At 72.8% G+C, this 115,343-nt stretch carries 94 protein-coding genes and 1 riboswitch (2 of these 95 running past the window's edge); of the genes, 37 read left to right on the top strand and 57 right to left on the bottom strand.

Features of this window, described 5'->3' with window-relative positions:
- On the bottom strand, window positions 1–1,594 hold the 5' portion of the coding sequence (locus OG776_RS33705) for an acetoacetate--CoA ligase (RefSeq protein WP_148007909.1). The gene continues 374 nt to the left of window position 1, outside the view; only the first 1,594 of its 1,968 coding nucleotides appear in the window; the start codon lies at window positions 1,592–1,594; the stop codon falls past the left edge of the window.
- A gap of 213 nt (window positions 1,595–1,807) precedes the next feature.
- Here OG776_RS33705 and OG776_RS33700 point away from each other — a divergent pair, with 213 nt between their 5' ends.
- The gene (locus tag OG776_RS33700; protein ID WP_148007908.1) at window positions 1,808–4,174 is read left to right on the top strand and encodes a glycoside hydrolase family 31 protein; all 2,367 of its coding nucleotides are present in this window, start codon (window positions 1,808–1,810) and stop codon (window positions 4,172–4,174) included.
- 45 nt (window positions 4,175–4,219) lie between these two features.
- Here the strand turns inward: OG776_RS33700 and OG776_RS33695 are convergent, their stop codons facing one another.
- Window positions 4,220–4,753: an NUDIX domain-containing protein gene (locus OG776_RS33695; protein WP_329323016.1), complete on the bottom strand. Its 534-nt coding sequence runs from the start codon at window positions 4,751–4,753 to the stop codon at window positions 4,220–4,222.
- A gap of 369 nt (window positions 4,754–5,122) precedes the next feature.
- On the opposite strand from OG776_RS33695, the gene OG776_RS33690 reads away from it, so the two are divergent.
- From OG776_RS33690 to glpK, 5 genes are all read left to right on the top strand, one after another.
- Window positions 5,123–5,548 (top strand): Zn-ribbon domain-containing OB-fold protein, encoded by a 426-nt coding sequence (locus OG776_RS33690; protein ID WP_329323795.1) that lies wholly within the window; start codon window positions 5,123–5,125, stop codon window positions 5,546–5,548.
- Window positions 5,549–5,585: 37 nt separating this feature from the next.
- The gene (locus tag OG776_RS33685; protein WP_329323015.1) at window positions 5,586–6,776 is read left to right on the top strand and encodes a lipid-transfer protein; all 1,191 of its coding nucleotides are present in this window, start codon (window positions 5,586–5,588) and stop codon (window positions 6,774–6,776) included.
- A 98-nt stretch (window positions 6,777–6,874) separates the two neighbouring features.
- Window positions 6,875–8,500 carry an EAL domain-containing protein gene (locus OG776_RS33680; protein WP_329323014.1) on the top strand — a complete coding sequence of 542 codons (1,626 nt, stop codon included), beginning with the start codon at window positions 6,875–6,877 and terminating at the stop codon, window positions 8,498–8,500.
- A 605-nt stretch (window positions 8,501–9,105) separates the two neighbouring features.
- The gene (locus OG776_RS33675; protein ID WP_148007904.1) at window positions 9,106–9,846 is read left to right on the top strand and encodes an MIP/aquaporin family protein; all 741 of its coding nucleotides are present in this window, start codon (window positions 9,106–9,108) and stop codon (window positions 9,844–9,846) included.
- Window positions 9,847–9,859: 13 nt separating this feature from the next.
- Window positions 9,860–11,380 carry a glycerol kinase GlpK gene (glpK, locus tag OG776_RS33670; RefSeq protein WP_148007903.1) on the top strand — a complete coding sequence of 507 codons (1,521 nt, stop codon included), beginning with the start codon at window positions 9,860–9,862 and terminating at the stop codon, window positions 11,378–11,380.
- Between the two features lie 171 nt (window positions 11,381–11,551).
- Here glpK and OG776_RS33665 read toward each other — a convergent pair whose 3' ends face one another.
- The 4 genes from OG776_RS33665 to OG776_RS33650 form a co-directional block, all read right to left on the bottom strand.
- On the bottom strand, window positions 11,552–12,157 hold the full coding sequence (locus OG776_RS33665; protein ID WP_329323013.1) for a GTP-binding protein: 606 nt from the start codon (window positions 12,155–12,157) through the stop codon (window positions 11,552–11,554).
- Between the two features lie 257 nt (window positions 12,158–12,414).
- Window positions 12,415–12,810 carry a DUF742 domain-containing protein gene (locus OG776_RS33660; protein ID WP_148007901.1) on the bottom strand — a complete coding sequence of 132 codons (396 nt, stop codon included), beginning with the start codon at window positions 12,808–12,810 and terminating at the stop codon, window positions 12,415–12,417.
- Between the two features lie 9 nt (window positions 12,811–12,819).
- The gene (locus OG776_RS33655; protein ID WP_148007900.1) at window positions 12,820–13,260 is read right to left on the bottom strand and encodes a roadblock/LC7 domain-containing protein; all 441 of its coding nucleotides are present in this window, start codon (window positions 13,258–13,260) and stop codon (window positions 12,820–12,822) included.
- Window positions 13,257–16,145: a nitrate- and nitrite sensing domain-containing protein gene (locus tag OG776_RS33650; RefSeq protein ID WP_329326569.1), complete on the bottom strand. Its 2,889-nt coding sequence runs from the start codon at window positions 16,143–16,145 to the stop codon at window positions 13,257–13,259. Before OG776_RS33650 ends, OG776_RS33655 begins: the two co-directional genes overlap by 4 nt.
- Before the next feature lie 672 nt (window positions 16,146–16,817).
- Between OG776_RS33650 and OG776_RS33645 the strand changes: the two genes are divergently transcribed.
- Complete coding sequence (locus OG776_RS33645; protein WP_261994411.1) at window positions 16,818–17,447, top strand: hypothetical protein; 630 nt, start codon at window positions 16,818–16,820, stop codon at window positions 17,445–17,447.
- Window positions 17,448–17,505: 58 nt separating this feature from the next.
- Here the strand turns inward: OG776_RS33645 and OG776_RS33640 are convergent, their stop codons facing one another.
- Together OG776_RS33640 and OG776_RS33635 are read right to left on the bottom strand one after the other, a co-directional pair.
- Window positions 17,506–18,774 carry an NAD(P)/FAD-dependent oxidoreductase gene (locus OG776_RS33640; RefSeq protein ID WP_148007898.1) on the bottom strand — a complete coding sequence of 423 codons (1,269 nt, stop codon included), beginning with the start codon at window positions 18,772–18,774 and terminating at the stop codon, window positions 17,506–17,508.
- Complete coding sequence (locus tag OG776_RS33635) at window positions 18,771–19,091, bottom strand: bifunctional 3-phenylpropionate/cinnamic acid dioxygenase ferredoxin subunit (protein ID WP_148007897.1); 321 nt, start codon at window positions 19,089–19,091, stop codon at window positions 18,771–18,773. The genes OG776_RS33640 and OG776_RS33635 overlap by 4 nt, the downstream gene beginning before the upstream one ends.
- A gap of 214 nt (window positions 19,092–19,305) precedes the next feature.
- On the opposite strand from OG776_RS33635, the gene OG776_RS33630 reads away from it, so the two are divergent.
- The 8 genes from OG776_RS33630 to OG776_RS33595 all read left to right on the top strand — a co-directional run bounded on the left by OG776_RS33630 (window position 19,306) and on the right by OG776_RS33595 (window position 31,337).
- The gene (locus OG776_RS33630) at window positions 19,306–20,127 is read left to right on the top strand and encodes an IclR family transcriptional regulator (RefSeq protein ID WP_261994410.1); all 822 of its coding nucleotides are present in this window, start codon (window positions 19,306–19,308) and stop codon (window positions 20,125–20,127) included.
- A 385-nt stretch (window positions 20,128–20,512) separates the two neighbouring features.
- A complete protein-coding gene (locus OG776_RS33625) occupies window positions 20,513–21,598 on the top strand; it encodes an S-(hydroxymethyl)mycothiol dehydrogenase (protein ID WP_148012767.1) in 1,086 nt (361 codons plus the stop codon).
- A 67-nt stretch (window positions 21,599–21,665) separates the two neighbouring features.
- Window positions 21,666–24,119, top strand: a complete 2,454-nt coding sequence (locus tag OG776_RS33620; protein WP_329323011.1) for a GcvT family protein — start codon at window positions 21,666–21,668, stop codon at window positions 24,117–24,119.
- 122 nt (window positions 24,120–24,241) lie between these two features.
- A complete protein-coding gene (gene solA, locus OG776_RS33615) occupies window positions 24,242–25,396 on the top strand; it encodes an N-methyl-L-tryptophan oxidase (protein ID WP_148012765.1) in 1,155 nt (384 codons plus the stop codon).
- Window positions 25,397–25,407: 11 nt separating this feature from the next.
- Window positions 25,408–26,553, top strand: coding sequence for an aromatic ring-hydroxylating oxygenase subunit alpha (locus tag OG776_RS33610; RefSeq protein WP_148012764.1), 1,146 nt, complete (start codon window positions 25,408–25,410; stop codon window positions 26,551–26,553).
- Window positions 26,546–28,006 (top strand): aldehyde dehydrogenase family protein, encoded by a 1,461-nt coding sequence (locus tag OG776_RS33605; protein ID WP_148012763.1) that lies wholly within the window; start codon window positions 26,546–26,548, stop codon window positions 28,004–28,006. The genes OG776_RS33610 and OG776_RS33605 overlap by 8 nt, the downstream gene beginning before the upstream one ends.
- A 168-nt stretch (window positions 28,007–28,174) precedes the next feature.
- Window positions 28,175–29,737, top strand: coding sequence for an APC family permease (locus tag OG776_RS33600; protein ID WP_148007896.1), 1,563 nt, complete (start codon window positions 28,175–28,177; stop codon window positions 29,735–29,737).
- 49 nt (window positions 29,738–29,786) lie between these two features.
- Window positions 29,787–31,337 carry a GMC family oxidoreductase gene (locus OG776_RS33595; RefSeq protein WP_148007895.1) on the top strand — a complete coding sequence of 517 codons (1,551 nt, stop codon included), beginning with the start codon at window positions 29,787–29,789 and terminating at the stop codon, window positions 31,335–31,337.
- Between the two features lie 159 nt (window positions 31,338–31,496).
- Here the strand turns inward: OG776_RS33595 and OG776_RS33590 are convergent, their stop codons facing one another.
- The 4 genes from OG776_RS33590 to OG776_RS33575 all read right to left on the bottom strand — a co-directional run bounded on the left by OG776_RS33590 (window position 31,497) and on the right by OG776_RS33575 (window position 39,679).
- A complete protein-coding gene (locus tag OG776_RS33590; protein ID WP_148007894.1) occupies window positions 31,497–36,245 on the bottom strand; it encodes a hypothetical protein in 4,749 nt (1,582 codons plus the stop codon).
- Window positions 36,246–36,302: 57 nt separating this feature from the next.
- Window positions 36,303–37,184, bottom strand: coding sequence for a hypothetical protein (locus tag OG776_RS33585; protein WP_148007893.1), 882 nt, complete (start codon window positions 37,182–37,184; stop codon window positions 36,303–36,305).
- A gap of 133 nt (window positions 37,185–37,317) precedes the next feature.
- Complete coding sequence (locus tag OG776_RS33580; RefSeq protein ID WP_148007892.1) at window positions 37,318–38,835, bottom strand: hypothetical protein; 1,518 nt, start codon at window positions 38,833–38,835, stop codon at window positions 37,318–37,320.
- 139 nt (window positions 38,836–38,974) lie between these two features.
- Window positions 38,975–39,679, bottom strand: coding sequence for a GntR family transcriptional regulator (locus OG776_RS33575; RefSeq protein ID WP_148007891.1), 705 nt, complete (start codon window positions 39,677–39,679; stop codon window positions 38,975–38,977).
- Between the two features lie 209 nt (window positions 39,680–39,888).
- On the opposite strand from OG776_RS33575, the gene OG776_RS33570 reads away from it, so the two are divergent.
- Genes OG776_RS33570 through OG776_RS33550 form a run of 5 tightly spaced genes read left to right on the top strand, consistent with a single transcriptional unit; the run spans window position 39,889 to window position 44,383 of the window.
- Entirely contained in the window at window positions 39,889–41,223 is a 1,335-nt protein-coding gene (locus OG776_RS33570; protein WP_329323010.1) for an MFS transporter, read from the top strand.
- A complete protein-coding gene (locus OG776_RS33565) occupies window positions 41,220–42,116 on the top strand; it encodes a putative hydro-lyase (protein ID WP_261994408.1) in 897 nt (298 codons plus the stop codon). The genes OG776_RS33570 and OG776_RS33565 overlap by 4 nt, the downstream gene beginning before the upstream one ends.
- Before the next feature lie 28 nt (window positions 42,117–42,144).
- Entirely contained in the window at window positions 42,145–42,903 is a 759-nt protein-coding gene (locus OG776_RS33560; RefSeq protein WP_148007890.1) for a LamB/YcsF family protein, read from the top strand.
- On the top strand, window positions 42,900–43,514 hold the full coding sequence (locus OG776_RS33555) for a 5-oxoprolinase subunit B family protein (RefSeq protein ID WP_148007889.1): 615 nt from the start codon (window positions 42,900–42,902) through the stop codon (window positions 43,512–43,514). The genes OG776_RS33560 and OG776_RS33555 overlap by 4 nt, the downstream gene beginning before the upstream one ends.
- A complete protein-coding gene (locus OG776_RS33550; RefSeq protein ID WP_148008153.1) occupies window positions 43,514–44,383 on the top strand; it encodes a biotin-dependent carboxyltransferase family protein in 870 nt (289 codons plus the stop codon). Before OG776_RS33555 ends, OG776_RS33550 begins: the two co-directional genes overlap by 1 nt.
- Before the next feature lie 53 nt (window positions 44,384–44,436).
- Here the strand turns inward: OG776_RS33550 and OG776_RS33545 are convergent, their stop codons facing one another.
- From OG776_RS33545 to OG776_RS33525, 5 genes are all read right to left on the bottom strand, one after another.
- Complete coding sequence (locus tag OG776_RS33545; protein ID WP_148007888.1) at window positions 44,437–45,504, bottom strand: SGNH/GDSL hydrolase family protein; 1,068 nt, start codon at window positions 45,502–45,504, stop codon at window positions 44,437–44,439.
- Window positions 45,501–46,655 (bottom strand): glycosyltransferase, encoded by a 1,155-nt coding sequence (locus OG776_RS33540; protein ID WP_148007887.1) that lies wholly within the window; start codon window positions 46,653–46,655, stop codon window positions 45,501–45,503. Before OG776_RS33540 ends, OG776_RS33545 begins: the two co-directional genes overlap by 4 nt.
- On the bottom strand, window positions 46,652–47,815 hold the full coding sequence (locus OG776_RS33535; RefSeq protein WP_148007886.1) for a glycosyltransferase family 4 protein: 1,164 nt from the start codon (window positions 47,813–47,815) through the stop codon (window positions 46,652–46,654). Before OG776_RS33535 ends, OG776_RS33540 begins: the two co-directional genes overlap by 4 nt.
- 139 nt (window positions 47,816–47,954) lie before the next feature.
- Window positions 47,955–49,373: a HEAT repeat domain-containing protein gene (locus OG776_RS33530; protein WP_329323009.1), complete on the bottom strand. Its 1,419-nt coding sequence runs from the start codon at window positions 49,371–49,373 to the stop codon at window positions 47,955–47,957.
- A 300-nt stretch (window positions 49,374–49,673) separates the two neighbouring features.
- Window positions 49,674–50,066: an ankyrin repeat domain-containing protein gene (locus OG776_RS33525; RefSeq protein WP_329323007.1), complete on the bottom strand. Its 393-nt coding sequence runs from the start codon at window positions 50,064–50,066 to the stop codon at window positions 49,674–49,676.
- 394 nt (window positions 50,067–50,460) lie between these two features.
- On the opposite strand from OG776_RS33525, the gene OG776_RS33520 reads away from it, so the two are divergent.
- Together OG776_RS33520 and OG776_RS33515 are read left to right on the top strand one after the other, a co-directional pair.
- Window positions 50,461–50,655, top strand: coding sequence for a hypothetical protein (locus tag OG776_RS33520; protein WP_148007883.1), 195 nt, complete (start codon window positions 50,461–50,463; stop codon window positions 50,653–50,655).
- Between the two features lie 37 nt (window positions 50,656–50,692).
- Window positions 50,693–52,291 (top strand): hypothetical protein, encoded by a 1,599-nt coding sequence (locus OG776_RS33515; protein ID WP_329323006.1) that lies wholly within the window; start codon window positions 50,693–50,695, stop codon window positions 52,289–52,291.
- Window positions 52,292–52,502: 211 nt separating this feature from the next.
- Here the strand turns inward: OG776_RS33515 and OG776_RS33510 are convergent, their stop codons facing one another.
- The gene (locus OG776_RS33510; RefSeq protein ID WP_148007881.1) at window positions 52,503–54,002 is read right to left on the bottom strand and encodes an SCO1417 family MocR-like transcription factor; all 1,500 of its coding nucleotides are present in this window, start codon (window positions 54,000–54,002) and stop codon (window positions 52,503–52,505) included.
- 114 nt (window positions 54,003–54,116) lie between these two features.
- On the opposite strand from OG776_RS33510, the gene yczE reads away from it, so the two are divergent.
- The 4 genes from yczE to OG776_RS33490 all read left to right on the top strand — a co-directional run bounded on the left by yczE (window position 54,117) and on the right by OG776_RS33490 (window position 57,615).
- Complete coding sequence (yczE, locus tag OG776_RS33505) at window positions 54,117–54,806, top strand: membrane protein YczE (protein ID WP_261994407.1); 690 nt, start codon at window positions 54,117–54,119, stop codon at window positions 54,804–54,806.
- The gene (locus OG776_RS33500) at window positions 54,803–55,570 is read left to right on the top strand and encodes a glycerophosphodiester phosphodiesterase (RefSeq protein WP_148007880.1); all 768 of its coding nucleotides are present in this window, start codon (window positions 54,803–54,805) and stop codon (window positions 55,568–55,570) included. Before yczE ends, OG776_RS33500 begins: the two co-directional genes overlap by 4 nt.
- 65 nt (window positions 55,571–55,635) lie before the next feature.
- A complete protein-coding gene (locus OG776_RS33495) occupies window positions 55,636–56,985 on the top strand; it encodes an MFS transporter (RefSeq protein ID WP_148007879.1) in 1,350 nt (449 codons plus the stop codon).
- Between the two features lie 255 nt (window positions 56,986–57,240).
- Entirely contained in the window at window positions 57,241–57,615 is a 375-nt protein-coding gene (locus OG776_RS33490) for an RNA polymerase-binding protein RbpA (protein ID WP_003977404.1), read from the top strand.
- 485 nt (window positions 57,616–58,100) lie between these two features.
- Here the strand turns inward: OG776_RS33490 and fxsA are convergent, their stop codons facing one another.
- From fxsA to OG776_RS33470, 4 genes are all read right to left on the bottom strand, one after another.
- Window positions 58,101–58,673, bottom strand: coding sequence for an FxsA family membrane protein (gene fxsA / locus OG776_RS33485; protein ID WP_148007878.1), 573 nt, complete (start codon window positions 58,671–58,673; stop codon window positions 58,101–58,103).
- Between the two features lie 108 nt (window positions 58,674–58,781).
- The gene (locus OG776_RS33480; RefSeq protein ID WP_148007877.1) at window positions 58,782–59,576 is read right to left on the bottom strand and encodes a polyprenol monophosphomannose synthase; all 795 of its coding nucleotides are present in this window, start codon (window positions 59,574–59,576) and stop codon (window positions 58,782–58,784) included.
- A gap of 534 nt (window positions 59,577–60,110) precedes the next feature.
- Window positions 60,111–61,733 carry an amidohydrolase gene (locus tag OG776_RS33475; RefSeq protein ID WP_148007876.1) on the bottom strand — a complete coding sequence of 541 codons (1,623 nt, stop codon included), beginning with the start codon at window positions 61,731–61,733 and terminating at the stop codon, window positions 60,111–60,113.
- A gap of 70 nt (window positions 61,734–61,803) precedes the next feature.
- Window positions 61,804–62,244, bottom strand: a complete 441-nt coding sequence (locus tag OG776_RS33470) for an Lrp/AsnC family transcriptional regulator (RefSeq protein WP_148007875.1) — start codon at window positions 62,242–62,244, stop codon at window positions 61,804–61,806.
- Between the two features lie 267 nt (window positions 62,245–62,511).
- Here OG776_RS33470 and OG776_RS33465 point away from each other — a divergent pair, with 267 nt between their 5' ends.
- A complete protein-coding gene (locus tag OG776_RS33465) occupies window positions 62,512–62,943 on the top strand; it encodes a hypothetical protein (protein WP_148007874.1) in 432 nt (143 codons plus the stop codon).
- 13 nt (window positions 62,944–62,956) lie between these two features.
- On the opposite strand, the gene OG776_RS33460 is transcribed toward OG776_RS33465, so the two are convergent.
- Window positions 62,957–64,069 carry a phosphotransferase family protein gene (locus tag OG776_RS33460; protein ID WP_148007873.1) on the bottom strand — a complete coding sequence of 371 codons (1,113 nt, stop codon included), beginning with the start codon at window positions 64,067–64,069 and terminating at the stop codon, window positions 62,957–62,959.
- Window positions 64,070–64,098: 29 nt separating this feature from the next.
- Window positions 64,099–65,226 (bottom strand): hypothetical protein, encoded by a 1,128-nt coding sequence (locus tag OG776_RS33455; RefSeq protein ID WP_329323005.1) that lies wholly within the window; start codon window positions 65,224–65,226, stop codon window positions 64,099–64,101.
- A gap of 698 nt (window positions 65,227–65,924) precedes the next feature.
- Between OG776_RS33455 and OG776_RS33445 the strand changes: the two genes are divergently transcribed.
- The gene (locus tag OG776_RS33445) at window positions 65,925–67,271 is read left to right on the top strand and encodes a glycoside hydrolase family 18 protein (RefSeq protein ID WP_329323003.1); all 1,347 of its coding nucleotides are present in this window, start codon (window positions 65,925–65,927) and stop codon (window positions 67,269–67,271) included.
- A gap of 51 nt (window positions 67,272–67,322) precedes the next feature.
- On the opposite strand, the gene OG776_RS33440 is transcribed toward OG776_RS33445, so the two are convergent.
- Both OG776_RS33440 and OG776_RS33435 read right to left on the bottom strand, forming a co-directional pair.
- Complete coding sequence (locus OG776_RS33440) at window positions 67,323–67,982, bottom strand: TetR/AcrR family transcriptional regulator (RefSeq protein ID WP_148007871.1); 660 nt, start codon at window positions 67,980–67,982, stop codon at window positions 67,323–67,325.
- Between the two features lie 122 nt (window positions 67,983–68,104).
- Complete coding sequence (locus OG776_RS33435) at window positions 68,105–68,251, bottom strand: SCO1431 family membrane protein (RefSeq protein ID WP_148007870.1); 147 nt, start codon at window positions 68,249–68,251, stop codon at window positions 68,105–68,107.
- 224 nt (window positions 68,252–68,475) lie between these two features.
- Here OG776_RS33435 and OG776_RS33430 point away from each other — a divergent pair, with 224 nt between their 5' ends.
- On the top strand, window positions 68,476–69,993 hold the full coding sequence (locus tag OG776_RS33430; RefSeq protein WP_329323002.1) for a M1 family metallopeptidase: 1,518 nt from the start codon (window positions 68,476–68,478) through the stop codon (window positions 69,991–69,993).
- A gap of 37 nt (window positions 69,994–70,030) precedes the next feature.
- Here OG776_RS33430 and OG776_RS33425 read toward each other — a convergent pair whose 3' ends face one another.
- Window positions 70,031–71,398, bottom strand: coding sequence for a peptidase C39 family protein (locus tag OG776_RS33425; RefSeq protein WP_329323001.1), 1,368 nt, complete (start codon window positions 71,396–71,398; stop codon window positions 70,031–70,033).
- A 406-nt stretch (window positions 71,399–71,804) separates the two neighbouring features.
- On the opposite strand from OG776_RS33425, the gene OG776_RS33420 reads away from it, so the two are divergent.
- Both OG776_RS33420 and OG776_RS33415 read left to right on the top strand, forming a co-directional pair.
- Entirely contained in the window at window positions 71,805–72,425 is a 621-nt protein-coding gene (locus tag OG776_RS33420) for a uridine kinase family protein (protein WP_329323794.1), read from the top strand.
- Window positions 72,426–72,861: 436 nt separating this feature from the next.
- A complete protein-coding gene (locus OG776_RS33415; RefSeq protein WP_148007866.1) occupies window positions 72,862–74,727 on the top strand; it encodes an AAA family ATPase in 1,866 nt (621 codons plus the stop codon).
- 277 nt (window positions 74,728–75,004) lie between these two features.
- Here OG776_RS33415 and OG776_RS33410 read toward each other — a convergent pair whose 3' ends face one another.
- The 10 genes from OG776_RS33410 to OG776_RS33365 form a co-directional block, all read right to left on the bottom strand.
- Window positions 75,005–76,099, bottom strand: a complete 1,095-nt coding sequence (locus OG776_RS33410; protein ID WP_148007865.1) for a hemolysin family protein — start codon at window positions 76,097–76,099, stop codon at window positions 75,005–75,007.
- Window positions 76,096–77,430, bottom strand: a complete 1,335-nt coding sequence (locus OG776_RS33405; protein WP_148007864.1) for a hemolysin family protein — start codon at window positions 77,428–77,430, stop codon at window positions 76,096–76,098. The genes OG776_RS33410 and OG776_RS33405 overlap by 4 nt, the downstream gene beginning before the upstream one ends.
- A gap of 199 nt (window positions 77,431–77,629) precedes the next feature.
- Complete coding sequence (locus OG776_RS33400) at window positions 77,630–78,085, bottom strand: PH domain-containing protein (RefSeq protein ID WP_148007863.1); 456 nt, start codon at window positions 78,083–78,085, stop codon at window positions 77,630–77,632.
- Window positions 78,086–78,100: 15 nt separating this feature from the next.
- The gene (gene hisG, locus OG776_RS33395) at window positions 78,101–78,958 is read right to left on the bottom strand and encodes an ATP phosphoribosyltransferase (protein WP_148007862.1); all 858 of its coding nucleotides are present in this window, start codon (window positions 78,956–78,958) and stop codon (window positions 78,101–78,103) included.
- 71 nt (window positions 78,959–79,029) lie between these two features.
- Window positions 79,030–79,302, bottom strand: coding sequence for a phosphoribosyl-ATP diphosphatase (locus OG776_RS33390; protein WP_148007861.1), 273 nt, complete (start codon window positions 79,300–79,302; stop codon window positions 79,030–79,032).
- Window positions 79,303–79,336: 34 nt separating this feature from the next.
- Window positions 79,337–79,822, bottom strand: a complete 486-nt coding sequence (gene ribH, locus OG776_RS33385) for a 6,7-dimethyl-8-ribityllumazine synthase (RefSeq protein WP_148007860.1) — start codon at window positions 79,820–79,822, stop codon at window positions 79,337–79,339.
- 110 nt (window positions 79,823–79,932) lie between these two features.
- Window positions 79,933–81,270: a bifunctional 3,4-dihydroxy-2-butanone-4-phosphate synthase/GTP cyclohydrolase II gene (locus tag OG776_RS33380; protein WP_329323000.1), complete on the bottom strand. Its 1,338-nt coding sequence runs from the start codon at window positions 81,268–81,270 to the stop codon at window positions 79,933–79,935.
- Entirely contained in the window at window positions 81,267–81,905 is a 639-nt protein-coding gene (locus OG776_RS33375) for a nicotinamide mononucleotide transporter family protein (protein ID WP_148007859.1), read from the bottom strand. The genes OG776_RS33380 and OG776_RS33375 overlap by 4 nt, the downstream gene beginning before the upstream one ends.
- Window positions 81,902–82,537, bottom strand: coding sequence for a riboflavin synthase (locus OG776_RS33370; protein ID WP_148007858.1), 636 nt, complete (start codon window positions 82,535–82,537; stop codon window positions 81,902–81,904). Before OG776_RS33370 ends, OG776_RS33375 begins: the two co-directional genes overlap by 4 nt.
- Window positions 82,538–82,689: 152 nt before the next feature.
- Window positions 82,690–82,820, bottom strand: a riboswitch (FMN riboswitch).
- Window positions 82,821–83,230: 410 nt separating this feature from the next.
- The gene (locus OG776_RS33365; RefSeq protein ID WP_329322999.1) at window positions 83,231–84,475 is read right to left on the bottom strand and encodes an ROK family transcriptional regulator; all 1,245 of its coding nucleotides are present in this window, start codon (window positions 84,473–84,475) and stop codon (window positions 83,231–83,233) included.
- A 181-nt stretch (window positions 84,476–84,656) separates the two neighbouring features.
- Here OG776_RS33365 and OG776_RS33360 point away from each other — a divergent pair, with 181 nt between their 5' ends.
- Window positions 84,657–85,892 (top strand): MFS transporter, encoded by a 1,236-nt coding sequence (locus OG776_RS33360; RefSeq protein ID WP_329322998.1) that lies wholly within the window; start codon window positions 84,657–84,659, stop codon window positions 85,890–85,892.
- Here the strand turns inward: OG776_RS33360 and OG776_RS33355 are convergent.
- The gene (locus OG776_RS33355; RefSeq protein ID WP_329322997.1) at window positions 85,852–86,322 is read right to left on the bottom strand and encodes an acyl-CoA thioesterase; all 471 of its coding nucleotides are present in this window, start codon (window positions 86,320–86,322) and stop codon (window positions 85,852–85,854) included. The genes OG776_RS33360 and OG776_RS33355 overlap by 41 nt on opposite strands.
- 122 nt (window positions 86,323–86,444) lie before the next feature.
- Window positions 86,445–87,719 (bottom strand): alginate lyase family protein, encoded by a 1,275-nt coding sequence (locus tag OG776_RS33350; protein WP_148007855.1) that lies wholly within the window; start codon window positions 87,717–87,719, stop codon window positions 86,445–86,447.
- 121 nt (window positions 87,720–87,840) lie between these two features.
- Here OG776_RS33350 and OG776_RS33345 point away from each other — a divergent pair, with 121 nt between their 5' ends.
- The 3 genes from OG776_RS33345 (at window position 87,841) to OG776_RS33335 (ending at window position 91,053) form a co-directional block, all read left to right on the top strand.
- A complete protein-coding gene (locus OG776_RS33345) occupies window positions 87,841–89,247 on the top strand; it encodes a uracil-xanthine permease family protein (RefSeq protein WP_148007854.1) in 1,407 nt (468 codons plus the stop codon).
- A 107-nt stretch (window positions 89,248–89,354) separates the two neighbouring features.
- On the top strand, window positions 89,355–90,053 hold the full coding sequence (locus OG776_RS33340; RefSeq protein ID WP_148007853.1) for a DUF5995 family protein: 699 nt from the start codon (window positions 89,355–89,357) through the stop codon (window positions 90,051–90,053).
- 70 nt (window positions 90,054–90,123) lie between these two features.
- Window positions 90,124–91,053: an LLM class F420-dependent oxidoreductase gene (locus OG776_RS33335; protein WP_148007852.1), complete on the top strand. Its 930-nt coding sequence runs from the start codon at window positions 90,124–90,126 to the stop codon at window positions 91,051–91,053.
- Between the two features lie 23 nt (window positions 91,054–91,076).
- Here the strand turns inward: OG776_RS33335 and OG776_RS33330 are convergent, their stop codons facing one another.
- The 7 genes from OG776_RS33330 to OG776_RS33300 form a co-directional block, all read right to left on the bottom strand.
- Window positions 91,077–92,786, bottom strand: coding sequence for a flavin monoamine oxidase family protein (locus tag OG776_RS33330; protein ID WP_148007851.1), 1,710 nt, complete (start codon window positions 92,784–92,786; stop codon window positions 91,077–91,079).
- A 46-nt stretch (window positions 92,787–92,832) separates the two neighbouring features.
- Complete coding sequence (locus tag OG776_RS33325) at window positions 92,833–93,621, bottom strand: carbon-nitrogen hydrolase family protein (protein ID WP_148007850.1); 789 nt, start codon at window positions 93,619–93,621, stop codon at window positions 92,833–92,835.
- A gap of 508 nt (window positions 93,622–94,129) precedes the next feature.
- Window positions 94,130–95,611, bottom strand: a complete 1,482-nt coding sequence (locus OG776_RS33320) for an HAD-IA family hydrolase (RefSeq protein WP_329322996.1) — start codon at window positions 95,609–95,611, stop codon at window positions 94,130–94,132.
- Window positions 95,612–95,699: 88 nt separating this feature from the next.
- Window positions 95,700–96,779: an ABC transporter ATP-binding protein gene (locus OG776_RS33315; protein ID WP_384964090.1), complete on the bottom strand. Its 1,080-nt coding sequence runs from the start codon at window positions 96,777–96,779 to the stop codon at window positions 95,700–95,702.
- Between the two features lie 2 nt (window positions 96,780–96,781).
- Window positions 96,782–97,615, bottom strand: coding sequence for an ABC transporter permease (locus OG776_RS33310; RefSeq protein ID WP_148009525.1), 834 nt, complete (start codon window positions 97,613–97,615; stop codon window positions 96,782–96,784).
- On the bottom strand, window positions 97,600–98,502 hold the full coding sequence (locus OG776_RS33305) for an ABC transporter permease (RefSeq protein ID WP_148009526.1): 903 nt from the start codon (window positions 98,500–98,502) through the stop codon (window positions 97,600–97,602). The genes OG776_RS33310 and OG776_RS33305 overlap by 16 nt, the downstream gene beginning before the upstream one ends.
- On the bottom strand, window positions 98,499–99,656 hold the full coding sequence (locus OG776_RS33300) for an ABC transporter substrate-binding protein (RefSeq protein ID WP_148009527.1): 1,158 nt from the start codon (window positions 99,654–99,656) through the stop codon (window positions 98,499–98,501). The genes OG776_RS33305 and OG776_RS33300 overlap by 4 nt, the downstream gene beginning before the upstream one ends.
- A gap of 211 nt (window positions 99,657–99,867) precedes the next feature.
- Between OG776_RS33300 and OG776_RS33295 the strand changes: the two genes are divergently transcribed.
- Complete coding sequence (locus OG776_RS33295) at window positions 99,868–100,608, top strand: GntR family transcriptional regulator (protein WP_148009528.1); 741 nt, start codon at window positions 99,868–99,870, stop codon at window positions 100,606–100,608.
- Between the two features lie 132 nt (window positions 100,609–100,740).
- Here OG776_RS33295 and OG776_RS33290 read toward each other — a convergent pair whose 3' ends face one another.
- The 9 genes from OG776_RS33290 to fmt all read right to left on the bottom strand — a co-directional run bounded on the left by OG776_RS33290 (window position 100,741) and on the right by fmt (window position 110,818).
- Window positions 100,741–101,193, bottom strand: a complete 453-nt coding sequence (locus OG776_RS33290) for an Lrp/AsnC family transcriptional regulator (RefSeq protein WP_015661832.1) — start codon at window positions 101,191–101,193, stop codon at window positions 100,741–100,743.
- 10 nt (window positions 101,194–101,203) lie between these two features.
- Window positions 101,204–102,670 carry an amino acid permease gene (locus OG776_RS33285; protein WP_148007849.1) on the bottom strand — a complete coding sequence of 489 codons (1,467 nt, stop codon included), beginning with the start codon at window positions 102,668–102,670 and terminating at the stop codon, window positions 101,204–101,206.
- Window positions 102,671–103,050: 380 nt separating this feature from the next.
- Window positions 103,051–104,493: a GuaB1 family IMP dehydrogenase-related protein gene (locus tag OG776_RS33280; RefSeq protein ID WP_187285525.1), complete on the bottom strand. Its 1,443-nt coding sequence runs from the start codon at window positions 104,491–104,493 to the stop codon at window positions 103,051–103,053.
- Between the two features lie 106 nt (window positions 104,494–104,599).
- Window positions 104,600–104,977, bottom strand: a complete 378-nt coding sequence (locus OG776_RS33275; protein ID WP_148007847.1) for a barstar family protein — start codon at window positions 104,975–104,977, stop codon at window positions 104,600–104,602.
- Window positions 104,974–105,408, bottom strand: coding sequence for a ribonuclease domain-containing protein (locus tag OG776_RS33270; protein WP_148007846.1), 435 nt, complete (start codon window positions 105,406–105,408; stop codon window positions 104,974–104,976). The genes OG776_RS33275 and OG776_RS33270 overlap by 4 nt, the downstream gene beginning before the upstream one ends.
- Window positions 105,409–105,678: 270 nt before the next feature.
- On the bottom strand, window positions 105,679–106,722 hold the full coding sequence (locus OG776_RS33265) for a sugar-binding transcriptional regulator (RefSeq protein ID WP_148007845.1): 1,044 nt from the start codon (window positions 106,720–106,722) through the stop codon (window positions 105,679–105,681).
- Window positions 106,723–106,800: 78 nt separating this feature from the next.
- Window positions 106,801–107,487, bottom strand: coding sequence for a ribulose-phosphate 3-epimerase (gene rpe / locus OG776_RS33260; protein ID WP_148007844.1), 687 nt, complete (start codon window positions 107,485–107,487; stop codon window positions 106,801–106,803).
- 200 nt (window positions 107,488–107,687) lie between these two features.
- On the bottom strand, window positions 107,688–109,121 hold the full coding sequence (locus tag OG776_RS33255) for an RsmB/NOP family class I SAM-dependent RNA methyltransferase (RefSeq protein ID WP_329322994.1): 1,434 nt from the start codon (window positions 109,119–109,121) through the stop codon (window positions 107,688–107,690).
- 764 nt (window positions 109,122–109,885) lie between these two features.
- Window positions 109,886–110,818, bottom strand: coding sequence for a methionyl-tRNA formyltransferase (fmt, locus tag OG776_RS33250; RefSeq protein WP_329322993.1), 933 nt, complete (start codon window positions 110,816–110,818; stop codon window positions 109,886–109,888).
- Window positions 110,819–111,258: 440 nt separating this feature from the next.
- On the opposite strand from fmt, the gene OG776_RS33245 reads away from it, so the two are divergent.
- Window positions 111,259–111,807 (top strand): hypothetical protein, encoded by a 549-nt coding sequence (locus OG776_RS33245; protein WP_148007842.1) that lies wholly within the window; start codon window positions 111,259–111,261, stop codon window positions 111,805–111,807.
- A gap of 84 nt (window positions 111,808–111,891) precedes the next feature.
- On the opposite strand, the gene OG776_RS33240 is transcribed toward OG776_RS33245, so the two are convergent.
- Both OG776_RS33240 and metK read right to left on the bottom strand, forming a co-directional pair.
- Window positions 111,892–114,045, bottom strand: coding sequence for a primosomal protein N' (locus OG776_RS33240; RefSeq protein ID WP_401505127.1), 2,154 nt, complete (start codon window positions 114,043–114,045; stop codon window positions 111,892–111,894).
- A 410-nt stretch (window positions 114,046–114,455) separates the two neighbouring features.
- Window positions 114,456–115,343, bottom strand: the 3' portion of a protein-coding gene (gene metK / locus OG776_RS33235; protein ID WP_148007835.1) for a methionine adenosyltransferase. Its footprint extends 321 nt past the window's final position; only the last 888 of its 1,209 coding nucleotides appear in the window; its start codon lies beyond the right edge, outside the window; its stop codon occupies window positions 114,456–114,458.

Genomic DNA, 115,343 nt, shown 5'->3' with positions numbered 1-115,343 from the left:
TGCGCACGCCCTGGCGGTTGAGCGTGGAGTCGGAGCGGCCGTGGATGACGACGGAGTCCCGTGAGGTGACGGTGATCCAGTCCCCGTGCCGCCAGACTCCGGGATAGGTGTCGAAGTAGCTGTCGTGGTAGCGGCTGCCGTCGGGGTCGTTCCAGAAGCGGACGGGCATGGAGGGCATCGGGTTGGTGACCACGAGCTCACCGACCTCGTCGATGACGGGTCTGCCGATCGCGTCCCAGGACTGGAGGTCGGTGCCGAGGCCCGCCGCCTGGAGTTCGCCGATGTACACGGGGAGGGTGGGCACCGCTCCCGCGAAACAGGAGCACACGTCGGTCCCTCCGCTGACGGAGGCGATCCAGAGGTCCTCCGACACCTCGTCGTGCAGCCAGCGGAAGCCGTCGGGCGGGAGGGGCGACCCGGTGGTCGCGACGCATCGCACGCGCGTGAGGTCGGCGTCGCGCGAGGGATGCACGTCCGCCTTGCGGCAGGCCATCACGTACGCGGCGGAGGTCCCGAAGAGCGTCGCCCCGGTGCGTTCGGCGATGCGCCACTGGGCGCCGGTGTCCGGGTGGCCGGGACTGCCGTCGTACAGGACGATCGTGGTGCCCGTGAGCAGGCCGGAGACGAGGAAGTTCCACATCATCCAGCCGGTGGACGTGTACCAGAAGAAGCGGTCCTCGGTGCCCAGGTCGCAGTGGAGCCCGAGCTGCTTGAGGTGCTCGACGAGGATGCCGCCCTGGGACTGGACGATGGCCTTGGGCAGGCCGGTCGTACCCGAGGAGTAGAGCACCCACAAGGGGTGGTCGAACGGCACCGGTTCGAAGACCGGGTCGACGTCCGCGGAGGTGAGCGTGGACCAGTCCAGGGCGCCTTCGGGGGCCTCGGTGCCGAGCAGGGGGATGTGGACGACGGCCCGCAGGGTGGGCAGTTCGCCGCGCAGCTGGGCGACCACGTCGCGGCGGTCGTGCTCCTTGCCTCCGTAGCGGTAGCCGTCGACCGTGAACAGCACGACGGGTTCGACCTGCTGGAAGCGGTCGAGGACGCTGCGGGCTCCGAAGTCGGGGGCGCAGGAGGTCCACACCGCGCCCACGGCCGCCGTGGCGAGCAGGGCGATCACGGCCTGCGGGACGTTCGGGAGGTAGCCGCTGACGCGGTCGCCCGGCCGCACACCGAGGGCGCGCAGCTCGGCGGCCAGGGAGCCGACCTGGCGGCGGAGTTCGGACCAGCTGACGGGGGTCGGCTCGTGGGTCTCGTCGACGTACAGGAGGGCGGGTTCGTCCGCTCGGGTCCCGGCCGCGCGGAGGGCGTGTTCGGCGTAGTTGAGGGTCGCTCCGGGGAACCATTCGGCGCCGGGCATCGACCGGTCGCCGAGCACGCGCGCGTAGGGCGTCGAGAAGCGGACGTCGAACCACTCGGTGACGGCTTTCCAGAACGTGTCCAGTTCGTCCACGGACCAGCGGTGCAGAGCCGCGTAGCCGCCGTGGGCCGGTGCTCCGTGATGCTCGGCCGCCCAGGCCTGGAATTTCGTGATCCGTGCATGGGCGATGCGCTCTGGAGTGGGCTGCCAGAGCGGTGAGGGGTTCACGGTGGACATGGGGCGGCTCCCGGACTGTGCGCGTCGTGTGCGTCGGTCGCGCACGAGCGGGGGTGTGCGCGTCGCGCGGCTGACACGGACGATGCCATGTGATCGACTTCAACACCAGGGCGCGCCGCACATAGTCGGCGACGTGAAGATGTGCCCTCACCACGGGTGAACGGAAGTTGAACGACTCACCCGTTCGGTGGAGGCAATGGCAGGGTGAGCAGCATGGATGGTCGTGACCTGGTGCGTTCGGTGAAGGCTGTGGGTTCGGCGGGGGCGGCCCAAGGGTTGCGGACCGTACGGGCCGCATGGCGCAGGCGGCGCGCCGATGCCGCCGGGCTGCCGCGGCGGGGAGCCGAGCGGGCGCGGGTGCCGGGTCCGGTCCAGTCCGTGGAACCGGGTCCGGGCGGTGGTGTCGTACGGTTCGCCCGGTCCGAACTGCTGATCATGGTCGCGGTGAGCGGCGCGGTGTTCTGGGGCTGGGACGGCGCCGGTCCGGAGCCGTCGTACGGTCTCGCCGGCCGTTCTCCCGAGCCGGATCCGCGGGCCGTGCTGGAGCCCGACAAGGACGGCGGGTGGCGGGTGGTGGCCGAGCGGGTGACGGTCGCCGTCTCGCGGCACGGCGCCGTCGAGGTGCGTACCCCTGGCGGGGTGGTCCTGCGCCGTGATCTGCCGCCGCGCTGGTGGGAGCCGGTCGGCGGGGGGACGGCGCGCTGGATGCAGCGTTCGGAGGTGGCGGCCGACGCGCGGTTCTTCGGTCTGGGCGGCCGTGCGGCGGGTCCCCGGCTGCGCGAAGGCGTGTACCGGTTGTGGAACACGGATCCCGGGCATGCCTTCGGGCCCGGCGACGATCCGCTGTACATCACCATGCCCGTGCATCTGGTGGTCGCGGACGCGGCCGCCCATCTCGTGTTCCACGACACCTCGTGGGACGGGACGGTGACCCTGCGCGAGGGCGAGGAGGGCGCGGGCTCCGGACACGACCGGGACGGGACGTGCGAACTGCGGATGGACGGCGGCCCGCTGCGCTGCTGGGTGATGGTGGGCACCCCCGCGCGCGTGCTGCACGCCTGGGCGTCGCTGGCGGGCGCGCCCGCGGTGCCGCCCTCCTGGGCGCTGGGGCACCACCACGCGCGCTGGGGCTTCGGCAGCGAGGAGGAGGTGCGGCGGATCGTCGCGGGCTACCGGGAGCGCGATCTGCCGCTCGACGCGGTCCATCTGGACATCGACCACTACGACGCGCACCAGGTGTTCACCGTCGACCGGGACCGCTTCCCGAAGCTGCCGGCGCTCGCCGCGGATCTGCGTCGCGAGGGCGTCCGGCTGGTGTCGATAGTGGACCCCGCCGTCAAGGCCGAGCCCGGAAACGCCGTGTACGACAGTGGTGTCGCCGAGGACGTGTTCGTGAGGGACGCCTCGGGCCGGCCCGTACGCGGTGTCGTGTGGCCGGGGGAATCGGTCCATCCGGACTTCACGGACCCGCGGGTGCGGCGGTGGTGGGGGGATCTCTACGAGGAGCGGCTCGCACAGGGCTTCGCCGGGTTCTGGCACGACATGAACGAGCCGACGTCGTTCACGGCCTTCGGGGAGTCGACGCTCCCGCGGTCGGCGCGGCATTCCCTGGAGGGGCGCGGGGGCGACCATCGCGAGGCGCACAACGTGTACGCCCTGGGGATGGCGCGGGCCGCCTACGAGGGTCTGCGCCGGCTGGCGCCCCATGGGCGGCCGTTCCTCTTCTCCCGCTCCGGGTGGGCCGGAATGCAGCGCTACGGAGGGACCTGGTCCGGGGACGTGGCCACGGGCTGGCCCGGACTGCGGGCGTCGTTGTCGTTGGTGCTGGGGCTGGGTCTCTGTGGGGTGCCGTACTCGGGGCCGGACGTGGGCGGCTTCGACGGGAGTCCGTCGCCGGAGCTGTATCTGCGGTGGTTCCAGCTCGGCGCGTATCTCCCGCTGTTCCGTACGCACGCGAGTCTGCGGGCGGGGCGCCGGGAGCCCTGGGAATTCGGTGCCGACGTCCTGGGGCACGCGCGCGTGGCGCTCGTCGAGCGGCGGCGGCTGCTGCCGTACTTCGTGACGCTCGCGCATCTGGCGGCCCGTACCGGGGCGCCGTACGTGCGTCCGGTGTGGTGGGGCGCGCCCGAGGACCGGGCGCTGCGCGACTGCGGGGACACCTTCCTGCTCGGTGACTGCCTCCTCGTGGCGCCGGTGCTGGACCCGGGGGCGGACCGGCGGGCGGTGCAGCTGCCGCGCGGACGCTGGTACGACACGGTCACCGAGGAGGCCTACGAGGGTCCGGGCCTGGTGCTGCTCGACGCGCCCTTGTCGCGGATCCCGGTCCTGGCGCGGGCCGGTGCCGTGCTGCCGGTACGGGGCGACGACGGCGGTCTGGAGCTGGAGGTGTGGGCTCCCGCGCGCGGGCGGACCGGTGGGGGGCTCGTGGTCCCCGACGAGGGTGACGGCTGGGACGAGCCGGAGGTGGAGCGCTATGTGACGCGCTGGGAGGGGAAGCGCGTGGTCGTCCGGCGGGAGGGGGACGACGGGACGACCGACCCGAAGCGGCCCGTCCGGATACGCGGTCTCGGAACGGCCTGAGGGGCCCCGCGGGGCCCCTGGAGTCCTCTCGTACCGCCCCTCGGATCAGTACCGTCCTTCGAACCAGCCCCGTACCGCCAGGGTGTGCAGCGGGAAGGCGAGTTCGGCCGGCCGGCGCAGCAGGTGCCAGCCCTCGGTCTCGTCCGTGGCGGCGGAGGCGGGCAGGTCGGCCACCGGGCGCTCGGGGAGGAGCCCGAACAGCAGGAGGTGGCCGCCGGGAGAGCTCATCGCGTCGGCGAGCCGCACCTCGCGGGCGGCGGCGTCGATGCCCGTCTCCTCCCTGAGCTCCCGGACGACGGCGTGCCGCCAGTCCTCCCGGTCGTCGATGAAGCCTCCGGGCAACGCGATGCCACCGCGCGCGGGCGGGACGGTGCGCGTGATGACGACCAAGGAGGTGCCCTGGTCGTCGTGGACGGGCTGCAGGGCCACCGCCACCGGCAGGGGGTTGCGGTAGGCGACGGTGCCGCAGGTGGCGCAGGTGCGGGGCCAGCCGGAGACGCCCTCTTCGTAGGGTGCTCCGCAACTCGAACAGTGCGAGCCCGGGGCGAAGTCGGCGGGTGGGTGCGGGGTTTCGGACACGCCGGGACTGTAGCCGATCACCGGACGTCCGCCTGAGACGCCTCCGTCCTCGGTCCGTGCCGGTCCGCCGGGGCCCCGTCCCGGGAGGGGCGCACCGGCTCGGCGTGCCGAGGTCGGTGACCTGGAGGACACGGGGAGCCCATCTCCGGGGAGTCGTCCGGGAACCGCACGCCCTCGGGCGCACAGCAGGGCACGAGGGGCGGCCGGGACCACCCCCGTGGGCCCCGGCCGCCCCTCGTGTACTCCGACGCCCGGAGCGCCCGCATGGTTCTCCTCCGCCGCTGCCCAATTCGCGGCACCCGTGGCACACTTCTGACGTTCCGTCAGATCCACTGCCATGGAGGGGTCTTGTCGCGTACACGTACACCTGTGATCGCCGGTTGGTTCGCCGGGGACGGGGACGGGTTCCGTCTGCTCGGTACGCGCTGTTCGGCGTGCGCCTCGGTATTCTTCCCCCGCGAGGACGTCTTCTGCCGCAATCCCGGCTGCCCCGGCGGGGACCTGGTCGAGGTCCCGCTCTCCCGGCGCGGTCGTGTCTGGTCCTACACGGACAGCCGGTACCGGCCGCCGTCACCCCATGTGACCGACCCGGAACTCTCGTGGGAACCCCGCGCGTTGATCGCTGTGGAGCTGGAGTCCGAGCGGATCGTCGTCCTCGGCCAGGCGGTTCCCGGTGTCTCGACCGCCGATCTGGCGGTGGGCATGGAGGTGGAAGTCGTCCAAGGCGTACTGAACGAGGACGAGGAGACGACGTGGACGACGTGGCACTGGCGGCCGGCGGAGGTGACGGTATGAGGGGTGTGCGGGGCATGCGGGGCGCGGAGGTGACGGCGTGAGGGGCGACGTGGCGGTGCTCGGCGCGGGCATGCACCCGTGGGGCAAGTGGGGACACGGCTTCGTCCCGTACGGCGTCGCGGCGGCCCGCGCCGCGCTGGCCGACGCGGGGGTCGACTGGCGGGACGTCGACTCGGTCGTGGGCGCGGACACCGTGCGCGGCGGCTATCCCGGGCACGTGGCGGGCGCGACCTTCGCCAGGGCACTGGGCTGGCAGGGAGCGCGGGTGACGAGCGTGTACGCGGCGTGCGCCTCCGGAGCGCAGGCGGTCGGCGCCGCACGGGCGCAGATCCTGTCCGGTCTCGCCGACCTGGTGCTCGTGGTGGGCGCGGACGCGGCGCCCAAGGGGTTCTTCCGGCCCGCGGGCGGGGACCGGCCGGACGATCCCGACTGGTTGCGGTTCCGGGTCCTCGGAGCGACGAACCCGACGTACTTCGGGCTGTACGCGCGCAGGCGGATGGCCGTGCACGGAGACACCCTGGAGGACTTCGCCCAGGTCAAGGTGAAGAACGCCGCCTGCGGGGCGCTGAACCCGAACGCGCGGTACCGCGCGAGGGTGACCGCCGAGGAGGTGGCCGGCTCCGCGGTCGTCGCCGATCCGCTGCGCCTGCTCGACATCTGCGCCACCTCCGACGGCGGTGCCGCCCTGGTGCTGTCCAGCATGGAGTTCGCCCGGCGGCACGGAGCGGCCGACCCCGTGCGCATCCGTGCGGTGTCCACCGTGACACCCCGCTACCCCAGCACCGTGCTGGACCTCCCGGACATCGCCACGGACTCCGCGGTCGCGGTGGAGCCCGCGCCGGACACCTTCCGCGCCTCGATCGCGCGGGCGGCGTACGAGGAGGCGGGCATCGCACCGGAGGACCTCTCACTGGCCGAGGTGTACGACCTGTCCACGGCCCTGGAGTTGCAGTGGTACGAGGACCTCGGGCTGTGCGCGGAGGGCGAGGCCGCGAAATTGCTTCGGGAGGGTGCCACGGCGCTCGGCGGCCGGATACCGGTCAACGCCAGTGGCGGGCTGGCCTCCTTCGGCGAAGCCGTTCCGGCGCAGGCCATAGCCCAGGTGTGCGAGCTGACCTGGCAGTTGCGGGGCCGCGCGGGCGATCGCCAGGTGGAGGGAGCGCGGGTGGGGATCACCGCGAACCAAGGACTGTTCGGACATGGTTCGTCGGTGGTCGCCGTCCGCTGACCGGCGACGTTCGCTACTCTCCGTGGTGACTCGGGAATCCCGCGTGAACAGCTCGTGAATCGCGCCCGGGCGTACGTGGAGGGCGCCAGTATGCTGCCGTGCCCTCCTGGTCGGACACCGTCCGCTTCGCCTTCCAGCCGGTCGTCAACCTGACGACCGGCTGGGTCACGGCGCTGGAGATACTCGCCCGCCCGGAGACCGGGGACATCCTGGCCCAAGCCCGTCGCGATCCCGAACTGGACGGCCGGCTCGCCGCGTTGGCGGTCCGTGCGACGTCCCGCAAGGAGACGCTGCTGCCCCTGCACGTCAACGTGTTCGCCGGGACCCTGGCCGATCTCGGCGGGCTCGCGGCGCTGCGCGAGGCGGTCCGCGCGGCGGGACGGTCCCCTTGGGAGGTCACGGTCGACATCGGGCCGCCGTACACGCATGTGCCGCAGCACGCGCTGCTGGAAGCCGTCGCCGCGCTGCGCGGACACGGTTTCCGGATCTGCGCGGACGGCGTGGGCGACGGCGACGTACCCCTGCGCCTGCTCACGGATCTCGCGCCCGAGCTGGTGAAGCTCGACGTGTCCCTGCTGGCGCGCCCCGCGGCGGTGCGCGCGATGCGGACCCTCTGCGAGCAGTTGGGCGCGCTGTTGTCCGTGGAGGGCGTCGAGACGGAGCTGCAGTGCTCGGCCGCGGTGGCGGCGGGCGCCCAGCTGGCGCAGGGCGACCTGTTCGCGCCGCCCGCCCGGCTGCCCGCGGCGGACGTATACGTTCCGGTCCTCTCCCCCGGTGTCGCCCCGACGCCTCCGCCCGGGCCTTCGGTGCTGCAGTTCGTCCGGCCGGCCGCCCTCCTGCCCGTGACGGCGTCCGCGGGCCGGGTGCGGGCCCTGCTCACCGGATCGCCCGACGTGTCCGGGGTCCTGCTCGTGGACCCCGCCGGGGTCCCGGTCCGCTCGGTGCACCGGTCACGCTTCCTGTTGTCGATGTCGGGGCCCTTCGGGCACGCGCTGTACGCCGACCGCCCGGCCGCCAAGCTCGGTGATCCGCCCCGCACGGTCGGCGTGGACGCCACCGCGTGGGAGGTCCTCGACGTGGTGGCGGACGGGGAACGGGACCGTACGTCCGACGACGTGGCGGTGGTCGACCGTCACGGGCGGTGCGTGGGCGTCGTACGCCTGGCCGATCTCGTACGGGCGCTCTCCGAGAGCCGGGTCGAGGAGGCCGCGGGGCTCAACCCGCTGACGCGGCTGCCCGGTTCGGACGTGATCACCACGGAGGTGGACCGGCGGATCGCGCACGGTCTCGTGTTCGCGCTGAGCTGGCTCGACGTCGACCATTTCAAGCAGGTCGACGACGGAGCGGGGTTCGCCGCGGGCGACGAACTGATCCGCGCGGTCGGGCGGGCCCTGCAGCTCGCGGCCTCCGGGGCCACCCGGGTGGGCCACATCGGCGGCGACGACTTCCTGGTGCTCGCGGCCCCGGACACGCTCGACCCCCTCGCCCGTTCCGTGCTCGACGCGCCCTGGTCGGCCGGTGGACGGCCCGTCACCCTGTCCCTGGCCACGATCCTGTGCGCCCCGGGGAGTGTGAGCGACCACCGGGAGGCCGCGGCGTGCCTGGCGCCGCTGAAGCAGGCGGCGAAGTCGTTGAGCGGGGCGAGCTGGGTGCTGGGGCGCCCGGGTCTGCCGGGCTGCGAGATCCGCCGCGGTTCGGGCGCGGCCCGGGCGCGGGCGGGCTGAGCCGGGCAGGACCGGCCGAGCCGGGCCGGGCCGAGCGAGGTCGGGCTGAGCCGGGCCGGGCGAAGGTGAACCCGCAGGGCAAGGTGAAGCCTCGGAGCATGGTGAAACGGCAGGGCAAGGTGAAGCCCCAGCGCATGGTGAAACGCCTGGGCAAGGAGAAGCCCCGGGGCACGGTGTAAGGCCGGGGCGGAGCCGCCGTATCGGCCGGTGAGGTGAGGGCGATGGGACGCGCGGTGCCCGGGTGACAGACGCCTCGGAACGCCCGGCGAGAAGGCCCGTACCGACTCCTGCGACGTGCGGATCTTGGCTCGTTCACGACCCTCAACCGTTCCCGTCACCGACCTTGACGCCCCCTGGGCACCGGTGAACACTTCCGGGTGTCAGTCGGCATCGCCGCATCCGGGCGTCTGCGGACACCGCGCCGCTCGGGTTCCCGACCTGTACCGAAGGCCGTCCCCCACGGGCGATTCCACTGCGACGGCACGCTCGTCACGGACGCCGGGCGGGGCGCGGGACCTCCCTGCCCTCGGCTGACGTAGCCATGGGAAACGCACCCTGCACGGTGGCCCGGGGCGGTCCGCTCCGGGCGAGGCCTAGGAGCCGCCATGAGCAACGGCGACATATTTGTCGGCGAGTTGATCGGTACAGCGATTCTGATTCTGTTCGGCGCGGGCGTCTGCGCCGCTGTCACACTCGACAAGTCCAAGGCGCAGGGCGCCGGCTGGGTCGTCATCGCCTTCGGATGGGGATTCGGCGTGCTGGCCGGCGCGTACACCGCCGCCCCGCTGTCCGGGGGGCAGCTCAACCCGGCCGTGACCATCGGTTTCGCCATCGAGGGCTCGACCAAGTGGGAGGACGTGCCCTTCTACGTCCTGGGGCAGTTCGCCGGTGCCGCCGTCGGGGCCACGCTCTGCTGGCTCCTCTACCTCGGCCAGTTCAACCTCAACGCCGACGAGGAACACGCCATCGAGACGCTGGGCATCTTCTCGACCCGGCCCGAGATCGACAACCCGGTCCAGAACCTCATCACCGAGGCCATCGCCACCGCCGGCCTGGTGCTGCCCGTTCTGGCCATGGTCGGCGGCCACAGACACGTGGCGGGCATCGGTGACGCGGGGCTTCCGGTGCAGCTGATCGCGTTCCTCGTCGTCGGCATCGGCCTCTCGCTGGGCGGACCCACCGGGTACGCCATCAACCCGGCCCGCGACCTGGGACCACGCATCGTCCACGCCCTGCTGCCGATTCCCCACAAGGGCACGTCGCAGTGGAGCTACTCCTGGATCCCGGTGGTCGGCCCGCTCGCGGGCGCCGCCATCGGGGCCGCGATCTACAACGCAGCCTTCTGACGAAGGGGACGCCATGACGGAGAACGCCGAGAAGTACGTCGCCGCAATCGACCAGGGCACCACCTCCAGCCGCTGCATCATCTTCGACCGGAACGGCGCGATCGTCGCCGTCGACCAGCGCGAGCACCGCCAGATCTTCCCCAAGCCGGGATGGGTGGAACACGACGCCACCGAGATCTGGTCCAAGGTGCAGGCGGTGGTGGCCGGCGCCATCGCCAAGGCCGGCCTGCGCGCCGACCAGCTGAGCGCGCTCGGCATCACCAACCAGCGCGAGACGACGGTGCTGTGGGACCGCGCCACCGGCAAACCCGTGCACAACGCGATCGTCTGGCAGGACACCCGCACCTCCGCGCTCTGCCACGAACTCGGCGGACCGGACGGCCAGGACCGCTTCCGCGATCAGACCGGACTGCCCCTGGCCAGCTACTTCTCCGGGCCCAAGGCGGCCTGGCTGCTCGACAACGTGCCCGGACTGCGTGCCCGTGCCGAACGCGGCGAGATCGCCTTCGGCACCATCGACTCCTGGCTGATCTGGAACCTGACGGGCGGCACGGACGGCGGACGGCACGTCACCGACGTCACCAACGCCGGGCGCACCATGCTGATGAACCTGGAGACCCTCCAGTGGGACCCGTCCATCCTCTCCGCGATGAACGTGCCCGAAGCGGTGCTGCCCGAGATCAGGTCCTCCGCCGAGATCTACGGCACCGCCGTCGGCCAGCTCGCGGGCGTCCCCGTGGCATCGGCGCTCGGCGACCAGCAGGCGGCGGTCTTCGGGCAGGCCTGCTACGACGTGGGGAACGCCAAGAACACCTACGGGACGGGCAGTTTCCTGCTGCTCAACACCGGTAGCCGGCCCGTCCCCTCGAAGAACGGGCTGCTCACCACCATGGGGTACAAGATCGGCGACGAGGCGCCCGTCTACTGCCTCGAAGGATCGATCGCGATCACCGGGGCGCTGGTGCAGTGGTTCCGCGACCAGCTCGGGATCATCCGTACCGCCGACGAGATCGAGCCACTGGCCGCGAGCGTCGACGACAACGGCGGCGCCTACATCGTGCCCGCGTTCTCCGGCCTGTTCGCCCCCTACTGGCGCTCCGACGCGCGCGGTGTCGTCACCGGGCTCACCCGGTACGTCACGAAGGCGCACCTCGCGCGTGCGGTCCTGGAGGCGACGAGCTGGCAGACCCGGGAGGTCGTGGACGCGATGTTCCAGGACTCCGGGGTGCCGATCACCACCTTGAAGGTGGACGGCGGCATGACCAAGAACAACCTGCTGATGCAGCACCAGGCGGATGTCCTCGGGGTGCCGGTGATCCGCCCGAGGGTCTCCGAGACGACGTGTCTGGGAGCGGCCTACGCGGCCGGGCTCGCCACCGGTGTGTGGAACGACCTCGACGAGTTGAAGTCGCACTGGCAGAAGGACGTCGAGTGGACTCCCTCGATGGAGTCCTCGGTGCGCGATCGCGAGTACCACAACTGGCGCAAGGCGGTGGAGAAGAGCTTCGGCTGGCACACGGACGAAGTCGGCTGAGAACCGTGTCGGCTGACGACTACGTCGGCTGACGGCGGTGTCGGTTGAGGTCGAGGGAGGTCCACGCGCGCGTGCCACCGCCGCGGCGCAGGCGCGCGTACGGGAACCACGGCCCGTACCCCGGTCGGCGGGGGTACGGGCCGTGCCCTCGGCGACGGCCGCGGCCGGACGTCAGGTCGTGACCGGTTCTCGTCGGCCGACCGCCGTCGCCAGTGCGTGCTGGACGACCTCGACGAGGACCTCCTTGGCCGACTGCCGGTCCCGCGCGTCGCACAGCACGAGCGGTACGCCCTCGTCGAGGTCGAGGGCCTGCCGCACGTCCTCGACCGGGTGACGGGCCACTCCTTCGAAGCAGTTGACGCCCATCACGAACGGTATGGAGCGCCGCTCGAAGTAGTCGACGGCGGCGAAGCAGTCCTCCAGGCGGCGGGTGTCGGCGAGCACGATCGCGCCGAGCGCCCCGGTCGCCAGCTCGTCCCACAGGAACCAGAAGCGGTCCTGTCCGGGCGTCCCGAAGAGGTACAGCACCAGGTCCTCGCGGAGCGTGATGCGCCCGAAGTCCATGGCGACCGTGGTGGTGTGCTTGTCCTCGACACCGCTGAGGTCGTCCACGGGCCGGCCGGCCTCGGTGAGCACCTCCTCGGTGCGCAGCGGTCTGATCTCGCTGACCGCGCCGACCAGGGTCGTCTTGCCCACCCCGAAGCCGCCGGCCACCAGGATCTTGAGCGTGACGGGCTCGACCGGGGGCTTGCCGCGCTCAGAACGCCCGAAGATCATCGATCTCTACTCCTGCCGGGTGGGGGGTCGTGCGTCGGTGGGCCGTGGCCCCCGACGCGGGGGGTTTCGAGGACGAGTACGGCGCCGGGCCCGACATCCGTCGTAGCACTTCCGCCAAGTTCGGTGCCCGTGCCGTCGGCAGGGTTCACCCGGCCCGCGGAGCGGGCGTCGAACCGGGCGGCGACGCCGGGCACATGAGGCTCCGGCTCGCCCCGAACGGCACGGCCTGTCAGCCGCGTCGGCCGCTTCCGGTCTGCTCAGAGCGCCCGGAGGCCGTTGATCACATCGCGGAGAATGCTCTCGTCCGGCAGCTCCGCAGGGGGTACGGGACGTGTCACATGGACCATTTCCTCGTGCACGAGGTCGCCGATCAGGACCCGCACCACTCCGACCGGGAGGTCGAGCTCGGCGGCGAGTTCGGCGACCGACTGGGGCGTGCCGCGGCAGAGTTCGACGATGTCCACGTGTTCCGGGGACAGGCTGTGGTCCGCTTCGTCGTCGTCCGCGCGGGGCTCGGCGACGACCACGGCGATCAGGTCGAGGCGGTGCTGGGCCGGGCTGGTGGTGCGGCCGCGCGTCATGGCGTAGGGCCGGACCACTGGTCCGGCGTCGTCGTCGAACCAGTGACTTGTTCCCTGTCCGTCTCCGCTCATGCCGTCCCACTACCCGCCCGAGGGCAGATCGGTGCGTGGAGCGGCGGCCAGATGTGCGCCGACCCTCTTCACCAGAAGGGTCATCTCGTAGGCGACCTGCCCCACGTCGGAGTCCGCGTCCGAGAAGACGGCGAGGCAGCTGCCGTCGCCGGCGGCCGTGACGAAGAGGAAGGCGTTCTCCAGCTCGACGACTGTCTGCCGGACGCCGCCCGCCTCGAAGTGCCGTCCGACGCCCTTGGCCAGGCTGTGGAAGCCCGAGGCCACGGCGGCCAGGTGCTCGCTGTCCTCGCGGGTCAGGTCCTTGGACGCCCCGGTGGCCAGGCCGTCGCCGGAGAGCACGACCGCCTTGCGGATACTGGCCACGCGGTCCACCAGATCGTCGAGGAGCCAGTTGAGCTCTCCCGACGCCGTGCCGGTCTCGGTGGGCCCTGTCGTCTTCGGCGCGGTCATCGACCGTCCCCCTCCGTGGTTCCTGGTGCTGTGCCGTCCTGGGCCTGGTCGCCCGCGGCGTTCTCCTCGCGGCCACGCCGCCAGCCGCGCTGGAGCGAGGCCATCCGGTCGCGTACTTCCTCGGCGTCACGATCGGCCGGAGCCGGGCCGCGGAGCTCGTCCGTCCCCTCGCGCTCCCCGCGCCGCTCGGGGCCGTCCTTCAACTGCGGGGCCAGATGGGTCTGCCGGATACGGCGCGGCAGGGGGTTCGTTCCCGGTTCGGCCCCTTCAGCGGGGATCGCGGAGCCCGGGCCGGTCCCGGCCGTCGGCGTCGACGGGCGACGCACACGTTTCGGGAGCGCGGGGACCACCTGGTCGGGTCCGGGCGTCCCGGACCGGGGGCCCGGGACGCCGGAGCGCGGATCCGCGCCCTGGACACGGTCGCCCTTGCGGCGCGCGGGGGTGTCGGAGTGTTCCGCGCGCCGGACGGCCGACGGCTTCGCGTTCTCGCGTTCGGCCGCGCCCGGGACACCGAGCAGTTCCACGGGTTCCAGGCCCTTGCCGGGCTCCGGGGCCTCGGTGGTCCGGTCCTCCGTCTCCCCGCGCCGGGGCCTGGTGCGGGTCACGGGACGGCCGTGCGAGCTGACGAGTTTGGGGGTCCTGCGGCGCGGCAGCGGCACGGGGGCGCCGGGACGGCTCTCTCCGGAGCGGGCCGTCCGGTCCGGTCCCTCCGGTGCGGGCTGGTGCCGCTCGACGGGTCCGCCGGCGACGGAGCGGCGCGGCCCGAACAGACCGTCCTGGCCGGTGTCCTCGTCGAGGGCGTCCGGGAATCCGCCGAGGGCGTCCAGTTCCACCGGCGCCTCCAGTTCGACCGGCCCGTCCAGGATCGAGGCCGGCAGGCCGGGGAGGCGCACGGGGACCTCGGACAGCGCCGCCTTGCGGTCCGCCTCGACCTTGCCCTCCTTCGTGGGCAGCGCGCGGTCCAGACGGAAGCCGATCCCGTTGGTGTCCGGGACGTCGTCCGTGAGCAGCGCGTCGGAGAGGAACACGATGGCGGTCGTGCCTCCGTACGGGGACGGCTGGAGGGAGACACGGACGTTCTGCCGCTGGGCGAGCCTGCTGACGACGAAGAGACCGAGCCGGTCGGTGTCGGAGAGCTCGAACTCGGGGGTCTCGGCGAGCCGCAGGTTGGCGTCGAGGAGTGCTTCGGCCGCCATGCCGAGGCCGCGGTCGTGGATCTCCAGGGTGAAGCCGTTGGCGACGCGCTCGCCGAGGACCTGCACGGCGGTGTGCGGGGGTGAGAACACCGTCGCGTTCTCGAGGAGTTCGGCCACGAGGTGGGTGATGTCGGCCACCGCCGGCCCGGTGACGGCGACACGGGGCAGCCGGCGGACCTCGATGCGCTCGTAGTCCTCCACCTCGGCGACGGCGGCGCGGACGATGTCCATGAGCTGAACGGGCTTGCGCCACTGCCGGGAAGGGGCGGCGCCGGAGAGGATGACCAGCCCCTCGGCGTGCCGGCGCATGCGCGTGGTCAGGTGGTCCAGGCGGAACAGGTCGGCGAGTTCGTCGGTGTCCTCGGTCCTGCGCTCCATGGTGTCGAGGAGGGTGAGTTGCTTGTGCAGGAGGACCTGGCTGCGGCGGGCGAGGTTGACGAAGACCTCGGAGACGCCGTCGCGCAGTTCGGACTGTTTGACCGCGGCCTCGACGGCGGCGCGCTGGAGGGTGTTGAGCGCCTGGCCGACCTCGCCGATCTCGTTCCGGTCGTACTCCAGGCGCGGGGCCTCGGTCTCGACGTCGACCTGTTCGCCCGCGGAGAGCCGGCGCATCACGCTGGGCAGCCGGACGCCGGAGGCCTCGTGCGCCTCCAGGCGCAGTCGGCCCAGGTCGCGGATGAGGCCCCGGCCGACGCGGACGGACAGGACGAGCGAGACGAGCAGGGCGACGAGTCCGAGGACGCCCGCGACGGCCGCCTTGACGATGACTCCGGTGGCCACCGGCCGGACCCGGTCGTGGTACCGGTCGCGCGCCGAGTCGTCGAGGTGGCCGAGTTCGTCGAGCACCTGCCCGGCGGCCCGGTCCCAGCTCTTCGCGGTGACGCCGTGCGGTGAACCGGGCGGGGAGGTGACGACGGCCTGTTCGGCCACGCGCAGGGGGGCCGTCTCGGCGTTCTTCCAGTAGCTCTCGAAGCGCTCGCTCTCCGCGTCGGGGAGCAGCGGCAGGCTGACGTCGTAGAGCAGCGTGCGCTGGGCCACGAGATCGGAGATGTCACGGCTCTCGTCGCCGGTGACGCGGCCCGCGACCAGCGCGGAGCCGAGGAGGGCGTCCTCGCGGGAGAGGAGTTCGCGGGCCATGTCCATGGTGACGAGGGCGCGGCCCTGCTTGTCCATGTCGACGTTGTCGACCAGGTGGAGATTGGAGACGAGGGTGTAACAGGGGTCGACCAGACGGTTGTAGAGGTCGAGGGCCTGGGCCCGGTCGACGGTGCCCTCCTCGACGCTCCGGCGCAGCGAGTCGATGCCGTCGAGCGCGTCCAGCATGACGGTGAGGCGCCCGGCGGTGCCCGAGCCCATCTTCCCGGCCATGCCGCCGCCCTTGGCGTTCGCCCGGACCTTCGCGACGGCCCGGTCGGTGGCGGTCCGGCTGCGCCGCAGCGCCGTGAGCGCGTCGGACGCGCGGGGGTCGGCGAGATAGACGAGTGTCTGGCGACGTTCCTGCTGGAGGACGCCGACGGTGTCCTCGGTGGGGTACCCGATCTTCTCGACGACGTCGGACACGTCGAACAACTGGTTCGCCTCGCGCCCGGTGATGACCGTCGCGAAGGCCCAGATACCCGTCAGGGAGAGGAGCGGCACGAGGAGCAGCGCCACGATCTTCCGGCGGATGGACTTCCCGCGAAAGCGCATGGCCTCCCCCAGCTCGGCCCCCTCCGGCCCGGGGGCACACCTGTGCGTCAACAAACGGCGTGAGCCTACTACTGACTCACAGGTAACTCGAAGGGCTGTCCGAGCGGTCGTACGGCGTGGAGGTCACGGAACCGGCGCGCTCCCGGGAACCGGAGATGCGCAGTTGTCCGTCCATTGGGTGAGATTGCCTCCCGGATTCCTGCACGTGTGAGCGAATCCCATCGGACGGGGGAACTTGGCCGGTTGGCCGGATTTTTTCGCCGGTGGGGAATCTTCGGGGCACTCCGTTCGTCTTTCTCTACGGGATATGGGGGCGGAATCGGCCACAGGGGCCGCATGCCGCGTCCAGGCGGCGTAAAGCAGCGCAAGCCGGGCAGGCCATTGGGGAGCAGGTGTCGTACGGCACCCGTGCGAGTGGTCTGCTGGGCGGTGGGGAGTGACGAGTTGATGGGCACGGCGGAGCGGTACGGCACGTCCGGGAGCGGTGTCGCGGCACCGGTGGCGGAGCGTGGGACCGCACAGGCACCGGATCGCGACATCCCGGCGGACGGGCGCGACCAGGTGGACGGGGGGCGCGTGGTGACGGGGGGATCCGGTGGAGTGGGCGGACACGGAGGTGTCACGACCGAGTCGGCCGACGGGCGGGGTGCCGTACGTCAGGAGCAGAGGCCTGTGATCGGACGGCAGGCCGGCGCCCGGGACGGAGGTTCCCGCGCGTCCGTCGCGGAGGAACACACCCGGCGGAGCGTCCCCGCCGGGGCACCCCGCGAGCACGAGCACGCGGGGCGGACGGGAGGGGCCGGCGGACACGAGCATGCGGCGGGGACGGGAGAGCCCGCCGGTGCGCGGGCCACGGCGAGCGGGCGCGGTGCGGCGGCCCGGGGCGTCGCCGCGCACGAAGAACAGGCGTACTACCGCCCGTTGTGGATCGAGGAGCCGGCCCGCCGCCGGCGGTTGCCGGACCCGGTGCGCACGGCGGCCGTGCGGGCGGTCCTGATCATCTCGGTGACACTGATCCAGGCGGTGACCGCCTTCCTCTGCACGATGGCGGAATCCTGGCTGGCCTTCCCCATGGTCCTGAGCAGCATCGCGAGCACGGTCGCGGCGACCTGGGCCGTCCTCGACGTCTGGGTCACCCGACAGGTGTGGAACCAGCGGAACGGCGTGGTGTCGGAGCCGAGCAGCACCGCGCGGGCCCTGCGGCGCGAGCGGCGCCGGGCACGGCGGCAGGCCCGCTCCTCGCAGCGGGCACAGGAGCGGATACAGCGGCGGGCCGGCGCCGGGCGGCTGTCGCACCCGTGACATCGAAACGCTGAGGCCGGTCCCCGGGGCGGGAGTGGGCTCACGGGCGGGGGACCGTTCAGAGGTTCGCGGCGGTGGCCGGTCCCACCGGGGCCTGGTCGTGCGCCAGTTGACGCCGTTCCCTCATGAACGGGCGCGGACGGTCGACGGAGAGCACGGCGGTCGTGCGGCCGTCGCGTTCGTACAGGGCGAGCAGGCCGTCCTCACCGGGTGCGCCGTCCTCGACGGAGCCCTCGGCGATCCGAACGCTGTCCGCTCCCTGCCGGTGGCCCGCGAACTGGATGCGCGCGCCGTACTGATCCGACCAGAAGTAGGGCAGGGAGCGCACGGTCCCGACGGTGCGTCCGGCGAGCAGGTTGCCCACCGCGACGCGGGGCTGTTCCGTGGCGGCCGTCCAGTGCTCGGCCCGGGTGCCTCCGACGCGGGCGACGTCGCCGACGGCGACGACCTGGGGCAGCCCGGTGACACACCCGTCGTCGCACAGGACACCGTCGTGCAGGGCCAGTGCCGAACCGGCCAGCCAGCCGGTGTTGGGGACGGCGCCGATGCCCACGATCACGACGTCCGCGGGCAGGACCCGGCCGTCGGCGAGCTCCACCCCGGTGACGGGAGGACCGGCCGGGTCCCGCGGACCGCCCCGGACACGTTCCGGACCGCTCGCGTCACCGGCCTGACTCACGGGGCCCGCGCCGCCGCGCAGGGCGGCGACGCCGATGCCGGTGACCAGCGAGACGCCGCCACGCCGGTGCAACGCGGCCAGCACGGCGGCCATTTCAGGACCGAGAGGGGGGACGAGAGGCAGCGGGGCGGCCTCGACGACGGTGACGTCGTGGCCGAGTCCCGCACAGGAGGAAGCGGTCTCGGCGCCGATGAAACCGCCGCCGATGACGACGACGCGGCGCGGTCCACGCACGAGTTCCTCACGCAGGGCGCGGGCGTCGTCGAGGGTGCGCAGGGTGTGCACGCCGGTGAGGCCGTCGCCCGGAAGGCGGCGTGCCGAGGCGCCGGTGGCGATGACCACGCCGTCCGTGGAGACCGTACGGCCGTCGTCGAGGAGGACGGTGCGGCCGCGGGCGTCGAGGCCGCGGGCGCGGACACCGAGCAGCCACTCCGCGTCGAGGCCGGTTCTCTCCTCGGCGTCGGTCAGGGCGAGCCGGGCCTCGTCGGTACGGCCGGTGAGGAAGTCCTTGGACAGGGGCGGACGGTCGTACGGCGCGTGGACCTCGTCGCCGACGATCACCAGACGGCCGTCGAAGCCCTGGGCCCGTAGTTCCCGGGCGGCGTACAGACCGGAGAGCGAGGCACCGACGACGGTGACGGTCCTCATGCGGCGGTGCCCTCCTCCGCCGCCAGATGGACGTGGATCATTCCGTCGTCGACGGTGACGCGGTGGGTGCGGACGGGGCGTCGCGCCGGAAGGCAGGTCGGCTGTCCCGTACGCAGATCGAAGGAGGCGGCGTGCAGCGGGCACTCCACGAGACAGCCCTCCAGCCAGCCTTCGGAGAGGGAGGCGTCCTGGTGGGTACAGGTGTCGTCGACGGCGTAGAGCTCACCGTCGGCGTTGAACACGGCCACGGGCGGGGTGGTGTCGACACGGACGGACGCACCCGCGGGGAGGTCGGCAACGCGGCAGACGGGAATCATGGGCCCCCCTCTCGGTCCGGGACTCTCGGTCCGGGACCTCCTGGTCCAGATGGTCCGGACACCTTTCCGGTTCCGGACGCTTCGGTAACATGATGTTTCGCATGGCGCACGAGGGAGCGCTATGCGCAACAGAATCCGCGCGGGCATCCCGTCACGTCAAGGGCTTCCCGCAGATGCGGCCCAAACAGGGCTGTCAGGTGGTGGGAGTCGAGCCATGACCCGCACGCAGAAGCAGGCCGAGCACGTCGAGGGTCCTTCCGGGAAGCGGACCGGCAGGGGCGCGGGCAGCGCCGTCCAGTCCGTGGACCGGGCCGTGAGCGTGCTGGAGATCCTCGCCCGGCTCGGCGAGGCCGGTGTCACCGAGATCGCCGAGGAACTGGACGTGCACAAGTCCACCGCCTTCCGCCTCCTGGGCGTCCTGGAGAACCGCGGTCTGGTGGCCCAGGCCAAGGACCGAGGGAAGTACTACCTGGGGGCCGCCGTCCTGCGCCTGGCGGGGGCGGCGGCGGTGCGTCTGGACATCTCGCAGGAGGGTGTCCCGGTCTGCCGCGAACTGGCGGACGAACTGGGCGAGACGGTCAACATCGCGGTCCTCGACGACGACGCGGCGGTCAACATCATGCAGGCCCGCGGGACCGCGTCGGTCACCGCGCAGAACTGGCTGGGCCGGCGCACCCCGCTGCACGCCACCTCCAGCGGAAAGGTGCTGCTCGCGCACATGCCGCCGACGCTGCGCGAGGGTCTGCTCGCGAGGTCGCTGCCGCGCTTCACCGAGCGCACGATCACGGGTCCCTCCACCCTGCGCGGCGAGTTGGAGGCCGTGATCGAGCAGGGCTACGGCGTCACCGTCGAGGAACTGGAGCTCGGGCTGGCCGCCGTGGCCGCGCCGGTCCGCGCGCACGACGGCAAGGTGATCGCGGCGATCAGCGTCTCGGGGCCGGTCTACCGGCTGAACATCGACCGGCTGCCGGAACTGTCCAAGCGGACGGTGGCCGCCGGGGCCGAGCTGTCACGGCGCATGGGGTACGGCTTCTGAGAGCCGCCGGGGCATCCGTCGGCGGCGCTCGCCGCGCAGCGGTTCAGGCGCGGCCACCGGCCGAGCAGGCGGGCGCCTGACCGGCTCCGACGCACCCCCTGACGGCACCTCCGCCGGCTCCAGCCCTCTCCCGGCTCCACGCTCTCCCCCTCACCCCGAGTTCCCCCCTCAGCACCCTCCCTCGCCGCACCTCCCTCCCCCCGTACAGGCGCTTCCCCTCACCCCGGCGGGGCCCCCGCACCCCTGTGTGTCCGTCAGGTTTCCGGCACCCCGCTCCTTTTGCCAAGGGTTAACTCCCACCCCTTGACGGCTCGCTGACGGCGTTCTCAAGATGTTCCTCATCGCGCAACCGATAGTGCAATGCGCAACAGCAGAGGAGCTTGTCGTGCCCCACGAGGTCCGTGCCGTAGTCGCTGTCGGGAAGGGCGCACCGGTGGAGGTGCGGACCGTCGTCGTCCCCGACCCGGGCCCCGGCGAGGTGCGCGTCGACGTCCAGGCCTGCGGGGTCTGCCACACGGATCTGCACTACCGGGAGGGAGCGATCACCGACGGCTTCCCCTTCCTCCTCGGTCATGAGGCGGCGGGCACGATCGAGTCCGTCGGCGAGGGCGTCACCGATCTGGTCCCGGGCGACTACGTCGTCCTCGCCTGGCGCGCGCCCTGCGGAACCTGCCGCTCCTGCCGCCGCGGCCGTCCCTGGTACTGCTTCGACTCCCGCAACGCGGCCCAGCCCATGACGCTCCTCGACGGCACTCCGCTCAGCACCGCCCTCGGTATCGGTGCCTTCGCCGAGCAGACCCTGGTGGCGGCGGGCCAGGCGGTGAAGATCGACCCGGCCGCGCGCCCGGAGGCCGCGGGCCTGATCGGCTGCGGGGTGATGGCCGGATACGGCGCCGCGGTCAACACCGGCAACGTGGGCCGCGGTGACACCGTCGCCGTCATCGGCTGCGGCGGTGTCGGTAACGCGGCGATCGCCGGTGCCTGTCTCAACGGCGCCATGAAGGTCATCGCCGTCGACATCGACGACAAGAAGCTCGATCTGGCGGAGAAGTTCGGCGCGACCCACACGGTGAACTCGGGCGGCACCGACCCGGTCGAGGCCGTACGGGAGCTCACGGGCGGTTTCGGAGTCGACATCGCCATCGACGCGGTGGGCCGTCCGGAGACGTACCGGCAGGCCTTCTACATGCGCGACCACGCCGGTGTGCTCGTCCAGGTCGGCGTCCCCGATCCCGAGGCGAGGATCGACCTTCCGCTGATCGACCTCTTCTCGCGCGGCGGGGCGCTGAAGTCGTCCTGGTACGGGGACTGCCTGCCGAGCAGGGACTTCCCGTACCTCATCGACCAGTACCTGTACGGGCTGCTGGACCTCAACGCGTTCGTCTCCGAGACCATCGCGATCGACCAGGTGGAGGATGCGTTCGCGAAGATGCGGCGGGGGGAGGTGCTGCGCTCGGTGGTGGTCCTCTGACCGCCGGGGCCGTCCGGCCCACCGCATCCGCTTGACCGCCGCTCACCCGCGCCCGGCAAGGAGGGGCATGTCCAGTACGCCCGCAACCCGTCCCCGTGTCGTCGTCATCGGCGCCGGCATCGTCGGCTGCTCCCTCGCCGACGAGCTCACCGCCCGCGGCTGGACCGACGTCACCGTTCTCGAACAGGGCCCGCTGCCCGCCCCGGGCGGCTCCACCTCGCACGCGCCGGGCCTGGTCTTCCAGACCAGCCCCTCCAGGACCCTGACGGCGTTCGCCCGCTACACCGTGGAGAAGTTCGGCTCGCTCCGGGCCGACGGTGTCCCCTGCTTCGACCCGGTCGGCGGCCTGGAGCTCGCGACCACGCCCGAGCGCCTCGCCGACCTGCACCGCAGGGCCGGTTACGCCGCCGCCTGGGGCGTGCGCGGCGAGATCGTCGACGCGGCGCGCTGCGTGGAACTGTGGCCGCTCATCGACCCGTCGGTGGTGCTCGGCGGCTTCCACACCCCCGACGACGGTCTGGCCCGCGCGCTGCTCGCGGCCCGCGCCCAGGCGGAGCGCGCCACCGCGCGGGGGGCCCGGTTCCTCGACCGTCACACGGTCGTCGGCATCGAGCGTGCGGACGGCAGGGTGACCGCCGTCGTCACCGACCGCGGCACCTTCCCGGCCGACCACGTCGTCTCCGCGGCCGGGTTCTGGGGCCCGGTGATCGGACGCATGGCCGGTGTCGACGTACCCCTGCTGCCGCTCGCCCACCAGTACGCGAGGACGGGGCGGCTCCCCGAGCTGGCCGGCGCCACCGCCGAGGCCTCGAAACCCATCCTCCGTTTCCAGGACCGCGACCTCTACTTCCGGGAGCACACCGACCGCATCGGCATCGGCAGTTACGCCCACAAGCCGCTTCCCGTCGACCCGTTCGGCGTCCTCCCCTACGACGAGGCGCGCGCGAACGACATGGTGATGCCGTCCTCGTACCCCTTCACCGCGGAGGACTGGGCGCCGAGCTGGGAGGACTGCCGCGGGCTGCTGCCCGCCCTGCGCGACGCGGAGATCGAGGAGGGCTTCAACGGGGTCTTCTCGTTCACCCCGGACGGCATGCCGCTGCTCGGCGAGTCGCGTGCGCTGCGCGGGTTCTGGCTGGCCGAGGCCGTCTGGGTCACCCATTCCGCGGGGGCCGCGAGGGCCGTGGCCGAATGGATGGTCGACGGCCGCGCCTCCCTCGATCTGCACGAGTGCGACCTGACACGCTTCGAGGACGCGCAGCGTTCACCCGCCTACGTCCATGAGCGCGGTGCGCGGCAGTTCGTCGAGGTGTACGACGTCCTCCACCCGCTGCAGCCCATGGAGGACCCCCGTCCGCTGCGCGTCAGCCCGTTCCACGCCCGGCAGCGGGAACTCGGGGCCTTCTTCCTGGAGGGCGGCGGCTGGGAGCGCCCGCACTGGTACGAGACGAACGCGCACCTGCTCGACGGCCCGGAACTCCCCCCGCGGGACGCCTGGTCGGCGCGCTACTGGTCGCCGGTCGCGGCGGCCGAGGCGAGGGCGACCCGCGAGAGGGTCGCGCTGTACGACATGACCCCGCTGCGCCGCCTCGAGGTCACCGGCGCCGGCGCCCTCGACTTCCTGCAGCGCATGACCAGCAACAACCTCCGCAAGAAGCCGGGCGCGGTCACGTACACCCTGCTCCTCGACAAGACGGGCGGCATACGCTCCGACCTGACCGTCGCGCGGCTCGCCGCCGACCGCTTCCAGGTGGGCGCCAACTCCCCCGCCGACCTCGACCGGCTGACCCGGCACGCCCCCGACGACGTGCGGATCCGGGACATCACCTCCGGCACCTGCTGCGTCGGCGTCTGGGGCCCGCTCGCCAGGGACCTCGTCCAGCCGCTGACCCGGGACGACTTCTCGCACGAGGGCTTCGGCTACTTCCGCGCGAAGGAGACCTACCTGGGCCATGTCCCGGTGACGGCGATGCGCCTGTCGTACGTGGGAGAGCTGGGCTGGGAGCTGTACACCACCGCCGATCTGGGGCTCAGACTCTGGGACACCCTGTGGGAGGCGGGACGGGCGCACGGCGTGGTCGCGGCCGGCCGGTCGGCCTTCAACAGCCTGCGGCTGGAGAAGGGTTACCGCGCCTGGGGCACCGACATGACCGACGAGCACCACCCGTTCGAGGCCGGCCTCGGCTTCGCGGTCCGTATGGACAAGGACGGTTTCGTCGGCCAGGAGGCGCTGCGGGACCTCGCGGCGACGGAGCCCGTCCGCAGGCTGACCCCGCTGCTCCTGGACGACCCGGCGTCCGTGGTCCTCGGCAAGGAACCCGTCCTCGTCGCCGGGGCCCCCGCGGGGTACGTGACCAGCGCCGCGTACGGCTACAGCCTGGGCCGCTGCGTCGCCTACGCCTGGCTGCCGCCGCTTCCGTCCGGGACGGGCGTGCACATCGGGTACTTCGGCGAGAAGATCCCGGCCACCGTCGCCGACGAACCGCTCTTCGACCCGAAGATGACCCGCATCCGCCGCTGAGAAGCCCGGGAAATTGGGAGGCCCCTGTGAGACCGGGCCCCGAACAGAACGCCCCGGCCGGACGGAGCGGCTGTTCCCCCTCGTCAGCTCCGGACACGCCCCGACTCGCCCAGGAGGTCCAGGTGTCCCCCACCTACGACGTGATCGTGATCGGTCTCGGCGGCATGGGCAGCGCCGCCGCCCACCATCTCTCGGCACGCGGCGCCCGTGTGCTCGGCCTGGAGAAGTTCGGCCCGGTCCACAACCGCGGCTCCAGCCACGGCGGTTCCCGCATCACCCGGCAGTCCTACTTCGAGGACCCGGCGTACGTCCCGCTGCTGCTGCGCTCCTACGAGCTGTACGAGGAACTGGAGCGGGCCACGGGCCGCGAGATCGCCACCCTCTGCGGCGGGGTCATGATCGGCCGGCCCGATTCCCGGACGGTCTCCGGTTCGCTGCTCTCGGCCGAACAGTGGGACCTGCCCCACGAGATGCTGGACGCCCGGGAGATCCGCCGTCGCTTCCCGACCCTGAACCCGGACGACGACGAGGTCGCGCTGTACGAGGCCCGGGCCGGGCTGGTCCGCCCCGAGAACACGGTCGCCGCGCATCTGCAGCTCGCCACCCGGCAGGGCGCGGACCTGCACTTCGAGGAACCGATGACGCGGTGGGAGCCCTACCGGGACGGGGTGCGCGTCCACACCGCCGAGAACACCTACACCGCGGGCCGGCTGGTGATCTGCCCGGGTGCCTGGGCGCCGCGCCTGCTGACCGACCTCGGAGTGCCGTTCACCATCGAGCGCCAGGTCATGTACTGGTTCCAGCCGCGGGGCGGGGTCGGGCCGTTCCTGCCCGGGGAGCATCCCATCTACATCTGGGAGGACGGCGCGGGGGTCCAGGTGTACGGGTTCCCGTCCATCGACGGGCCGGAGCTGGGCGCGAAGGTCGCCTTCTTCCGCAAGGGCGCCGTGACCACGCCGGAGACCATCGACCGGACGGTCCACGAGGACGAGATCCGGGCCATGGCCGATCACATGTCCCGGTGCATCCCCGACCTGCCCGGCACCTTCCTCAAGGCCGCCACCTGCATGTACTCCAACACCCCCGACGAGCACTTCGTCATCGCCCGCCATCCGGCGCACCCGGAGACCGTGACGGTGGCCTGCGGGTTCTCGGGACACGGCTTCAAGTTCGTGCCGGTCGTCGGCGAGATCCTCGCCGACCTCGCGCTGAACGGTGCCACCGATCACCCGATCGGGTTGTTCGACCCCCATCGCCTCGCCGCCGCGCCCGCCTGAGGAGTACGCACGTGACGACGACACCCGTCTCCCGGTCCCCCCTCTCCCCCAGCCTGATCGCCACCCTGCCCGGCCGCTACTACACCGACCCGGAGATCTTCCGGCAGGAGCAGGAATCCCTGTTCGAGTCGATGTGGTTCTGTGCCGTCCGCTCCGCGGACCTCGCACGGCCCGGCGCCTTCCGTACCGTGCAGGTCGGCCGCGAGAACGTCCTGATCACCCGTTCCCGCACCGGTGAACTGCGCGCCTTCCTGAACGTCTGCCGCCATCGCGGCGCCCGGCTGTGCACCGAGGAGTCGGGCGAGATCCGCCGCAATCTCCAGTGCCCCTACCACGCCTGGACGTACGGCTCCGACGGGAGGCTGGTCGCCGCGCCGAACCTGGTGAAGATGCCCGACGTCGACCGTGCCGCGTACGGGCTGATCGGGGTGGCGCTGCGCGAGTGGCTCGGTTACGCCTGGGTGTGCCTGGCCGACGAGCCGCCCTCCTTCGAGGAGACGGTGCTGGGCGCGGCCGTCGAACGGCTGGGCGACGCGGCCGCGATCGAGCACTACGGCACCGAGAGGCTGGCGCTCGGCCGACGCGTCCGGTACGACGTGAAGGCGAACTGGAAGCTGATCGTCGAGAACTTCATGGAGTGCTACCACTGCGCCACGATCCACCCGGAGCTCACCGAGGTCCTCCCGGAGTTCGCCGAGGGGTACGCCGCCCAGTACTACGTGGGGCACGGCGCCGAGTTCGGCGAGGAGATCCGGGGATTCACCGTCGACGGCGGCGAGGGCTTCGGCCGGCTGCCGGACGTGGCGGACGACCAGGACCGCCGCTACTACGCGATCACGGTGAAACCGACGGTCTTCGTCAATCTCGTCCCCGACCATGTCATCCTGCACCGCATGTTCCCGCTCGCCGCGGACCGCACGGTCGTCGAGTGCGACTGGCTCTACGCGCCGGAGGTGGTGGAGTCCGGCGCGGACGTGTCCCGCTCGGTCGAGCTCTTCCACCGGGTCAACGAACAGGATTTCGAGGCCTGTGAACGGACACAGCCGGCGATGGCGTCGCGGGCGTACCGGAACGGTGGTGTCCTGGTGCCCACCGAGCATCACATCGGGATCTTCCACGAGTGGCTGATCCGGCAATTGGGAGGTCCCCGTGCCTGACCTGTTCATCGACGGTACGTGGCGGGGCGCTCTCGACGAGCGCACCCGCGAGATCCGCTGCCCCGCCGACGGTTCCCTGGTCGGGGTCGTCGACGAGGCGGGCGGCAAGGACACGGTCGAGGCGATCGCCGCGGCGCGCCGTGCCTTCGACGAGGGTCCCTGGCCCTCGACCCCGGCGGCGGACCGCGGTGACCTGCTGCTGCGCGTCGCCGACCTCCTCGTACGCGACAAGGACGCGCTCGCCCGCGCCGAGTCGCTCGACACCGGCAAGCGGATCGTCGAGAGCGAGTACGACATCGACGACATCGCGAACTGTTTCCGCTACTTCGGCCGGACGGCCTCCGCGGAGAGCGGACGGGTCGTGGACACGGGCACGGCGAGCGTCGACAGCCGGGTCGTGTACGAGCCCGTCGGGGTCTGCGCGCTGATCACGCCCTGGAACTATCCGCTGCTGCAGACGGCCTGGAAGGTCGCTCCGGCGCTCGCGGCAGGGAACACCTTCGTGCTCAAGCCGAGCGAACTCACCCCGCACACGGCGATCCATCTGATGCGGCTGCTCGAAGAGGCCGGACTGCCGGCCGGAGCGGCCAACCTGGTGCTCGGCGCCGGGCCCGAGGCGGGCGCGCCGCTCGCCGACCACCCGGACGTGGACCTCGTCTCCTTCACCGGCGGTCTGCACACCGGACGGCGGCTGATGGCCGCCGCGGCCGGGACGGTGAAGAAGGTCGCCCTGGAGCTCGGCGGCAAGAACCCCAACATCGTCTTCGCCGACGCCGACTTCGAGACCGCGGTCGACCTGGCGCTGACGGCGGTCTTCCTGCACTCCGGTCAGGTCTGCTCGGCCGGGGCCAGGCTGCTGGTCGAGGACTCGCTGCACGACCGGTTCGTCGACGAACTCGTCCGCCGCGCCGAACTGATCCGGCTCGGCGGACCCTTCGACGAGCAGGCGCAGACGGGGCCGCTGATCTCGGCGGCGCACCGTGCCAAGGTCGAGGCGTACGTCGGGCGAGGCATCGCGGAGGGCGCGGTGCTGCGCTGCGGCGGCAGGCGTCCCGAGGGGCTCGACGAGGGGTTCTACTATCTGCCCACCGTGCTGGACGAGTGCACGGGCGACATGTCCGTGGTCCAGGACGAGTCCTTCGGACCGGTGCTGACCGTGGAGCGCTTCCGCGACGAGGCGGACGCAGTACGGCTCGCCAACGACACGATCTACGGCCTGGCCGGCGCCGTGTTCACCACGGACGGGGCCAGGGCGCGGCGGGTGGCGGCGCGGCTGCGGCTCGGCACGGTCTGGATCAACGACTACCACCCCTATGTCCCGCAGGCCGAATGGGGCGGGTTCAAGCAGTCCGGTTCCGGGCGTGAGCTCGGGCCGGCCGGCCTCGCCGAGTACCGCGAGGCGAAGCACATCTGGCGCAACACCGATCCGTCCCCGCAGGGCTGGTTCGCGTGATCACCGGTGATCCCGGGCAACCCCCGGTGATCCCCGCCGATTTCAGGTGATCCCGCGTCATCCTCCGACCGTTGCCCGGCCACCTCCCGAATCCCCCACCCGCCCGCCGCCACCCCCCGACTCCACCCGCACGAGCCGCGCCCCTCTCCCCGATCCAGGAGGCCGCTCATGACCACCCTTCCACCGACCACCGACCAGAACGACGACGCCGAACTCTCCGAGTTCGGCTACAAGCCCGAACTGAAGCGCACCCTCGGCAACTTCCACACCTTCGCCGCGGGCATCAGCTACATCTCCATCCTCACCGGTACCTTCCAGCTCTTCTACTTCGGTTACGGCAGCGGCGGCCCCGCCTACTGGTGGTCCTGGCCGCTGGTGTTCATAGGCCAGTTCATGGTCGCGCTCTGCTTCGCCGAACTCGCCGCCCGCTATCCGGTGGCCGGTTCCGTCTACAACTGGTCGAAGAAGGTGGGCAATCCGCACATCGGCTGGCTCGCGGGCTGGATGATGCTGCTCGCGTCCATCGTGTCGATCGCCGCCGTCGCGCTCGCCTATCAGCTGACGCTTCCGCAGATCTCCGACACCTTCCAGTTCGTGGGCGACGGCACGGGCAAGTACGACGTCGCCACCAACGCGGTGCTGCTGGCCGCCGTGCTGATCCTGTTCACCACCGTGATCAACGCCTTCGGTGTGAAGCTGATGGCGACGATCAACACCGCGGGCGTCTTCATCGAGCTGATCGCCACCGTCGTACTGATCATCCTCTTCGCGGTGCACATCACCCGCGGTCCGCAGGTGGTGATGGACACCCAGGGCACCGGCCACGGTCAGTCGTTCGGCTACCTCGGCGCTTTCCTGGTGGCCTCGCTGGCGTCCGCCTACGTGATGTACGGGTTCGACACGGCCTCGTCGCTCGGTGAGGAGTGCCTCGACCCCTCTCGGAACGCGCCGCGCGCCATCATCCGGGCCATCGTCGCCTCCTTCGTCCTCGGCGGCCTCGTCCTGCTGCTCGCGCTGATGAGCGTCTCCAGCCTGAAGGGCGAGAAGCTCTCCACGGACGGGCTGCAGTACATCGTCCTCGACGTGCTCGGCCCGACGGCGGGCAAGGCGATGCTGTGGTGTGTGCTGATCGCGGTCACGGTGTGCGCGCTGGCCGTGCACACGGCGGCGGTCCGACTGGCCTTCGCGATGGCCCGCGACAACAACCTGCCCGCCTCCTCCAAGCTGGCCAGGGTCAACGCGCGGTTCCGGACGCCGGTGCTGCCGACCGTGATCATCGGCCTGCTCGCGCTGGCCATCCTGGTGGTCAACATCCGTCAGCCGCAGATCTTCACCGTGGTCACCAGCATCGGCATCATCATGATCTACCTGGCGTATCTGATGGTCACCGCACCCATGCTGGTCGCCCGACTGCGGGGCACCTGGCGCCCCGCGGGCGACGGCAAGTTCTCGCTGGGGCGCTGGGGGCTGCTCGTCAACATCGTGGCCGTCGTGTGGGGCGCGGCCATGACCGTCAACCTCATCTGGCCGCGGTCCGCGGTCTACAACGCGACCGCCCCGTACCACTGGTACCTGCGCTGGGGTGCCGTCCTGTTCGTGGCCGTCGTCGCGGGCGGCGGCTTCGCCTACTACTGGTTCGTGCAGCGGCACCGCACCGGGGTACTCGCCGAGCACCAGCTCCGGCCCGACGCCTCCGCCACCTCTTCCCTGATCTCCCCCGCCGCCGAGTGAGGACCGGTGGACAACCGGCCGAAGAGCAACCCGAGGAGGTCAACTCTCCATGACTGTCGATGAGTTCGACTATGTAGTGGTCGGCGGCGGTACGGCGGGCAACGTGGTGGCGGCCCGGCTCTCCGAGAACCCCTCCGTCACCGTGTGCGTGCTGGAGGCGGGGCCCAGCGACGTCGGCGACGAAGACGTCCTGAAGCTGGAACGCTGGATGGGCCTGCTGGAGTCCGGTTACGACTGGGACTACCCGGTCGAGCCGCAGGCCAGCGGCAACGGCTTTCTGCGGCACGCCCGCGCCAAGGTGCTCGGCGGCTGTTCCTCGCACAACTCCTGCATCGCCTTCTGGGCCCCCGCGGAGGACCTGGACGACTGGGCCGCGGCGGGCTGTACGGGGTGGAGCGCCGCCGACCTCTTCCCGCTCTACCGGCGGCTGGAGTCCAACGACGCGCCGGGCGACCACCACGGCCGCACCGGCCCGGTGAAGCTGCGCACGCTGAAGGGCGAGGACCCCTGCGGCACGGCGCTGCTGGAGGCGTGCGCGCAGGCCGGTATTCCGACCACGGCCTTCAACACCGGCACGACCGTGGTCCGTGGCGCCAACTGGTTCCAGATCAACTCCGACGAGAACAACATCCGCCAGTCCTCGTCGGTCGCGTATCTGCACCCGGTCATGGGCAAGCGGCCGAACCTCGCGGTGCGGACGGGGGTGCGCGCCAGGAAACTCGTCCTGGAGGGCCGGCGGTGCGTGGGCGCCGAGTACCTGGATCCGGACCTGGTCCACACCCGGACGGTCCGCGCCCGCCGCGAGGTGATCGTGTCCTGCGGGTCGATCGACACGCCCAAACTGCTGATGCTGTCGGGCATCGGCCCCGCCGCGCATCTGCGGGAGGTCGGCGTGGACGTCGTGGTGGACTCGGCCGGGGTCGGCGAGAACCTCCAGGACCATCCCGAGGGCGTCGTCATGTGGGAGGCCCGGCAGCCGATGACCACCACGTCGAGCCAGTGGTGGGAGGCCGGGATCTTCTACGACACGGAACCGGGCCTGGACCGGCCGGACCTGATGTACCACTACGGTTCGGTGCCGTTCGACATGAACACCGCACGGCACGGGTTCCCCACGACCGAGAACGCCTTCTGCCTCACCCCGAACGTCACCCGCGCGAGGTCACGCGGCACCGTGCGGCTGCGTACCCGCGACTACCGGGACAAGCCGAAGGTCGATCCCCGCTACTTCACCCACGAGCACGACGTGCGCGTGATGACGTTCGGGCTGCGGCTGGCCCGGGAGATCGTGGCCCAGCCGGCCATGGGCGGCTGGGCGGGGGCGGAGCTGGCTCCCGGCCCGGACATCCGGACGGACGACGAACTGCTCGACTACATCCACAAGACCCACAACACCGTCTACCACCCGTCCTGCACCGTGAAGATGGGGGCGGACGACGACGCCTCGGCCCCACTCGACGCGCGGCTGCGGGTCAAGGGGGTCGAGGGGCTGCGGGTCGCGGACGGCTCGGTGATGCCCGATCTCATCTCCGTGAACCCCTGCGTCACGACGATGATGATCGGCGAGAAGTGCGCCGACCTGCTGAAGGAGGACGCGTAGGAGCGGTGCGCCACGGGCCCCGGCGGGGGCGGGGGTGTCACGCGGTCGGCCCGCCTGACACCCCCGCCCCCGTCCGCGCGGCATTTCCGTGCGCGCTGCATTCCCGTCCGCGGGACGCCGCCGCCCGCGGGACACCTGGTGCGGGGCCGCCGCTCCGTCCTACGGGGTGGCCGGCGCGGGGCGCTTGAACATCCGCGTCGCCGTGATCTCCGTGTGCACGGCCTCCCCGGCGGGAGCCTCCTTCGGCAGTCCGGGCCGGAGGTGTTCCTCCACGCTGATGTACTTCAGCCCGGCGCGCAGGTCCGCGTCGTTGCGCAGCCGGATCACGAGCGGGAACTCGGCGAGCGCGGTCGTGTCGAACAGGCCGGTGGTGTAGAGGAGTTGGACGCCGAGCGCGTCCGAGACGGCCCGCTGCAGCTCCAGCAGGTAGGTCGCGTTGGCGCGCCCGATGGGGTTGTCGAGGAAGAGCGTGCCGGCGTGCCGGTGCTTGTCGCGGCCCCGGTCGTTGCTGCGCAGCGCGGCCATCGTGCAGTAGAGCGCGATGGCGGCGGTCAGCAGCTGCCCGCCGGAGAACACGTCACCCATCTGTCCGACCGGTACGCGCTCGGCGCGCAGTACGGCGTCCGGCTTGAGGATCTCGACCGCGACGCCCTTGGGCCGCAGTGCCGCGCCGACACCCCTCAGCAGCAGCGACATGCCGTCGCGGCGCATGTCGGAGTTCTTCTTGACGGCCGCGCGGGTGGCCTCGTCGATGACCTCGCCGAGCCGTTCGGTCAGGGTGGCCTGGTCGGGTTCCTCGAACCGGATCCGCAGGAACTCCTGTCCGGACCACTCGCCGAGCCCCTCGGGCAGCCGGGACAGCCGCTGGGCCGAGCGCAGGGTGGCGAGGGAGGACTCCACGAGCCCGCGCAGCCGGTCGACGATCGAGTCCCGGTTGCGCTCCAGCTGCTCCAGCTCGTCGGTGAGGACCCGCAGCCGGGGAGCGAAGGCGTCCGCCCATTTCTGGGCGTGTTCGGGCAGCGCGGAGGCGGGCAGCTCGCGGATCTGCTGCCGGGCCGGGGTGCGCACCTGCTCGTAGCGCGTGGAGTTGGCGTGCCGTACGAGGACGTCGCCGGCCTCGCGGACGGCGCTCTCCGCGGCGGAGAGGTCGGCGGCGCAGCCGCGCAGGGAGCGGCGGGTCTCGGTGGCCGCGTGCCGTGCCTCGTCCAGTCCGCCCGGGTAGGGCTCCTGCTCCTCCTGCTCCTCGTCGGAGTGCTCGCGCAGCAGGTCCCGCAGCAGCGCCGCCGTCTCGTCGAAGCCGCCGGCCGAGTCCTCGGCGGTGCGGTGGGCGTCGAGCAGTTCGGCGTGCGCATCCCGGGCCTGGTTCAACGCCTCGGCACGGGAGGCGAGTTCACCGGTGGCCGTGCGCAGCAGGGTCTGGGCGTGCCCGGCGTCGCGCGGGACCAGTTCCTCCGACAGCTCGGTGTGCGCCCCGCCGTCCTCCGGCGCGTGCCGTTCGGCCTCGCCGCGCAGCCGTCCGAGCTGCTCGCTCGCGGTCGACATCCGGGTCTCCAGGAGCTGTACGAGTTCCTCGGCCCGGGCGGCGGCGGCCTGCCGGGACGGCCCGTCGGATCCGTCGGGCGACTCCAGGAGCTGTGCGGCGCGGGTGCGCACCTTGTTGCTGAGCCGGTCCAGCTCGGCGAGTGCCGCGGTCTCGTCGCTCTCGGCCCGCGCCTGCTCGGCCCGCAGGTCGGCGCCGACGCCGACCTTCTCGTAGAGCTGCGACGCGGCCCGGTAGGCCTCGCGCAGGGCCGGCAGCGACGACTTCGCGGTGTCGGACGCTTCCTGCGGTACGTCGTCGGGGGCGCCGGCGATCTCCGCGCGCTCGGCGCGCAGCGCGCGGGCCGTGCGGCGGGCGTCGTCCGCGGCGCGCTGGGTGGCGCGACGGTCCTCGTCCGCGGCGCGGGCGCGCTCCAGGCAGGTCTGGGCCCTGGCCTCCGACTCCGTGGCCTCGTCGGCGAGTTCGCGCAGTTTCACCTGCCAGCCGGCGCGTTCGCGCAGCCGGAAGGCGAGACCGGCGAGCGCGTCCGCGGCGCGCCGGGCGCGCTGGGCGGTGTCCTGGCGTTCGTCGCGCACGAGCGCGGCCTCGGCGGCGGTCTCGTCGGCCTCGGCGCGCGCGATACGGGCCTCGGCGAGTTCGGCCTCGGTCTCCTCCGCGAAGGCGCGGGCCTCCTGCGCGGTCCCGGCCAGTTCGACGAGCCGGCCGGCCGGGCATCCCGTGCGCCAGGAGGCGAGGCGTGCCGCCAGCTCGCGGTCCTTGGCGAGCCGGCCGGCCAGGGCGCGGATCTCCTCGTCCCGGCCGGTGGCGCGGGCCCGCAGCGCCTGGCGTTCCTCGTCGGCGGCGTGCTCGTCGTGCATGGCGGGGTTCGGCGGGACGAGGAAGACCCCGCCGTCCCCCGCGTCCGCGGCCGGGGTCGGGGCGAGCAGCGCGGCGGCGGTGCCGACGGCGACGGCGGAGCGGGGCAGCAGGGCCGCCTCCGCGAGCGCCTCGCGGGCCCGGGCGTGGGTGTCCGGGTCGGTGATGATCACACCGTCGACGAGTTCCGGCCGGGCGGCCAGCACCCGGGCGTGGTCGACCGGGTCGACGGCCTGGGCGAGATAGCGCCAGCCGGGCAGTGCCGGGATGCCGTGCTCGCCGAGGTACTCGACCGTGGCCAGCACATCCGGGCCGGGCGGCAGGAGTCCGCCGTCGCCGAGGGCGCCGAGGATGCGGGCGTCGTCGGCTGCGGCGGTCCGCAGCTCGAAGAGCTGCCGTTCGGCGGAGGAGACGCCGTCGTCGAGGAGGGTCCGCAGCTCGTCGGCGTACTGGTCGAGCTCCTCGGGGGTGAGGGGGCCCTCGGCCGTGGTCCGGGACGCGGCGGGAGCGCCCGCGACGGCGGTTCCGTCGTGGCCGCCGCCGTGCCCGGCGTGCCCGGCCGCGTCGTCGCCCGCGCCCGGCTGCCGGGCCGGGCGGCCGGTCGCCGCGTCGGCGGTGTCCGCGCCCGTCCGGGGCAGCGGCACCCCGCCGCGGGCGGTGGTCACGGTGCTCGGCAGGCTGAGCAGTTCGGCGAGCCGCTCCTCGCCGGCCAGGGCCTCCGCGGTGCGGCGCTCCCCGTCGTACGCCCGCTCCGCCGCCGTCGCCGCGTCCGCCGCGCGGGCGGCCGTCAGCTCCGCGCGGGACTCGGCGGACGCCGCCTCCCGGGCGTGTTCGGTGGCCCGGCGGGAGGCCTCGCGGGCGGTGTCCCAGGCCGCGACGGCGGTCTTCTCGGCGTCGCTCGCGGCGAGCGCGGCGCGGGCCGGGTCGGCGTCGGGGGCGGTGTCGTCGAGCCAGCCCGCGCGGACCGCCTCGGCGGTCTCCTGTTCGACCTCGCTGAGCCGCTGGCGCAGGTGGCCGATCTCGCTGCGGGCGCGCTGGGCGGCGGTGGCCGCGGCGGTCGAGTCGGCGTACGCGGTCTCACCGACGTCCTGCAGCCCGGCGGAGCGCTCCTCCTCCTCGTTGGCGAGGGCCTCGGCGCCCTCGGCGGCGCGGTGCAGGGCGCGGACGAGGTCGACGGCGGCCCGGGCGCGGGCGGCGAGCGCGGGCGCGGCGTCCCGCTCGGCCTCCAGGATCGCGGCGGCCACGCGCGCGGAGCGGTCGGCGGCGGCCCGGTGGCGCAGGACGAGTTCGGCGGCTTGCCAGGACGAGTGCAGGGTGCGTGCGTCGGCGAGCTCGCGTTTCTGCGCGGCCGCCGACTTCTCGGCTCCGGCGAGTGCCAGCGAGGCGTGCCGGTAGGCGAGTTCGGCGGCGATGAGCGCACTGCGCTCGCGGGCGCCCTCGGCATGGGTGACGGCGTACGCGGCGGCGGTGACGCGCTGCGCCAGCTCTCCGGCGCGCACCCGCTCCCGCACCGCCCGTGCGGACAGGCGCCGGGCGAGGGTCCGGGTGCGCCGTTCGGCGGCCGCGTGGACGTCCCGTGCGCGGGAGCGGGCGTCGGCGGCCTCGACGATACGTCCGAGCAGGTCCGCGGAGCCGGCCGTGAAGTCGCGCTCGGCGATCAGTTCGGAGCGTCGCCCCAGTTTGTTGCCGAAGCCGCCGACCAGGTCGGCGAGGCCGTCCGTGTCGCGGGTGTCGGTGACCGCGCGCAGCAGCAGGTCGGTGAAGTCGGAGTCCTTCTTGACGGCGAAGAGGCCGGCGGCCTCACCCTCGTCGGCGTTCATCTCGCGCTGGTAGCGGAAGAGTTCGGGGTCGAGTCCGAGGTCGCCGAGGTGCTCGTTCCAGCGGTCGTGGATCTCCTCCCAGTGCACTTCCAGGTGCGGGTAGGCCTTGCCGGCCTCGGTGATGGCGTCCCGGAAGCCCTTCATGGTGCGGCGGCGCCCCTGCGCGCCCGACGCGCCCTCGGCGGCCGGGCGGACGGTGGTGGCCTCGGCGACGGGCAGGCTGTCCAGGCTCAGGCCCGGTCCGGGCCGGAAGGAGTACCAGGCCTCCGCGAACTTCCGCGGGTCGTTGGAGACCTGCCGTCCGCGCCACTCGCTGGCCTTGCCGACGACGACGCACTCGCCGGTCAGGGTGTGCTGCCACTCCAGCGCGACATGGCCGCAGTCGTCGGCGAGCAGGAACTTGCGCAGCACTCCGGAGCTGGCGCCGCCCAGGGTGTTGCGGTGTCCCGGCAGCATCACGGAGAAGATCAGTTTGAGCAGGACGGATTTGCCGCCGCCGTTCTCCAGGAAGAGCACGCCCGCGGGGGCGGGCCGGCGCGGCGGTCCGACGGGCTCGTCCTCGAAGAACTCCGCCTGGATGGGCGCGGGGTCGGGCACGGGCTCACCGACACCCCGCAGGTCCAGCACGGTGTCGGCGTAGCGCGCACCGGCCGGCCCGATGGAGTAGAGGCGGACCCGGGACAGCTCGTACATGGCGGCGGACTCTCGTCGTCAGTCTTCGGATACGTGGGGGGTTCTTCGGTTGGGGGGTCAGGAGTGGAACGGGAGTCCGGCGCCGGCCACCCGCTCCAGATCCTCGCCGTCCTCGGCGGGCAGCAGGCTCGCGGTGCCGTCGGTGACCGGGACGACGCCCAGTTCCAGCAGTTCGGCCATCGCGGCGCTGCCCGCCATGTCCCGGACCTGGAGCTGGTAGCGGGCCGTCGTCCGGTACGTGCCGCCCGCGTCGTCGCCGGTGCGCTGCAGGAAGCCGGAGTCGGTGAGGAACGCGACGGCCTTGCCGACGATGCCGGTGGTGGAGCCCGCGAGCCGTCGCGCGTCCTTGGTCGCGCCGGTGGAACTGCGTCGCGCCCAGATCCGCCAGGCCGCCTCCAGACCCGGGGCCTCGGTCGCCGGGTCGGTGTTCTCGCCCAGTTCCTCGGCCCGCTCCTCCAGGCGGCGGCAGGCCTGGCGTACGAACGCGTCGACGCCGTTGACCGAGACGCGGCCGATGTATCCGTCGTCGGCCAGGTCCTCCGGCCGAGGGAAGGCCAGGGCGGCCACGGCGAGGTGGGCGAGGCCGTGCAGGAAGCGGTCCACGGAGTCGGCGGAGGTTCGGCGCGCGTAGTCGCCCATGCGGACGGCGAAGACGGAGTCCTCGGCGGCCGTGACGGCCATCCCGGCGCGCGGGGAGACCTCCAGGACGATCAGGCCGAGCCCGGTGGCCACGGCGTCGGCGAGGCGCGCGAAGGGCGGGTCCTCGCGGTAGCGCCGCAGCAGTTCCGTGTACTCCTGGTCGCGTGCCGGCTGCAGTCGGGGCTGCAGCCCGAAGGCGACGAGCCGCGCCGCGTCGGCGGCGTCGGCGGGCGTGACGGGGGCGTTCGCCGGCGCGGCGACGACGTCCGGCTCGCTCCACTCGACGTGCTGCTCGGTCACGGAAGGGGCTCCTTGTTCAGAGGTACGGGGGTGGGGGCGGCCCGGCGCGGTGCGCGGCGGCCCGGGCGGGCGTCCAGGCCCGGCCCGCGGGCCGTGACCGGCCCGTGGCTCCCCGGCGCGGGCGGCGGGGTGTTCACTTCCGGTCCGCCGCCATGCCCGCCGCGTCCAGCAGGGCCATGCCCACGATGAGGTCGGCGCCGCCGAACTCCGGATCGTCCAGGTCGGTCCCGTCGTCCACGGCGAAGAGCAGTCTCTCCTCGCCCTGCCGGTATGCGGTACCGACCGGCGGACTGGCCGCGTGGATCGCCAGCAGTGCCACCAGGTAGGGCAGTTCGGGGTCGCGGTGGCGGGCCTCCGCGAGCAGCCCGGACAGCCGCCGCGGCGCGTCGGCCGGCAGGTCGAGCAGGTCCATGGCGCTCGCGAGCTGCTCCTCGCTGAAGCGGCTGTCGTCGGGGGTGGCGATCAGGTCCGGCTCGGGCATCTCGGCACCGAGGTGCTCCCGCTCCACGGGCGGGGTCAGCAGCAGGTCGACGAGGTCCGCGACGCGGACGGAGCCGGGGGTGCGCAGACCGGTCCCGCGGGCGAAGAAGGCGTCGGTGACGCGCCGCGCCCGCTCGACGGGCAGTGGCAGCAAGGGGGCGACGAGGTGGCCGTAGAGGTCGATGCCCGCGGAGGTCATGGGGGTGGCGAAGGCCTGCCGGTCCTGCTCGGCGCGGAACAGCGGCCCCGCCTCCAGGAGCCGGGACTGCAGCTGGGTGTGGCGGCGGATGCAGTCCTTGACGATGTCGACGAGCTCGGCGGCACGGCGCTTCTGCTCGGGGTCCTCCGACTCGTCCCGGGCCTTGCGGATGTTGGTGAGGATCGCGTTCTCGTGGCGGTAGCGGTCCGCGACGTGGTCGAGGGCCTCGGCGATCATGTCGGGCACGGCCCGGAGCCAGTCGACGGCCCGCACATTGCGCCGGGTGGCGTCGAGGGCCCTGCGGAGCGTCTCGGAGTACTGCACGGTCCGGTAGCGGGCCTGCTCGGCGGCGAGCTGCGCGTCGGCGAGCCGGCCGCGGCTGATCAGCACCTCCAGCTTGACCTCGGCGGCGATCTGCGCGCTGGTGACGTCGGTGTCGAGGGCGCCGACCAGGACGTTGACCGCCTCGTCGGTCGTACGGAGGTAGACGGTCCCCCCGTACCCGGGGACCTCCTCGATCAGCTTGAAGTCGTAGTCGCGGCGGACATAGGAACCGTCCGGCGCGAACGTGCCGTACACGGCGCGGAAGCCGCGGTCGACGCTGCCGACGTTGATCAGGTTCTCCAGGACCCAGCGGGCCACCCGCTCGTGCTCGGCGGCGGGGCGCCGGGGGGCCTGCGCGGCGATGCGCGGCAGGAGCCTGGCCACTATCTGGTCGTGGTCGGCGCCGGTGTCGAAGTCCATGTTCAGGGTGACGAGGTCGATGGCGGCGAGGGCGACCTCGGCCATGCCGTACACCGTGTACTCGCCCGCGAGGTTCGCCTTGCGCACGTCGAGGTCGTGCAGCGGCGCGGTGCAGGCGAGCGCGCGCAGCCGCCGCGCCAGGCCCTCGTCGGCGGCCGGACCCGGAGCGGGCCGCGGTGCCGCGCTGAGCTGGGGCGGAACGCGGTCCGTCGATGCAGGCGAAGTCACGGTGCACAGACTAGGTCCTCGGTCTGACACCGGTCGAAACGGCGCAGAAACGACCGCCCGCCCACCGTGTGCGCGCCGCGACCTCCCCGGCTCGCGTCCCGACGGCCGCCCGCGCCTCGGTCGAGGCCCTGGGCACGCCTCAGTCGAGGCCCTGGGCGCCGTCCGCCACCCGCCGCGCGTAGACCTCGACGACCCTTTCGAGCGAGTCGCCGAGATAGACCGCGAGCAGGTGTTCGCCCGCGTCGCGGTCGCCCGTCCGGAGCGCGTCGAGGATCTCCTGGTTGCGGGCGAGGTACGGCTCGTGCAGCCGGCGCGGGTCATCCACCACGTGGAAGGCGAGGCGCAGTTCGGCGAAGACGCTGCGCATCACCTCGTCGGTGCGGGAGCTCCCGGCGAGCGCGACCAGCTCCCGGTGGAAGTGGATGTTGGCCGTGCCCACGGCTTTCCAGTCACCTTCGCGCGCCGCCCGCCGCCCCTCCTCGACGGCCCCGGCGAGGTCGTCGAGGGCGTACGGCGGCTCACCGAGTCCCCGGACCACGGCGCACTCCACGAGCGTGCGGGTGCGGTAGATGTCCTCGACGTCCTCGACCGTCAGCACCCGTACGAAGACCCCGCGGTTGAGCTCGTGGACGAGCAGCCGCTCGTGGGTGAGCAGCCGGAACGCCTCGCGCAGCGTGTTGCGCGACACACCGAGCGCCCCGCCGATGCTGTCCTCGGACAGGCGCGTCCCGGGCAGGAAGTACCCCTCCGCGACCCGGCTCCTGAGGATGTCGGCCACCCTCTCGGCGGTGCTGGTACGGCCCAGCAGGGCACGGTCGTCGGCCAGTCCGGTCAGCTCTGCCATGCCCGGAATTCAATCGTAGATACAGGAACGAAACAACACGGGTATTGAAGGATCGTTCAACGATCCTCTACCTTTACGGTCAGACGGTGCCGCACGGCCCGCCACCGCCCGCCCGCACACGGCACCCGTCCCCTCCGCACGGCACGGCACAGCACCGCACGGCACGGCTCAGTCCTCACGCACCCTCCGTCCCTCATTGCGAGGTGCTCATGAGCACGACCCCTCCCTCCCCCTCCCGGGCCCCGACCGCCGACCACCTCACCAAATCAGGCGGAAGAGGTGAAAACGGTTCTCCAGAAGGCGCGTTCGGCTGGCTGCGCGCGCTCGACCCCCGGGGCCGCCGCGCCTTCGCCGGCGCGTTCGGCGGCTACGCCCTCGACTCGTACGACTACTTCACCCTGCCGCTGAGCATGGTCGCGCTGGCGGCCTACTTCGGTCTGGACAGCGGTCAGACCGGTCTGTTCACCACCGTCACCCTGGTCGTCTCGGCGGTCGGCGGCGCGGTCGCCGGGGTGGTCGCGGACCGGTTCGGGCGCGTCAAGGCACTCATGATCACCGTGATCACGTACGCCGTGTTCACCGTGGCCTGCGGATTCGCGCCCGACTACGAGACGCTGCTGGTCTTCCGCGCCCTCCAGGGGCTCGGGTTCGGCGGCGAGTGGGCGGTCGGCGCGATCCTGGTCGCCGAGTACGCGAGCCCGAAGCACCGCGGCCGCACGCTCGGCGCCGTCCAGAGTTCCTGGGCCGTCGGCTGGGGCCTTGCGGCGCTCATCTACACCCTCGTCTTCCAGTTCCTCGGCGACGACCTCGCCTGGCGCGTGATGTTCTGGACCGGCGCGCTGCCCGCGCTGCTGGTTCTCTGGGTGCGCCGCCGGGTGCAGGACGCCCCCGAGGCGGCGGCCGAGCGCGAAAGGAGCGCGCACAAGGGCTCGTTCACGGCGATCTTCAAGCCGGGCACCGCCGAGGGCCCCGGCCTGCTGCGCACCACGTTCTTCGCGGTACTGCTCTCCACCGGGGTGCAGGGCGGCTACTACACGCTGGCCACCTGGGTACCCACCTACCTGAAGACGGAGCGGGGTCTGTCGGTGGTCGGCACCGGCGGCTATCTGACGTTCCTGATCTCCGGGGCCTTCGTCGGCTACCTCACCGGCGGCCATCTCACCGACCGGCTGGGCCGCAAGCGGAACATCCTGCTCTTCGCGGTCCTCTCCGCGGTCTGCGTCCTCACCTACGCCAACCTCCCGAGCGGCGCCGACACGCTTCTCCTGGTGCTCGGTTTCCCGCTCGGCTTCTGCATGTCGGCGATCTTCAGCGGCTTCGGCTCGTTCCTCAGCGAGCTGTACCCGGCGGCGGTACGCGGCACCGGGCAGGGCTTCACGTACAACACCGGGCGCGCCGTGGGTGCCGTCTTCCCCACCCTGGTCGGCTTCCTGGCCGACAGCTGGGGCGTGGGCGGCGCCCTGGTCTTCGGCGCGGTCGGCTACGCGCTCGCCGCCCTGGCGCTGCTCGGCCTCCCCGAGACCCGTGGAAAGGAACTCCAGTGACGTCCGTGGCTTCCCTGTCCTCCCCGGACTCCGCCGCCTCCGAGGCCTCTCCGGCCCCCTCGGCCCCCGCTCGACGCCCGTCCCAGGAGCGCCCCTCGCACCCGCTCGGCGCGCACGCGCGCGCGTGGACCCCCGAGAAGGCGCGCGCGATGTTCCGTTCGGGCGTGTCGGGCCCGACGGCCGGGATCGCCGCCGGGCACACCCAGGCCAACCTGATCTCGGTGCCCGCCGACTGGGCCTACGACATGCTGCTGTTCTGCCAGCGCAACCCGGTGCCGTGCCCGCTCCTGGACGTCACCGACGCCGGCTCCTGGACCACCCCGCTCGCCGCGGGCGCGGACCTGCGCACCGATCTGCCGCGCTACCGGGTCTGGGAGCACGGGGAGTTGGTGGACGAGCCCACGGACGTCGTCGGCCGCTGGCGCGACGACCTGGTCTCGTTCCTGATCGGGTGCAGCTTCACCTTCGAGTGGGCGCTCGGCGCGGCGGGCGTCCCCCTGCGCCACATCGAACAGGGCCGCAACGTCTCCATGTACGTGACCGCGCGCCGGTGCCGGCCCGCCGGGCGGCTGCACGGCCCCCTGGTGGTGTCGATGCGCCCGGTCCCGCCCGAACACCTGGCCACGGCGATCCGGGAGACCAGCCTCATGCCCGCAGTGCACGGCGGCCCCGTGCACTGCGGGGAACCCTCGGGGCTGGGCATCCGCAGCCTCGCCCACCCCGACTTCGGAGACACGGTGGAGGCCGAACCCGACGACATCCCGGTGTTCTGGGCCTGCGGGGTGACTCCGCAGGCGGCCGTGATGGCGTCCCGCCCGCCGTTCGCGATCACCCACGCGCCCGGCCGGATGTTCGTCACCGACGCCCGTGACGAGCAGTACCGCGTGGCCTGAGCGGCCCGGACAGGAGAGACTGCGCCCCATGACCCCGATCGATCTCAACGCCGACCTCGGCGAGGGCTTCGGCCGCTGGCGGCTGACCGACGACGAGCAGTTGCTGTCCGTCGTCACCAGCGCCAACGTGGCCTGCGGATTCCACGCCGGGGACCCGGTCACCATGCGACGGGTGTGCGAACTGGCGGCCGAACGGGGCGTACGGATCGGCGCCCAGGTCTCCTACCGCGACCTGGCCGGTTTCGGACGGCGCGCGATGGACGTGCCGCCCGCCGAACTGACCGCGGAAGTGGCCTACCAGATCGGCGCCCTGGAGGTCTTCGCGCGTGCGGCGGGCGCGCGCGTGGCCTATGTGAAGCCGCACGGCGCGCTCTACAACCGCGTCGTGCGCGACGCGGAGCAGGCGGCGGCGGTCGTCGACGGCGTCCTGCTCGCGGGCGCCGCGCTGCCCGTCCTCGGCCTGCCGTCCTCCCGCTTCCTGGAGCTGGCGGAGCGGGCCGGACTGCCCACCGTCCCCGAGGCGTTCGCGGATCGCGCGTACACCGCGGAGGGCACCCTCGTGCCGCGCACCGCCGAGGGCGCGGTGATCACGGACACCGGACAGGTCGTCGAACGCTCGCTGGGCCTCGCCCGCTCCGGCGAGGTGACGTCCCTGACGGGGGAACGTGTGCCGGTCCGCGCCCGCTCGCTGTGCCTGCACGGGGACACCCCGGGCGCGGTCGAGCTGGCGCGCCGGGTCCGCGCCCGGCTGGAGTCCTCGGGCGTGCGGGTGGAGGCCTTCGCGTGAGGGCACTGCCGGTGGGGGAACACGCCCTGCTCGTCGAGGTCGCCTCCGGCGCGGCGGCCGAGGCCCTGCACGCCGAGCTGCTGCGCCGCCGCGCGGACGGTTCGCTGTCCGTCCGGGAGATCGTCCCGGCGGCCCGTACGGTCCTGCTGGACGGCCTGGACGATCCGGTGCTCCTGGCGTCACGGCTCCCCGAGTGGGACATCCCGCCGCTGCCCGCGCGCGCGGAGGAGGCGATCGAGCTCTCCGTACGCTACGACGGCCCCGATCTGGCCGACGTCGCGGCGCGCTGGGGAGTGCCGGTGCGCGAGGTGCCGGAGATCCACACGGCGGCCGAGTACCGGGTCGCGTTCTGCGGGTTCGCCCCCGGATTCGGCTACCTCACCGGACTGCCCTCCCGGTACGACGTACCGCGCCGGGCGACCCCGCGCACCTCGGTCCCGGCGGGATCCGTCGCCCTCGCGGGCCCCTACACGGGCGTGTACCCGCGCTCGTCGCCGGGCGGCTGGCAGCTGATCGGCACGACGGACGCGGTGCTGTGGGACCACACCCGCGTACCGGCCGCCCTGCTCGCCCCGGGTACCCGGGTCCGGTTCACGGCGGCGGCGTGCTGATGACCGACCGGGCCCTGTCGGTCGTACGGCCCGGCGCCCTGACCACCGTCCAGGACCGGGGCCGCCCCGGCCACGCGCACCTCGGCGTCCCGCGCTCCGGGGCGCTGGACCCGCCCGCCGCCGGGCTGGCCAACCGGCTCGTGGGCAACCCCGCCGGGGCGGCCGTCCTGGAGACCACCCTCGACGGCTGCGCGCTGCGCCCCTGTTCGGCGGTCACCGTGGCGGTCGTGGGCGCGCCCTGCCCGGTCACGGTGGACGGACACCCCGTGCCCTGGGGCGCCCCGGTGCGGGTCCCCGCCGGCGCGCTGCTGGACGTCGGCCGGGCCCGCGCGGGACTGCGCAGCTATGTGGCCGTGTCCGGCGGAGTCGCCGTGGACCCGGTCCTCGGGAGCCGCTCCACGGACCTGCTCTCTGGCTTGGGCCCGCCACCCCTCACAGCCGGAACGGTGCTGCCGCTGGGGGAGCGGGGCGACGTCCCCGCGCGCGTGGACGTCGCCCCGTACCCGGGTCCGCCCGCCGAGCTGGTGCTGCGGGTGACTCCGGGCCCGCGCGACGACTGGTTCACCGCCTCCGCCCTGGACACCCTGACGGCGGCCGCCTACCGGGTCTCCTCGGCGAGCAACCGCATCGGGCTGCGTACGGAAGGGCCCTCGCTGGAGAGGGCCGTCCCGGGTGAACTGCCCAGTGAGGGCATGGTCCTGGGAGCCGTGCAGGTGCCGCCCGACGGCAGACCGGTGGTGTTCCTCGCCGACCACCCGACCACCGGGGGGTACCCGGTGGTCGCGGTGGTCCGTACGGCCGACCTCCCCGCGGCCGCGCAGGCGGTCGCGGGCACGCCGGTCCGTTTCCTGGCCGTTCGCCGCCGCTGACGGGCCCGCGCCCCGCCCGCCGCCTCGGGCCGCGCCCCGCCCGGCCCGGCTCCTCAGGCCGCGTCCGGCTGTTCGCCCACCGACAGGGCGGCCAGCGCGGACGCGACCGCGTGCGAGGCACCGAGGTCGAGCCGGGCGCTGGTCCCGCGTGCCCGGTGGCGTACCTCGGCGGCGGCCAGCGTGAGCAGTTGCGGCAGCAGGTCGGTGCACCGCCTGGCGACCCATCCGGTCCCCGCGGTGGCCAGCCACCACAGACTCGCCGAGCGGGTGGGCGCCGGGAACTCGGGTTCGGACGACGGCGCGGGCCCGGTGGCGACGCCCTCCCGCACCAGGGACGCGTGGAAGCGCAGCGCGAGCTGCCGGTGCCCGCGCTCCCCCGGGTGCAGCCGGTCCGCGCTCCACAGCGCGCGGTCGGTCAGCCACGCGCCCTCCGCCGCGTGCACGTGCACCGCCCCGTACCGCTCGGACAGCGCGTGCACGACCGCGTTGACGGCCCGCTGACGCCGGGCCAGCGGACGGGCCAGCGCCCCCGGCAGCCCGAGCATCGCCCCGGGATCCGGCAGACAGGCGGTCAGAAGCACGGCGCCCTGGTTCCGGAAGGCCGCGTACACCTCGTCGAGCCGGGCCGCCACCGCGTGGATGTCGAAGGTGTACCGCAGGGTGTCGTTCACCCCGATCACGACGGAGACCACGTCCGGGCGCAGGGCCAGCGCCCGGGGCGTCTGGCGTTCCAGGACGTCGCGCGTCTGGGCGCCGCTCACCGCGAGGTTGGTGAACTCGACCCGGCCTCCGGGGGCGTGCGACGGTCCTCCCGGCGGCCCCTCCGCGGACCCGGCGGACGCCCCGCCCGCCCTTTCCGCGGACCCGGCGGACGGGCCGGACGGCTGCCGCGCGGCACCGTCCGCGAGACCTCGGGACGCCCCCGCAGCGCACCCGGCGGGGACCCCGCCGGGCACCTCCTCGGACGGCCCGCCGGGCACCGCACCGGGCGCTTCCCCGGGCGCCCCGCCGGCCAGGCCGCCCGCCAGCAGCGCCGCCCAGCCCCGCCAGGCCTCTCCCACGGGGTCGCCCACCCCCTCGGTGAGCGAGTCCCCGAGGGCCGCGAAGCGAAGGGGTCTCATCCGACACCCTCCTGAAGGCGGGGCCGCACCTCGACGGTCGCGTCGTGCGCCGCCAGGAAGGCCTTCACCGCGGTGTCCCAGCCGAAGCACTCGGCACGCGCGCGTGCCGCGTCCCGGCGCTCGGCCTCGGTCCGTCCCAGGAGCAGCCGCACCGCGTCCGCGAAGGACTCGCCGCTGTCTCCAGCGGTGGCCCCGGCGGACCCGACGATCTCGGGCAGCGCGGACAGCGCGCTGGCCACCACCGGGGTGCCGCAGGCCATCGCCTCCAGTGCGGCGAGCCCGAACGTCTCGGCGGGCCCCGGTGCCAGGGCCACGTCCGCCGAGGCCTGCAGCGCGCCGAGCAGCGCACGGTCGGCGACATGTCCGAGGAAGGTGACGGGCAGCCGGCGTTCGGCGGCGCGCTGTTCGAGCCGGGCCCGCAGCGGCCCGTCCCCGGCGACGACGAGCACGGCCCGCTCACCGCGCCCCAGCAGTGCCTCCAGCGCGTCGAGCGCCGTACCGGGCCGCTTCTCGACGGACAGCCGGGAGCACATCACCAGCAGGACCTGGTCGGCGCGCGCGTACCGGTCCCGTACGGCCGGGTCCCGCAGCGCGGGGTGCCGCCCGGTCAGATCGACGCCCAGCGGAGCCCGTACGACGTTGCGCGCGCCGATGCGGACGAACTCGCGCTCCGCGAACTCCGTCGTGCACACGACCCGCGCGTAGGAGTGCGCCGTACGGATGTTGAGGGCGTCCGCCGTCCTGCGGGCCATCGCCTCGGAGAGCCCCCAGGTCCGCAGCACGCCGTCGGCCGTCTCGTGGGAGACCATCACGGCGGGCACCCGGGCCCGCCGCGCCCACACGCCGGTCCAGCGCAGGGTGGTCCGGTCGGAGACCTCCAGGCGGTCGGGGGCGAGGGACTCCAGGAGGCGGGCGACGCGCCGCCTGTCCGTGAGGACCCGGTATCCGCCGGTTCCGGGCAGCACCGGACCGGGCAGCGTGATCACCCGTCCCTGCTCGGTGTCGGTGTCGCTCACCCGCTCTCCGGGGACGACCAGGACCGGTTCGTGCCCGGCGGCCCGGTAGCCGGCGCCGAGCTCCCGCAGGGCGGTGCGCAGCCCCCCGGAGGCCGGGGCGACGAAGTTGGCCAGCCGTACGATGCGCAGGCTCATGCCGCCACCACCGTCCGCGCGGAGAGCACCTCGGTGTAGTGGTCGATGAGCTGGTCGCCGACGGCCGCCCAGGTGCGGCCCTCGACGGTGGCGCGGCCGGCGGCGCCGTACTCGGCCCGGCGGGCCGGATCGGCGGCCAGGGCCACCACCGCGTCACGGACGGCGTCGGCGTCGCGCGGCGGCACCAGCAGCCCCGTCCGGCCGTGCGCCACCAGGTCCAGCGGTCCGCCCGCGGCGGGCGCGACGACCGGGACCCCGCTGGCCATTGCCTCCTGCACGGTCTGGCAGAAGGTCTCGAAGGGGCCTGTGTGCGCGAAGACGTCCAGCGAGGCGAAGATCCGGGCGAGTTCGTCGCCGGTGCGCCGTCCCAGGAAGGCGGCCCCGGGCAGTGCCTCGCGCAGCGAGGTCTCGCTGGGGCCGTCGCCCACGACCACGACACGGACGCCGTCCAGGCCGCAGACCCCGGCGAGCAGTTCGACCTGCTTCTCCGGGGCGAGCCGGCCGACGTAGCCGACGATCAGCTCGCCGTTCGGCGCCAGTTCACGCCGGAGCGCCTCGTCCCGGTGGCCGGGACGGAAGCGGACGGTGTCCACCCCGCGCGGCCACAGCCTCACCCGGGGCACACCGTGTGCCTCCAGGTCGTGCTGGGCGGCGCTGGACGGGGCGAGCGTGCGGTCGGCGGCGGTGTGGACGGAACGGATCCGCCGCCAGGCGGTGGCCTCGCCGGCGCCCATGTACGTACGGGCGTATCCGGCCAGGTCGGTCTGGTAGACGGCGACGGCGGGGATGCCGAGCTTGGCGGCGGCCGCCATGCCGCGCACGCCGAGGATGAAGGGGCTGGCCAGGTGGACGACGTCCGCGCGGTGTTCGACGAGCGCGGCGGCGACGCGTCGGCTGGGGAGGGCGACGCGGACCTGGGGGTAGCCCGGGAGCGGGAGGGAGGGGACACGGACGACGGGACAGGGCGAGAGGGCGTCGGGGCCGTCCCCGAGGAGGGCACCGCCCGGCTCGAAGGAGGCCGCGAACTTGGGAGAGGTGGTCGGAGCGACGACAAGGGGAGCGTGACCGCGATCGACGAGGTGCCGGGCGGTCTGGAGCGCGCAGTGGGCCACGCCGTTCACATCGGGGGGAAAGGATTCGGTCACGATGACGACACGCATACCGGTGTTCTCGCCGTGCTGGACGTGGCCGCGTCAACGTGGATCTTTCCGGCCGGGGAACGCCCCGTGAGCGTTGTCTCGCACACCTGTCCAGGTCAGCCCACGGCCATGCCCTCCTGCCCCCCGGGTCACCCCTCGTTCATACGGCGGGTGCGTCGGGCCCGATACGGCTCCGCACGGCTGTCTGGACCTCCGCCTCCTCGGCCGGATCCGACGCGAGCCGGCGCAGTTGGTCCACGACGCGGGCGTCACCCGTCTCGGCGTGCCGCGCGGCCACCTCCCGGGTCGTCTCCTCGCAGTCCCACAGGCACTCGACGGCGAAGCCCGCGGGGAAGGAGGGGTCGGTGGCGGCGAGCGCCCGGGCGGCCCGGCCGCGCAGATGGGAGGAGGCGGTCTCGCGGTAGACGTGCCGCAGTACGGGGGCGGCGCAGACGATGCCGAGCCGCCCGGCGCCGTCCACCAGGGTCCACAGGGTCGGCGCGTCGGGGCCTTCGCCGCGTACGGCCTCCCGGAGCGCGCCGAGCACCAGTTCGCTGTCCTTGGTGGCGCCGCGACAGGCGAGCATCCGGCCGGCGGCGTCGCCCAGGGCGTCGGGCCGGTGCGCCCAGCCGCGCGCCCGGTCGACGGCGGCGACACTGCGCATGCGTTCGAACGCGTCGACGGCGGCCTCCGCGACCGCCGCCGTGCCGTCCCCCACCGCGGCCTCGATCAGCGCCAGGGCGTCCGGATCGTTGCTGTCGGCGAGATAGCGCAGGGCGGTGCACCGGGCGCCGTCGCCGCCGCTCCGGGCGGCCTCGACGATCTCGGGCCGGTCCTCGGGGGCCGCGACGGCCGTGAGGCAGCGCGCGGCCGGCACATGGAGCGCGGCTCCACGGTCCAGACCCTGCTGGGCCCACTCGAACACGGCGCGCACGCTCCACCCCGGGCGGGGGCCGGACGGCCGCATCTGCCGTTGCCATCGGTCGAAGGAGCCCTGCTCCTGGGCCGCGCGCACGCGCGTGGCGATCGCCGCGCGAGGGTCGTCGGCCCACAGCCGCCAGGGCCGGGGCTCGAAGGCGTCGCGCACCTGGGCGGCGAGCGCGGCCTCCCCTTCCGGGCCGGCCGGGAAGCGGGCGAGTACGGGCTCGGCGAGGGCCCGCAGACCCGCGTCGTCGTCACGCAGGGCCAACTCGTCCAGCGCCCAGGCCCAGTTGGTGCCCGAGGCGGCGTACCGGCGCAGCAGTTCCAGCGCGTCCCGCCTGCCGTACGAGGCGAGGTGCCCGAGCACGGCGAGGGCCAGGCCCGTGCGTGACTCGCAGTCGTCGAGGACGTCCTCGGCGTCGAAGAGGTGCCGCTCGATCTCGTCGAGCTCGCCACTCAGGTCGAGGTAGAGACGGGCGTAGTACAGGGAGCGGTTCTCCACCTGCCAGTCGTGGCGGGGATCACTCAGCACACAGTGGTTCAGTGCCGCGAGCGCCTCGGCCCGCGGTGCGGTGAGCGCGTGCAGCGTGCCGTCGCCGCGGCCCCTCTGGAGCAGGCCGAGCAGCGTTCCGCTGGGCGCTATGACCGGATCGAACATGGGAAACAGCCTCACATCAAGCGTCGACGCAACCGGGATCCTGCATTACCTGGCCGCGTGACAACACGTCGGAGCGTCCGCCGTTTCTTGCTTGCTGTAGACCATCTTCCTCTGCCTCTCGTCGGTGGCCCATGCGGGCCGTGTCACGGCCCGCGCGGTGCGGCAACACCTGCCCAGCCATCGCGTCCGTGAATCACGACGTCATGATGACTCGGCAGTTCTTCCTGCCGCGACCGTATTTCCGGCGGCCCCGTACCGCCTCCCCCGTTTTCCGTGTCGTGCCTGGTCAGCGTGGTGGTGTCAGAGCGCGCCGAACAGTTCGAGCAGTTCTGTCCTGCCGAACATCCGGGCCGTGTCGACGGCCGAGGGGGTGCCCGCGGCCGGATCGGCGCCGCTGTCGAGGAGCGCGCGGATGACCGCCTCCTCGCCCTTGAAGACGGCCCCGGCGAGCGGCGTCTGACCCCGGTCGTTGATCCGGTCCGCCTCGGCGCCGCGCTCCAGGAGGGCGCGCACCGCCCCGGCGTGGCCGTGGTAGGCGGCGAGCATCACCAGGGAGTCGCCGCGGTCGTTGGTCAGGTTGGCCGGAACGCCCGCGTCGACGTACGCCACGAGCGCCTCGGTCTCGCCCCGGCGGGCCAGATCGAAGATCTTGGTCGCCAACTCCACGACCTCGGGGTCGGGGACTTCACTCACGACCGGACCGCCTCTCACACCTCGGACGACGCCTCACGGCGGCGCCAACGACAAGGAACGCCTCACCAGGGACTGCGGGAGCCTACGACACCGCGTGGAGTGTCATGCGCAGGTCCGTACGACCGCGGCATGTGCGGCCGTACGGGTGAATCGCCAGCGTACTGGCTCCGACGGCACATGACCGGCCGCCGCCGAGGCAAGGATCACCAGGATTCCACCGGGAGAAACCGGGACAGGGCCGGAGGGGGCGGGCCCGCTCCGCCCCACCGGAACACCTCAGCCGATCGAGTGAAATCACAAGAAAACGACCCATTTGCACCTTTTATCGTATGGATACATCCTGTGATCCTGGAACAACTCATGGTGACTGTCCCCACGAACCAGGAGAGCTCAAATGATTCTGTCCATGTCAGGCGTCGTCCTGCTCGGCATCATCGTCTTCCTCTTTTTCCGCAAGGACGGGCTCAAGGCGTCGCACGCCATCGTGGCCGCGCTCTTCGGCTTCTACCTCGCCAGCACGGCGATCGCGCCGAGCATCAAGGCCGGCGGCGAGAGCCTGGCGAGCCTCCTAGGCGGGATCAAGTTCTGACCTCCCCGCCCCTCGCACGCACCTTCAGGAGACAGCAGTGGCCCGGCGCCCCCTCCCCCGCATCCTCAGCAACGGCAGCGCACAGATCGCCCGAAGCCGGGAGCTGGCCCGGACGGCAGCCGACAGCGCCACCGACGTCCTCCAGCCACTGATCACGGTCACCCGCGGACTGCGCCGCCTGGCAGGTGTCGGACAGCGCAAGTGGATCGAGACCCCCAAGGACCGGCGCGGGCCGCTGCTGTTCCTGGTGGCCTCGGTGATCCTGGTCGTGGCGCTGGTGCCGTACGGACCGCTGCTCGCCGCCATCACCCTGATGGCGGCGGCAGCCTGGTACGGCCGCGACCGCACCCCGCCGGCCCCCACCGGCCCCGACGAGGCACAGGTCACCCGCCTCCAGTCGCTCTACGAGGCCCTCGTCCCGTACTTCTCCGTACCCGAGGACCCCGCTCCCCTCTACGCCCACGGCGGCGACTGGGACAAGGCCTTCCCCGCCCACGAGTTCGACGACGACGGACGCGTGTCCCGTCTCCTCGTCCGCTACCCGGCGTACTTCACGGACGGGGAGGCGGTCGCCCGGGCCCGGATCGAACAGTTGCTCCAGGCCAAGTCGGGCCGTGGCCGCGAATACCACTTCGCGTGGGAGCAGGAGGGCAACGAACTCACCGTCACCGTGCTGCCGCCGCTCCCCACCGACATCTGCGCCCAGCGCTTCGTCACCGCACCCGGTGAGACGGTCCTCGGCTTCACCGACCCGGCCGATGTCCAGCGCACGCTCCCGCTCGGATTCGGCGAGGCCCTGCGCGACGTCCCGCCGGTCGTCTGGCGCACCGGCGCCCGTTCGACGGAACCTCACCTGCTGGCCGCGGGCGAGCCGGGCAGCGGTCTGTCGACGCTGGTGCGCTCCATCGCCCTGCAGGCTCTCCAGTACGGGGACGTCGTCGTCGTCGACGGCGGCGGCACCGGCGAGTACGCGTGCCTGACCGGCCGGGACGGCGTGCTCGCCGTCGAGTCCGGCCTCGCCGGGGCGCTGGCCAGTCTGGAGTGGGCGGCGCACGAGACGGAGCGGCGGCTGCTCTCCGCCAACCACGCCCGGCAGGCCGGACATCCCGCGCCGGAGGACACCAAGAACCCGCTCTGGATCCTGCTGGACCGTCCGGGCACCCTGGGCCATCTCGCCGCCGCCGACGGCCACCGCGATCCCCAGGACCTTCTGGAGGTACCGCTGCGGCACGGACGCGCGGCGGGCGTCACGGTCGTGGTGGCCGAGCAGTTCGACTCCCTCGACTCTCTCGGTGAGGCCGTCCTCCAGCACACCCGCGCGCGCGTGGTGCTCGGTCCCGCGTCGCCCCCGCAGCTGGCGGCCGTGCTCGGCGTGCCGCCGCACACCACCCCGCCCCAGCACGTGCCGCCCGGCCGCGGCTACGCGCGGCTCGGCGCCGGCCCCGTCCTGCGCCTCCAGGTCCCGGCGACCCCCGACCCCTTCGACGACGCGACGAACGAGACACAGCGCCGCGCGGTGCTGGACCTCCTGCCGGCCAGGAGCGCATCGGCCGAGGCGGAACCCCTGCCCGCCCCGGCCGAAGCCGGACCCCGGCCCGTCGCGGCCGCCGCGGAACCGGCGGCGGCGGAGGGCTGACCTGTGGACGAACGGCGGGCCGGTCCGGCCCGCCGTTCGTCCACAGGGAGCGGTCCGGTCGACGGTCCCGGTCCGGGGGCACCGCCGGGCCCGCACACCGGGCCGCGCCCGGCCGCGGGCCGGGCCACCCGCGGCCGCACCGGACCACCCGCCCGGCGCTGCCGCCGTCAAGCCACCCCGCTCCGGCACCACTTGATCCGGACGACGGCCCTCAGGCCACGAACGTGCGAGGACCCTCGCTCCCCGCGCTCGCCCCCGTCTCCACCAGCCGTGCCGCCGCGGCCAGCCGGACCGCCGCCTCCTCCGCTACCGCGCCGCCCACCGTGAACGGCAGCCGTACATAGCCCTCGAAGGCCCCGTCCACCCCGAAGCGCGGCCCGGACGGCACCCGTACGCCCACCCGTTCACCCACTTCGGCGAGCCGCGACCCCGACAGCCCCCCGGTGCGCACCCACAGCGTCAGCCCGCCCCGCGGGACCGAGAACTCCCAGTCGGGCAGCTCCCGGCGCACGGCGGCGACCAGCGCGTCCCGGTTCTCCCGGGCCTGCTCCCGCCGGATCGCCACCGCCTGGTCCCAGCCGCCCGTGCTCAGCAGCCAGTTCACGGCCAGCTGCTCCAGCACGGGCGTGCCGAGGTCGGCGTACGCGCGCGCGGCGACGAGACTGCGGATCACATCGGGGGCGGCCCGCACCCAGCCGATGCGCATCCCCGCCCAGAAGGCCTTGCTGGCCGACCCGACAGTGATCACCGTGGACCCGGCGGGGTCGAAGCCGCACACGGGGCGGGGCATGGCGACCCCGTCCTCCAGGTACAGCTCGCTCATCGTCTCGTCGACCACCAGGACCGTCCCCGCGGAACGGGCCGCGTCCACCAGCCGGCGACGCTGGTCCTCGTCCGCGAGGGCTCCCGTCGGATTGTGGAAGTCGGCCACGACATAGGCGAGCCGGGGCGCCGCGTCGCGCAGGACCTGCCGCCAGCGGTCCATGTCCCACCCGGCGAGTCCCTCCGCCATGGCCACGGGCACCAGCCGTGCCCCGGCCTCCCGCATCAGCTGGAGGATGTTGGCGTACGAGGGCGACTCGACGGCGATGCGCTCGCCGCGCCCGGCGAAGAGATGGCAGATGGCGTCGATCGCGCCCATCGCACCGGTGGTCACCATGATCTGTTCGGGCATGGTCGGGATGCCGCGCCTCGTGTACCCCTCCGCGATCATCGCGCGCAGCGCGGGCAGCCCCGCCGGGTAGTCGCCGTGCGTGTGCGCGTACGGGGGCAGTTCCTCCAGGGCGCCCTGCACGGCACGGGTGAGCCAGGGTTCGGGTGCGGGAAGCGACGCGCAGCCGAGGTCGATCATGGAACCGAGGGCCTCCGGCGGCAGCGGCTCCAGACCGCGTGCGGGCAGCGGGTTCCCGGCGGGCACGGCGGTCCAGCTGCCGGCTCCCCTGCGCGACTCCAGGAAGCCCTCGCCGCGCAGCGCCTCGTAGGCCGCCGCGACCGTCGTGCGGCTGACGGACAGGGCCAGCGCGAGTTCGCGCTCGGCGGGCAGCCGCGCGGCGACCGGTACCCGGCCCTCCAGCACGAGCAGCCGTACGCCGTCGGCGAGCGCGCGGTAGGCGGGCGGCCGCCGGGTCCCCGGCCCCGAGGGGCGTTCCTGCTGGGAGTTGAGCAGCCGGGCGAGCTGCGCGGCCCCCATCGCCGATGTCCACTGCGCCATTGCTTCCAGTCCACCTTCCTCGGATTGGCCTTGGATGGCGTCCTCCATCAAGCCACAGAATGGCACGTGCCAGGCCACTGGCACCACCACACGCACCACCCAGGGGGGCACGTCATGTCCACACCGGCCGACTCCACACCAGCCAACGGTCCTGACACCGGCGGACGCCTCCCGCTGCGGCTGGTCCAGCTGTACGCCGGGCTCGCGCTGTACGGCGCCAGTTCCGCCCTGCTCGTGGAGGCGGGACTCGGCCTGGAGCCCTGGAACGTGCTGCACCAGGGGCTGGCGGAGCTGACCGGACTGACGATCGGCGTGGTGTCGATCTTCGTGGGCGCGGCGGTCCTGCTCCTGTGGATCCCGCTGCGTCAACGGCCGGGCCTCGGCACGGTCTCGAACGTCTTCGTGGTCGGCCTCGCGATGGACGGCACGCTCGCCCTGGTGCCGGACGCGCACGCGCTGGCGGTCCGCGTCCCGCTGATGCTGGCGGGCATCGTCCTGAACGGACTCGCGACGGGTCTCTACATCTCCGCCCGTTTCGGCCCGGGCCCGCGCGACGGGCTGATGACGGGGCTGCACCGGCGTACGGGCCGCTCGATCCGGCTGGTGCGCACGGTCCTCGAGGTCGCCGTGGTCGCGACCGGTTTCGTGCTCGGCGGCACGGTCGGCGTCGGGACGCTGCTCTACGCCGTCGCGATCGGCCCGCTCGCCCAGTTCTTCCTGCGGATGTTCGCCGTCCGCCGGGCACCTGGCGGCAGCACGGTCGTTGCCGCCGGTCAACCGGAGGGCGCGATACTTCCAGGGTGAGCACGCGCATACGCCATCCGTACCTGGACCACCCCGGCCCGATCGCCTTCGCCCATCGCGGCGGGGCGGCGGACGGCCTGGAGAACACCGTCGCCCAGTTCCGGCGGGCGGTGGCGACGGGCTACCGCTACATCGAGACGGACGTGCACGCGACGGCGGACGGCAGGCTCGTCGCCTTCCACGACGCGACCCTGGACCGGGTGACGGACGGCGCGGGCCGCATCGCGGACCTCTCGTGGGAGGACGTGAGCCAGGCGCGCGTGGCGGGCGAGGAACCGGTGCCCCTCTTCGAGGAACTCCTCGAGACCTTTCCCGGAGTGCGCTGGAACGTGGACGTCAAGGCGGAACCCGCCCTGCACCCCCTGCTCAACCTCATCGGACGCACGGACGCCTGGGACCGCGTCTGCGTCGGTTCCTTCTCCGAGGCCCGGGTCTTCCGCGCCCAGCGCCTGGCCGGCCCCCGCCTGGCCACGTCCTACGGCACCAAGGGCGTCCTGGGGCTGCGGCTGCGGTCGTACGGCATACCGGCCGCCCTGCGCGACTCGGCGATCGCCGCCCAGGTGCCCGAGTCTCAGTCGGGTGTGCCCGTCGTCGACCGGCGCTTCGTGCGCGCCGCCCACGCGCGCGGCCTGCAGGTCCACGTCTGGACGGTGAACGATCCCGATCGCATGCACCGGCTCCTGGACCTGGGAGTCGATGGCATCATGACCGATCACATCGACACGCTGCGCAGGGTCCTGGAGGACCGGGGCACCTGGGCCTGAGCCCTCGCGCGGTCCGTCCGGCGTGTCCGTACAACGATCGTCCAGCGGGAAGCGAGGGAGCACGGGTGCGCACCGACACCGTGCGGGCACAGGTGGCCGACGAGGCCGCCGAACGACGCCGCGAGCAGCGCGGCTGGTACTTCTACGACTGGGCCTGCTCCGTCTACTCGACGAGCGTGCTCACCGTCTTCCTGGGCCCCTATCTGACGGCCGTCGCCAAGCACGCTGCGGACGCGGACGGATTCGTCCACCCGCTCGGGATACCGATCCGGGCCGGCTCCTTCTTCGCCTACACGGTCTCCGCCTCCGTCATCCTGTCCATCCTCGTGATGCCGATGGCCGGCGCCGCGGCAGACCGCACGGGACGCAAGAAGCCGCTGCTCGCCGCCTCCGCGTACCTCGGCGCGGCGGCCACGACGGGCATGTTCTTCCTGGACGGGGACCGCTATCTGCTCGGCGGTCTGCTCCTGGTCGTGGCCAACGCCTCGGTGGCCGTCTCGATGGTCCTCTACAACTCCTACCTGCCGCAGATCGCGCCGCCCGAGGAGCGGGACGCCGTCTCGTCGCGCGGCTGGGCCTTCGGCTACGCGGCGGGTTCCCTGGTCCTGATCGCCGATCTCGTCCTGTTCACGGCCCACGACTCCTTCGGTGTCTCGGAGGCGACGGCCGTCCGCATCTGCCTGTCGTCGGCCGGCCTCTGGTGGGGCGCCTTCACGCTCGTCCCGCTCAGGCGGCTGCGCGACCGCCGTACGGCCCCCGGCGACAGGACACCCGCGCACGGATGGCGGCAGCTGGCGGCCACCGTGCGCGACATGCGCGGCAAACCGCTCACCCTCTCCTTCCTGTTCGCCTATCTGGTCTACAACGACGGCATCCAGACGGTGATCTCGCAGGCCTCGGTGTACGGGTCCGAGGAACTCGGCCTGAGCCAGTCGACGCTCATCGTCGCCGTGCTGCTCGTGCAGGTGCTCGCGGTCGGGGGCGCCCTGGGCATGGGGCGGCTGGCGCGTGCGTACGGGGCCAAACGGACCATTCTCGGTTCACTCGTCGCGTGGACGGTGACCCTGGCCGCCGGGTACTTCCTGCCGGCCGGCGCGCCGGTGTGGTTCTTCGTCCTCGCCGCCGGCATCGGCCTGGTCCTGGGCGGCAGCCAGGCCCTGTCGCGCTCCCTGTTCTCGCATCTCGTGCCGGCCGGCAAGGAGGCCGAGTACTTCTCGGCGTACGAGATGAGCGACCGGGGGATGAGTTGGCTGGGCCCGCTTCTGTTCGGTTTGACCTACCAGCTGACGGGAAGTTACCGGGACGCGATCATCTCGCTCGTGGCCTTCTTCGTCATCGGATTCGGGCTGCTCGCGAGGGTCCCGGTGCGGCAGGCGATCCGCGACGCGGGAAATCCCGTACCCGACAGGATTTAGCACCTGAGGCCAAAGGACGGTAGTGTACGCGTTTGGCCTGCCAGGCGTACCGTTACTGCGCGTCAAAGATACTGAAGCGTTGGGTGACATCTGCTGCCAGATGTGACAAACCGGGTGTCGGTGGGTACAACAAGGGGCGGCTACGACGGCGACGCATGACCCGGAACGGGAATCTTTACCGCCGACCGGACGTTGACCGGATGACGACGACAGCGACACCTGTCCTGTGGGCGACAAGCCCGGGAGGCACGATTCATGAGTGAGCGAGCTCTTCGCGGCACGCGCCTCGTGGTGACCAGCTACGAGACGGACCGCGGCATCGACCTGGCCCCGCGCCAGGCCGTGGAGTACGCATGCGAGAAGGGGCACCGGTTTGAGATGCCCTTCTCGGTCGAGGCGGAGATCCCGCCGGAGTGGGAGTGCAAGGTCTGCGGGGCCCAGGCACTCCTGGTGGACGGCGACGGCCCTGAGGAAAAGAAGGCCAAGCCCGCGCGTACGCATTGGGACATGCTGATGGAACGGCGCACCCGCGAGGAACTCGAAGAGGTCCTCGAGGAGCGCCTGGCCGTTCTGCGCTCCGGCGCGATGAACATCGCGGTGCATCCGCGGGACAGCCGCAAGTCCGCGTAGTCCCTCCGGGGACTGGGTGGCATACACCGCACGCCGAGACCGCGGGCCCCGTACGTTCTTCGTACGGGGCCCGCGGTCTCGTGCGTTGTGGCACACGGACACCACGACGGAGGCACGGGAGCGCCATCGGGGCCGGCCGGGCCGCTCCCCGCGGGGGCCGGGCACTCGCCGGCCGACCCCCGTTCCCTGAGGGACCGCGCCGCGGCGGTATCACCCGGACGGGTTCACTCCCGGCGTGCCGGACGTCCGCGTTCACCCCGGCCGGGGCGTTCAGGAGCCGGGTTGACCGGCGCGCGTCCACGCGGCCGGGGCTGGTCGGCCCGGCCGGCCCTCATCACCTCGACCGGCCGACCGGCCCGTCGAGGACGGATGCCCGGGGCCCTTTCCCTCAGCCCGGTCCAGGCCGGTCGACCCACCCGCCGGGGAACCGGTGCCCGCGCGGGCCCGGTACCCCCGGGCCCGTCAGCCCTCGGCCCCTCGGCCCCTCAGCCCGTCAGGGGACGGTGCGGGGTCGGGTCCGCCGGGCCCCGCGGGGTGTCGTCCCGGATGACCTCGCCCTGGACCACCTTGCCGTCCGGACGGTGGATGCGTGCCTGCTGGAAGGCGTCTCCGACGCTGCCGGGGGCGGCCAGGCGGATCCGGCGTTCGACGGCGCGCTCGGTGTACCGGCTCAGGGCCTTCTGGACGGGCGGGATCAGCAGGAGGAGGCCCACGGCGTCCGAGACGAGGCCGGGCAGCATCAGCAGCAGGCCGCCGAGCATCATCAGCCCGTTGCCCTCGCCGCCGCCCGTGGGGGCCACGCCGCTCTGCTGCTGTTGCAGCGTCTCGCTGAGGTTGCGGAAGGCACGGCGCCCGGCCCGCTTGACGATCACGGAACCGAGCAGGAACCCGGCCACCAGCAGGAGCAGGACCGCGAAGCCGCTCGCCGCCCCCGCCACCACGGTAAGCAGCCAGATCTCCAGCACCAGCCAGGCGGCGATGCCGAGCGGCAGGTACCTGCGCAGCGCGGACCGCCGCGGTCGGGCGGGGCGCGGGGAAGTCGGTGTGCCAGTCGTCATGCACCCAGTGTGCCTGGGCACGCCTCAGTACGGGATAAGCGGATGATCAGCGCTTTCCCCGGCGCGCGACACGGCTCAGTCGGTCCCCCGGCAGACCTCCGCCGGACCTTACGCGGACGGCTTGCGTCCGGTGATCCGGCCGACCCGCTCCCCCACGCCCCAGGTGGTGACCCGCCACAGCGCTTCCACCAGGATGTCCCGGCTCATCTTGGAGTCACCGAGTTCACGCTCGACGAAGGTGATGGGCACCTCCACGACGTGGTAGCCGGCCTTCACGGCCCGCCGCGCGAGGTCCACCTGGAAGCAGTACCCCTGGGACGCGACCTCGCCGAGTCCGAGACCCTCCAGGGTCTCCCGCCGGAAGGCCCGGAACCCACCGGTGACGTCCCGGATGGGGACGTCGAGCATGAGCCGGGAGTACATGCTGCCGCCGCGCGAGATGAACTCGCGGGACTTGGGCCAGTTCACCACCCGGCCGCCCGGCACCCAGCGCGAGCCGAGCACCAGGTCGGCGCCCTTCAGCGCGGTGAGCAGCCGGGGCAGCTCCTCCGGCTGGTGCGAACCGTCCGCGTCCATCTCGATCAGGACGCCGTACCCGTGCTCCAGCCCCCAGCGGAAGCCGGCCAGATACGCGGCGCCCAGCCCTTCCTTGCCCTTGCGGTGCAGGACCTGGACATGGTCGTCCTCGGCGGCCAGCTCGTCGGCCAACTTGCCCGTGCCGTCCGGGCTGTTGTCGTCCGCCACCAGGACGTGCGCATCGGGCACCGAGGCCCGCACCCGGCCGACGATCTTCTTGATGTTCTCCGCCTCGTTGTAGGTCGGAATGATCACCAAGGCCGTGCCGAGTGGGCCGAACCGCCTCGCCTGGGCTCCTGCCGCGAGGGTCCCGTCGCCGTCGTTCACTGCTGCCCCTTCAAGTCCGTACGCAGGGGTCCACCATAGTGGCCCCGGCCTGCGCTGACGCGTCGGTGCGCCAGACAGGGGTGTCGATTCGACAAGAACCGGGTAAGAGCGCCCTTCCCGCGCCGGAGAACCGCGTCTGCGGATGGGGGCCCGGCGCCCTTCGGGCCGACCAGGGACCCGCTGGCTGCGGGTCGACCGAAAGCCGTTGTCTACTGGACGTCCGGGCCCCACCCGGGTCACACCCTGCCGACAGGCGTGAACGTTCCCCCGCCGTGGCGCCGCCGCTGAGCCTGGCTCGGCGGTGCGCCGGTGCGGCACACCGCCCCTGACCCAGCGGCGCTCCGGCGACTGTCTGGAAGTTCTCCGGTCGGACGTCCGGTGGTGGACCCGGCCGAACCTACCGGCCCCTTGCGGCTGGCTGTCAACACTCGTCTGAACTGCGGGTTTTCCCTCTTCGGCCCGGTCGGAGAAGAGGATGCGCAGGTCGCGCGACGGGACGGCGGCGGTCGATCACCACCCTGCCGCCCTGCGAGATCACTCGCCCGGCCGTACGAAGACCGTCCGTCCGCCCACGACGGTGCGCAGGCAGACGGGCAGGTCACCGCCGGGGCTCAGGTCGGGCAGTCCCGGGGTGCCGGAGCGGGGGTCCGTGGACCAGCGGGCCACCCGGTCGTCGGGGGCCTGCACCACCAGTTCCTCGGTGCGCCACACCGCGTAGTCCGCGGGTGCGCCCGGCACCAGGACCCCCGCGTCGTCGCGTCCGATCGCGCGCCAGCCGCCGCGCGTGTGCGCCGTGAAGGCGGCCCGCACCGACACCCGGTGCTCCGGGGTGCGGTGGAAGGCCGCCGCCCGGACGGTGCCCCACGGATCGAGGGGGGTGACCGGGCTGTCGGAGCCGAAGGCGAGCGGCACACCGGTGCGCAGCAGGGCCGCCAGCGGATTGAGGGTGCGGGCCCGCTCCGTCCCGAGACGCTGGGCGTACATGCCGTCCTCGCCGCCCCAGAGCGCGTCGAAGGCGGGCTGCACGGAGGCGGTGAGGCCGAACTCCGCGAAGGAGGCGATGGTCTCCGGCGTCAGCATCTCGGCGTGCTCGACACGGTGCCGGGCGGCCCGCACGCGCGCCAGACCGATCTTCTCCGCCGCCGCCCGCACCCCCTCGGTCACCGAGGTCACGGCGGCGTCCCCGATGGCGTGGAAGCCCGCCTGGAGGCCCGCCTCGGTGCAGGCGATCACATGGGCGGCCACGTCGGCGTCGTCCAGGTACGCGGTGCCGGTGTGTGCCGCGTCGGCGTAGGGCTGGTGCAGACAGGCGGTGTACGAGCCGAGGGAGCCGTCGACGAAGAGGTCGCCCGCGGCGCCGGCCGCGCCCAGTGAGCGGGCCCTCGCCACGCCCTCCTCGCCCTGCTCGGCCCAGTAGCCGACGACCCGGGGGCCGCGCTCCTCGGCGGCGAGCCGCAGCAGGCCGGTGAGGTCGTCCTCGGAGGAGATCTCCGGGCCCGCGCACTCGTGCACCGAGCCGATGCCCAGGGAGGCGGCGTGCGCGAGGGCCGCGCGCTGGGCCTCGGTGCGCTGCGCCGCGGTGACGGCGCCGAGGGCCGCGGCCCGGACGGCGTGGTGGGCGTCGCGGGTCAGCGGGCCGTCCTGGTATCCGGGGCGTCCGGTGACTCCGGGGACCAGGTCCAGGAGCGCGGTGGTGACCACGGCGGAGTGCACGTCGATACGGGAGAGGTAGAGCGGGCGGCCGCCGGCGGCCTCGTCCAGCTCGGCGCGCGTCGGGGGGCGCCCGCCGGGCCAGCGGGCCGCGTCCCAGCCGTGCCCGAGCAGGACCCGGTCGGCGGGGCGGGCGGCGGCGAAGTCGCGTACGAGGGCGAGAGCGGCTTCCAGGGAGGGCGCGTCACTCAGGTCGAGGCCGGTGAGCGCGAGACCGGTGGCGGTGGTGTGCACATGGGCGTCGGTGAAGGCCGGGGTGACCAGCGCGCCTTCCAGGTCCACGACCTCGGCGACCCCGTCGGCGAAGGCGTCGGCGGCGCCCTCCGAGCCGACCCAGGCGATCTGACCGCGTTCGACGACCATCGCGGTGGCGAAGGGATCGGCGGGGCTGTGGACTTCTCCACCGCGCAGCAGCACGGTGTCGGACGGGGCGGTGCGCTCACTCATGGGGAACAGTCTCGCGCCTGCCGGATGCCGGCCGTCGCCCGGGTGGGCACCGGGCGGTCGCGCGGGTGGATCAGATGCGCGGCGGCCGCGCCTCGTACGGCGTGGACAGGACCACCGTCGTCCGGGTCGACACGCCCGCGAGGGTGCGCAGCCGGGCCAGCAGCTCCTCCAGTTCGTGCGGGGTGGCGACCCGTACCTTGAGGATGTAGTTCTCGTCGCCCGCGACGCTGTGGCAGGCCTCCAGTTCCGGCACGTCCGCGAGGCGTTCCGCGATGTCGTCCGGGGCGCTCGGGTCGAACGGTTTCACCGAGATGAAGGCGGTCAGGGGCAGTCCCACGGCCTCCGGGTCGACGACCGCCGCGTAGCCGCGGATCACGCCGCGCTGCTCCAGGCGGCGCACCCGTTGGTGCACGGCGGACGTGGAAAGGCCCGTGGCCTTGCCCAGGTCGGTGTAACTCATCCGCCCGTCTGCGACGAGCAGCTGCACGATCTGTCGGTCCAGCTCCTCCATGGCGCAAGAACCTACAGTGCGCCCGAACCCGCCGGATACCTCAGCAGTGCAGGTCATGCCCGGTTCGTGATGTGCGCGGGAGCGGGCCGCGGGACACCCGGGGGACAAATCCACCGTGCGGGGCATCTGCGGGCGGCATGTGACGAAGGACACAGTGTCCCGACCGGGTCCGTGATGTTCTCGTGATTACCGCGGATACGGGGCGGGAAATGCTTGCTGTGGTCGAGGCCGCAGCGCCTTGTCGGCCCACCCGAGGGGGAGAAATCCATGCAGAGTCTCAAGCGCCCTGGCCGCACCGCGTCCAAGCGGCAGCAGCCCGTCGTCGAACCGGAGCCGGAGGGCGTCGACGCACTCGACGACGACGACTTCGACGCCTACGACACCTTCGAGATGGTCCGGGTGATCTGCCCGGACTGCGCGCAGCCCATCGCGCTGCTGGCGGACGAGGAGGTCCTGCCGGAGCACGCGCTGTGCGCCTCGCCGTGGAACCCGTTCGGGCTCACGGTCTGTGCGGGCACGGGCCGTTCCGCGGCCGACGCGCGGTCGGCCGACGAGTCGATGGAGCTTCAGGAGCAGGACACCGCGCTCCTGTTGACGCTCCCTCAGGGCCTCGACTGGCGGACGCAGCCCTTCTCGCACGTCGGCGGCCCGGGGTCGCGCCCGATGCGGGTCCCCGAGATGCGGCGCCAGGCGGCCTGAGCCGCGCGAGCGCTCAGCGGCCGGCCTCCGGGCCCTCCCAGTAGCCGCCCCGCACCATGGCCCGCAGGCTGTCGTGGTGCAGGATCAGGGTGTCCGGGTCCGGGGGGACGGCGATCTCGCCGAAGTGCACCTGGCGGTAGGCGATGCGCAGCATGACGACAGCGTGCCGCAGGGCCGCGTACAGCGTGTAGAAGTCCATGTCGCGCGGTGGCCGGCCGGTGAGTTCGGCGTAGCGCCGCTCCACGCGGTCGCGGCGCAGGAACCCGGGCAGCCCGCGCTGGCCGAAGCTCACGGTGAGGTCCTGGAAGAAGCGGTGCAGATAGACGGTCCAGCCGAGGTCGACCTCGCGCGGGGCGAGCGCCGCCATCTCCCAGTCGAGGACGGCCGCGGGTTCGAAGCCGTCGTAGACGACGTTCCCGATCCGCGCGTCACCCCAGTTGAGCACGGTCTCGCCCTCGTCGCGCGGCCACAGGTCGCCGAGCCGGTCGAAGGCGCTCTCGATGAGGGGTGAGCGCGGGCGGCCGTCGACGACCCAGGCGTAGTAGGCGCGTTGGGCCTCGACGTGCCGTCGCAGCGGGCTGCCGTCGCCGGGAAGGGCCAGGAACTCCGCTGCGGCCGGGGGCACTTGGTCGTGGAGGCGGGCGAGGAGTCCGACCGACGCGTCCTCCAGCCGTGCACGCTCCCGGTCGCTCGCCGCGTGCAGCCAGTTGCCTTCGTACGTGTACGGTATGACGTCGGGCGGTACGCGCCCCTCGACCCGATCCATCACGAAGAAGGGTGCGCCGAGCGGGCCGGGGTCCTCCTCCAGCCACAGGACCCGGGGGACCGGAAGGTCGGAGTGCTCGGCGACCAGCCGCATGGTGCGGTACTGACGCGGCAGGTCGTACACCGGAAAGACGGTGTACGCGGCCGGGTCCGCCGCCAGTCTCAACGCGCAGCGCCGCAGCGGTGGTTCGGGGTGCTCGATGTCGAACAGCAGGGTCTCGCTGGACATCCCGTTGGAGGCGGGGACGGTGAGGTGCGCCGCCCTGGCGCCGGGGAGACGCGCGTCGAGCCAGGCGGTCAGCCGCCGGCCGAGTTCGTCCCGGTCGCGGGTGGTCGTGCGCGGGCGGGGTGCCGTGGCCATGTCCACTCCCTTCGGGCCGCGTCCGGGGGTCAGGGCGCGACCGAGTCGAATCCGGTGAAGCCGCTCGGGTCGTGCCGGCCGAACGAGCCGTGCTCGAAGATCCCGTGTCCGACCTGGCCGTCCAGCGTGCAGCGGGCGGCGTGGTCGACGACCCCGTACGCGGCGCGCCGGTGGGCTGCCGGGTCGGAGAGGTCGTAGGTGCGGCGGTCGGTCCACCCGCGCCCGCGCCAGGTGCCGTGCTGCCAGTCGTCGGCGGGCGGATAGCCGGCCCCCACGGCGAGGGGCGAGGAGGTGAGGACCTCGACGTCCAGGCGCAGTGGCGCCCGGTCCCGGGGCCGGGTGAGGTGGATGACGGCGGAGGTGGGCCGGCGGGTGCCCGACCGGTAGGTGATGTCCGCCTGGGGCCAGCCGAGTTGGAGGTCGCGCCTGCCGTCGCGGACGAGCGTGGCGTCGTTCAGCACCCGGTGACCGTCGGCGTCCTCCTGGAGGACGACCATCAGGAACCGGTCCTCGAACCGGACCGGGCACCACACCCAGTGGAATCCCTCCGCGGGACGCTCCTCCGCGTACCTGCCGCCCTCCTCGCCCGGGACCGGCCGCACGCCCCAACTCCGGTCGCGGGTACCGGTCCACCGGCCCGGGGTCAGACGTGTCCCCTCGCCGCCCTGCCGGATCCAGCCCTCGCAGTGGCCCGCCTGCACGAAGCGTCTCCCCTCCAGGGTGAGCCGGCCGCCGTGCCGCTGGAGGTGGTGCGGTTCCCAGAGCGCGGGGAAGTCCGCCGTCCAGGTGATCTCGTACGACAGTCCGTCGGGGTCGTCGGGGGCGGCCGCGCAGCTCAGCACGAACTCCTTCAGGGGGCGCTCTACGCGGATCCGCAACGGGCCCACGGCCAGTTCCGTACGGTCGTCCCCGAGCGCGTCCGAGGCCCGCACGGCGTGCAGGAGGTTCCCCCGCCGGAGGGTGGCGTACGCGTCGATCACCCCGAGGTTCGGATAGACCCCGAGTCCCGCGATGAGCAAGGCCCTTCCCCGGTGGTCGAGGACGTGGAAGATGTAGCGGTCGTACGCGTTGCGGTCGCCGGTCGCGACGTGCTTCATGGACAGGGGCACCTGGTGCACGGGGTACTCGTCGAGGGCGACGGGGCGGTCGTCGGACATGGCGGGCCTCCCTGAAGGCACGGCAGTCGGCCTCCGGACGGAGAAGTGCGGGCCTCCGGCACGGCATTTGACGGTACGTCAGATGAGAGTCCGGGGCCAGACGCCGGACCCCGCCCCGGACGGACCGCGCCGCCGGACGGCACCCTTCGCGCGGACCGGTCGCGACGCCCCGAACGAGCCGGTCGCGAACGCACGCCCGATTGCGCGGGCCGGTGACCTGTCCCGCCACCCGCGCGTTGCCCCGGCATGACCCCCACCCAAGCGGCGACCGGCCGTGGGCGCCACGCCTTCGCCCCCGCCACGGAAGAATCGGTTCGGCAGATCGCCCCGCCACCCCCACCGGCCCCGGATCCCCCCATCTACCGCGCCTTGCTGCGCACCTGGGCCGACCGCGGCCGGACACTGCCGGGGCTGCACGATCCCGAGTGGATCCGCCTCGCGACGCCTCCGCCCGGCCCGTACCGGATCAACGCGGGGCGGGACCGGGACCCGCGAGGCGACACACGCTGACCGCCCGCCGGCCCCGACGGGCACCTTCGGGCGGTCCACGGCCGGAAGATCCGGGGCCGGGAGATCCGGGGCGCCGGATACTGGTCCGAACCATTGACTCAATGGTCTAGTCCTCTTACTGTTCCCCCACACGTCATCGCGTGCATGCCAAACAGCGCCCGTTCCCCTCTCCCCCACGAGGAGACTCGATGCTCACATCGCACCGCTCCCGCTTCCGGGACCTCTCCCGGGCCCTCCGCCCGGGCCCCGGCCGACCGGGGCGCGCCCCCGCCCGGTCGCTCCTGTCCGCCGTGTGCTGCGCCGTCCTCGGCGCGGGGCTGCCGGCCGGCGCCGGGACCGCGACGGCCACGGAGTCCTCCACCGCCCGCGCCCTCCCCCCGTCCGGCACCACCCGCGTCGCCACGGTCGCCGACAACGCCCGGGCGGCCGCGGCGGGTTCGAAAGTCGTCGGCTACTTCACCGAATGGGGCGTCTACGACCGGAACTACCACGTCAAGAACATCCGGACGTCCGGCTCGGCCGCCAAGCTCACCCACATCAACTACGCCTTCGGCAATGTCACCGGAGGCAAGTGCGCCATGGGCGACGCCTATGCGGCGACCGACAAGGCGTACACCGCCGACCAGTCGGTGGACGGTGTCGCCGACACCTGGGACCAGCCGCTGCGGGGCAACTTCAACCAGCTGCGCAAGCTGAAGAAGCTGCACCCGAACCTCAAGGTGCTCTGGTCGTTCGGCGGCTGGACCTGGTCCAGCGGCTTCGGCGAGGCGGCGAGGAACCCGGCGGCGTTCGCCCAGTCCTGCTACGACCTGGTCGAGAACTCCAAGTGGGCCGACGTCTTCGACGGCATCGACATCGACTGGGAGTACCCGAACGCCTGCGGCAACACCTGTGACACCAGCGGCAAGGCGGCGTACAAGAACCTGATGGCGGCGCTGCGCGCGAAGTTCGGCGGCGGCGCGCTCGTCACCGCCGCGATCTCCGCGGACGCCACCAGCGGCGGCAAGCTCGACGCGGCCGACTACGCGGGCGCCGCGCAGTACGTCGACTGGTACAACCCGATGACGTACGACTTCTTCGGCGCCTGGGACGCGGCCGGGCCGACCGCCCCGCACTCGCCCCTGAACTCGTACACCGGCATCCCGAAGGCCGGGTTCCACACCGCGGCCACGATCGCGAAGCTCAAGGGCCTCGGCATCCCGGCCTCGAAGCTGCTGCTCGGCATCGGCTTCTACGGCCGCGGCTGGACCGGCGTGACCCAGGCGGCCCCCGGCGGCACCGCCACCGGACCCGCGGCCGGAACCTACGAACAGGGCATCGAGGACTACAAGGTGCTGAAGACGAAGTGCCCCGCGACGGGCACCGTCGGTGGCACGGCGTACGCCAAGTGCGGTACCAACTGGTGGAGTTACGACACCCCGTCGACCATCGCCGGGAAGATGGCCTACAAGAACCAGCAGGGTCTGGGCGGCACGTTCTTCTGGGAGCTCAGCGGTGACACCTCGAACGGTGAGCTGATCAAGTCGATCAACTGACCGCCGGAGTAAGGCACTCGGGGCGGAGGTCCAGTGGCCTCCGCCCCTCGCTCAGGGGTCCCGGCGGGCGGACTGCGGGGCCCTGTAGGAGGAGTCGATCTCCTCGACCGCGCGCATCGCGCCGCCCAGCGTCTTCACCAGCAGCTCGCGCATCGTGTCGCGGGACAGCGTCGGACGGCCGATCCAGTCGAGGGTCGCGCCCTCGACGCTGTAGAGCCAGGCCAGCAGCGCCATCCGGGGCAGCGCCGCGATCTTGCGCCTGCCGTAGGCGCCTTCGGCGATGGTCTCGACGATGACCTCGCGCACGCCCTCCCGGATGGCCTGCACCTCGCTGTCGAAGCCCACCCCGCCCGCGATGATCGTCCGGTACGCGGCCTGATTCTGCTCGGCGTAGCGGAGATAGCCGTCGATGGTGCGGTGCACCCGCTCGGCCGGGGGCAGTTCGAGGCCGCTCGCCGCCCGGGACACCAGGTCGGCGACGGAGTCCTCGACGATCGCGAGGTAATAGCCCCGCTTGGACTTGAAGTAGTAGTAGATCAGCCCTTTGGCGACATGCGCCTGCCGTGCGATGTCGTCCATCGACAGTGCGTCGTAGGACGTGTCGGCGAACAACTTCCGCCCGATGGCGATCAGTTCGGTGCGGCGCGCCAGCGAACGATCGGTGCCGTGCGCCCGCGGACGGTCGACAGCACGCTGTTGACTATGATTCAATTCCGGCCCTAGTCTCCGACTGCCAGCGGGACATCGGCAGTATGACAGAACGATGCCACCTGCTCGTTCGACTCCGATCGACTGGCCGGACCCGCTTTCCGCGGCGTACCGGAACGATCAGGTCACAACAGACCGAGCTGCGTGACGAGCATCGCCAGGACCACGACGAAGATCCAGCCCACGACGTGTTCGAGGATCTTGGGGCCGTCGTCCTTGGGCCCGCCGGTTCGGGCACGGACGCGGGCGGCGGTGGCGGAGGTCGCGGTCATGGCTTCTCGCAGACGTAGGGGTGCGGTCGTTTCCCCGCCCCTCACCGGCTCCCCACCGACCAGACCACCTTGCCACCGGAACGGGTTTCAGCGGTAGAGACCTTGGTCACCCCTGCGGCCCGGGACACTTCGACCACCGTCGAATCACTCCGGTTCTCCGCAACGGTGCGCCACGGGTGTGGGTCTCCTCACAGGACAGTGGTCAGCCAACCGAAAGGTCCTCGATGAGCACGTTCCGGACGCCTCGCCGCAGAGCCCGCCTCGCCCTGGCGGCGGCGATCACGACGGTGGCCGCCCTGACGGGCCCGGTCTCCCAGGCCGCGGACTCCTCGACCGCCGATCCCTCCTCCTCCGCCGGCCCCTCCCCCGCCACCGCGCCCTCCCCGGGCGCCGCGGGCCTCGGCGATCGGGTCTTCCCGCTCGACGGCAACGGCGGCTACCGGGTCACCCGCTACCTCCTCGACTTCGACTGGCAGGCACCCGGGACACCGTTCGAGGCGGCCACGACGGTCAGGGCGACCGCCACCCAGGCACTCTCCCGCTTCGACCTGGACTTCGCCGGCAACACCCTGCACACGGTGACCGTGAACGGGACCACGGCCACGGCCGTGCGCGACGGCGACGAACTGGTGATCACCCCGGCCGAGCCGCTCCCCGAGGGCAGGCCGTTCACGGTGAAGGTCACCTACACCGCCGATCCCGGCCAGATGCGCCACCGCGACGACGCCATCGAGGACTACGGCTGGATCCCCACGCCCGACGGCACCGTGCTCTATCCGCAGCCCGACGGCGCCAAGATGATCTTCCCCTCGAACGACCACCCCAGCCTGCGCGCGCCGGTCACCTTCCACATCACCACCCCGCCGGGCCTGACCGCGGTGGCCAACGGGAAGCTCACCGGCCGCGCCGAACAGCCCGACGGGCGGGTGCGGTGGACGTACGACTCCGGGCAGCCGCTCGCGACCCAGCTCGTGCAGCTCGCGATCGGCAGGTTCACCTTCGCCGACAGCACGGGACCGCACGGGCTGCCCCTGCGCGATGTCGTCCCGGACGGTCTGGTCGCGGCCACCGAGCAGTACCGCGAGCTCACCGCCGACCACATCGCGTGGCTGGAGGAGCGGCTCGGCCCCTACCCCTTCGACCGGTACGGCCTGCTCGTCGGCGACACCGACCTCGGGGTCGCCCTGGAGACCCAGACACTCTCCCTGGTCCCGAAGGCCGACCTGCTCGGGGACCGGGTCAGCGCCGAACGCAACCTGGTGCACGAGCTCACCCACCAGTGGACCGGCGACAGCGTCGGCATCAGGACCTGGTCCGACCTGTGGCTGAGCGAGGGACACGCCCGCTTCTACGAGCGCCTGTACTCCGAGACGCACGGCGGTGACAGCTTCGAGGCGGCCATGAAGTCGGCCTACGCCGCCCACGACCAGTGGCGCCACGACTACGGCGCCCCGGCCGAACCGACCGAACCGAACCTCTTCAAGCGGATGCGGTACGACGGCTCGGCCCTCGTCCTGTACGCCCTGCGGGAGAAGGTCGGGCCGGTGGCCTTCGGCAGGATCGAGCGGGCCTGGGTGACCGAGTACCGCGGAAGGACCGCGAGTACGCGGGACTACATCGACCTGGCCTCGAAGGTCGCGGGCCGGAACCTCGACGGGTTCCTGCGCCCGTGGCTCTACGGCGCGCAGACCCCGCCGATGCCGAACCACCCGGACTGGGTGGTCGACCCGGTCCAGGGCTGAACGGAGAGGGGCGGCCCGCTTCCGGGCCGCCCCCTCCTCAGCGGATGCCCACCGCCGCGAGCGCCTGGCTCTGCCGCTGGGTCGGCTGCGCGGGGAAGTACAGGTAGCAGACTCCTCCGGTGCCGGAGACGACGCTCCCGGAGGCGTTGTACCGCTTCGTGCGCAGCCAGATGTTCTCCCACTCGGACCGCCGGTAGACGCGGCGCACCGCGGCGTCGCCGGGCGAGGCCGGGTCGTTGGCGATCACATCACCGTCCGCGGTGAAGCCGACGACGGTCATGAGATGGCCCGAGGTGCCGTAACCCGCCCCGGTCAGCTCCGACTTGAGGAACGACTGGGACGTTATGGCCGGGATGCCGGCCGCGATCAGGGTCTCCAGGTCGGTGAGCGAGCCGAGCCGGGTCACCACACCCTGGAGGTCCTTGTACGTCGCCGCGTAGGCCGCGTTGAAGGGCCAGTTGCCGCAGCCGTCGTACTGGTAGTCGAAGGTGTAGCGCGCCGCGTGGCAGACCTGCGGGTCGGCCAGGCCCGGCGCGACCCAGGCCAGTTGTTCCGCCGTCGGCCGGCGCCCCCAGTACTCGATGATCATCTGCGACGAGGTGGGGCTGCACCAGGCCTCGCCGCCGTTGTCGTACTCGGGGTACTGGCCGGCGTGGATCTCCTGCGAGTACCGCGGCACCGTCAGCTCGCGGGCGAGCCCGGGTACGGAGGCCGGCACGGTGAAGCGGTCCGGGATGTCGGAACCCATCGCGCCGAGCCGCCACACGGTGGGGGTGGCCCCGGACCCCGGGGCGCGGTACAGCGTCAGGCGCAGCCGGTACGAGACGAGACGCAGGCCCGAGGCGGCGTCGTCGATCGCGAAGGTGTCCGTCCAGACAGTGCTCCGGCCGTCCTTCTGGCCGTCGACGGAGGTCCGCCTGATGTCCTGGTCGCCCGCCGCCCAGCGGCCCATCACGTACCAGGGCGTGGCCGTGCCGTCCGAGTAGGTGCCGGTCAGTTCGACCTGCAGCCAGGTACCGGCGGGGGTGCGCGCGTTCCACGAGGCGATGGCCTCGGTGGCGGGAACGGTGAGCCGGTGGACCGGGGAGGTCCAGGTCGCGTACTCCCAGTCGGCCGTCCTGCCGGTGTGCGGGTCCGTGTACGCCCTCGTGCCGGCCGGGGAGGCGATCACCAGCCCCGGCCGGGCGCCGGACACGGCCCGCGCGCCCTTCGCGGTACCGGTGCGCCAGTCGGCGTACGAGGTCCAGGCACGGTTGTCCACGGCGCGCGCGGGCGCGTGCCCCCGGCGTGATTCCCGGGTGCGTGCTTCCGCCGCCCCGGCCGGAGTGGCCGCGGCGGCGGTCATCGCCGCGGTCATCGCCGCGGCCAGAACGGTTCTGCGGGACGGCTCTGATGCTCTGGTCATGGGTGGGTGACCCCCGTTCGTCCGGAAGCGGCAATTCCCAACTATGGAGGGAGCGAGGCGACTTCTGCCAGCACTTCGCGCCGTGCCACGCCCACCAATATTGGTCGGTACCACTGGCGTGACCTGCGACGGCGGCGAACATCCGGGAACCGTCCGTGCGGAAAGGCCTGGAATTCGGCGTTCCGAGGCGGAACTCGCACCGCTTTCCCCGGACATTCCCGGGATATCCGCAGCGGTTCCGCACGTTCTTCCCGCATTCCTTCCGCACCCCGCTCGCGCATTTCCCGCGACCGCGCCTCCGCGCCTTCCGGGAGTGATTCCGCACCGGTCGGTCCGGCCGAGATCCGGCCCGTCCTAAAATGTTCCGGACACCACCGCACGCCCCTCACCGGACCGGGGACCCCCCATTCACGATCTCGCCTCCCACCTGCGCCGGCTGCCGCCCTCCGCCGGCCCCGTCCGCCTGATCGGCGTGGACGGACACGCGGGCTCCGGGAAGACCACGTTCACCGGGCGGCTGGCCGCGGCACTGGGTGACGCGCCCGTGCTGCACCTGGACGACATCGCGACGCACGAGGAGCTCTTCGCCTGGACGGCGCGCCTGCTGGACCAGGTCGTCGAGCCGCTGGGCCGGGGCGCCACCGCGCGCTACGCGCCCTACGACTGGACGGCCAGGACCTTCGGGCCGGTGCGTGAGCTGCCGCCCGCGCCCGTGGTCCTGCTGGAGGGCGTCGGTGCCGGACGCCGCGCACTGCGCCCGCACCTCGCGCGGCTGCTGTGGATGGAACTGCCGAGCGACGAGGCCTGGACGCGCGGGCGCCGGCGGGACGGCGAGTCCCAGAGCGCGTTCTGGACCGGGTGGGTCGCCGCGGAACGGCGACATTTCGCCGAGGACCCCTCGCGGCCCTTCGCGGATCTTCTGGTGCGCCAGTGTTCCGAGGGATACGAGGTGATTCCGGGGCCCGCCGGGACTCCTGGACCGGACCAGTTCCTCACGCACGGTGACGGACCATCCGCAATGTGGTGAACTCGTGAAGACCCCCGCGGGAGAAGTTCCGCCAGTGCCTCAACTCGGCTTGACCGGGGGGCCGTACAGGACTTACGTTCTGAATGTGCGGCCCCTCGGGGTCGCCCCGCAGACGCGAAGCCCCCGGTTGTTCCCCCGTGATCGGGGGCTTCGTTCTGCCCACACCCATTCTTTTCGGGCGCCCCGCGCCGCGATTCGCTCACCCTGGGTCACCGGGCGGAGTGCGCCCCGTCTGCTCCCACCTCGTGCAACGGTGCTGTCGGCACCCTTCGGCAGGCCCGTGCGGCGCAGGTACCATGCCTCTCGGTGCGACCTTCGGACGGCTTGCTCTGCGCACCGGTGCAACTCCCGTCCGCGGCACAGCGGTTCGACCAAGCTGCCGACGGGCACCGGCCCGCTCGGAGAACCATCGGGGGCACGGTTTGTGGGGGACGTGATGGACTTCGGCACGCAGGGCCCGGAGGCCCCGGCCGACCTCGCCTGGATGCGAGGTGTGGACGCCTACACGATGGGCGCCTATCCGCAGGCGGAGGAGGAGTTCCGCACCGCGGTCCGGATGGACCCCGGTATGGCGGACGGCTGGCTCGGACTGCACGCGCTGCGTGTGGACACGACGACCGCGCTGCTGCGCATGTTCCGTCACCGGGACCGGTTCGGCGAACAGCGCTCCCGGCACCGGCGCACCCTGAACTCCTGGTACTGGCTGGGCTGGTGGGTCCAGCCGGTGCTGGAGAGTCCGCGCGATCTGCTGCTCGCGCACGCCTCGCACTGGCTGGACGGCCGCCATGTCCCGGAGCTGGACCGGGCGTTGGCCGGGCTGCCACCGGTGGACGCGGATCCCCAGGTGCGCTTCCTGCACGCCTGCCGGGCCTACCTCGTCAAGGACTGGGAGCAGTTGGTCCGCCACACGGACCCGCTGATCGACGATCCGCTGCTGGGCATAGAGGCCGGTCTCTTCGGCGGCATGGCCCGGGTCCGGCTGGAGATGTTCGGACAGGCGGAGCCGCTGCTGTCGTCGGCCCTGATGCGCTGCCGCAGCGAGCAGCCGCAACGCAAGGAACTGCGGTACTGGCTGGCCCGGGCGCACGAGGGCACCGGCCGGTCGGCCGCGGCGCTCCCGCTGTACCGGGCCGTTCACCGGGTCGACCCCGCCTTCATGGACACCTCCGCGCGGCTCGCCGCGATCTCCGAGGGCGACGGGTACGACGACGCCGCCGCCGACCTCGCGGCGATCACACTGACCGGCATCGGGCAGGACGTGATGGACGGCCCGGACGGCCTCGATCCGCTCTGGGGAGGCGAGGGCCGCGACCTCCGGCTCCCCGAGGCCGACCCGCTGCCGCCGGGCGCGGTGTCACCCGAGACCGACATGGTGCGGGAGAAGGCCATGGTGCCGGTGCGGCCGCTGCCCGCCGGGCCGACCGACCCCGCCCTGCTGGAGGAGGCGCTCGCCGAGCTGGAGCGCATGGTCGGGCTCGAACCCGTGAAACGGCAGGTCAAGGCGCTCTCGGCGCAGTTGAACATGGCACGGCTGCGGGCCGGGCAGGGGCTTCCCGTCCAGCCGCCGAAACGGCACTTCGTCTTCTCCGGCCCCTCAGGCACCGGCAAGACGACGGTCGCCCGCATCCTCGGCCGGGTCTTCTACGCGCTCGGCCTGCTCGGCGGCGACCATCTCGTGGAGGCGCAGCGGGCGGATCTGGTGGGCGAGTACCTGGGCCAGACCGCCGTCAAGGCGAACGAACTGATCGACTCCGCGATCGGCGGGGTGCTCTTCGTGGACGAGGCGTACTCGCTGTCCAACTCGGGATACGGCAAGGGTGACGCGTACGGCGACGAGGCCCTTCAGGTGCTGCTGAAGCGGGCCGAGGACAACCGGGACCATCTGGTCGTCATCCTCGCCGGCTACCCCGAGGGCATGGACCGGCTGCTCGCCGCCAACCCCGGGCTGTCCTCACGCTTCACCACCCGCGTCGACTTCCCGTCCTACCGGCCCCTCGAACTCACCTCCATCGGCGAGGTGCTGGCCGCGGAGAACGGGGACGTCTGGGACGAGGAGGCGCTGGACGAGCTGCGCTCGATCGCCGGGCATGTCGTCGATCAGGGGTGGATCGACGAGCTGGGGAACGGGCGGTTCCTGCGGACGCTGTACGAGAAGAGCTGCGCGTACCGGGATCTGCGGCTCTCCGGGTATCCGAGCACGCCGTCGCGGGACGATCTGTCGACGCTTAGGCTGCCGGATCTGATGCAGGCGTACGGGGAGGTGTTGTCGGGGCGTGGGCCCCAGGACCCGTCGGCCCTGTGACCCGGGGGTGCCCCCGCCGCCCCTGACCCGGGGGCTCCGCCCCAAGGGGCTGCCGCCCTCTGGACCCCCGCATCACCCGAAGGGCTCGTCCTCAAACGCCGGACGGGCTGAAGATGCGGGCCTGCGCCAGGTGGGTCCGCACGGGCTGAGGATGCGCGCCCGCGCCTCAAAGGGCCCACGGCCAGGTCAGGCGTTTCGCCCGTCCGGCGCTTGAGGACGAGGCCGTCCAGGCCGACACGGGGGTCTGGGGGCAGAGCCCCCAGGATCCCCCGCCGGCTCAGGTCGCCAGTGCCTCCTCCGCGGCGTCGCTGCGCGCCACCGTCCTGAGGGGTGCCGTGGTCACCACGGTCACGTTCCGGTGCGCCGGATCGCGTACCTCGCCGACCAGCAGCTCCAGCACGTCCTCCAGCGCGACGAGCCCGAGCACCTTGCCCGACGCGTCCGCGACCTGCGCGAGGTGCGTGGCGGCACGGCGCATCACCGTCAGGGCGTCGTCGAGGGGGAGTTCCGACCGGAGGGTGGTCATGTGCCGCCAGATCTGCTGGGGCACCGCGCGCTCGGACTCCTCCAGGTCCAGGACGTCCTTCACGTGCAGGTAGCCCATGAAGGCGCCGTTCTCCGCGACCACCGGGAAACGGGAGTACCCGGTGCGCGCGGTGAGGGCGACGACCTGGCCGGGGGTGACCGAGGGGCCGACGGTGACCAGGGACTCCCGGTTCAGGAGGACGTCCGTCACCGGGCGGGACCCGAGTTCGAGGGCGTCCTCGAGGCGCTCCTGCTCCTCCGGTTCCAGCAGACCGGCCTGGCCCGAGTCCTCGACCAGACGGTTGAGCTGCTCGCTCGTGAAGACCGCCTCGACCTCGTCCTTGGGCTCCACCCGGAACAGCTTCAGGATCAGCCGGGCGCACGCGCCGAGGGCCACCGTGACGGGCCGGCACAGACGGGCGAACGCGACCAGCCCCGGGCTCAGCCACAGCGCGGTCTTCTCCGGCGCGGCCATCGCCAGGTTCTTCGGGACCATCTCGCCGATGACGAGGTGGAAGAAGACGACGAGGGCGAGCGCGATGACGTAGCCGAGGGGGTGGATCACACCGTCCGGCAGACGCACCGCCTCGAAGAGCGGCTCCAGCAGGTGGGCGACGGTCGGCTCGGCGACCGCGCCGAGCGTCAGCGAGCAGACCGTGATGCCGAACTGGGCCGCGGCCATCATCTGGGGCAGCCGCTCCAGCCCGTAGAGGACCTGGCGGGCGCGGGCGGACTCCAGCGGCTCGATCTGGCTGCGCCGTACGGAGACGAGCGCGAACTCGGCGCCGACGAAGAAGCCGTTGGCGAGCACCAGGAGAACGGCGAAGAGAAGTTGGAGGACGCTCATCGGACGGCCTCCGGGGTGAGGGCCGCGTCCGCGGTCCTGACCAGCCGGACCCGCTCGGCGCGGTAGTGCCCGACCTGGCGCACCGACAGGCGCCAGCCCGGCAGCTCCGCCTTGTCGCCGGGTGCCGGGATGCGGCCGAGCAGATCGGCGACGAGACCCGCCACGGTCTCGTACGGCCCCTCGGGCACATCCAGTCCTATGCGCTGCAGGACGTCGACACGGCAGCTGCCGTCGGCGTCCCAGGCGGGCCGTCCCTCCTCGGGCGGCGCCGCGGCGAGTTCCGGCAGGTCCTGTCCGTCGTGCTCGTCGCGGACCTCGCCGACAAGTTCCTCGACGATGTCCTCCAGGGTGACGACGCCCGCCGTACCGCCGTACTCGTCGACCACGACGGCGATGGGCTGCTCGCTCCGCAGCCGTTCCAGGAGCGGCTGCACGGGCAGGGTCTCCGGGACGAGCAGCGGGGCCTGGGCGATCCGGCCGACGGGCGTGCGCAGCCGGTCGTGCGAGGGCACGGCGAGGGCGTCCTTGAGGTGGACCATGCCGACCACCTCGTCGATCCGCTCCCGGTACACGGGGAAGCGGGACAGGCCGGTGGCCCGGGTGAGGTTGACGACATCCTCCGCCGTGGCCGTCGACTGGAGGGCGCTGACCCTCACCCGCGGCGTCATGACGTGCTGCGCGGTCAGGTCGGCCAGCGAGATGGTCCGTACGAAGAGATCCGCGGTGTCCTGCTCCAGGGCGCCGGCCTGCGCCGAGTGCCGGGCGAGGGAGACGAGCTCGCCGGGGGTGCGGGCGGACGCCAGCTCCTCGGCGGGTTCGACGCCGAGCGCCCGTACCAGCCGGTTGGCGACCGTGTTGAGCGCGGCGATCACCGGCCGGAACAGGCTGGAGAAGACGTGCTGGGGACCCGCCACGAAGCGGGCGACCTGCAGCGGCTTGGACACCGCCCAGTTCTTCGGCACGAGTTCTCCGACGACCATCTGGACGGCCGCGGCGAGCAGCATGCCGACCACCACGGCGACGCCGCCCACGGCGCCGTCGGGCAGGCCCAGGGCGGTGAAGGGGCCGTGCAGCAGTTCGGCGAGCGCCGGTTCGGCGAGCATGCCGACGACCAGCGAGGTGATGGTGATGCCGAGCTGGGTGCCGGAGAGCTGGAAGGACAGCTCCTTGAGCGAGTTCACGACGGTACGGGCCCGTCGGTCGCCTTCGGCGGCGGCCTTCTCGGCGTCCGGCCGTTCGACCGTGACGAGGCCGAACTCCGCCGCCACGAAGAAACCGTTGGCGAGGATCAGCAGGAACGCCGCCGCGAGAAGCAGCAGGGGGATGGTCATGCCGCCGCCTCGATGGGTCGGGAGGGGGCGGCGCAGGTACTACAGGACGATCCGTCCATCGCTGGAGGGAGTCACTCCTCGGGTAGCAGGGGGCCTCTGGGCACCGGGTGGCACATCAGCGGCGGAGGCGCGACGAAAGCGCCTCCGCCAACAGGTTAATCAAGACAGGGGCCCGGCGGGCAGGGTGGACGGCCGAGAGTCAGCCGTGATGTTGCTCGGGGTCGCCGATGGAGCGGGCTTCGGCCAGTGCCCGCAGGGTGCGGGCGTCGTCGATCGCGCGCTGCCTGGCGATGCCCGGCTGGATGCCGAGCGCCGGAAGACTGGTGCCGTCACTGAGGTCGAGGAACACCCAGGGGTCGCCGGGGCGCAGGTTGACCTGGAGGATCTCCGCCCAGTCCAGGCGCCGGGTGCCGGCGATGTTGACGACTGTGACTCCGCTCTCATCGGCGACGACCTTGGGCCGGGAGAGCAGCACGAGCACGCCGAGGAGCAGCGCGGCGGTGAGGACGAAGCTGGCGCGCTCCCCCGGGCTGAGCTGCTCCAGGAGCATCGCGACCGTCGTGATGACCACGAAGATCGCGACGCCCGCGGTGAGCAGCACGGCCCGGGTCCGGGACGGCCGGAACGTGACGGGGAGGTCGGGGAGGTGGGACATGGCTCGGACGGGTCCTCAGAGGCGGCAGGCGTGGATGGCCGTGGTCAGGATGGCCCGCGCGCCGAGCGCGTACAGGTCGTCCATGATCCGCTGCGCCTCCTTGGCGGGGACCATCGCGCGGACGGCCACCCAGCCCTCGTTGTGCAGCGGCGAGATGGTGGGCGACTCCAGGCCGGGGGTGAGGCCGACCGCCTGCTCCAGGTGCTCGGCGCGGCAGTCGTAGTCCATCATCACGTACGTCCGGGCGACCAGGACGCCCTGCAGACGGCGCAGGAACTGCTGGACCTTGGGTTCGGTGTCCTCGGCGGTGTCGGCCTCGACGCGGCGGATGACGACGGCCTCGGACTTCATGATGGGCTCGCCGAAGACCTCCAGGCCCGCGTTGCGCAGCGAGGTGCCGGTCTCGACGACGTCCGCGATGACCTCGGCGACACCGAGCTCGATCGCGGTCTCGACGGCGCCGTCGAGGTGGACGACGGAGGCGTCGATGCCGTTGTCGGAGAGGTGGCCCGCGACGATGCCCTCGTAGGAGGTGGCGACGGTCAGACCGGCGAGGTCCTGGACGCTCTTGGCGGCGCCGGGCCTGCCGGCGAAGCGGAAGGTGGAGCGGGCGAAGCCGAGCGGGAGGATCTCCTCCGCCTTGGCGCCGGAGTCGACCAGCAGGTCGCGGCCGGTGATGCCGATGTCGAGGCGGCCGGAGGAGACGTAGATCGCGATGTCGCGGGGGCGGAGGTAGAAGAACTCGACCTCGTTGCCCGGATCGACGATCCGGAGTTCCTTGGACTCCCGGCGCTGCCGGTAGCCGGCCTCATGCAGCATCTCCGCCGCAGGTCCTGACAGGGAACCCTTGTTGGGGACGGCGATGCGCAGCATGAGGTCGGCTTCCTTCGTTCGTTCGTGCGTACGTCTGTCGGTTCGTACGTCGGCTGGGTGCGGGGCGTGGCTCAGAGGTGGGCGTACACGTCGTCGAGGGAGATTCCGCGCGCCACCATCATCACCTGGACGTGGTACAGGAGCTGCGAGATCTCCTCGGCCGCGGCGTCCTTGCCCTCGTACTCGGCGGCCATCCAGACCTCTGCGGCCTCTTCGACGACCTTCTTGCCGATGGCATGGACGCCCTTGCCGACCAGTTCGGCGGTGCGGGAGGTGGCGGGGTCGCCGGAGGCGGCCTTCTGCTGGAGCTCGGTGAAGAGCTCCTCGAACGTCTTCTTGGACATGGTGCTGCCCACCCTACGCGGTGGAGCCGGTGCCTCAGCGCCAGGGTTCGGATACCGAGCGCAGTGTGGCCGCGGTCGCCACGGCGGCCGTCACCGCCTCGTGGCCCTTGTCCTCGCGGGAGCCCTCGATGCCCGCACGGTCCAGGGCCTGCTCCTCGGTGTCACAGGTCAGTACGCCGAAGCCGATGGGGACGCCGGTGTCGATGGAGACCTGGGTGAGGCCCTGCGTGACGCCCTGGCAAACATATTCGAAGTGCGGTGTGCCGCCGCGGATGACGACGCCGAGCGCGACGACGGCGTCGTAGCCGCGGCCCGCCAGGACCTTGGCGACGACCGGGAGCTCGAAGCTGCCCGGGACCCTCAGCAGGGTCGGCTCGTCGATCCCCAGCTCGTGCAGGGCGCGCAGCGCGCCGTCCACGAGACCGTCCATCACCTTTTCGTGCCACTGTGCCGCGATGACCGCGACGCGCAGGTCGCCGCAGTTGCGTACGGACAGTTCGGGTGCACCCTTGCCGCTCACGTCTCTCCTCAGTGCCTCTGTGCTGTGTTGCCGGTCGTACTGTCGTTACTGGATCGGGTGGTACTGGATTGCGTCGCCCGTGGCGGCCGCGGGAGCTGCCTCCCGCGGTGTCACTGGCTGCCGCAGGCGGAGGCGGCGGGCGTCTCCAGCCACGGCAGGTCGTGCCCCATCCGGTCCCGCTTGGTGCGCAGGTAGCGGAGGTTGTGCTCGCCCGCCTGGACGGGCATCGGCTCCCGCCGGGTGACCCGCAGGCCGTTCCGGACGAGGGCGTCGGTCTTCTCGGGGTTGTTGGTCATCAGGCGCAGGCTGTGGACGCCGAGGTCCTCCAGGATCCGCGCGCTCGCGCCGTAGTCGCGGGCGTCCGCGGGCAGGCCGAGTTCGAGGTTGGCGTCGAGGGTGTCGCGGCCGCGTTCCTGGAGCTCGTAGGCGCGCAGTTTGGACAGCAGTCCGATGCCGCGTCCCTCGTGTCCGCGCAGATAGACGACGACGCCCCGGCCCTCGGCCTGGATGCGCTGCAGGGAGGTCTGCAACTGGGGGCCGCAGTCGCAGCGCAGCGAGTGGAGGACGTCGCCGGTCAGGCACTCGGAGTGGACGCGGACGAGGACGTCCTCGCCGTCGCCGATCTCGCCGTGGACGAGGGCGACGTGCTCGACCCCGTCGGCGGTGGACCGGTAGCCGTAGGCCGTGAACTCACCGAAGGCGGTGGGCAGTTGCGTCCTGGCCTCGCGGCGGACCGCGGGGCCGGCCGCGGGTGCCTCCTGGTCGAGCGGGGCGGGGACCTGGAGGGAGCGGCGGTAGGTGACCAGGTCCTCGATGGAGATGATGGTCAGACCGTGCTTGCGGGCGAACGGGACGAGTTCGGGGAGGCGCAGCATGCGGCCGTCCTCCCCCGCGATCTCCACGATGGCGCCCGCGGGGCGCAGTCCGGCGAGGCGGGCCAGGTCGACGGCCGCCTCGGTGTGGCCGTTGCGGACGAGGACACCGCCGGGCCGCGCGCGCAGCGGGAAGATGTGACCCGGCCGCACGAAGTCGCCCGCCCCGGCCCGGCCCCCGGCCAGCAGCCGGAGGGTGGTGGCGCGGTCGGCGGCCGAGATGCCGGTGGTCACGCCGTGGGCGCCGGAGGCGTCCACGGAAACCGTGAAGGCCGTCCTCATCGACTCGGTGTTGTTGTCGACCATCTGAGGGAGCTGGAGGCGGTCGAGTTCGTCGCCCTCCATGGGCGCGCAGATCAGGCCGCGGCACTCGCTCATCATGAACGCGATGATCTCGGGGGTCGCCTTCTCGGCGGCGATGACGAGGTCGCCCTCGTTCTCCCGGTCCTCGTCGTCGACGACCACGATCGGCCGGCCCGCCGCGATGTCGGCGATGGCCCGCTCGACCGGGTCGAGCGCCAGGTCCGAGACGTCCTGATCGTGCCCGGTGCTGTACCAGACGGGTGCGGCGGTCATGCCGGGACTCCTTCCAGGAGGGGCTGCCCGGCCTTGCGGGAGCGCAGCCACCAGTCGCGCATGCCCCACAGGACGAGCGCGCCGTAGACGACGTAGACAAAACCGGAGAAGGCGAAGCCGTTGGCGAAGTTGAGCGGGACGCCCACCACGTCGACCAGCAGCCAGGCGAACCAGAACTCGACCATGCCGCGGGCCTGGGCGTACATGGCGACGACCGTGCCCACGAAGATGTAGGCGTCCGGCCAGGGGTCCCAGGACAGCGACGGATACGCGTGGAACAGGGCGCTCACCGCGAGGGTGCCGACGGCGGCGGAGCCGGCCAGCACGCCGCGCTCGCGCCAGGTGGCGAACCGTACGGCGACGCCGCCGTCCTGGCCCCGGCCGCGGTTCCACTGCCACCAGCCCCACAGGGCGACGACGATGACCACGAGCTGCTTTCCGGCGCTGCCGGAGAGATGGGCCGAGGCGAAGGCGGTGAGCAGGACGACACCGGACAGGAGCTGGACGGGCCAGCTCCAGACGGAGCGTCGCCAGCCGAGCGCGAGGCCGATCAGACCGATCACGTTGCCGGTCATGTCCGACCACTTGATGTGCTGTCCGAAGAGGGTGAACGCCTCGGAGTTGAGCCAGTTCACGGCCGGCCCCCCGAGGTGTCGGGCAGCGCGACCGGCTGCTCGCCCCGGGCGCCGAGCAGCCGCTCGACGTACTTGGCGATGACGTCCACCTCGAGGTTGACCGGGTCGCCGGGCTGCTTGCGGCCGAGCGTGGTCAGGTCGAGGGTGGTGGGGATGAGGCTGACGGTGAAGTGGTCCGGGCCCGCGTCGACCACCGTCAGGCTGATGCCGTCGACGGTGATGGAGCCCTTCACGACCACGTAGCGGGTGAGGTCCGCGGGGAGCGAGATCTTCACGATCTCCCAGTGCTCGGACGGCGTGCGTGCGAGGACCGTGCCGGTGCCGTCGACGTGGCCCTGGACGATGTGTCCGCCGAGGCGGTCGCCGACGGCCATGGGACGTTCGAGGTTGACGCGGGAGCCGACGGTGAGGGCACCGAGGCTGGAGCGTTTCAGGGTCTCCGCCATGACGTCGGCGGTGAATTCGTCGCCCTCGTGGTCGACGACGGTGAGACAGACCCCGTTCACGGCGATGGAGTCGCCGTGCCGCGCGCCCTGCGTGACGACGGGTCCGCGCAGACGGAAGCGGGAGGCCTCGTCGAGATTCTCGACGGCGGTGACCTCACCCAGCTCTTCGACGATTCCGGTGAACACTTCCCGGGTCCTCCTGCCTCATGGGGCACGGACTCCGGGGCCTGTCGATGACGACAGATGGAAACGGACGACGACACCGGGAACGATGCCGAAAGGGACCTGTCCCGCAGGACATGTCACGACAACCGGCAGCGCGCACGAATGCCCGCCCGCCGCGCACTGCCTCCCATCCGGACTTTAACCGTCGGTCCAGGAATTTCACCTGGTCAACCGGCCGCTGGAAGCGACCGGGTCGCGGACTGTAACCGCCGGTTCGGACTTTCACCGACCCCGGAGTGCGCTGCTTCTGGTACATCATCAGTGTGCCACGCCCTGTCCATGCTCATGCATATGAACTTCTGTGGGCTGCCTCACAGGCCGTTCGGATGGACTTGTGCGGGGAGTTCTGCGGCGGCTCAGGCATGGTCAACTCCCGTCCGGCCTCGCATACTTGACGACAACACGGATATTGGTCCATACCTATTGACGGTCTGGTCTAGTCCTCTTAGGGTCGGCGATCAAGGTTTGCAGAAGCCGAGGTGGCCTACTCGCCCCCTGAGCGACCCGGCGGCGGTGACGGAGGCCCTTGCCCCGCCGCCGGGTCTCCCCAACGGGGAGCGGCACCACGCCGGACGGCCACGGGACCGCGCGCCGGGAGCTTCGACCGCGGGGCGGATCGGTGCGGACGCGGCAGGTCGGCGCGGGTGCGGCCGGTCAGCGCGGGTGCGGCGTGAAGAGGTCGTCCTGGGCCGACTCCCGGGCGGTCAGGAGCGCACCGCGCAGCACCGCCCCTCCGCCCAGCACTCCGGCGCGCACCTCGGCCGGCAGCGGGGACATCCGGGCCAGCCGCTCACCGACCCGTGCCGCCAGCTCCTCCCCGCCCGCCTGCCCCACCTCGCCGCCGAGCACCACACAGCCGGGGTCGAGGACGGCCACGACGGACGCGGCACCGACGGCGAGGCGGTCCGCCAGGGCCGCGAGGAACCGGTCCGACGGGCCGTACGGGGAGCCGGCGGCGGAGGAGGAGCGGGAGGCGGGGGAGGAAGAAGAAGAGGACGGGGTGACGGCCGCCACCGCCGCGCGGACCAGGGCCGCCGCCGGTGGTTCACCGCCGGACCCCGTCACCGTCAGCCCGTACGCCGCGGCGAGTCCGGCGATCGCGGCACCCCCCGCCAGCGAGTGGAAGCCCCCCTCGCAGTCCGTGGCCGACGGCAGCGTGGCGGTCCCCGGCACCGGCAGGAACCCGATCTCGCCGGTGCCGCCGGAGGCCCCGCGGCGGAGCCGGCCGTCGAGGACGACGGCCGCACCGGTGCCGTGGCCGAGCCAGAGAAGGACGAAGGTGCCCCGGTCCCGGGCCGCGCCGTCGCGCTGCTCGGCGAGCGCGGCGAGGTTCGTCTCGTTCTCGACGATGACGCGGGCGGGCAGGCGCTCCTGGAGGGCCGCGACCAGCCGGCGGTGCCATGCGGGCAGGCCGGAGGAGTCCCGGAGTTCCCCGCTGGCGGGGTCGATGAGGCCGGGCGCGCCGACGCCGACGGTGTGCAGCCGTTCCGCCCCGGCCTCCTTCGCGGCCCGCTCCACCAGGGCGACCGCCTGCTCGACGGCGGGGCCGGTGCCCGCGTCGTCGGTGATGGGCACCGACGCCCGGGCGAGTTCCGCGCCGAGCAGGTCGGCGACGACCACCGTGACGCCTTCGGTACGGACGTCGAGCGCGGCCAGTTGTGCCCGGTCCGCGACGATCCCGTACAGCCGGGCGTTCGGGCCGCGCCGCTGCTCCCCCGACTCCCCCACGACCGAGATCAGTCCGGCGACGGTCAGACGCTCGACGAGGTCGGCGACGGTGGGCCGGGACAGGCCCGTGAGCTGCTTCAGCTGTCCGGCCGTCAACGGGCCCTCCTGCTGCAGCAGCCGCAGGGCGAGCCGGTCGTTGATGGCCCGGGCCGTGCTCGGAGATGCGGGCATGCCGGGATCTTCCCAGACCACGGAGTCCTCCCAGATCGGCGGGGCCCGCGGGCACGCGGCCCGGGGCGTTCGGCTGTCCGGCACCGACGGCCGGTGTGCCGCCTGTATATCGACTATCTATCAGGCAGGGTCCCTGATAGTTTACGGCCGCACCATGGGGAGCGGAGCCGGGAGGGCGGGAATGACGAGAGTGACCGGAAGGTCGGGTGACGACGTGGTCGGGGACCCGGTCGGGGTGAAGCGGGCCCGGTACGCCGTGGCCGCGGTGTTCGCCGTGCACGGGGCGGTGACGGGTTCGTTCGCCACCCGGGTGCCCTGGATCCAGGACCACGCATCCGTCAGCACGGGCCAGCTCGGGCTGGCGCTGGCGTTCCCGGCCATCGGCGCCTCCCTCGCGATGCCACTGGCGGGCCGCATCAGCCACCGCTTCGGGGCCCGCGCCGCGCTGCGCGGCCTGATCTCCCTGTGGACGCTGGCGCTGGTCCTGCCGTCCGTCGCGCCGAACCTCTACACCCTGTGCCTGGCCCTCTTCGTCTACGGCGCCTCGGCGGGCATGGCGGACGTGGCGATGAACGCGCTCGGCGTCGAGATCGAGAACCGCCTCGGCAGGTCGATCATGTCGGGGCTGCACGGCATGTGGAGCGCGGGCGCGCTGGTCGGGTCGGCGGGCGGCACCCTCGCCGCGCACCTCGGTGCGGACGCGCGTCTGCACCACGCGCTGGCGGCCGGGGTCCTGACGGTCCTCGGCCTCACCGCCTGCCGCTGGGTCCTCGACCTGCGTCCGACCGAGGACGAGGTCCCCCCGCCGCGCTTCGCGCTGCCGCCGAAGTCCGCCCTGGTCATCGGTGCGATCGGCTTCTGCGCCGTGTTCGCCGAGGGCGCGAGCCTCGACTGGTCGGCGGTCTACCTCAAGGACGAGCTCGGCACCTCGGCCGGACTCGCGGCGGCGTCGACGACCGGTTTCATGCTGACCATGGCGCTGGCCCGGCTCATCGGCGACGCCGTGGTGAACCGGTTCGGCGCGGTGCGCACGGTGCGCGCGGGCGGGGCGCTAGCCGTGCTCGGCGGACTGCTCGTCGTCGTCGCGGGCGATCCCGCGGTCGCCATGGGCGGCTTCGCCCTGCTGGGTCTCGGGATCGCGGTCGTCGTCCCGCTCTGCTTCGCCGCGGCGGGGCACGCAGGACCGAACCCCAGTCAGGCCATCGCGGGCGTCGCCACCATCACGTACACCTCGGGTCTGGTCGCGCCGAGCGCGATCGGCTCGCTGGCCCAGGCCACCAGTCTGGTGGTGTCGTTCGGACTGGTCACGGTCCTGGCGAGCGGTCTCGCCGTGTTCGCGGGCGTGCTGCGCGCGGGCGAGCGCGACCGTCCGAAGGTCAGTCGCCCGAGCGCAGCAGTTCCCGACCCACGGCCCTGAAGCGGTCGCTCCACGAGGTCGGACGCAGCGTGCCGGCGTCGAGCCGGACCAGGACCCGGGTACCGCGCGCGTAGGTGACCGATCCGTCGGCCGAGCAGAAGCGGAAGCCGTAGGTCAGCCCGGTGTCGCCGAGCCGTTCCAGCCACAGGTGGACGGCGTACGCGCCGGGCCGGACGACCGGCGCCTCGTAACCGATCCGGAGCTCCCTGACCGCGTTGCAGGCGTCGCCCGCCGCCTCCCAGTCGCCCTCGAAGCGGAACCCGTACTCGCTCCACAACGCGGTCCACGCGCGTTCGACCAGCACCGGGTAGCGGGCGTTGTGCAGCAGCCCGAGGGCGTCGAGGTCGTCGAAGTGGACGGCGACGGGGAGCAGTCTCCCGTACGGGAGGGCGGGGGCGGCGACGGGGACGGCAGCGGCTTCGGCGGTCACGGGCGGGGCTCCTGAGGGTGCCGGTAGGGGCGGTGGGGGCACCCCATCCTAAGCAGCCGCTCAGGAGCCCCTGATCAGGGTGTTCGTACGCCGCCGGGCCGGCCCGCGCACGGACCGCCGGGTCAGCCCGCGATGGAGTCGAGCTGTTCCGCCGCCGGCCGCAGCGCCCAGAGGTCGCCGCCGGGCGGTGCCTCCAGCCTCGGTACCGCGGCGCGCGCGGCCCGGTCCCCCGCGTCGGCCGCCGCGTGCACGACGTCGCCGGCCGCGAAGCGGTGGAACTCCAGCTCCGGGTAGGGCCACGGAGCCGCCCCCGTGGCGGCGGGCAGCAGTTGGCCGACCGCCTTGAACAGGCTCTGCCCGTCCGGCCCCCGGTACGCCCACAGGTCCACGCCGACATGGCGGCCGATGGCCGCGAGGCGGGTGTACGCGACGAGGTCGAAGGTCGAGTAGTGCCAGCTGCGGGTGCGGGCGAGTTCCTGGGGCTGGGTGCCGTCGGCGGCGATCTGCGGGTCGATGCGCTTGGATCGCGCGGCGAGAACGGTGCGCCGGGCCAGGTCCCGGTCGCCGGTCGCGTACGCGAGGGCGGCGAGCTGCATGTCGTAGAACGTGCCGTGGTTGTTGGCGGCGGCGCCCTCCTCGGTGCCGAAGGGGCTGTTCAGCAGCCAGTCGCGGAAGTCCGTGTTCCAGGAGCGCATGGCGGTGCGGTCGGTCCTCGACCAGCCGGGCGCGCCGGTGTCGAGGATCGCGACGGCATCCAGGACGCTGGTGTAGGACTGCGAGAAGTCGATGATGCCGATGGCCCGGCCGTCGTACCTGCAGGGGATGAACTGCCCGTGGTCCAGGTTCGGGTTCATCCGGGTGGCCGGGGCGAGGAACCAGGTGCGCAGGACGTCGGCGGCCTTCTGGGCGTACTGCTTCCTGCCGGTGTAGTACCAGGCGAGCGCGAGGTCGTACGAGGAGTCGAAGACCTTCTCGACGTCCTGGCGGTCGGTGCCGGTGTCGACCTCGGGGTTGCGCTGCCCGTCGCGCTGGACGTACGGGCAGCCCCACGGGTTGTCGGCGGTCGCGGGCTGCGAGGGCCACCAGTACGGGGCCTGGCTGAGGTAGTCGTGGACGTCGCCGCCGGGGGCGGGCTTCGGCTTGTCGACGACCGTCCAGGGGCCCTGGTCCAGCCAGCCGTCGGCCCGCGCCGTGAGGCCGGCGACCGCGTGCCGCAGTCCGGCGTCGCCGTGGTCCAGGCGGATCTTCGTCCGCTGCAGCCTGGCGCCGTCGAGGACCGCGGTGGCCGGGGCCTTCGGTGCCGCGCGGCCTTCGTGGGCCGAGGCGGTCGGGACGACGGCGGCCGCGAGGGCGACCACGGCCGCCAGGACCACGCCCGCACGGGGTCTTCTACCCATCGAGCACTCCGATCAGATATGTGAACGCAGTTCATGAGTGGGACCGTGTGAGCGTAGAACCCCCGGTTAGCCATGACAATGGTCCGGACCGATTCACGTACAGAGAAAGCGAAGCCGCACCATGGATCTAGGCGTGCGCTGGAAACTGCACGGCGACGGACGCAACCCCGCGCCCGGAGCCGTCGTCCGCCCCGATGAACGCCTCTCCTGGCCGCGCACGATCGGGCTCGGGGCCCAGCACGTGGTGGCGATGTTCGGGGCGTCCTTCGTGGCGCCCGTCCTGATGGGGCTCGACCCGAACCTCGCGATCATGATGTCCGGCGTGGCGACGGTGATCTTCCTGCTCGCCACGCGCGGCCGGGTGCCCAGTTATCTCGGCTGCTCGCTCTCGTTCGTGGGCGTCGCCGCGATCATCCGCGCACAGGGCGGCAGCACCGCGACCGTGACCGGCGCGGTGTTCGTCGTGGGCGTCGTGCTGTTCCTGGTGGGGCTCGCCGTGCAGCGGTTCGGCGCGCGGATCATCCACGCCGCGATGCCACCGGTCGTCACCGGCGCCGTCGTCATGCTGATCGGTTTCAACCTGGCTCCGGTGACCGCGTCCACGTACTGGCCCCAGGACCAGTGGACGGCGCTCCTGGTGATGCTCTTCACCGGGCTGGCGGTGGTCTGCCTGCGCGGTTTCTGGTCACGGATCGCGATCTTCCTGGGCCTGGTGTTCGGATATGTGATCTCCTGGCTCTTCGACCGGATCTTCGGGAAGATCCACTCGGTCGGCGCGGGCGGCAAGGTCGCCGACCACTGGCGGCTCGATCTCTCCGGTGTCGGCAGGGCGGACTGGATCGGGCTGCCGCACTTCCACGGCCCCTCGTTCCAGTGGTCCGCGATCCTCGTCGCGCTGCCGGTCGTGATCGCGCTCGTCGCCGAGAACGCGGGCCATGTGAAGGCCGTCGGCGAGATGACCGGCGACCCGCTGGACGACCGGCTGGGCACCGCGATCTCCGCGGACGGCGCCGCCTCGATGCTCTCCACGGCGGTCGGCGGCCCTCCCAACACCACGTACTCCGAGAACATCGGCGTGATGGCCGCGACCCGGGTCTACTCGACCGCCGCCTACTGGGCCGCCGCCGGCTTCGCCCTGCTGTTCGGCGTCTGCCCCAAGTTCGGCGCGGTCGTCGCGGCGATCCCGGGCGGCGTCCTCGGCGGCATCACCGTCATCCTGTACGGCATGATCGGGCTGCTCGGCGCCCAGATCTGGCTGCACGGCCGGGTCGACCTGCGCAATCCGCTGAACCTGGTGCCGGCCGCGGCGGGCATCATCATCGGTGTCGGCGGTGTCTCGCTGAAGTTCTCGGACACGTTCTCGCTGAGCGGCATCGCGCTCGGCACGCTCGTCGTGATCACCGGCTACCACGCGCTGCGGGTGATGGCCCCGGCCCATCTCAGGACCGGGGAGCCGCTGCTCGACTCCGGCACGTCGGCCTACGACGACCGCGCCCCGGAGAACCCGGACCGGCCCGCCGGACCGTAGCCCGCGCCGACGGCGGGGACACGCGCGGCGGTGGCGTTTTCCCCCGATCCGGGGACGCGCCCGGCCAGGCGGCACCCCCGGCGGGCGGTGGCTGGGACCCTTCCCCCATGGCGCAGTCGGAACAGTTCACCGCCCCCGTGCACACGGTCGTCTCCCGGATGCGCGCCCTCGGGACCGACCTGCCTGAGCGGGACGGGGTCGCGGTGTTCAACCGTGTCTACCTCACCGTCACCGAGGAGATCGACCGGCGCCTCGGCGCCGGCGAGTTCCCCGATCCCGGGGCCGCCGCCACCCTGGACGTACGTTTCGCCGAGCGGTATCTGACGGTCGCCGAGGAGGAGGGACACCCGCCCGCCTGCTGGCGGCCCCTGCTGCAGTTCCGGCGCCATCCCGGGGTACACCCGCTGCAGTTCGCGCTCGCGGGCGTCAACGCGCACGTCGGACACGATCTGGCGCTGGCCGTCGTGGACAGCTGCCGCGCGCTCGGCTGCGAACCGGGCGACCTGGAGGACGAGTTCGAGCGGGTCGGCGACCTCCTCGCCTCGATGGAGGAACGCGTCCGCGAGGACCTGATGCCGGGGCCCGACCTCCTGGAGGTCGCCGACCCGCTCACCCATCTGCTCGGCGCGTGGAGCCTGGAGCGGGCCCGCGACGCCGCGTGGTCGGCGGCGCGCACCCTGTGGGCACTGCGCGGGCTCCCCGGTCTCGCCCGGGAGTTCGCGGACCGGCTCGACGCGGCGGTGGGCCTGACCGGGCGGATGATGCTGACCCCCCTGGGGGACCGAACCGGCCACTGTGGAAGGTGAGCCGGTGAACCTCGCGGTGATCGCTGTACGTTGACCGGACGGCTCACCGACGTGCAAAGGGGCGACTGGTATGGCGATCCGGCTCGGACTCGGCCTTCCGCAGATGAAGCAGTACGACATCGGGCGCGACGTGCCGGCGGTGGCCCGCGCGGCGGAGGAGGCCGGATACGAGAGCCTGTGGGTGTTCGAACGGGTGCTCTTCCCCGAACCCGCCACCCAGGGGCTGTACGGGGTTCCGGGGCTGCCCTGGCCCGACACCTACCGCTCGGTCGCCGACCCGCTGGTGACCCTGACCCTGGCGGCCGCGTCGACCGGACGGGCCCGGCTCGGCACGAGCGTCCTCGTGGCGCCGCTGCACGTCCCCTTCCAGCTGGCACGCTCGCTCGCCACGCTGGACGCGGCCAGTGGCGGCCGGGTCGTGGCGGGCCTCGGCACGGGCTGGTCCCACGACGAGTACGCGGCCGCCTCCGTGGCGCCCTTCGAGAAGCGCGGCAAGGTCCTCGACGAGATCCTGGACGTCTGCGCGGCGGTCTGGGGACCGGACCCGGTGTCGTACGAGGGCGAACTCACCGTCGTCGCCCCGTCCGAGGTCGGACCGAAGCCCGCGCGGCCCATCCCGGTGTACCTCCCGGCGAACAGCCCGCGGGCGCTGCGGCGGCTGGTCGACCGCGCCGACGGCTGGATGCCGGTCGCCCAGGGCGTCGCCCAGCTCACCGAGGAGTGGACCCGGCTGAGGGAACTGGCCGCCGAGCGCGGCCGGACACGGCCGATCGAGGTCTGCGTCCGGGTCAACGCGCAGTACTCGGCCAAACCCCACGGGGGTGCCGAACGGCCGCTGTTCACGGGCAGCGCCGCGCAGATCGCCGAGGACCTGGCGGCGCACCAGGTGGACGGGGTCGGGGAGTTCCTGATCGACCTCCAGTCATCGCTCCGTGACGCCTCGGAGCTCTCGGACGTCGCCGCGGAGGTGTACGCGCTGGCCCGCGCGGCCGGGGTCTGAGCGACCACGGCGGGCGCGGGCCCTCAGTCCTCGGGCAGTTCCACCGGGGCGATCTCGTCGTAGACGTCCCCGGGGCCGGGGTTGGTCGGGTCGGTCGTGCCGCCCAGCTGGTGCATGACGCCCCAGACCGCGTTCAGCGCGGTCTGCACGGCGCCCTCGGCCCAGCCCGCCGTCCACGAGATGTCGTCGCCCGCGAGGAAGATGCCCCGCTTGTCCTCGGGCAGCGCGTCCTGCACGAAGTGCGTGAACAGACGCCGCTGGTAGCGGTAGTGGCCGGGCAGGTTGGCCTTGAACGCGCCCATGAACCAGGGCTCGTTCTCCCAGGAGACGGTCACCGGGTTGCCGATGATGTGCTTCCGGATGTCGACCTTCGGGTAGATCTCGCCGAGCGACTTCAGCATGACCTCCATCCGCTCGTTCGCCGACAGCGGCAGCCACTTCAGGCTGTCGTCGCACCACGTGTACGAGAGGCAGATGACGGCCGGCTTGTCCGGTCCGTCGTCCAGGAGGTAGGTGCCGCGCGTCATCCGGTCGGTGAGCGTCATCGACATGACGTCCCGCCCGGTCGGGTTTCCCTCGTCGTCGACGGCCTCGTCGAGCCAGAACGGGCGGTCGACGGGGACGAAGAGCTTGCTGGACTCCATGTAGTGGGTCCGCTCCATCGCCGTCCAGTGGTCGATCGGGAAGAGCGAGTCGTCGCAGGCGATCTTGGAGAGCAGCAGCCAGGACTGGGCGGTGAAGATCGCGGCCTGGTAGGTGCGGATGTCGCCGTTCGCGTCGGTCACGGTGATCCGGTTGCCCGACGTACGCGTCAGCCGGGTCACCGCCGGGCGCGGGGCGCCGTCGTGCAGCGAGGCCAGCGAGGTCCCGGGCGCCCAGTGGACGATCTTCACCGGCTCGCGCTCCCACAGCCTCAGCGGAAGCTGCTGGGAACCGCCGACGATGCCGCGGTGGTGGTCGTCGGCCTCGGTGTAGACGACGCGCAGGATCTCGAGGATCGAGTTCGGGAAGTCCGTGTCCCAGCCGCCCGTGCCGAAGCCGACCTGGCCGAAGATCTCGCGGTGCCGGAACGACTTGAAGGAGTCCGAGTCGCAGAGGAACCCGTAGAAGGTCTGGTTGTCGAGCTTCTCCACGAGCTTCGCCCAGATCTCGCGGATGCGCGGGACGTCGCGCTCGCGCATGGCCCGGTTCATGTCCGAGAAGTCGGCGCCCTCCTCCAGACAGGCGTTCCACGCGTTCATCACGTCGCGGTAGACCTGCGGCAGGTCGTCGACGGTGGTCGCGTAGTGCGACTCGCCCTTCAGGTCGACGACCGTCGAGGGCGTGGTCTCCGCGAGAGGGTTGGGGAACGGCCGCGTCTCCAGTCCCACCAGGTCGATGTAGTGCTGGAGGGCGGTCGAGGACGGCGGGAAGCGCATGGCGCCCATCTCGGCCGTCAGCGACGGGTCACACCCCTCGAACCCCACCGTGCGCAGCCGGCCGCCGATCTGGTCGGCCTCGTACACGACGGGCTTGAGGCCCATCTTCATCAGCTCGTAGGCGGCGACGATGCCGGAGAGGCCGCCGCCGATGATCGCGACCTCGGTGCCGTGCTCGGTCGCGGGTATCTGGCCGAGGCCCGCGGGATGCGCGAGGAAGTCGTCGTACGCGTACGGGAAGTCCGGGCCGAACATGGTGATCGGCGGCTGCTGCGCGTCGGTGTGCTGGACGGCGGTGGGCACCGTGGACGTCATGGGGTACGGGCTCCTTGCGACAAGGCTCGGGGGGAGGGCTGGACGGTCAGACGAGCGAGCCGTAGAGGCCGGGACGGCGGTCCCGCAGATACGGGTTCGTCTCGCGCGAGGCCGCGAGGAAGGCGGGATCGGCGTCGGCGAGGACGAGTTCCTCGGCGCGTCCGGCGCGGGTGCGGGCGACTCCGTCGGGCCCGGCCAGCGTGGACAGCCCGACGAACTCGAACTCCCCCTCCACGCCGACCCGGTTGACGTAGGCGACGTACATCTGGTTCTCGAACGCGCGCACGGGGACCACGGACTCGGCGACGAACTGGAACGGGTGCATCTGCGCGGTCGGCACCACCAGGAGGTCGGTGCCGGCGAGCGCGTGCGCCCGGACGTTCTCCGGGAACTCCACGTCGTAGCAGATCATCAGGCCCACCCGGAGGCCGTTCAGCTCGGCCTGCACCACCGGCTGGTCGCCCGGGGTGAAGTGGTCGCGCTCGAAGCAGCCGAAGAGGTGGGTCTTGCGGTAGTTCGCGAGCCGGGTGCCGTCGGCGGAGATCAGCTGCGCGGAGTTGTGGACCCGCTCGCCCGAGCGCTCGGGGTAGCCGTAGGCGACGGCCACGCCGTGCCGGGTGGCGATCTCGGCGATCGCGTCGGCGGCGTCGCCGTCCGCGGGCTCGGCCAGTCGCCCGATGCCGTCGCCGATCGCGTAGCCGGTGAGGAACATCTCGGGTGCGGCCAGCAGCCCGGCGCCCGCGGCGGCGGCACGGCCCGCGGCCTCGTCGAGGACCTTGAGGTTCTCGACGACGGAGCCGGGTCGGCCGGAGCTCTGGAGCAGGGCTGTGCGCATGCGTGTTCCTCACCGGTACGGATGGGTTTGGGGGCCAGGTAGACGGTAAGGGCGCCTGGTCGGCGTGGACAAGGAGGAGCCGTTGCGTGCGGGTGGGGTGATCGTTGCGTGCGGGGGCCGTCCGGCGGTGATTCGTTGCGGGGCCCTCCGGGGGTGGGGGTGGTGTCGGTTCCGGGGGCTTCGCCCCCGTTGCCCGAGTGGGGGGTGTGGGTGGGGGTGGTGGGGTTGGGTGCGGGTGGGTGGGGGGTGCGTGCGCAGTTCCCCGCGCCCCTAGGCGGGGGCCGGGCGTCGCGTGGCGCGTGCGGGTGGTGGGGGCTGGGCGCGCCGTTCCCCGCGCCCCTGGGCACGGGGGCCCGGCGTCGCGTGGCGCGTGCGGGTGGTGGGGGCTGGGCGCGCCAGGCCCCGCGCCCCCGGGCACGGGGGCCCGGCGTCGCGTGGCGCGTGCGGGTGGGTGGGTGGGGGCTGAGCGCGCCGTTCCCCGCACCCCTAGGCACGGGGCCCGGCGGGGTCAGTCGAGGGTGAACGTGGTGAGTACTGCCGCGTGGTCCGAGGGCCAGGCGTTGGCTGATACGTCGGGCCAGGTGCGCGGGGTGCCGGTGACGACCGTGCGGGAGTCGCGTACGTGCAGGCCGCGGCCGTCGTGCAGGACGAAGTCGATGCGGTCCTGCGGCTCGGGGCGGCCGCTGCCGTCCTCGTGGAGGGCGTGGACCGGCGACCAGGTGTGGCCGGGTTCCCGCACCGGGTCGGGGTGTGCCTCGCGGTAGGAGTCGCGCAGGCCCGCCTCCTCGGCGGCCCTGGTCACCGGCCACTCCACGTCCGGCCAGTCCAGGTGCGAGGGGCTGTTGAAGTCACCGACCAGGATCACCGGGACGGCGGGGTCGGCCGCCGCGTCGATCTCGCGCAGGATCTCCCGCATCTGGCCCAGCCGGACGGCCTCGTGGGCGATCAGCTCTGCCGCGGGGAGTCCGTCGAAGCGGGCCTCGTAGGGTCCGTACGGGGTGTAGTCGAGGTGGGTGGTCCAGATCGCCACCTCCCGGCCGTCCTCCAGCCGGATCCGCACCCCGGTCCCGCCGTAGAAGCCGAACTCCGGGTCGCCGAGGCGCGCGGTGACCGGGTGGCGGCTGATGATGCCGAGGTTGTCACCGGCCCGGTGGTGGTGCCAGCCGAGCGCGTCCGCCAGTTCCTGCGCGGCGTTCCCGTACGTCTCCTGGAGGCCGACCACGTCCGCGCCGGTCTCCGTGATGACCTTGAGCTGCTTCTCACGGTGGTCGTCGACCTTGGTGCCGCCGTACCAGAGGTTCCAGCTCATCACCCGCAGCTCGCGCGGTGACACCATGCCCCGCAGACGGTCCGGCGTCACCTCCTCCAGGCTGCTGAGGACCGTGCGTCCGGGTGCGGAGTCGATCGGCGCGAGCGAGGGCACGGCGAGCACCGCGCACCCCGCGGCCTCCGCGGAGGCCACGCCGGTCTCGGTGTCCTCGACGGCCACGCACAGGGCGGGGTCGACGCCGAGGGCGCGGCAGGCGGCGAGGTAGGGGTCGGGGGCGGGCTTGGTGTGCTCGGTGTCGTCGGCGGTCACGGAGGTGGCGAAGTGCGCGGCGCCGAGCGCGTCCAGGACGGTGTCCGCGACGGCGCGCGGGGACGCGGTCACCAGGGCGGTGGGAACGCCCTCGCGCGCCAGGTCCCGCAGCAGCCGCAGCGCGCCCGGGCGGGGCACGATCCCGGTGCGGACCCGCTCCGCGAACTCCCGGTGCAGCCCGGCGGCGATGCCCTCCGCCGGTGTTCCCGTGACCGTGCCCAGCCACGCGGCGGTGTACTCGACGGGCCGTCCGAGGATCTCCGGCTGGTCCTCCCCGGTGAGCGGGTACCCGAGTCCGGCGGCCACCTGTTCCACCGCCTCCCACCACAGTCGCTCGGTGTCCACGAGCGTGCCGTCCATGTCGAACAGGACGGCCTGGAGCGGGAGTCGGCGGGTGGCGCGAGGGGTCACGGTGTTCTCTCTCATCAGTGGGGGGAGGTCCGGCGGGGGGAGGTCCGGCGGCGGGTCCGGCCGGGGAAGGGGCCGGGGGCGGGGCCGGTCAGTGCGCGCGCTCGGCGACCAGTACCGGCCGCTCGGGCAGACGCACGGTGACGGGCTCGCCCGGGCCGAGCGCGGCGGCCTCGTGCGTGGGCAGGTCGGCCTTCACCTCGGTGCCGTCCGCGAGCCGCACGGTGACACGGGTGGCGGCCCCGAGGAACGCACTGGCCACGAGCCGGGCGTCACCCGCGTCGTCGGCCTGTACCCGAACCGCCTCCGGCCGTACCAGCACGTCCACCTCCCGCGCGTCGGGCGCGTCCCCGTCGACCGGCAGCCGCTGTCCGAGGACCTCGACCGTCGTGGCGTCCAGACGGCCCGGGATCCGGCTCATCGTGCCGACGAACTCGGCGACGAACGCGGTGGCCGGCCGTCCGTACAACTCGGCGGGCGCCGCGCACTGTTCGAGGCGCCCGGACCGCATCACGGCGACGCGGTCCGCCATGGACAGCGCCTCCTCCTGATCGTGCGTCACGAACAGGGTGGTGATGCCGAGTTCCTGCTGCAGCCTGCGGATCTCCTCGCGCAGGCTGAGCCGCACCTTCGCGTCGAGTGCCGAGAGCGGCTCGTCGAGGAGGAGGACACGCGGGCGCAGGGCGAGGGCGCGGGCCAGTGCGATGCGCTGCTGCTGGCCGCCGGAGAGCTGGTGGGGGTAGCGCTCGCCCTTGTCGGCCAGGCCCACGAGGTCGAGCAGTTCGGCGGCGCGGGAGCGCCGCTCCGCCGTCCGCACCTTGCGCATCCGCAGTCCGAAGGCCACGTTGTCGAGGGCGCTGAGGTGCGGGAAGAGGCTGTACGACTGGAAGACCATGCCCGCGTCGCGGCGGTGGGCGGGGACGCGGGTGACGTCCTCGCCGTCGACGAGCACCTCGCCGGAGTCGGGGTGTTCGAAGCCGGCGAGCATCCGCAGCGCGGTGGTCTTGCCGCAGCCGGACGGGCCGAGCAGGGCGAGGAGTTCGCCGGGCCGGGCGGTCAGGTCGAGCCCGTCGAGGGCGACGGTCGAGCCGAACGAGCGGCGCAGGCCTCGGAATTCGACGGTGGCGGCCTTCTCCACGGCCGGGGCGGTCTGATGCGTGGTGAGGGTCATGGTCATCCCCGGGAAGCGGTACGGGAGCGCCCGCCGAGTCCGGCGAGCGAGAGGAGCAGTGCCCAGGTGACGAGCAGACTGAGCACGGAGACGGCGACGGAGAGCTGGGCCTGCGAGCCGCCGATGCTGTAGATCCACACGGCGAACGGCTGGAAGCCGAGCAGCTGGGCGACGGTGAACTCGCCGAGCACCAGCGCCAGGGTGAGGAAGGAGGCGTTCAGCAGCGCGCCGCGCAGGTTGGGCAGCACGACCCGCACCAGCGCCTGCGGCCAGTTCGCCCCGCAGCTACGGGCGGCCTCGACGAGGGTGCGCACGTCGACGGCGCGCAGTCCGGCGTCCAGGGCCCGGTACACGAAGGGCAGCGCCATCACGACGTAGGCGAGGACGAGCACGAACGGGAAGTCGGGATTCTGCAGCGCCACGAAGGTCTGGAAGAGCGGGGTTCGGGAGAGGTGTTCGGGGCCCCACTTGAGGACGGTCGAGATCCCGGCGACGAACGCGATGGGCGGGACGACCAGCGGAAGCGAGCAGATCACCTCGACCACGGGCCGCAGCTTCGGGGCGCTCAGCCGCAGGGCGACCATCGCCGGCACCATCAGCAGCAGGACCACCGCGATGGTGGCGGCGGCCAGTTCCAGCGAGAGCAGCAGGCTGGAGGTGAATCCCTCGGCGCCGACGATCTGGCTGTACGCGTCGAAGGTGATCCCCTGGTTCGGCACGTCGACCGTGAAGACCAGGGACGCGCCGAGCGGGATCAGGAAGTAGAGCCCGGCGAAGGCCAGGACGGCGCCGCGCCAGAAGCGCGGTCGCGGGGACTTGTTCACGCTTCCAGCCATCGCGCGCTCCGTCGTTGCAGGGGCAGGTACACGGCCATGACCAGGCCCGCGACGAGGACCATGTCGAGGCTGAGGGCGAGCGCCACGTTCTCCTGGCCCACCAGCACGTTGCCGGAGATGGCGTCGGCGATCTGCAGGGTCACCAGCGGGACCGCGCTGCCCACCATGGCCGCGGCGGTGGCGTACGCCGCGAAGGCGCTGCCGAAGAGCAGCACCAGGCCGCCGAGCAGGGAGGGCGCGAGGACGGGGAGCGCGACGTGGCGCCAGTACTGGACTCCCGTGGCGCCGTTGTTCTGCGCGGCCTCGCGCCACTGGGAGCGCAGGCCGTCCAGGGCGGGGGTGATGGTCAGGACCATCAGCGGGATCAGGAAGTAGAGGTAGACGATGACCAGTCCCCAGAAGCTGTAGAGGTTCCAGCCCTTGTCGGACAGGCCCAGGTGCCGGGTCAGGACGCCCGCGTTGCCGAGGGTGGCGACGAAGGCGAAGGCCAGCGGCACACCGCCGAAGTTGGCGAGGACCCCGGAGGCGGTCAGCACGGCCTCGCGCAGCGCGCGGAAGCGGGAGGTGACCACGGCCTGGGCGAGCAGCAGTCCGAGCACGGTCGCGAGGGCGGCCGAGACGGCGGACAGTTTGACGCTGCCGACCAGGGCGGTGAGGTACGCGCCCTGGAGCGACGCGGTCAGGTTGGCCGTGGTGTACGAAGCGGCACCGGTGGCCTGGTCCTTGACGGTGAAGGCACCGTTCAGCATCGCCAGGGCGGGGACCCCGAAGGCGATGGCGACGAAGGCGAGCAGCGGAAGGACGGCGAGCGGGCCGACGGCGCGGCGCCGCCGCTGCCGTGGGGCAGCGGCGGACACCGTGTCGGCCTCGGTGAGGGCGACGGTCATCCGGAGACGGCCTTGCTCCAGCCCTGGGCGAGGACGCCCTTGGCCTTGTTCTGCTGGTCCTCGCTCGGGAAGGTGGGCGTGCCCGTGACCTTGGGCAGCGCGGCGGCGGCGGTCTTGTCGAGCGTGCCCGCCTTGTCCATGGCCGGCATCAGGGCCGGGCGGGCGTATCCCTTGAGCCAGAGGTTCTGGCCCTCGGTGCTGTAGAGGTACTCCTGCCACAGGCGGGCGGCCGCCGGGTGCGGGGCGTCCTTGTTGATGGCCTGGGAGTAGTACTGGGCGTACTGGCCGTCCGCGGGGACCGTGACCGTCCAGTCGAGGCCCTTGGAGTTGAACTCGTCGGCGTAGCCGGCGTTCAGGTAGTCCCAGTCGATGCTGATCGGCGTCTCGCCCTTCTCGACGGTGGCCGGGGTCGACTCGACGGGCGTGTAGTTGCCGCTCTTCTTCAGCTTGGCGAAGAAGTCGATGCCGGGCTGGATGTCGTCGAAGGAGCCGCCGTTGGCGAGGGCCGCCGCGTACACGCCGCCGAACGCCGAACCGGACTTGGTGGGGTTGCCGTTGAGGGCGACCTGGCCCTTGTACTGCGGCTTGAGCAGGTCCTTGAAGGTCTTCGGGCACTCCTTGACCTTCTTGGCGTCGCAGCCGATGGAGACGTAGCCGCCGTAGTCGTTGAACCACTGTCCCTTCGGGTCCTTCTGGGCCTCGGGGATGTCGGCGAATGAGGCGACCTGGTAGGGGGCGAGCAGGCCCTGCTGGGCGGCGCTCAGTGCGAACGAGCTGCCCAGGTCGAGGACGTCGGGCGCGCGGTCCTGGCCCTTGCGGGAGGTGACGGCGTTGATCTCGTCCTGGCTGGAGCCGGCCGGGTTCTCGACGTCGATCTTGATGCCGTACTTCTTCTTGAATCCGTCGATCAGCGCGCCGTAGTTGGCCCAGTCGCGGGGCAGCGCGATGGCGTGCAGCGTGCCCTCCTTCTTGGCCGCCTTCACGAGGGCGTCGAGACCGCCGAAGTCCGCGGCGGAGGTCGCGGTGGCCGCGCTCTTGCCGTCGGCGGTGGTCGCCTTGTCGTCGGGGGCCGCGCCGCAGGCGCTGAGGGCGAGGGCGGCGGCGACGGCGAGGCCGCCGGTGAGGACGGCGGTCCTCGGCAGGAACACGGTCACGGTCTCTCCAGGAGTACGCACGAGGGTGTGAGCAAGCGGGGCACTTGTCTGAACAAGTTGACCCCAGTAGGCCCGGCGCTGGTGTCGTGTCCGTAAACACCGGCGAAACCCTGAGCCCCGATTCCCTGCACAATCCCAGCCTGCCCGGATCACCGTCCGATCTCGATTACGCTGGTCACGCTGTGCACAGCAGCCTGATCAGAGGGGAAGCATGGGGGCCCGACACGAGGAGATCGCCGACGAACTGCGGCGGGCGATCGACCGCGAGGAGTACACGGTGGGCAGTCTGCTGCCCGCGGAGACCGACCTCGCGGCGCAGTACGGCGTGGCACGCGGCACGGTCCGGCAGGCCGTCGCCGCCCTGACCGCCGAGGGCCTGATCGGCTCACGCCAGGGCGCGCGGCGGGTGGTGCTGGCCAGCCGCCGCAGCCAGAGCTTCGCGGAGCTGCGCAGCTTCGCCGAGTGGGCGCGCACGATGGGGCGGCGGGCGACCGGACACGTGGTCGAGCAGACCTACCGGCCGGCGACCGCCGAGGACGCCGTACGCCTCCAACTGCCGGAGGGGACAGCCGTGTTGCACGTGCTGAGGGTGCGCGGTCTGGACGGCGAGCCGGTGCTGCTGGAACGGACGGTGTACGCCGACTGGATCTCGTCCGCCGTCGAGCACATCGAGCCCGACTGCCCCTCCGTGACCCAGCGGCTCTTCGACGACACGGGGCTGGTCTTCGCCTACGGCGAGCATGTCATCGACGCGGTGGCGGCCGGGGCCCAGGACGCCGAGCTCCTCGGCATCCGCCGGACCGGTCCCCTGCTGCGCGTCCGCCGTGTCACCACGACCCGCGAAGGACGCCCGGTGGAGTGGTCGGACGACCGCTACCGCTCGGACGCCGTGAGCTTCAGCGTGCACAACTCCATAGGGAACAACGCGATGGCGAGGAAGACGGCGGAGTAGGAACACGACGGGGACGCCGCGCCCGCCGGGAGCGCGGTTCCCCGCGCCCTCCATGGGCGCGGGGAACCGCGCGACCAGCCGCACACGAGCCGCGGCCGGGGACCCACCCTTCCCACCCCCGGCTCGTCCGGTCTACGTGGGTGACCCCGAGGAGAACCTCCGCAGCAGGGGCGAGAGCACCAGCACGGACTTCGTCCGCTCCACGAAGGGCTCCCCCGCGATCCGCTCCAGCACGCGTTCGAAGTGCCGCATGTCGGACGCGAAGACCTGGACGACCGCGTCCGCCTCCCCGGTGACGGTGGAGGCGGCCACGACCTCCTGGTAGCGCTCCAGTCCCCGCTGGATGGTCTCCGGGGAGGTGTTGCGCCGGCAGTAGATCTCGACGAAGCCCTCCGTCTCCCAGCCGAGCGCGGCCGGGTCCACCCGTACCGTGAAGCCCGTGATGGCCCCGGTCGCCCGCAGCCGGTCCACCCTGCGTTTCACGGCCGGCGCGGACAGGCCGACCAGCTGGCCGATGTCCGCGTAGGACCGGCGGGCGTCCTCGGCGAGGGCGTGCACGATGCGTTCGTCGAGATCGTTCAGCACTGCGGGTGGTTCACTTCTCTACGGTGGCGATACGGGAGCGGCGGAAGCCGTAACTGAAGTAGAACACGAGCCCGGCCGCCATCCAGACTCCGAAGACCACCCAGGTGACGGCCGAGAGGCTGCCCATCATCCAGACGCACAGGGCGAAGCCGATCGCGGGCAGCACCGGCGACAGCGGAACCCGGAAGGTGCGCCGCATCTCCGGTCGGGTCCGGCGCAGCACGACGACGGCGACGTTCACCAGCGCGAAGGCGAAGAGCGTGCCGATGCTGGTGGCGTCGGCGAGGCGGCCGAGCGGGATCGCCGCGGCCAGGACACCGCAGAACAGCGAGACGATCACGGTGTTCGCGCGGGGTGCGCCGGTCTTCGGGTGGACCCGCGAGAACACCTTCGGCACGAGTCCGTCGCGGGACATGGCGAAGAGGATGCGGGTCTGCCCGTAGAGCACGGTCAGGACGACGCTGGCGATCGCGATGACGGCACCGGCCGCGAGCAGGGTGCCCCAGAAGGTCTGCCCGGTGACGTCCTTCATGATCCCGGCGAGGGCGGCCTCCGAGTCGTCGAACCGCCGCCAGGGCCTGGCTCCCACGGCGACGGCCGCGACCACGACGTACAGGGCCGTCACGATGACCAGCGAGAGCATGATCGCGCGGGGCAGGTCGCGCTGCGCGTTCTTCGCCTCCTCACCGGCCGTGGAGGCGGCGTCGAAGCCGATGTACGAGAAGAACAGCGTGGCGCCGGCCGCGCTGACGCCCGCCATGCCGAGCGGCATGAAGTGCTCGTAGTTGCCGGACCGGAAGCCCTGGACGCCGATGGCGCAGAACAGCAGCAGCGCGACGATCTTGACGGCCACCATGACCGTGTTGGCGCGCGCGGACTCCTTGGCGCCCCCGAGCAGGAAGGCCATGGCGAGCAGGACGACGATCAGCGCGGGCAGGTTGAAGAAGCCGCCGTCGCCGGGCGGCGCGGAGAGCGCGTCCGGGAGGGTGACGCCGATGGTGCCGTCGAGCAGTTCGTTCAGGTACTCGCCCCAGCCGACCGCGACGGCGGCGACCGACACGCCGTACTCCAGGACCAGGCACCAGCCGCAGATCCAGGCGATCAGTTCGCCCATCGTCGCGTACGCGTACGAGTACGAGGAGCCGGCGACCGGGATGGTGCCGGCCAGCTCAGCGTACGAGAGGGCGGAGAAGAGCGCGGTGAGACCGGCGATCACGAAGGAGAGGGTGACCGCGGGGCCGGCCTTGGGGACGGCCTCGCCGAGGACCACGAAGATGCCGGTGCCGAGCGTGGCACCGATGCTGATCATCGTCAGCTGCCAGAGTCCCAGGGAGCGCCGCAGGGTGCCGCCCTCTCCCCGGCCGCCCTCGGCGACCAGGCGTTCCACGGGCTTGCGGCGCATCAGACGCGCGCCGACACCCGGGGACGGTGGGGCGGTCCGGTTGCGGGACTGCGGGGGTGCGCCGGGATCGAGCACGCGCTGGCTCCTTCATCGCTGCCGGTCGAGCGGCGGGGACCGGCGGCACCCCTGACAGGAGGGACCCACCGAGCGGGGTCCCCGCCACGCCATGTACAGCGCTCGACCCTATGAGCCAGGAGTTCGCGGGCGTAATGCGGCAGCCTTGCGCGTCGCCGCAAGATCATTGCGTTGATCCCGGTCCGGCGCGTGTTCGTTGCGCGGGCCCTTTCGACGGTTGCGTACGTCGCGTAGGCGGGTGGTCGCGTAGGCCGGTGGTCACGTACGCGGTCGCCGGGCCCCCGGACGTGCGGGGCCGGGCCCGGCGGGCCCGGGGCCCGCGCGGGAACGCCGAACGGCCCGCGCGGGCGCGCCGCGGGGGCCGTTCGCGAGGGGGCGGGTCAGCTCCAGCTGGCGTGCAGCGGCTTGCCCTCGGCGTATCCGGCGGCGCTCTGGATGCCGACGACGGCCTTCTCGCCGAACTCCTCCAGCGAGTTCGCGCCGGCGTAGGTGCAGGAGGAGCGGACGCCCGCGATGATCGAGTCGATCAGGTCCTCGACGCCGGGGCGGGCCGGGTCGAGGAACATCCGCGAGGTGGAGATGCCCTCCTCGAACAGGGCCTTGCGGGCGCGGTCGTACGCGGACTCCTCGCTGGTGCGGTTGCGGACCGCGCGGGCGGAGGCCATGCCGAAGGACTCCTTGTAGAGCCGCCCGTCGGCGTCCTGCTGGAGGTCGCCCGGGGACTCGTAGGTGCCCGCGAACCACGAACCGATCATGACGTTGGACGCGCCCGCGGCCAGTGCCATGGCGACGTCGCGGGGGTGACGGACGCCGCCGTCGGCCCACACGTGTTTGCCGTACTTCCGTGCCTCGGTGGCGCACTCCAGGACGGCGGAGAACTGCGGCCGGCCGACGCCGGTCATCATCCGGGTGGTGCACATGGCGCCGGGGCCGACCCCCACCTTGATGATGTCCGCGCCCGCCTCGACGAGATCCCTGACGCCCTCGGCGGCGACGATGTTGCCGGCCGCGATCGGGACCTGCGGGTCGAGCGCGCGCACGGTCCTGATCGCGCTGATCATCGACTCCTGGTGGCCGTGGGCCGTGTCGATGACGAGGGTGTCGACGCCCGCGTCGAGGAGCTGCTTGGCCTTGCCCGCGACGTCGCCGTTGATGCCGACGGCGGCGGCGATGCGCAGCCTGCCGTTCGCGTCGGTGGCCGGGGTGTAGAGCGTGGCGCGCAGGGCGCCCTTGCGGGTGAGGATGCCGGCGAGCCTGCCGTCCCGGTCGACGGCGGGGGCGTAGCGGCGGTTCGCGCCGTCCAGCCTGTTGAACGCCTCGCGCGGCTCGATGTCGGCGTCGAGGAGCAGCAGGTCCCGGGCCATGACCTCGGAGAGCTGGGTGAAGCGGTCCACGCCGGTCAGGTCGGTGTCGGTGACCACGCCGACCGGGCGGCGGTCCTCGTCCACGACGACGCCCGCGTTGTGCGCGCGCTTGGGCAGCAGCGCGAGGGCGTCGGCGACGGTCTGGTGGGGGGCGAGGACGATCGGGGTGTCGAGCACCAGGTGGCGTCCCTTGACCCAGGTGACGACCTCGGTGACGACCTCGATCGGGATGTCCTGCGGGATGACGACGAGGCCCCCGCGACGGGCGACGGTCTCGGCCATCCGGCGGCCCGCGATGGCGGTCATGTTGGCCACGACCAGCGGGATCGTGGTGCCCGTCCCGTCCGGGGCGGCGAGGTCCACGCCCTGCCGGGAGCCGACCGCCGAGCGGCTGGGCACCATGAAGACGTCGTCGTACGTCAGGTCGTACGGGGGCTGGATGTCGTTGAGGAAACGCACGTGCTGCACATCCCGGTCGATCAGAGGTGGCCCCCGGACAGGTCAGCCAGGGGGAAAGCACGTACTTCATTGTCCCATGGCGGTCCTGGTGAGACACCCAGACACATCATCCAGGCCGACCGGTGGGTCCGTCGTCGGATCCTCCAAGGGCGAGGACCACCTGGAGCGCCCCTGCGGTCCCGCGCCCGCGGTCGGCGGCCTCCGCGAACACCTCCTGCGCGACCCCCCAGTCCCGTGGCGCGGCCCGGGCGAAGTCCCGCCAGCCGGTGACGACGAGCAGGCGTCCGCGGGCGGGCGGGGCCCAGGAGAGGTCTCCGAGACAGTCGGCGAGGGCGTCCCAGTTCCGCCCGAACCAGTCGGGCAGGCCGAGGGCGCGGGCGCAGCGGTCCATGAACGCCGGTTTGTCGGTGACCCCGGTGAGATCGAGCCGCACCTGGGACCACCCGGCGGCGGCCAGCACGTCCGCGAGAGTGCCGTCGGTCATCTCAGCACCGCCCGGAAGGACTTGTAGTGATCATCGGTGTAGTAGATCTCACCGTTCTCCCCGGTGACAATGCGGCGGGCTCCCCGGTCCCGTTCGCCGGGGGTGCGGACGGTGTACTCGTGGTAGTAGCCGCGCGGGTGCGAGGGCAGGAGCCGCTCGAAGTTGCCGAAGACGACTCCGTCCCTGGCGTACGGGAAGGGGCCGCCCCGGTCGATGAGGGCGAGGGTCGTACGGGCTTCGGCGGGCAGCCGGGCCTCGCGGACGGTGCCCGCGCCGGACGGCCGGGCGGAGGCCGCGGAGGAGCCGGCACGGGTGTCCGCCGGGGAGGTCGACGGGGGCGCGGACGAGCATCCGGTGAGCAGGACCGCCAGGCAGAGGAGCAGACCCGCGACGAGCCTGGGTACGCGGGCCACGGCCCGCAGCAGCAGCATGGCGTCGATGCTGCCACGGTCGGGCGGACGCGGCGTGCGCGAGCGGCGGCGCGCGTCATCGCGCGGCGGCGACGGGTGTACGGCGCGCACGACCGGCAGGGGCACGGGGCGGGTACGGCGGGACGACCGGCAGGGGCGCGCGGCGGGTACGACGGGTGGCGCGCGTGAGGGGCCGGGTGAGCCCCTCACACGCCCGCTGCCGTCATGGGGGCCCGGTGGGGCACCCGAGGGGCACGGCGCCCCCCACGGGCGCCGTGAGCCCCCGTGGGGTCACGGCCCGTCCGGGTCCTGGCGGGAGAGCGCCGGGCGCGGTGCCGATCCCGCCGTCATCAGGTAGTCCGCGGCCGAGGTGTCGGTCACCAGGCTGGTGACCAGACCGGAGCGCAGGACGGCGTCGATCGCGGCCGCCTTGCGCTGTCCGCCCGCGATCGCGACGACCTCGGGGATGCGGCGCAGCCGGTCCGCCTCGACGGTGATGCACCGCTCGCCCAGGTCCCGGCCGACCCGACGGCCCTCGGTGTCGAAGAGATGCGCGGACATCTCGGCGGCGACACCGAGGGACGCGTAGTGCGCCCGCTCCTCGTCGCTGAGCATGTCGTGCACGGTCGAGATGCCCGGCTCCCACGAGCCGATGGAGACACAGGCGACCGTGACCTTGTCGAAGTACTCGAAGGCCCGCGCGATCCCCGTCTGGCTGCGCAGCGCGGTCGCGGTCGCCGCGTCGGGCAGCAGCATCGGCGCGTAGATGGGGTGGGCGTCCCCGCCCGACACCTGCGCGGCACGGCGCACGGCCTCCACCGAGCCGCGTTCGGCGGTCCCGGCGTCGTACACACCGGTCAGCTGCACCACCGTGCACGGCGGGAGGCGGTCGAGGGCCGCGGCCATGTGGATGGTGGAGCGGCCCCAGGCGAGGCCGAGCACATCGCCCTCGTTGACGAGCTCACCGAGCAGGTCGGCGGCCACCTCTCCGAGGTTCTCGGGGTCGGGCGACTCCTCGGCGTCGGCCGGGGACTCGACCACCACCGCGTGTCTGAGGCCGTAGCGGGCGCGCAGCGCGTCCGAGCGCTCCGCGTCCAGCTCGGCCGGCACCCGGATCTCGATCCGTACGAGATCCCGTTCGAGAGCGGTCTCCAGGACCCGGGCCACCTTGAAGCGGCTGACGCCGAACTCCTCGGCGATCTGGATCTTGGACTTGCCCTCGAGGTAGAAGCGGCGGGCCATGGCCGCCGCCTGGACCAGCTCAGCGGGTCCCATCCGCATGGCTGACCGGCCCGCCGACATACCCGACACGGCGCTCTCCTCACTGCTGTTCACACTCTGGATTCGCCGTTCATCCTTGCAGATCCGGCGTACTTGATCAGCCCGGATGGGCGGCGTTCACGTTCCCTTGGTTCAGTGGTCGCACGCCCACGCCGCATGAGCCGTCGCCTCCTGCGCCTGGGTGCGCAATGCACGTACCGCCTGGGCCGGGTCCGATGCGCCGTAGACGGCCGATCCGGCCACGAAGACGTCCGCGCCGGCCTCCGCGCAGCGTTCGATGGTGGAGGCCGAGACTCCGCCGTCGACCTGGAGCCAGAGTTCGAGTCCGTGCTTGCTGATCAGTTCACGGGTGCGGCGGATCTTCGGCAGCATGATGTCCAGGAAGGCCTGGCCCCCGAAGCCCGGCTCCACCGTCATGATGAGCAGCATGTCGAGCTCGGGCAGCAGGTCCTCGTAGGGCTCGATCGGGGTCGCGGGCTTGAGCGCCATGGAGGCGCGGGCACCCTTGGCCCGGATCTCGCGGGCGAGCCGCACGGGCGCGGCGGCGGCCTCCACGTGGAAGGTGACGGAACCCGCTCCCGCCTCGACGTACTGGGGCGCCCACCGATCGGCGTCCTCGATCATCAGATGGCAGTCCAGCGGGGTGTCCGTGGCGCGGGCCAGGGATTCCACGACCGGCACCCCGAGCGTCAGGTTCGGTACGAAGTGGTTGTCCATGACGTCGACATGGAGCCAGTCCGCCCCCTGTACCGCCTCTGCCTCCTGGGCGAGACGGGCGAAGTCGGCGGAGAGGATGCTGGGGTTGATCTGCACGGCCATGCCCCAAGACTGCCATGCCCGGCACCGGTTGCTCGCCCCGGTCCGGAACGGGACCCGTCCGGAACCCGTCCGGGACCTCCCCGGGGGCCGCCCGAGGCACGTCCGGGGCCTCTCCGAGCCCGGCGGCCGGGGCGCGGCCCGGGGGGCAGCAGAGGTCGCCGTGCGGACGGGCGAGGGCCCGGTGGGCCTGCGGGCGGGACTCAGGCGGTGCGCCTGATCAGCGCCAGGTACATCGCGTCGGTGCCGTGCAGATGCGGCCACAGCTGGATGTCGGGGCCGTCGCCCAGCGCCGGGACGTCCGGGAGCAGCGGACGGGCGTCGATCAGCTCGGCGGAGCCGTTCTCGTAGTGCTTGAGCACGTCGTCCACGACCGCGCGGGTCTCCGCGAGGTGCGGCGAGCACGTCGCGTATCCGACGACGCCGCCGATCCGTACGGAGTCGAGCGCGGTGCGCAGCAGTCCGCGCTGCAACGGCGCGAACCCGTCGAGGTCCTCGGGCCGGCGCCGCCAGCGCGCCTCGGGCCGGCGCCGCAGCGCACCGAGTCCGGTGCAGGGCACGTCCATCAGTACGCGGTCGAACGTGCCGGGCAGCCACGGCGGACGGGTGCCGTCGGCGGCGATGACCTGGTACGGCCCGGGGTTCCCGGCCAGCGCCTTGGCGACGAGCCCGGCCCGGTGGGGCTGCTTCTCGGAGGCGAGCAGCACGGCGCCGCGCTCCGCCGCCAGCCCGGCGAGCATGGCGGCCTTGCCACCGGGACCGGCGCAGCCGTCCAGCCAGGCCTTGTCGGGCCCGTCGAGCGGCGCGTTCGCGAGGGCCAGCGCCACCAGTTGGCTGCCCTCGTCCTGGACACCCGCGCGGCCCTCCCGCACGGCGTCGACGGCGCCGGGTTCGCCGCCCTCGCTGAGACGCACGGCGTAGGGCGACCAGCGCCCGGGAAGCGCGGACTCCTCCCCCAGCGCGCCGAGGAGTTCGCCGGCGGTGGAGCGGCCGGGCCGGGCCACGAGGGTCACCTCGGGACGCTCGTTGTCGGCCTCCAGCAGGTCCTCGATCCCGGCCCGGCCGCCGCCGAGCGCGTCCCACAGCGCGGAGACGACCCAGCGCGGGTGCGAGTGCACGACGGCGAGATGGTCCTCGGGGTCGTCCTCGTAGGGCGGTGCCACCTGCTCCAGCCAGCCGTCGAGGTCGTGCCGGGCGACCTTGCGCAGCACGGCGTTGACGAACTTGGCGCGTCCGTCGCCGAGGACGACGCGGGCGAGTTCGACCGAGGCGGACACGGCGGCGTGGGTGGGGATACGCGTGCCGAGCAGCTGGTGGACACCGAGGCTGAGGACGTCGAGGACCGGCGGGTCGACCTCGCGCAGCGGCCGGTCGACACAGGCAGAGATGACGGCGTCGTACGTGCCCTGCCTGCGCAGTGTGCCGTACACGAGCTCGGTCGCGAGCGCAGCGTCCCGCCCGTCGAAGCCGTCCTTCTCCCGCGCCTTGCGCAGCAGCGGCGGCAGGACGAGGTTCGCGTACGCGTCCCGCTCGTCCACGGCCCGCAGCGCCTCGAAGGCGAGGAAACGGACCGGGTCCTTCTGGGGGCGGCGGTAGGGCTTGCCGGGCTTGCTCGGCCGACGGGACTGCTCACTCACGAAAAAGGTGCTCCGGATCCAGGAAAGAGATGCGTGTATCAGCGTACGCCGCGACCGGACCCCGGCACCGGCCCGCTGCGCACGACGGGGGTCCCCGACGGTCACCGAGCGGGTCGGACCGCCCTGGACCGAGAGGTCCGGCGCGGACCGGCCCAGGGCGGGCGGACCGGGACGGGGCGGACGTGGGCGGGTAGCTCGGTCCCGGGCGGACCGGACACGTCGGTCCCGGGCGGACCGGGGCGGTCCCTCGGTGATTCCGGCCGGGCGCACCGGTTCCGGGCGGTTTCGGGTCGGGCGCACCGGTTTCCCGGCGGCTCCGGACCCGGCGCACCAGCTCCCGGGCGGCTCCGGACCCGGCGCACCAGTTTCCAGGCCGGCGTGCGCCGGGCACACCGGTCTCCGGTCTCCGGGCGGGCGTGGGCGCCCTCGGGACGCCAGGGCGCCACGACAGGCCTCGGCGACCCGGGTCGTGACGGGCCAGAGCCCGGCGCCCCCGTCGTGGCGCGCCCGGGCAGGGGGCGACCCCCGTCACCGCGCGCGGACCCGACGGCGCCCCCAGCCGGAACGAGCGCCGACCCGGCAGCGCCCCCGGTCGGGCGGCGCGCCCCGGCAGCGGGGCCACCCCCGTCACCGCGAGCGCGACCCCGGCCGCGGCGGGCGCCGACCCGGCAGCGACCCCGCTCGACGGCGACCCCGGTCGCGGCGGGCGCGTACCCGCCGACGACCCCGGTCGCGGCGGGCGGGGCGGCTGACCCCGGCCGGGGTCAGACCCCCAGCGCCTCTCCGGAGGAGATCCGTACGCCCCGCGCCCAGTCCGCCGCGCGCATCGGCTTCTTGCCCTGGGCCTGGACCCAGAGCAGCTCGACGGCGTACGAACCGGTTCCGACGTACACGTTGTTCTTGCCGACGGACAGCTCGCCCGGCGCGAGGTCGTCGCGCTCGGGCACCGGCGTGGCCTGCACGAGCTTGAGCCGTTCGCCGCGGAAGACGGTCCAGGCGCCCGGCGCGGGGGTGCATCCGCGGACCACCCGGTCCACGCGCATCGCCGGCGCGGACCAGTCCACGTGGGCGTTCTCGACGCTGATCTTCGGCGCCAGGGTGACACCGTCGGCCGGCTGCGGCACCGCCTTCAGGGAGCCGTCCTCGATGCCGTCCATGGTCGCGAGGAGCAGTCCGGACCCCGCGAAGGCCAGCCGGGTCAGCAGGTCCCCGCTGGTGTCGGTGGGCCGGACCTCCTCGGTGACGGTCCCGTACACGGGTCCCGAGTCGAGCCCCTCCTCGATGAGGAACGTGGACGCACCGGTGATCTCGTCACCGGCCATGACCGCGTGCTGCACCGGGGCGGCGCCGCGCCACGCGGGGAGCAGCGAGAAGTGCAGGTTGACCCAGCCGTGGGCGGGGACGTCCAGGGCGACCCGGGGCAGCAGCGCCCCGTAGGCCACCACGGGGCAGCAGTCGGGGCCGATCTCCCGCAGGCGCGTCAGGAACTCCTCGTCCCGCGGTCTGGCCGGCTTCAGCACCTCGATCCCGGCCTCCGCCGCCCGCTCGGCGACCGGGCTCGCGACGAGCCGCCGCCCTCGCCCGGCGGGCGCGTCGGGCCGCGTGACGACGGCGGCCACCTCGTGCCGCCCGGAGGCGATCAGGGCGTCCAGAGCGGGAACGGCGACCTCGGGGGTACCTGCGAAGACGAGCTTCATGGGTGGCGGTTGGCCTCTCGGGCGGGAATTCTTCAGACCCCGCGAGCACGCCGGCGGAGCCGAGGTACGGGGCAGCGCACCAGTCTATGCGGCGCGACGGCACCGGGCTCGGGCGCTGCCCGGACATCCCGGACCCGGCCCGCACCACCCCCGAACCCTGCCGCGCACCACGCCCGGACCCCGACCCGCACCACGCGCGAACCGGCCCGGATCCACGGGCGTCCCCGCCGGAAGCCGACCCGGCCGCCCCGGTCGTGACCACCGCCGAACGGGCCGTGCGCACCGGGGGCGTACGCCCCCCGACGCGCCCCGTGCATATGCCCCTACGCCCCCGCAGCGTGACCACTCACCCAAAAACGCGTTGGTCAAGAAAGAGTTGACCACCCAAGGGCCGTGATCGCGGCCCGATCCTTTTCAACGCCGGTTCGAGAGGCTTGTTCATGGCCGACCACGCAACCCACGACGCCCAGGCTCGGGCCAGCCTGCACCTGCTGGTGCGGGACATCGAGCGGGTCCGCCGGCAGGTGGACGCGCTGCGCACGCTCACCGCCCAGCTGGGCAACGTCTACCGCCCGCGCCGCTCCGGCCCCGCCACGGGCTTCGTCGTCTACGGGCGCGCGCCCGCCCCGACCGTCCGCCTCGCCCAGGAGCTGCGCGACAGCGTGGAGACGCTGGTCACGGCCGCCGTGGACTTCGACCGCTCGCTGGGCTTCTCGTGGGACGCGGTGGGCTCCGCACTCGGGGTCACCAAGCAGGCGGTGCACCGCCGTTACGGCGCCCGTCGCGCCGCCGCCCAGGCCGCCGCGGAGGCCGAGCGCGCCACCGAGCCGTCGAGCACCGGCGCCCGCACGGTCGCGGTCACCACCGGGGCCCCCGCGGTGCCGACGGTCCCCGCGGCCCGCTCCATGCCGACGCAGCCGACCGCGGGCAGTCCCACCCTCCGCGAGGACGTGCGGCCCACCGCCTTCCCGGGCCCGCGCAACGGCTGAGCTCGGCCGCCCTCAAGGACACGGCCGCTCCGCCCTGCCTCCCGGCGCCGCCGCCCCGGGAGGCAGCTGCCCGTCCCCCCTCCGTCACCCGATGTCCGGCGGATCGATCCGGATCCGGACGGGCTCGCTCCCCCCGCGCGCCATCCGTGCCGCCTGCGCGGCCTTCAACGCGGCCGCCAGCGCGGCGCCGCTCCCTGGCGGGACCCGGACCAGCGCCCGCTCCCACCGCTCCCCCGGCGGCGGCGCCCCCACCCGACGCGGTCGCCCGGCATCGGTGACGGGCAGCGGCACCGGCCCCAACACCTCGGCGTCACCGGGAAGTTCGACCACCGCGAGGAAACCGGCGAGCGCGTCCGGCGTACCGGAGACCGCCGCCATCCGTGACACCGGCGGAAATCCCAGCTCCGCCCGCTCGGCGAGTTCACGCACCGCGTGCCCGACCGGGTCCCAGCGGACGAGCGCCTGCACGGGACGCAGGGTCGGTTCCGCGACGACCACCACCGTGCCGCCCGCCCCCTGCCCGCGCACCAGCGCCGAGGCTCCGATCCAGCGCCGCAGCGCCTCCTCACCGGCTCGCAGATCGGGCCGCGACAGCATCGCCCAGCCGTCGAGCAGCAGCGCCGCGGCGTAACCGCCCTCGGCCACGGGTTCGGCGCCCGGCGTGGACACGACGAGCGCGGGTGTCCCCGGCACCGTGTCGAGCACCTGCTCGCGCCCCGAGGTCCGTACCGGCACCGCGGGGAAGGCCCGCCCGAGTTCCTCCGCGGTCCGCCGGGCGCCGACGACCTGCGCCCGCAGCCGGAAGCCGCCGCACTCGGGACAGTGCCAGGCCGCCTCGTCCCGCCCGCACCAGGTGCACCGCAGGGCGTCGGCGTCCCGCGCCTCCAGGGGACCCGCACAGTGCCGGCAGCGGGCCGGAGCACGGCACTGCGCGCAGGCCATCCGCGGTACGTAACCCCGCCGGGGCACCTGCACCAGCACGGGACCGTGCCGCAGCCCCTCCCTGACCGCCTGCCAGGCCGGCGTCGGCAGCCTGGCCGCCCGCGCCGCCTCGTCCCGGGCGAGATCCCCGTCGCCCACCGTCCGGATGAGCGGGGCGCAGGTCCTCACCTGGTCCCGTTCGGCGACCAGCGGCGCCGCCCAGCCGCTCTCGACCAGCTGCGCGGCCTCGACCGTGCAGCTCCAACTCCCCAGCAGGAAGGCGCATTTGTCATGGGCGGCACGCAGCAGGAGCACCTCCCGGGCATGCGGCTGCGGTGCGTGCGGCTCGCTGTGGCTGCCGTCCCCGTCGTCCCAGAGGACGACGAGCCCGAGATCGCGCACCGGCGCGAACATGGCCGCGCGGGTCCCCACGACGGCCCGTACGGATCCGCGCCGCACGGCGAGCCACTCCCGGTACCGCTTCTCGGGGCCGGCCTCGGCCGTGAGGACCGCGTGCCGCCCCTCCCCCAGCAACGCGGTCAGTGCCGCGTCCACGCGGGAGACGGTCCGGCCGTCCGGGACGACGACGAGCGCGCCGCGTCCCGAGGCGAGCGTCGCGCCCACGGCCCGGGCCAGCTCGTCCGCCCACTCGGGCCCCGGCAACGCGTTCCACACCGCGCGGGGGGAGCCGCCGCGGGCGAGCGACTCCACGAAGGCCGCCCCGCGGGTGTAGCGCGTCCAGGACTCCGCCGGGGGCGCGGCGGGGGCGGGCAGCGGCGCCGGAGAGGGCTTCGCCTCCGCCCGTGCGTTGCGCGGCGGCACGGCGAGCTGCAGCACGTCGGCGAGGCTGCCCGCGTACCGGTCGGCGACGGCCCGGGCCAGCCCGAGCAGTTCGGGTCCGAGGACCGGTTCGGGAGACACCACCTGGGCCAGCGCGGCGAGCGGTCCCGAGTAGTCCGACTCTGCCAGCCGCTCGACGAGGAAGCCGTCGATGAGGCCACCGCCCTCGCGCCGCCCGTCCCGCACCCGGTGCCGCCCCGCCCCGAACCGCACCCGGACCCGGACGCCGGGCTGTGCCTCGGCGTCGAGCTCCTCGGGCACGGCGTAGTCGAAGTACCGGTCCAGGTGCAGCACGCCCTTGTCGACGAGCACCCGTGCGACCGGCAGCTCCTTCGCGAGCGCGGCACCGCGCCAGGTCCGCGGCTTCGCCTTCGGTGCCCTGGCCTGCCGCACGCCCTCACGGATCAGCGCAAGCTGTTCGGGCGGCGCGCCCTCCGCGCCGCCCTCGCTCCGCCCGTCAGCGCTGCTCACAGCCATATTCCTACCAGACGGCACTGACACCGCCGTCCGGCCGGGAACAGGCGGGCACCGACCCCGGCCGGCTCCGCTCCGCCCGACCGTCGGCCGCCTTCCCCGCGGTCCTTACGGGCGGAGGGAGGCGGCGGCGACGCCGGTTCTCCCGAGATCCGGTCGGCAGCGGGCACATGACGCGTTCCGTTTCACCGCGCGCCCCGAGGACACGCTCCACCGAAGGAGCCGCGGCCATCGCACCGGGAGATCCAGATCCACAGCGTAGGAACCGGCGGGCGGTCGGCGCCAGGCGTTTTCCGGGCCGCCCCGCCTTCGACACCACCGCACGCCGCACGGACCCGGTCCCGGACAGCGACGAGGCCCGGCACCCCCGAAGGGGCACCGGGCCTCACCAGAACGCGGCGAGCCGCGCGTGCCTACAGGCCGACGGCCCTGCGCAGCGCGTCCACCCGGTCGGTCCGCTCCCACGTGAAGTCGGGCAGCTCGCGGCCGAAGTGACCGTACGCGGCGGTCTGGGAGTAGATCGGGCGCAGCAGGTCGAGGTCGCGGATGATGGCCGCCGGACGGAGGTCGAAGACCTCGGTGATGGCGGTCTCGATCTTCTCCGCGTCGACCTTCGCGGTGCCGAACGTCTCCACGAAGAGACCGACGGGCTCGGCCTTGCCGATGGCGTAGGCGACCTGGACCTCGCAGCGCGAGGCGAGGCCTGCGGCGACGACGTTCTTGGCGACCCAGCGCATCGCGTACGCGGCGGAACGGTCGACCTTGGACGGGTCCTTGCCGGAGAAGGCGCCGCCGCCGTGACGGGCCATGCCGCCGTACGTGTCGATGATGATCTTGCGGCCGGTCAGACCGGCGTCGCCCATCGGGCCGCCGATCTCGAAGCGGCCGGTCGGGTTGACCAGCAGGCGGTAGCCCTCGGTGTCCAGCTTGATGCCGTCGTCGAGGAGGGCCTTGAGCTCCGGCTCCACGACGAACTCGCGGATGTCCGGGGCGAGCAGCGAGTCCAGGTCGATGTCGCTCGCGTGCTGCGAGGAGACCACGACGGTGTCCAGCCGGACCGCCTTGTCACCGTCGTACTCGATGGTGACCTGGGTCTTCCCGTCGGGACGGAGGTAGGGGATCGTGCCGTTCTTGCGGACCTCGGAGAGCCGGCGGGAGAGCCGGTGCGCGAGATGGATCGGCAGCGGCATCAGGTTCGGGGTCTCGTCCGTCGCGTACCCGAACATCAGGCCCTGGTCACCGGCGCCCTGCTTGTCGAGCTCGTCCTCGTCACCCTCGACGCGGGACTCGTACGCCGTGTC

Source organism: Streptomyces sp. NBC_01689 (assembly GCF_036250675.1).
Lineage (GTDB): Bacteria > Actinomycetota > Actinomycetes > Streptomycetales > Streptomycetaceae > Streptomyces.
The sequence above is the reverse complement of the archived record's forward strand: the minus strand, read 5'-3'. Positions and strand labels throughout refer to the sequence as shown.

Excerpts from the sequence above, each read along its gene's own strand:
- OG776_RS33700 (WP_148007908.1), top strand. The coding sequence starts at position 1,808 with ATGGATGGTCGTGACCTGGTGCGTTCGGTGAAGGCTGTGGGTTCGGCG.
- OG776_RS33675 (WP_148007904.1), top strand. The coding sequence starts at position 9,106 with ATGAGCAACGGCGACATATTTGTCGGCGAGTTGATCGGTACAGCGATT.
- glpK (WP_148007903.1), top strand. The coding sequence starts at position 9,860 with ATGACGGAGAACGCCGAGAAGTACGTCGCCGCAATCGACCAGGGCACC.
- OG776_RS33665 (WP_329323013.1), bottom strand. The coding sequence starts at position 12,157 with ATGATCTTCGGGCGTTCTGAGCGCGGCAAGCCCCCGGTCGAGCCCGTC.
- OG776_RS33660 (WP_148007901.1), bottom strand. The coding sequence starts at position 12,810 with ATGAGCGGAGACGGACAGGGAACAAGTCACTGGTTCGACGACGACGCC.
- OG776_RS33655 (WP_148007900.1), bottom strand. The coding sequence starts at position 13,260 with ATGACCGCGCCGAAGACGACAGGGCCCACCGAGACCGGCACGGCGTCG.
- OG776_RS33650 (WP_329326569.1), bottom strand. The coding sequence starts at position 16,145 with ATGCGCTTTCGCGGGAAGTCCATCCGCCGGAAGATCGTGGCGCTGCTC.
- OG776_RS33640 (WP_148007898.1), bottom strand. The coding sequence starts at position 18,774 with ATGAGGACCGTCACCGTCGTCGGTGCCTCGCTCTCCGGTCTGTACGCC.
- OG776_RS33635 (WP_148007897.1), bottom strand. The coding sequence starts at position 19,091 with ATGATTCCCGTCTGCCGCGTTGCCGACCTCCCCGCGGGTGCGTCCGTC.
- OG776_RS33630 (WP_261994410.1), top strand. The coding sequence starts at position 19,306 with ATGACCCGCACGCAGAAGCAGGCCGAGCACGTCGAGGGTCCTTCCGGG.
- OG776_RS33620 (WP_329323011.1), top strand. The coding sequence starts at position 21,666 with ATGTCCAGTACGCCCGCAACCCGTCCCCGTGTCGTCGTCATCGGCGCC.
- OG776_RS33600 (WP_148007896.1), top strand. The coding sequence starts at position 28,175 with ATGACCACCCTTCCACCGACCACCGACCAGAACGACGACGCCGAACTC.
- OG776_RS33595 (WP_148007895.1), top strand. The coding sequence starts at position 29,787 with ATGACTGTCGATGAGTTCGACTATGTAGTGGTCGGCGGCGGTACGGCG.
- OG776_RS33590 (WP_148007894.1), bottom strand. The coding sequence starts at position 36,245 with ATGTACGAGCTGTCCCGGGTCCGCCTCTACTCCATCGGGCCGGCCGGT.
- OG776_RS33575 (WP_148007891.1), bottom strand. The coding sequence starts at position 39,679 with ATGGCAGAGCTGACCGGACTGGCCGACGACCGTGCCCTGCTGGGCCGT.
- OG776_RS33570 (WP_329323010.1), top strand. The coding sequence starts at position 39,889 with ATGAGCACGACCCCTCCCTCCCCCTCCCGGGCCCCGACCGCCGACCAC.
- OG776_RS33560 (WP_148007890.1), top strand. The coding sequence starts at position 42,145 with ATGACCCCGATCGATCTCAACGCCGACCTCGGCGAGGGCTTCGGCCGC.
- OG776_RS33550 (WP_148008153.1), top strand. The coding sequence starts at position 43,514 with ATGACCGACCGGGCCCTGTCGGTCGTACGGCCCGGCGCCCTGACCACC.
- OG776_RS33545 (WP_148007888.1), bottom strand. The coding sequence starts at position 45,504 with ATGAGACCCCTTCGCTTCGCGGCCCTCGGGGACTCGCTCACCGAGGGG.
- OG776_RS33540 (WP_148007887.1), bottom strand. The coding sequence starts at position 46,655 with ATGAGCCTGCGCATCGTACGGCTGGCCAACTTCGTCGCCCCGGCCTCC.
- OG776_RS33535 (WP_148007886.1), bottom strand. The coding sequence starts at position 47,815 with ATGCGTGTCGTCATCGTGACCGAATCCTTTCCCCCCGATGTGAACGGC.
- OG776_RS33530 (WP_329323009.1), bottom strand. The coding sequence starts at position 49,373 with ATGTTCGATCCGGTCATAGCGCCCAGCGGAACGCTGCTCGGCCTGCTC.
- OG776_RS33520 (WP_148007883.1), top strand. The coding sequence starts at position 50,461 with ATGATTCTGTCCATGTCAGGCGTCGTCCTGCTCGGCATCATCGTCTTC.
- OG776_RS33510 (WP_148007881.1), bottom strand. The coding sequence starts at position 54,002 with ATGGCGCAGTGGACATCGGCGATGGGGGCCGCGCAGCTCGCCCGGCTG.
- yczE (WP_261994407.1), top strand. The coding sequence starts at position 54,117 with ATGTCCACACCGGCCGACTCCACACCAGCCAACGGTCCTGACACCGGC.
- OG776_RS33490 (WP_003977404.1), top strand. The coding sequence starts at position 57,241 with ATGAGTGAGCGAGCTCTTCGCGGCACGCGCCTCGTGGTGACCAGCTAC.
- fxsA (WP_148007878.1), bottom strand. The coding sequence starts at position 58,673 with ATGACGACTGGCACACCGACTTCCCCGCGCCCCGCCCGACCGCGGCGG.
- OG776_RS33475 (WP_148007876.1), bottom strand. The coding sequence starts at position 61,733 with ATGAGTGAGCGCACCGCCCCGTCCGACACCGTGCTGCTGCGCGGTGGA.
- OG776_RS33470 (WP_148007875.1), bottom strand. The coding sequence starts at position 62,244 with ATGGAGGAGCTGGACCGACAGATCGTGCAGCTGCTCGTCGCAGACGGG.
- OG776_RS33465 (WP_148007874.1), top strand. The coding sequence starts at position 62,512 with ATGCAGAGTCTCAAGCGCCCTGGCCGCACCGCGTCCAAGCGGCAGCAG.
- OG776_RS33460 (WP_148007873.1), bottom strand. The coding sequence starts at position 64,069 with ATGGCCACGGCACCCCGCCCGCGCACGACCACCCGCGACCGGGACGAA.
- OG776_RS33455 (WP_329323005.1), bottom strand. The coding sequence starts at position 65,226 with ATGTCCGACGACCGCCCCGTCGCCCTCGACGAGTACCCCGTGCACCAG.
- OG776_RS33445 (WP_329323003.1), top strand. The coding sequence starts at position 65,925 with ATGCTCACATCGCACCGCTCCCGCTTCCGGGACCTCTCCCGGGCCCTC.
- OG776_RS33435 (WP_148007870.1), bottom strand. The coding sequence starts at position 68,251 with ATGACCGCGACCTCCGCCACCGCCGCCCGCGTCCGTGCCCGAACCGGC.
- OG776_RS33430 (WP_329323002.1), top strand. The coding sequence starts at position 68,476 with ATGAGCACGTTCCGGACGCCTCGCCGCAGAGCCCGCCTCGCCCTGGCG.
- OG776_RS33425 (WP_329323001.1), bottom strand. The coding sequence starts at position 71,398 with ATGACCAGAGCATCAGAGCCGTCCCGCAGAACCGTTCTGGCCGCGGCG.
- OG776_RS33415 (WP_148007866.1), top strand. The coding sequence starts at position 72,862 with ATGGACTTCGGCACGCAGGGCCCGGAGGCCCCGGCCGACCTCGCCTGG.
- OG776_RS33410 (WP_148007865.1), bottom strand. The coding sequence starts at position 76,099 with ATGAGCGTCCTCCAACTTCTCTTCGCCGTTCTCCTGGTGCTCGCCAAC.
- OG776_RS33405 (WP_148007864.1), bottom strand. The coding sequence starts at position 77,430 with ATGACCATCCCCCTGCTGCTTCTCGCGGCGGCGTTCCTGCTGATCCTC.
- OG776_RS33400 (WP_148007863.1), bottom strand. The coding sequence starts at position 78,085 with ATGTCCCACCTCCCCGACCTCCCCGTCACGTTCCGGCCGTCCCGGACC.
- hisG (WP_148007862.1), bottom strand. The coding sequence starts at position 78,958 with ATGCTGCGCATCGCCGTCCCCAACAAGGGTTCCCTGTCAGGACCTGCG.
- OG776_RS33390 (WP_148007861.1), bottom strand. The coding sequence starts at position 79,302 with ATGTCCAAGAAGACGTTCGAGGAGCTCTTCACCGAGCTCCAGCAGAAG.
- OG776_RS33380 (WP_329323000.1), bottom strand. The coding sequence starts at position 81,270 with ATGACCGCCGCACCCGTCTGGTACAGCACCGGGCACGATCAGGACGTC.
- OG776_RS33365 (WP_329322999.1), bottom strand. The coding sequence starts at position 84,475 with ATGCCCGCATCTCCGAGCACGGCCCGGGCCATCAACGACCGGCTCGCC.
- OG776_RS33360 (WP_329322998.1), top strand. The coding sequence starts at position 84,657 with ATGACGAGAGTGACCGGAAGGTCGGGTGACGACGTGGTCGGGGACCCG.
- OG776_RS33350 (WP_148007855.1), bottom strand. The coding sequence starts at position 87,719 with ATGGGTAGAAGACCCCGTGCGGGCGTGGTCCTGGCGGCCGTGGTCGCC.
- OG776_RS33345 (WP_148007854.1), top strand. The coding sequence starts at position 87,841 with ATGGATCTAGGCGTGCGCTGGAAACTGCACGGCGACGGACGCAACCCC.
- OG776_RS33340 (WP_148007853.1), top strand. The coding sequence starts at position 89,355 with ATGGCGCAGTCGGAACAGTTCACCGCCCCCGTGCACACGGTCGTCTCC.
- OG776_RS33335 (WP_148007852.1), top strand. The coding sequence starts at position 90,124 with ATGGCGATCCGGCTCGGACTCGGCCTTCCGCAGATGAAGCAGTACGAC.
- OG776_RS33330 (WP_148007851.1), bottom strand. The coding sequence starts at position 92,786 with ATGACGTCCACGGTGCCCACCGCCGTCCAGCACACCGACGCGCAGCAG.
- OG776_RS33325 (WP_148007850.1), bottom strand. The coding sequence starts at position 93,621 with ATGCGCACAGCCCTGCTCCAGAGCTCCGGCCGACCCGGCTCCGTCGTC.
- OG776_RS33315 (WP_384964090.1), bottom strand. The coding sequence starts at position 96,779 with ATGACCCTCACCACGCATCAGACCGCCCCGGCCGTGGAGAAGGCCGCC.
- OG776_RS33310 (WP_148009525.1), bottom strand. The coding sequence starts at position 97,615 with ATGGCTGGAAGCGTGAACAAGTCCCCGCGACCGCGCTTCTGGCGCGGC.
- OG776_RS33305 (WP_148009526.1), bottom strand. The coding sequence starts at position 98,502 with ATGACCGTCGCCCTCACCGAGGCCGACACGGTGTCCGCCGCTGCCCCA.
- OG776_RS33295 (WP_148009528.1), top strand. The coding sequence starts at position 99,868 with ATGGGGGCCCGACACGAGGAGATCGCCGACGAACTGCGGCGGGCGATC.
- OG776_RS33275 (WP_148007847.1), bottom strand. The coding sequence starts at position 104,977 with ATGACCGACGGCACTCTCGCGGACGTGCTGGCCGCCGCCGGGTGGTCC.
- OG776_RS33270 (WP_148007846.1), bottom strand. The coding sequence starts at position 105,408 with ATGCTGCTGCTGCGGGCCGTGGCCCGCGTACCCAGGCTCGTCGCGGGT.
- rpe (WP_148007844.1), bottom strand. The coding sequence starts at position 107,487 with ATGGCCGTGCAGATCAACCCCAGCATCCTCTCCGCCGACTTCGCCCGT.
- fmt (WP_329322993.1), bottom strand. The coding sequence starts at position 110,818 with ATGAAGCTCGTCTTCGCAGGTACCCCCGAGGTCGCCGTTCCCGCTCTG.
- OG776_RS33245 (WP_148007842.1), top strand. The coding sequence starts at position 111,259 with ATGGCCGACCACGCAACCCACGACGCCCAGGCTCGGGCCAGCCTGCAC.
- OG776_RS33240 (WP_401505127.1), bottom strand. The coding sequence starts at position 114,045 with ATGGCTGTGAGCAGCGCTGACGGGCGGAGCGAGGGCGGCGCGGAGGGC.